The 114915-nt window shown below is 75.2% G+C and carries 101 protein-coding genes (1 of these 101 only partly in view); 28 read left to right on the top strand and 73 right to left on the bottom strand.

The window, feature by feature from the left end; all coding sequences use genetic code 11:
- Positions 1–106: 106 nt before the first annotated feature.
- From murD to dinB, 10 genes are all read right to left on the bottom strand, one after another.
- Positions 107–1594 carry a UDP-N-acetylmuramoyl-L-alanine--D-glutamate ligase gene (gene murD, locus GD880_RS00005; RefSeq protein ID WP_152229599.1) on the bottom strand — a complete coding sequence of 496 codons (1488 nt, stop codon included), beginning with the start codon at positions 1592–1594 and terminating at the stop codon, positions 107–109.
- Positions 1591–2679, bottom strand: coding sequence for a phospho-N-acetylmuramoyl-pentapeptide-transferase (gene mraY / locus GD880_RS00010; RefSeq protein ID WP_152229600.1), 1089 nt, complete (start codon positions 2677–2679; stop codon positions 1591–1593). Before mraY ends, murD begins: the two co-directional genes overlap by 4 nt.
- The gene (locus GD880_RS00015) at positions 2676–4127 is read right to left on the bottom strand and encodes a UDP-N-acetylmuramoyl-tripeptide--D-alanyl-D-alanine ligase (protein WP_152229601.1); all 1452 of its coding nucleotides are present in this window, start codon (positions 4125–4127) and stop codon (positions 2676–2678) included. Before GD880_RS00015 ends, mraY begins: the two co-directional genes overlap by 4 nt.
- Positions 4124–5701: a UDP-N-acetylmuramoyl-L-alanyl-D-glutamate--2,6-diaminopimelate ligase gene (locus tag GD880_RS00020; protein ID WP_152229602.1), complete on the bottom strand. Its 1578-nt coding sequence runs from the start codon at positions 5699–5701 to the stop codon at positions 4124–4126. Before GD880_RS00020 ends, GD880_RS00015 begins: the two co-directional genes overlap by 4 nt.
- Before the next feature lie 56 nt (positions 5702–5757).
- A complete protein-coding gene (locus GD880_RS00025; RefSeq protein ID WP_152229603.1) occupies positions 5758–7542 on the bottom strand; it encodes a peptidoglycan D,D-transpeptidase FtsI family protein in 1785 nt (594 codons plus the stop codon).
- Entirely contained in the window at positions 7539–7940 is a 402-nt protein-coding gene (locus GD880_RS00030; protein WP_152229604.1) for a hypothetical protein, read from the bottom strand. Before GD880_RS00030 ends, GD880_RS00025 begins: the two co-directional genes overlap by 4 nt.
- Entirely contained in the window at positions 7937–8962 is a 1026-nt protein-coding gene (gene rsmH, locus GD880_RS00035) for a 16S rRNA (cytosine(1402)-N(4))-methyltransferase RsmH (RefSeq protein WP_152229605.1), read from the bottom strand. Before rsmH ends, GD880_RS00030 begins: the two co-directional genes overlap by 4 nt.
- Before the next feature lie 204 nt (positions 8963–9166).
- Complete coding sequence (gene mraZ, locus GD880_RS00040) at positions 9167–9598, bottom strand: division/cell wall cluster transcriptional repressor MraZ (RefSeq protein ID WP_152229606.1); 432 nt, start codon at positions 9596–9598, stop codon at positions 9167–9169.
- 516 nt (positions 9599–10114) lie between these two features.
- Positions 10115–10498: a DUF3040 domain-containing protein gene (locus GD880_RS00045; RefSeq protein ID WP_152229607.1), complete on the bottom strand. Its 384-nt coding sequence runs from the start codon at positions 10496–10498 to the stop codon at positions 10115–10117.
- A 52-nt stretch (positions 10499–10550) separates the two neighbouring features.
- Positions 10551–11801 (bottom strand): DNA polymerase IV, encoded by a 1251-nt coding sequence (gene dinB / locus GD880_RS00050; RefSeq protein WP_152229608.1) that lies wholly within the window; start codon positions 11799–11801, stop codon positions 10551–10553.
- Between the two features lie 45 nt (positions 11802–11846).
- Between dinB and GD880_RS00055 the strand changes: the two genes are divergently transcribed.
- Positions 11847–12755 carry a spermidine synthase gene (locus GD880_RS00055; protein ID WP_193314294.1) on the top strand — a complete coding sequence of 303 codons (909 nt, stop codon included), beginning with the start codon at positions 11847–11849 and terminating at the stop codon, positions 12753–12755.
- 114 nt (positions 12756–12869) lie between these two features.
- On the opposite strand, the gene GD880_RS00060 is transcribed toward GD880_RS00055, so the two are convergent.
- From GD880_RS00060 to GD880_RS00070, 3 genes are all read right to left on the bottom strand, one after another.
- A complete protein-coding gene (locus GD880_RS00060; protein ID WP_152203804.1) occupies positions 12870–13076 on the bottom strand; it encodes a cold-shock protein in 207 nt (68 codons plus the stop codon).
- A 249-nt stretch (positions 13077–13325) separates the two neighbouring features.
- The gene (locus GD880_RS00065; RefSeq protein WP_226909257.1) at positions 13326–14702 is read right to left on the bottom strand and encodes an MFS transporter; all 1377 of its coding nucleotides are present in this window, start codon (positions 14700–14702) and stop codon (positions 13326–13328) included.
- Positions 14703–14876: 174 nt separating this feature from the next.
- Positions 14877–15884, bottom strand: coding sequence for a proteasome assembly chaperone family protein (locus GD880_RS00070; RefSeq protein WP_152229609.1), 1008 nt, complete (start codon positions 15882–15884; stop codon positions 14877–14879).
- A gap of 303 nt (positions 15885–16187) precedes the next feature.
- On the opposite strand from GD880_RS00070, the gene GD880_RS00075 reads away from it, so the two are divergent.
- Genes GD880_RS00075 through GD880_RS00090 form a run of 4 tightly spaced genes read left to right on the top strand, consistent with a single transcriptional unit; the run spans position 16188 to position 22490 of the window.
- Positions 16188–18476, top strand: coding sequence for a HelD family protein (locus tag GD880_RS00075; RefSeq protein WP_152229610.1), 2289 nt, complete (start codon positions 16188–16190; stop codon positions 18474–18476).
- A 53-nt stretch (positions 18477–18529) separates the two neighbouring features.
- On the top strand, positions 18530–19750 hold the full coding sequence (serA, locus tag GD880_RS00080; RefSeq protein ID WP_152229611.1) for a phosphoglycerate dehydrogenase: 1221 nt from the start codon (positions 18530–18532) through the stop codon (positions 19748–19750).
- Between the two features lie 20 nt (positions 19751–19770).
- Positions 19771–20805: an L-glyceraldehyde 3-phosphate reductase gene (mgrA, locus tag GD880_RS00085; RefSeq protein ID WP_152229612.1), complete on the top strand. Its 1035-nt coding sequence runs from the start codon at positions 19771–19773 to the stop codon at positions 20803–20805.
- A gap of 2 nt (positions 20806–20807) precedes the next feature.
- Entirely contained in the window at positions 20808–22490 is a 1683-nt protein-coding gene (locus tag GD880_RS00090) for an AMP-binding protein (protein ID WP_152229613.1), read from the top strand.
- A gap of 64 nt (positions 22491–22554) precedes the next feature.
- Here the strand turns inward: GD880_RS00090 and nrdR are convergent, their stop codons facing one another.
- Together nrdR and GD880_RS00100 are read right to left on the bottom strand one after the other, a co-directional pair.
- Positions 22555–23127, bottom strand: a complete 573-nt coding sequence (gene nrdR / locus GD880_RS00095; protein WP_152229614.1) for a transcriptional regulator NrdR — start codon at positions 23125–23127, stop codon at positions 22555–22557.
- 145 nt (positions 23128–23272) lie between these two features.
- A complete protein-coding gene (locus GD880_RS00100) occupies positions 23273–23734 on the bottom strand; it encodes a LysM peptidoglycan-binding domain-containing protein (RefSeq protein ID WP_193314295.1) in 462 nt (153 codons plus the stop codon).
- Positions 23735–23976: 242 nt separating this feature from the next.
- Between GD880_RS00100 and lexA the strand changes: the two genes are divergently transcribed.
- Positions 23977–24654: a transcriptional repressor LexA gene (gene lexA / locus GD880_RS00105; protein ID WP_152230107.1), complete on the top strand. Its 678-nt coding sequence runs from the start codon at positions 23977–23979 to the stop codon at positions 24652–24654.
- Between the two features lie 4 nt (positions 24655–24658).
- Here the strand turns inward: lexA and GD880_RS00110 are convergent, their stop codons facing one another.
- The 3 genes from GD880_RS00110 to hflX all read right to left on the bottom strand — a co-directional run bounded on the left by GD880_RS00110 (position 24659) and on the right by hflX (position 29329).
- The gene (locus GD880_RS00110; protein WP_152229616.1) at positions 24659–25663 is read right to left on the bottom strand and encodes an L-lactate dehydrogenase; all 1005 of its coding nucleotides are present in this window, start codon (positions 25661–25663) and stop codon (positions 24659–24661) included.
- A 73-nt stretch (positions 25664–25736) separates the two neighbouring features.
- Positions 25737–27758 (bottom strand): ATP-dependent DNA helicase, encoded by a 2022-nt coding sequence (locus tag GD880_RS00115; RefSeq protein WP_152229617.1) that lies wholly within the window; start codon positions 27756–27758, stop codon positions 25737–25739.
- Positions 27758–29329, bottom strand: a complete 1572-nt coding sequence (hflX, locus tag GD880_RS00120) for a GTPase HflX (RefSeq protein ID WP_152229618.1) — start codon at positions 29327–29329, stop codon at positions 27758–27760. The genes GD880_RS00115 and hflX overlap by 1 nt, the downstream gene beginning before the upstream one ends.
- Before the next feature lie 133 nt (positions 29330–29462).
- Between hflX and GD880_RS00125 the strand changes: the two genes are divergently transcribed.
- Positions 29463–30089: a class I SAM-dependent methyltransferase gene (locus GD880_RS00125; RefSeq protein ID WP_152229619.1), complete on the top strand. Its 627-nt coding sequence runs from the start codon at positions 29463–29465 to the stop codon at positions 30087–30089.
- A gap of 63 nt (positions 30090–30152) precedes the next feature.
- On the opposite strand, the gene GD880_RS00130 is transcribed toward GD880_RS00125, so the two are convergent.
- Genes GD880_RS00130 through miaA form a run of 3 tightly spaced genes read right to left on the bottom strand, consistent with a single transcriptional unit; the run spans position 30153 to position 33430 of the window.
- Positions 30153–31448, bottom strand: coding sequence for a hypothetical protein (locus GD880_RS00130; protein WP_152229620.1), 1296 nt, complete (start codon positions 31446–31448; stop codon positions 30153–30155).
- Between the two features lie 33 nt (positions 31449–31481).
- Complete coding sequence (gene dapF, locus GD880_RS00135; protein ID WP_152229621.1) at positions 31482–32396, bottom strand: diaminopimelate epimerase; 915 nt, start codon at positions 32394–32396, stop codon at positions 31482–31484.
- Complete coding sequence (miaA, locus tag GD880_RS00140; RefSeq protein ID WP_226909258.1) at positions 32393–33430, bottom strand: tRNA (adenosine(37)-N6)-dimethylallyltransferase MiaA; 1038 nt, start codon at positions 33428–33430, stop codon at positions 32393–32395. The genes dapF and miaA overlap by 4 nt, the downstream gene beginning before the upstream one ends.
- A gap of 56 nt (positions 33431–33486) precedes the next feature.
- Between miaA and GD880_RS00145 the strand changes: the two genes are divergently transcribed.
- Genes GD880_RS00145 through GD880_RS00155 form a run of 3 tightly spaced genes read left to right on the top strand, consistent with a single transcriptional unit; the run spans position 33487 to position 35397 of the window.
- A complete protein-coding gene (locus GD880_RS00145; protein ID WP_152229622.1) occupies positions 33487–34011 on the top strand; it encodes a type III secretion system chaperone family protein in 525 nt (174 codons plus the stop codon).
- Positions 34008–34595 carry a type III secretion system chaperone family protein gene (locus tag GD880_RS00150; RefSeq protein ID WP_193314296.1) on the top strand — a complete coding sequence of 196 codons (588 nt, stop codon included), beginning with the start codon at positions 34008–34010 and terminating at the stop codon, positions 34593–34595. Before GD880_RS00145 ends, GD880_RS00150 begins: the two co-directional genes overlap by 4 nt.
- A gap of 25 nt (positions 34596–34620) precedes the next feature.
- Positions 34621–35397, top strand: coding sequence for a GNAT family N-acetyltransferase (locus tag GD880_RS00155; protein ID WP_152229624.1), 777 nt, complete (start codon positions 34621–34623; stop codon positions 35395–35397).
- Positions 35398–35419: 22 nt separating this feature from the next.
- On the opposite strand, the gene miaB is transcribed toward GD880_RS00155, so the two are convergent.
- Positions 35420–36982: a tRNA (N6-isopentenyl adenosine(37)-C2)-methylthiotransferase MiaB gene (miaB, locus tag GD880_RS00160; protein ID WP_152229625.1), complete on the bottom strand. Its 1563-nt coding sequence runs from the start codon at positions 36980–36982 to the stop codon at positions 35420–35422.
- A 142-nt stretch (positions 36983–37124) separates the two neighbouring features.
- On the opposite strand from miaB, the gene gcvT reads away from it, so the two are divergent.
- From gcvT to GD880_RS00185, 5 genes are all read left to right on the top strand, one after another.
- Complete coding sequence (gene gcvT, locus GD880_RS00165) at positions 37125–38252, top strand: glycine cleavage system aminomethyltransferase GcvT (RefSeq protein WP_152229626.1); 1128 nt, start codon at positions 37125–37127, stop codon at positions 38250–38252.
- A gap of 259 nt (positions 38253–38511) precedes the next feature.
- Positions 38512–39324 carry an amino acid ABC transporter ATP-binding protein gene (locus GD880_RS00170; RefSeq protein ID WP_152229627.1) on the top strand — a complete coding sequence of 271 codons (813 nt, stop codon included), beginning with the start codon at positions 38512–38514 and terminating at the stop codon, positions 39322–39324.
- 86 nt (positions 39325–39410) lie between these two features.
- The gene (locus tag GD880_RS00175; RefSeq protein ID WP_152229628.1) at positions 39411–40286 is read left to right on the top strand and encodes a glutamate ABC transporter substrate-binding protein; all 876 of its coding nucleotides are present in this window, start codon (positions 39411–39413) and stop codon (positions 40284–40286) included.
- 99 nt (positions 40287–40385) lie between these two features.
- On the top strand, positions 40386–41090 hold the full coding sequence (locus tag GD880_RS00180; protein WP_405002708.1) for an amino acid ABC transporter permease: 705 nt from the start codon (positions 40386–40388) through the stop codon (positions 41088–41090).
- The gene (locus GD880_RS00185; RefSeq protein WP_152229629.1) at positions 41087–41977 is read left to right on the top strand and encodes an amino acid ABC transporter permease; all 891 of its coding nucleotides are present in this window, start codon (positions 41087–41089) and stop codon (positions 41975–41977) included. The genes GD880_RS00180 and GD880_RS00185 overlap by 4 nt, the downstream gene beginning before the upstream one ends.
- A 172-nt stretch (positions 41978–42149) precedes the next feature.
- Here GD880_RS00185 and GD880_RS00190 read toward each other — a convergent pair whose 3' ends face one another.
- From GD880_RS00190 to GD880_RS00200, 3 genes are all read right to left on the bottom strand, one after another.
- Positions 42150–42752: a regulatory protein RecX gene (locus GD880_RS00190; RefSeq protein WP_319593237.1), complete on the bottom strand. Its 603-nt coding sequence runs from the start codon at positions 42750–42752 to the stop codon at positions 42150–42152.
- 2 nt (positions 42753–42754) lie between these two features.
- The gene (recA, locus tag GD880_RS00195; protein ID WP_152229630.1) at positions 42755–43804 is read right to left on the bottom strand and encodes a recombinase RecA; all 1050 of its coding nucleotides are present in this window, start codon (positions 43802–43804) and stop codon (positions 42755–42757) included.
- A 230-nt stretch (positions 43805–44034) separates the two neighbouring features.
- Positions 44035–44271 (bottom strand): DUF3046 domain-containing protein, encoded by a 237-nt coding sequence (locus GD880_RS00200; protein WP_152229631.1) that lies wholly within the window; start codon positions 44269–44271, stop codon positions 44035–44037.
- 214 nt (positions 44272–44485) lie between these two features.
- Between GD880_RS00200 and GD880_RS00205 the strand changes: the two genes are divergently transcribed.
- Positions 44486–49405, top strand: coding sequence for an ATP-dependent helicase (locus tag GD880_RS00205; RefSeq protein WP_152229632.1), 4920 nt, complete (start codon positions 44486–44488; stop codon positions 49403–49405).
- 11 nt (positions 49406–49416) lie between these two features.
- Here GD880_RS00205 and GD880_RS00210 read toward each other — a convergent pair whose 3' ends face one another.
- Positions 49417–50073 carry a cytidylate kinase-like family protein gene (locus tag GD880_RS00210; protein WP_193314297.1) on the bottom strand — a complete coding sequence of 219 codons (657 nt, stop codon included), beginning with the start codon at positions 50071–50073 and terminating at the stop codon, positions 49417–49419.
- A gap of 281 nt (positions 50074–50354) precedes the next feature.
- Here GD880_RS00210 and GD880_RS00215 point away from each other — a divergent pair, with 281 nt between their 5' ends.
- From GD880_RS00215 to GD880_RS00225, 3 genes are read left to right on the top strand one after another with little or no spacing between them, the layout of a single operon-like run.
- Complete coding sequence (locus GD880_RS00215) at positions 50355–50936, top strand: ArsR/SmtB family transcription factor (RefSeq protein ID WP_152229634.1); 582 nt, start codon at positions 50355–50357, stop codon at positions 50934–50936.
- On the top strand, positions 50933–52294 hold the full coding sequence (locus GD880_RS00220) for an MFS transporter (protein WP_152229635.1): 1362 nt from the start codon (positions 50933–50935) through the stop codon (positions 52292–52294). Before GD880_RS00215 ends, GD880_RS00220 begins: the two co-directional genes overlap by 4 nt.
- Complete coding sequence (locus tag GD880_RS00225; protein ID WP_152229636.1) at positions 52287–53084, top strand: DNA-formamidopyrimidine glycosylase family protein; 798 nt, start codon at positions 52287–52289, stop codon at positions 53082–53084. Before GD880_RS00220 ends, GD880_RS00225 begins: the two co-directional genes overlap by 8 nt.
- A 90-nt stretch (positions 53085–53174) precedes the next feature.
- On the opposite strand, the gene GD880_RS00230 is transcribed toward GD880_RS00225, so the two are convergent.
- The 8 genes from GD880_RS00230 to GD880_RS00265 form a co-directional block, all read right to left on the bottom strand.
- A complete protein-coding gene (locus GD880_RS00230; protein ID WP_152204034.1) occupies positions 53175–53480 on the bottom strand; it encodes a helix-turn-helix domain-containing protein in 306 nt (101 codons plus the stop codon).
- 217 nt (positions 53481–53697) lie between these two features.
- Positions 53698–54165 (bottom strand): CinA family protein, encoded by a 468-nt coding sequence (locus GD880_RS00235; protein ID WP_152229637.1) that lies wholly within the window; start codon positions 54163–54165, stop codon positions 53698–53700.
- On the bottom strand, positions 54162–54806 hold the full coding sequence (gene pgsA, locus GD880_RS00240; protein ID WP_226909260.1) for a CDP-diacylglycerol--glycerol-3-phosphate 3-phosphatidyltransferase: 645 nt from the start codon (positions 54804–54806) through the stop codon (positions 54162–54164). Before pgsA ends, GD880_RS00235 begins: the two co-directional genes overlap by 4 nt.
- Positions 54807–54849: 43 nt before the next feature.
- On the bottom strand, positions 54850–57405 hold the full coding sequence (locus GD880_RS00245; RefSeq protein ID WP_226909261.1) for an FtsK/SpoIIIE family DNA translocase: 2556 nt from the start codon (positions 57403–57405) through the stop codon (positions 54850–54852).
- Positions 57406–57631: 226 nt separating this feature from the next.
- Positions 57632–58600 (bottom strand): PfkB family carbohydrate kinase, encoded by a 969-nt coding sequence (locus tag GD880_RS00250; protein WP_226909262.1) that lies wholly within the window; start codon positions 58598–58600, stop codon positions 57632–57634.
- Positions 58597–59658 (bottom strand): ADP-ribosylglycohydrolase family protein, encoded by a 1062-nt coding sequence (locus GD880_RS00255; protein ID WP_226909263.1) that lies wholly within the window; start codon positions 59656–59658, stop codon positions 58597–58599. The genes GD880_RS00250 and GD880_RS00255 overlap by 4 nt, the downstream gene beginning before the upstream one ends.
- Entirely contained in the window at positions 59655–61142 is a 1488-nt protein-coding gene (locus GD880_RS00260) for a purine-cytosine permease family protein (RefSeq protein WP_152229639.1), read from the bottom strand. The genes GD880_RS00255 and GD880_RS00260 overlap by 4 nt, the downstream gene beginning before the upstream one ends.
- Positions 61139–62017, bottom strand: a complete 879-nt coding sequence (locus GD880_RS00265) for a purine-nucleoside phosphorylase (RefSeq protein WP_152229640.1) — start codon at positions 62015–62017, stop codon at positions 61139–61141. The genes GD880_RS00260 and GD880_RS00265 overlap by 4 nt, the downstream gene beginning before the upstream one ends.
- A 256-nt stretch (positions 62018–62273) precedes the next feature.
- Between GD880_RS00265 and GD880_RS00270 the strand changes: the two genes are divergently transcribed.
- Complete coding sequence (locus GD880_RS00270) at positions 62274–63449, top strand: alcohol dehydrogenase catalytic domain-containing protein (protein WP_152230114.1); 1176 nt, start codon at positions 62274–62276, stop codon at positions 63447–63449.
- A 184-nt stretch (positions 63450–63633) separates the two neighbouring features.
- On the opposite strand, the gene GD880_RS00275 is transcribed toward GD880_RS00270, so the two are convergent.
- The 3 genes from GD880_RS00275 to dapA form a co-directional block, all read right to left on the bottom strand.
- Positions 63634–63819, bottom strand: coding sequence for a zinc transporter permease (locus tag GD880_RS00275; RefSeq protein ID WP_152229641.1), 186 nt, complete (start codon positions 63817–63819; stop codon positions 63634–63636).
- A 132-nt stretch (positions 63820–63951) separates the two neighbouring features.
- On the bottom strand, positions 63952–65640 hold the full coding sequence (locus GD880_RS00280; protein ID WP_152229642.1) for a ribonuclease J: 1689 nt from the start codon (positions 65638–65640) through the stop codon (positions 63952–63954).
- A 126-nt stretch (positions 65641–65766) separates the two neighbouring features.
- Positions 65767–66684, bottom strand: coding sequence for a 4-hydroxy-tetrahydrodipicolinate synthase (dapA, locus tag GD880_RS00285; protein WP_152229643.1), 918 nt, complete (start codon positions 66682–66684; stop codon positions 65767–65769).
- Positions 66685–66819: 135 nt separating this feature from the next.
- Between dapA and GD880_RS00290 the strand changes: the two genes are divergently transcribed.
- Together GD880_RS00290 and GD880_RS00295 are read left to right on the top strand one after the other, a co-directional pair.
- Entirely contained in the window at positions 66820–67539 is a 720-nt protein-coding gene (locus tag GD880_RS00290) for a GNAT family N-acetyltransferase (RefSeq protein WP_193314298.1), read from the top strand.
- A 171-nt stretch (positions 67540–67710) separates the two neighbouring features.
- Positions 67711–69099, top strand: a complete 1389-nt coding sequence (locus GD880_RS00295; RefSeq protein ID WP_152229645.1) for a DUF222 domain-containing protein — start codon at positions 67711–67713, stop codon at positions 69097–69099.
- Between the two features lie 97 nt (positions 69100–69196).
- On the opposite strand, the gene dapB is transcribed toward GD880_RS00295, so the two are convergent.
- Both dapB and GD880_RS00305 read right to left on the bottom strand, forming a co-directional pair.
- A complete protein-coding gene (gene dapB, locus GD880_RS00300; protein ID WP_152229646.1) occupies positions 69197–69973 on the bottom strand; it encodes a 4-hydroxy-tetrahydrodipicolinate reductase in 777 nt (258 codons plus the stop codon).
- A 194-nt stretch (positions 69974–70167) separates the two neighbouring features.
- Positions 70168–72534, bottom strand: coding sequence for a glycoside hydrolase family 3 protein (locus GD880_RS00305; RefSeq protein ID WP_152229647.1), 2367 nt, complete (start codon positions 72532–72534; stop codon positions 70168–70170).
- A 358-nt stretch (positions 72535–72892) separates the two neighbouring features.
- On the opposite strand from GD880_RS00305, the gene GD880_RS00310 reads away from it, so the two are divergent.
- Positions 72893–73564 carry an alpha/beta hydrolase family protein gene (locus GD880_RS00310; RefSeq protein ID WP_226909265.1) on the top strand — a complete coding sequence of 224 codons (672 nt, stop codon included), beginning with the start codon at positions 72893–72895 and terminating at the stop codon, positions 73562–73564.
- Between the two features lie 47 nt (positions 73565–73611).
- Here the strand turns inward: GD880_RS00310 and GD880_RS00315 are convergent, their stop codons facing one another.
- The 12 genes from GD880_RS00315 to rimP all read right to left on the bottom strand — a co-directional run bounded on the left by GD880_RS00315 (position 73612) and on the right by rimP (position 88869).
- Positions 73612–75030, bottom strand: a complete 1419-nt coding sequence (locus GD880_RS00315; RefSeq protein WP_152229648.1) for a M16 family metallopeptidase — start codon at positions 75028–75030, stop codon at positions 73612–73614.
- Between the two features lie 2 nt (positions 75031–75032).
- Positions 75033–77426: a polyribonucleotide nucleotidyltransferase gene (locus tag GD880_RS00320; RefSeq protein WP_152229649.1), complete on the bottom strand. Its 2394-nt coding sequence runs from the start codon at positions 77424–77426 to the stop codon at positions 75033–75035.
- A 236-nt stretch (positions 77427–77662) separates the two neighbouring features.
- The gene (gene rpsO / locus GD880_RS00325; protein WP_152229650.1) at positions 77663–77932 is read right to left on the bottom strand and encodes a 30S ribosomal protein S15; all 270 of its coding nucleotides are present in this window, start codon (positions 77930–77932) and stop codon (positions 77663–77665) included.
- Between the two features lie 139 nt (positions 77933–78071).
- The gene (locus GD880_RS00330; RefSeq protein ID WP_152229651.1) at positions 78072–80585 is read right to left on the bottom strand and encodes an ATP-dependent Clp protease ATP-binding subunit; all 2514 of its coding nucleotides are present in this window, start codon (positions 80583–80585) and stop codon (positions 78072–78074) included.
- Positions 80586–80779: 194 nt separating this feature from the next.
- On the bottom strand, positions 80780–81817 hold the full coding sequence (locus GD880_RS00335) for a bifunctional riboflavin kinase/FAD synthetase (protein WP_152229652.1): 1038 nt from the start codon (positions 81815–81817) through the stop codon (positions 80780–80782).
- A gap of 127 nt (positions 81818–81944) precedes the next feature.
- Entirely contained in the window at positions 81945–82181 is a 237-nt protein-coding gene (locus GD880_RS00340) for a hypothetical protein (protein ID WP_152229653.1), read from the bottom strand.
- Between the two features lie 101 nt (positions 82182–82282).
- On the bottom strand, positions 82283–83338 hold the full coding sequence (gene truB / locus GD880_RS00345) for a tRNA pseudouridine(55) synthase TruB (RefSeq protein WP_152229654.1): 1056 nt from the start codon (positions 83336–83338) through the stop codon (positions 82283–82285).
- The gene (rbfA, locus tag GD880_RS00350; protein ID WP_152229655.1) at positions 83335–83796 is read right to left on the bottom strand and encodes a 30S ribosome-binding factor RbfA; all 462 of its coding nucleotides are present in this window, start codon (positions 83794–83796) and stop codon (positions 83335–83337) included. Before rbfA ends, truB begins: the two co-directional genes overlap by 4 nt.
- 154 nt (positions 83797–83950) lie before the next feature.
- Complete coding sequence (infB, locus tag GD880_RS00355; protein WP_152229656.1) at positions 83951–86863, bottom strand: translation initiation factor IF-2; 2913 nt, start codon at positions 86861–86863, stop codon at positions 83951–83953.
- A gap of 71 nt (positions 86864–86934) precedes the next feature.
- Entirely contained in the window at positions 86935–87309 is a 375-nt protein-coding gene (locus GD880_RS00360; protein WP_152229657.1) for a YlxR family protein, read from the bottom strand.
- 14 nt (positions 87310–87323) lie between these two features.
- Positions 87324–88373, bottom strand: coding sequence for a transcription termination factor NusA (nusA, locus tag GD880_RS00365; protein WP_152229658.1), 1050 nt, complete (start codon positions 88371–88373; stop codon positions 87324–87326).
- A 10-nt stretch (positions 88374–88383) separates the two neighbouring features.
- On the bottom strand, positions 88384–88869 hold the full coding sequence (gene rimP, locus GD880_RS00370; protein ID WP_152229659.1) for a ribosome maturation factor RimP: 486 nt from the start codon (positions 88867–88869) through the stop codon (positions 88384–88386).
- Positions 88870–88964: 95 nt separating this feature from the next.
- Between rimP and GD880_RS00375 the strand changes: the two genes are divergently transcribed.
- On the top strand, positions 88965–89990 hold the full coding sequence (locus GD880_RS00375) for a DUF4439 domain-containing protein (protein ID WP_152229660.1): 1026 nt from the start codon (positions 88965–88967) through the stop codon (positions 89988–89990).
- Positions 89991–90031: 41 nt separating this feature from the next.
- Here the strand turns inward: GD880_RS00375 and GD880_RS00380 are convergent, their stop codons facing one another.
- Together GD880_RS00380 and GD880_RS00385 are read right to left on the bottom strand one after the other, a co-directional pair.
- Positions 90032–91192, bottom strand: a complete 1161-nt coding sequence (locus GD880_RS00380; protein ID WP_152229661.1) for an AI-2E family transporter — start codon at positions 91190–91192, stop codon at positions 90032–90034.
- Positions 91193–91292: 100 nt separating this feature from the next.
- Positions 91293–93095 (bottom strand): proline--tRNA ligase, encoded by a 1803-nt coding sequence (locus GD880_RS00385; RefSeq protein ID WP_152229662.1) that lies wholly within the window; start codon positions 93093–93095, stop codon positions 91293–91295.
- Positions 93096–93147: 52 nt separating this feature from the next.
- On the opposite strand from GD880_RS00385, the gene GD880_RS00390 reads away from it, so the two are divergent.
- The 3 genes from GD880_RS00390 to GD880_RS00400 all read left to right on the top strand — a co-directional run bounded on the left by GD880_RS00390 (position 93148) and on the right by GD880_RS00400 (position 95460).
- Positions 93148–94062 carry a DNA-formamidopyrimidine glycosylase family protein gene (locus GD880_RS00390; RefSeq protein WP_152229663.1) on the top strand — a complete coding sequence of 305 codons (915 nt, stop codon included), beginning with the start codon at positions 93148–93150 and terminating at the stop codon, positions 94060–94062.
- A 174-nt stretch (positions 94063–94236) separates the two neighbouring features.
- A complete protein-coding gene (locus tag GD880_RS00395; RefSeq protein ID WP_152229664.1) occupies positions 94237–94596 on the top strand; it encodes a hypothetical protein in 360 nt (119 codons plus the stop codon).
- Between the two features lie 78 nt (positions 94597–94674).
- Positions 94675–95460 (top strand): hypothetical protein, encoded by a 786-nt coding sequence (locus tag GD880_RS00400; protein WP_152229665.1) that lies wholly within the window; start codon positions 94675–94677, stop codon positions 95458–95460.
- Positions 95461–95562: 102 nt separating this feature from the next.
- Here the strand turns inward: GD880_RS00400 and GD880_RS00405 are convergent, their stop codons facing one another.
- The 14 genes from GD880_RS00405 to rpsB form a co-directional block, all read right to left on the bottom strand.
- Complete coding sequence (locus GD880_RS00405; protein WP_152229666.1) at positions 95563–95928, bottom strand: DUF4180 domain-containing protein; 366 nt, start codon at positions 95926–95928, stop codon at positions 95563–95565.
- Positions 95929–95992: 64 nt separating this feature from the next.
- Positions 95993–96271: a hypothetical protein gene (locus GD880_RS00410; RefSeq protein WP_152229667.1), complete on the bottom strand. Its 279-nt coding sequence runs from the start codon at positions 96269–96271 to the stop codon at positions 95993–95995.
- 51 nt (positions 96272–96322) lie between these two features.
- On the bottom strand, positions 96323–96898 hold the full coding sequence (locus GD880_RS00415; protein WP_152229668.1) for a GNAT family N-acetyltransferase: 576 nt from the start codon (positions 96896–96898) through the stop codon (positions 96323–96325).
- A gap of 42 nt (positions 96899–96940) precedes the next feature.
- Complete coding sequence (locus GD880_RS00420; RefSeq protein ID WP_152229669.1) at positions 96941–97813, bottom strand: GNAT family N-acetyltransferase; 873 nt, start codon at positions 97811–97813, stop codon at positions 96941–96943.
- A gap of 11 nt (positions 97814–97824) precedes the next feature.
- Positions 97825–98976 (bottom strand): flavodoxin-dependent (E)-4-hydroxy-3-methylbut-2-enyl-diphosphate synthase, encoded by a 1152-nt coding sequence (gene ispG / locus GD880_RS00425; protein WP_152230116.1) that lies wholly within the window; start codon positions 98974–98976, stop codon positions 97825–97827.
- Between the two features lie 164 nt (positions 98977–99140).
- The gene (locus GD880_RS00430) at positions 99141–100448 is read right to left on the bottom strand and encodes a M50 family metallopeptidase (RefSeq protein ID WP_152229670.1); all 1308 of its coding nucleotides are present in this window, start codon (positions 100446–100448) and stop codon (positions 99141–99143) included.
- A gap of 205 nt (positions 100449–100653) precedes the next feature.
- Positions 100654–102012 carry a 1-deoxy-D-xylulose-5-phosphate reductoisomerase gene (locus tag GD880_RS00435; RefSeq protein WP_226909267.1) on the bottom strand — a complete coding sequence of 453 codons (1359 nt, stop codon included), beginning with the start codon at positions 102010–102012 and terminating at the stop codon, positions 100654–100656.
- A gap of 8 nt (positions 102013–102020) precedes the next feature.
- Positions 102021–102602 (bottom strand): DivIVA domain-containing protein, encoded by a 582-nt coding sequence (locus GD880_RS20170; RefSeq protein WP_193314300.1) that lies wholly within the window; start codon positions 102600–102602, stop codon positions 102021–102023.
- Positions 102599–103804 carry a 23S rRNA (adenine(2503)-C(2))-methyltransferase RlmN gene (gene rlmN, locus GD880_RS00440; protein ID WP_226909268.1) on the bottom strand — a complete coding sequence of 402 codons (1206 nt, stop codon included), beginning with the start codon at positions 103802–103804 and terminating at the stop codon, positions 102599–102601. Before rlmN ends, GD880_RS20170 begins: the two co-directional genes overlap by 4 nt.
- A gap of 16 nt (positions 103805–103820) precedes the next feature.
- Positions 103821–104771, bottom strand: coding sequence for a phosphatidate cytidylyltransferase (locus tag GD880_RS00445; protein ID WP_152229673.1), 951 nt, complete (start codon positions 104769–104771; stop codon positions 103821–103823).
- A 19-nt stretch (positions 104772–104790) separates the two neighbouring features.
- Positions 104791–105348, bottom strand: a complete 558-nt coding sequence (frr, locus tag GD880_RS00450; RefSeq protein ID WP_152229674.1) for a ribosome recycling factor — start codon at positions 105346–105348, stop codon at positions 104791–104793.
- Positions 105345–106103, bottom strand: a complete 759-nt coding sequence (pyrH, locus tag GD880_RS00455; protein ID WP_152229675.1) for a UMP kinase — start codon at positions 106101–106103, stop codon at positions 105345–105347. The genes frr and pyrH overlap by 4 nt, the downstream gene beginning before the upstream one ends.
- 181 nt (positions 106104–106284) lie before the next feature.
- Entirely contained in the window at positions 106285–107130 is an 846-nt protein-coding gene (tsf, locus tag GD880_RS00460; RefSeq protein WP_152229676.1) for a translation elongation factor Ts, read from the bottom strand.
- A gap of 31 nt (positions 107131–107161) precedes the next feature.
- Positions 107162–108151 (bottom strand): 30S ribosomal protein S2, encoded by a 990-nt coding sequence (gene rpsB, locus GD880_RS00465; RefSeq protein WP_152229677.1) that lies wholly within the window; start codon positions 108149–108151, stop codon positions 107162–107164.
- Between the two features lie 391 nt (positions 108152–108542).
- On the opposite strand from rpsB, the gene GD880_RS00470 reads away from it, so the two are divergent.
- Positions 108543–109259, top strand: a complete 717-nt coding sequence (locus tag GD880_RS00470) for a M23 family metallopeptidase (protein WP_193314301.1) — start codon at positions 108543–108545, stop codon at positions 109257–109259.
- 78 nt (positions 109260–109337) lie between these two features.
- Here the strand turns inward: GD880_RS00470 and GD880_RS00475 are convergent, their stop codons facing one another.
- From GD880_RS00475 to GD880_RS00500, 6 genes are all read right to left on the bottom strand, one after another.
- The gene (locus tag GD880_RS00475) at positions 109338–110279 is read right to left on the bottom strand and encodes a tyrosine recombinase XerC (protein ID WP_152229678.1); all 942 of its coding nucleotides are present in this window, start codon (positions 110277–110279) and stop codon (positions 109338–109340) included.
- A gap of 147 nt (positions 110280–110426) precedes the next feature.
- On the bottom strand, positions 110427–111593 hold the full coding sequence (dprA, locus tag GD880_RS00480) for a DNA-processing protein DprA (protein ID WP_152229679.1): 1167 nt from the start codon (positions 111591–111593) through the stop codon (positions 110427–110429).
- The gene (locus GD880_RS00485; RefSeq protein WP_152229680.1) at positions 111586–113133 is read right to left on the bottom strand and encodes a YifB family Mg chelatase-like AAA ATPase; all 1548 of its coding nucleotides are present in this window, start codon (positions 113131–113133) and stop codon (positions 111586–111588) included. Before GD880_RS00485 ends, dprA begins: the two co-directional genes overlap by 8 nt.
- On the bottom strand, positions 113134–113493 hold the full coding sequence (locus GD880_RS00490) for a YraN family protein (RefSeq protein ID WP_152229681.1): 360 nt from the start codon (positions 113491–113493) through the stop codon (positions 113134–113136).
- A gap of 197 nt (positions 113494–113690) precedes the next feature.
- Positions 113691–113993 (bottom strand): DUF2469 domain-containing protein, encoded by a 303-nt coding sequence (locus GD880_RS00495; protein WP_152203687.1) that lies wholly within the window; start codon positions 113991–113993, stop codon positions 113691–113693.
- Positions 113994–114000: 7 nt separating this feature from the next.
- Positions 114001–114915, bottom strand: the 3' portion of a protein-coding gene (locus GD880_RS00500) for a ribonuclease HII (RefSeq protein ID WP_319593238.1). Its footprint extends 66 nt past the window's final position; only the last 915 of its 981 coding nucleotides appear in the window; its start codon lies off the right edge, out of view — the gene reads right to left on this strand; its stop codon occupies positions 114001–114003.

Genomic DNA, 114915 nt, shown 5'->3' on the forward strand with positions numbered 1-114915 from the left:
GCGCCGGCGGTGTCGCGCGCGGCGCGGGCCGCGGTCCGGGCCGCGCGGGCGGCCGGGCGGGCCAGGCCCCGGGCCGGCGCGGGGCGCCGGCTGCCCTCCAGCGTGGTCATTCCCGGCTCCTCAGCTCTCGTGCCGCGCGGGCGAACGCCTCGCCCCGCTCGGCGTAGCTGCGGAACTGGTCCATCGACGCGCACGCCGGGGCCAGCAGCACGGTGTCGCCGGGCTGGGCGAGCCGGGCCGCCTCGGCGACGGCCGTCGGCATCACCCGATCATCGTCGGCGTCTACCTCGATCACGGGGACGTCGGCCGCGTGTCGCGCCAGCGCCGAGCGCAGCGGCTCGCGGTCCGTCCCGATCAGGACGACGGCGCGCAGGTGCTCGCGCTGCTCGGCCACGAGGTCGTCGAAGCGGGCGCCCTTGGCCAGCCCGCCGGCGATCCACACGCACGTCCCCGGCGTCACCGCGCGCAGCGACGCGGCGGCAGCGTGGGCGTTGGTGGCCTTGGAGTCGTCGACGTAGGCCACGCCGTCGACGGTGGCCACGCGCTCGATGCGATGCGCCCCGGCCGGGAAGTCGCGCAGCCCCTGGCGCACGTGCGCCGGGGCCACCCCGTGCGCGCGGGCCAGCGCCGCGGCGGCCAGCGCGTTGGCGACGACGTGGCGGGGCACTCCCGCCCCGGCGGGGGCGAGGTGGGCGAGGTCGTCGAGGGTGGCCAGCTCGGCGGCGCCGCCGCGGTGGCGCTCGGGCGCGAAGGCGCGGTCGACCAGCAGGTCCTCGACCACCCCGACCTGGCCCACCGCCGGCGTGCCCAGGGTGAAGCCGACGGCGCGGGCCCCCTCGACGACGTCGGCCTCCTCGACCATGTGCCGGGTCTGCGGGTCGGCCTCGTTGTACACGCACGCCACCCGGGTGCGCTCGTACACGCGGGCCTTCGCCGCCCGGTAGGCCTCGTAGGAGCCGTGCCAGTCCAGGTGGTCGGGGGCGATGTTGAGGCAGGCGCTGGCCTCGGGCGAGACCGTGTGGGTGGAGTGCAGCTGGAAGCTCGACAGCTCCACGGCGAGCACGTCCGGGGCGTCGGCGCCGGGGCGGGTGGCCACCCGCACGATGGGCGTGCCGACGTTGCCGACCTCGGCGGCCCGCTCGCCGGCCGCGGTGAGGATCGAGGCGAGCATGCCCACCGTGGTGGTCTTGCCGTTGGTGCCGGTGAGGGTCAGCCAGGGCGCGCGGGTGCCGTCCGGGCGGGCGGCCTGCAGCCGCCACGCGAGCTCGACCTCGCTCCACGTGGGCACCCCGGCCGCCGCCGCGCGGGTGAGCAGCGGGGAGACGGCGGGGATGCCGGGCGAGACGACGACGACGTCGGGGCGGGCGGCCAGCACGGCGTCGGCGAGCTCGGCGGGGTCGGGGGCGGCGCGCAGCGCGGCACGGTCGGGCACCTCGCCGCTGTCGCGGGCGGCGTCCAGCGCCGCCGGGGCCGCGTCGTAGCCGGCCAGCCGGGCGCCGGTGGCGCCGAGGGCCTCCAGGGCCGCGCGCCCGGAGGTGCCCAGGCCGACGACGGCGACCCGGGCGCCGTCGAGATCCGTGCGGTGCTCGCTCATGCCGCCGATGCCACCCACTCCGCGTAGAACAGGCCCACGCCCGCCATGACGAACAGGGCCGCGATGATCCAGAACCGCACGACGATCGTCACCTCGCCCCAGCCCTTGAGCTCGAAGTGGTGGTGCAGGGGGGCCATGCGGAACACCCGCTTGCCGGTCGCCTTGAAGAAGCCGATCTGGATGACGTCGCTCATGACGATGATGACGAACAGCCCGCCGATGATCGCGGCGAGGACCTCGGTGCGGGTGAGGATCGACAGGCCGGCCAGCGCCCCGCCCAGGGCGAGGGAGCCGGTGTCGCCCATGAAGATCTGCGCCGGGGAGGTGTTCCACCACAGGAAGCCGAAGCACGCCCCGACGATGGCGGCGGTGACGATGGCCAGGTCGCGCGGGTCGCGCACCTCGTAGCACTCCGGCCCCGGGGCGGCGAGGAACTGGCAGGACTGGTTGGCCTGCCAGATCGTGATCGCCGTGTAGGCGCCGAAGACGAGCATCGAGGTGCCGGTGGCCAGCCCGTCCAGGCCGTCGGTGAGGTTGACGGCGTTGGACCAGGCGGTGATGAGGAAGTTGGCCCACAGCACGAACAGCACCAGGCCCAGCCCCATGCCGGCCCAGGCCAGGTCGATGCCGGTGTCGCGGATGAAGGACACGTGCGTCGAGGCCGGGGTGCGGTTGTTCTCGTTGGGGAACTGCAGGGCCAGCACCGCCCAGGAGATGCCGATGAGGGCCTGGCCGATGATCTTGCCCTTGGGGTTGAGCCCGAGGGAACGTTCCTTGGAGATCTTGATGTAGTCGTCCAGGAACCCGATGACCCCCAGCCCCACCATGAGGTAGAGCAGCAGCAGCCCGGAGGCGTTGGGCAGCCGGCCGGTGACGAGGTTGGCGATGACGTAGCCCAGCACGGTGGCGGAGATGATCACGACCCCGCCCATGGTGGGCGTGCCGCGCTTGGTGAAGTGCGCCGTCGGGCCGTCCTCGCGGATGAACTGCCCGTAGTTCTTCTTCACGAGCAGCCGGATGAACAGCGGGGTGCCCAGCAGCGAGAGCACGAGCGCGACGGCGCCCGCGATGAGGACGGTCATCATGCCGGCATCACCCCGTCGGCCGGCGCGGCCTCCGTCAGGAGGGCGTCGGCCAGGCGCCAGATGCCCGAGCCGTTGGAGCCCTTGAGCAGCACGGTGTCCCCCGGTCGCAGCACGCCCGCGAGCCGCTCGCGGGCGGCGTCGACGTCGGGGACCTCGAGGACCTCGGTCCGCGCCTCGGCGGCGCGGGCGCCGTCGGCCAGCGGGGCCGTGCCGGCGCCGACGGCGAGGAGCACGTCCACGCCCAGGCGCGCGGCGTCGGCGCCCAGGGCGGCGTGCTCGGCGGCGGCGTCCTGGCCCAGCTCGAGCATCTCGCCGAGCACGGCCACCCGGCGGGCGGCCCCGTCGGGTGGTCCGGCGAGGGCGACGAGGGCGCGCAGGCCGGCGCGCATGGAGTCGGGGTTGGCGTTGTAGGAGTCGTCGATGATGCGCACCCCGTCGGGGCGGGTGCGCACGTCCATCCGGTGCGGGCTGGCCGCGCCGGCGCCGGCCAGGGCGGCGGCGACGTCGGGCAGGGCGAGGCCGAGCTCGAGCGCGACCGCGGCGGCGGCCAGGGCGTTGGTCACGTGGTGCTCCCCGACCAGCGCCAGGCGCACCGCCGCCCGCTCGCCGCGGGCGGCGAGGGTGAAGGCGGCGCGGCCGGCGTCGTCGAGGGTGACGTCCTCGGCGCGCACGTCCCCGGCGGCGCGGCCGAAGGTGACCACGCGGCCCGGCGCGAGCGGGGCCATCGCGGCCACCCGGGGGTCGTCGGCGTTGAGCACGGCGGTGCCGGTGGGCACCAGGCCGGTGACCAGCTCGGACTTGGCGCGGGCGACGTTGTCGATGCCGCCGAACTCCCCCAGGTGCGCGCGGCCGACGACGAGGACGACGGCGACGTCGGGCGGCGCGACGGAGGTCAGGTAGGCGATGTTGCCGACGTGGTCGGCGCCCATCTCCAGGACGAGGGTGCGGGTGGTCCGCGTCGCGCGCAGGACGGTCAGCGGCAGCCCGATCTCGTTGTTGAACGACCCGGGCGGGGCGATGCGCTCGCCCAGCGGCTGCAGGAGGCGGGCGAGCAGGTCCTTGGTGGTGGTCTTGCCCACCGACCCGGTCACCGCGACCACCCGCAGCGGGTCGTCGGCGCCGCGGCCCGCGCGCAGGACCGCGAGGACGTGCCGGGCGAGGGCGCCGAGGGCGGCGGCGACGTCGTCGACGACGACGAGCCGGGCGGGGTCGACGCCGGCGAGCGCGCCGGTGTCGCACACGAGCGCCCCGGCCGCGCCCGCGGCCAGCGCCGCGGCGACGTAGTCGTGCCCGTCGACGTGCTCGCCGGCGAAGGCGGCGAAGAGCGTGCCGGGCCCGGCGGCGCGGGAGTCGGTGACGACGTCGCCGGTGATGACGACGTCGGTGGCCTCGGCAGCGAGGTGGCCGCCGGTGACGGCGGCCACCTCGGCGAGGGTCATGGTGATCATGCGGTGGGTCCTCCGGTGCGCGAGGCCAGCGCGGCGCGCACCTCGTCGCGGTCGTCCAGGTGGTGGGGGGTGCCGGCGATCTCCTGGACCGTCTCGTGGCCGCGACCGGCCACGAGGACCGTGTCGTCCTCGCCTGCCCCCAGCACTACCGTACGGATCGCCTCGGCCCGAGAGGGAATCTCGTCCACGGTGGCCCCGCTCACAGCCCGCGCGCCGACGAGCACCTCGGCGCGGATCTGGGCGGGCGGCTCGTCGTGCGGGTCGTCGTCGGTGACGACGACGACGTCCGCGGCCTCGGCGGCCACCCGACCCATGTCCGGGCGCTTGGAGCGGTCCCGCTCCCCCGCCGCGCCGAAGAGCACGACGAGGCGGCCGGCGGTGGTCGGCCGCAGCGCGGCGAGGGCCTGGGCCAGCGCGTCGGTGTTGTGCGCGAAGTCGACGATCACCCGGGGGCGCTCGCTCAGCTGCTCCATCCGGCCGGGCACCACCGGGCTGAGCCCGCCGGCGGCGTCGAGCGCGGCCTGCAGGGCGGCGACGTCCACGCCGCTCTCGAGCACCATGGCGGCGGCCAGCGCGGCGTTGGCGAGGTTGAACCCGCCGGGCAGGGCGGTGGCGGTGCGCAGGGCGCGCCCGTCGCGGTGGGTCAGGGTGAAGGCGGTGCCGGTGGCGTCGGCGCGCACGTCGCCGACGCGCCAGTCGGCCGGGACCTCCGGCGGCGCGGCGACGGCCAGCGCGACCGCGGCGGCGCCCTCGGCCCGGGCCTGCTCCACCAGCCGGCGGCCCCAGACGTCGTCGACGAGGATCACCCCGCGGCGGGAGCGCCGCGGGGTGAACAGGGAGGCCTTGGCCTGGAAGTACGCCTCCAGGGTGCCGTGGAAGTCGAGGTGGTCCTGGGTGAGGTTGGTGAAGCCGGCGACGTCGTAGACCAACGGGTCGACGCGGCCCAGGGCCAGGGCGTGGGAGGAGACCTCCATCACCAGGTCGTCGGCGCCGGCCTCGACCATCGCCGCGAGCAGGGCCTGCAGCTCGTCGGGCTGGGGCGTGGTCAGGGTCGCGGGCACCGCGCGGCCGGCCACCCGGACCTCGACGGTGCCGACGAGGCCGGTGGTGCGGCCCAGGGCGCGCAGGGCGTGGTCCACCATGAACGCCACCGTGGTCTTGCCGTTGGTGCCGGTGACGGCGAAGGTGCCCAGCGCGCGGCCGGGCTCGCCGTAGAGGGTGGCGGCGAGGCGGCCGAGGACGGCCGGGACGTCGGGGGTCACGAGCACGGGCACGCCGAGGCCCGCGGCGAGCAGGTCCGCGCCGGCGGGGTCGGTGAGGACGGCGGCGGCGCCGGCGGCGACCGCGGCGGGCGCGAAGCGGGCGCCGTGCACGTGCGCACCGCCGATCGCGGCGAACAGCTCGCCGCCGCGCACCCGGCGGTTGTCGGCCACCACGCCGCGGACCTCGGCCGCGCCCCAGCCGTCGGCGGTGGCCGGGGCGGGGGCGAGGTCGAGGGCCGCGGCGAGGTCGCCGAGGCGCTGCGGGGAGGAGGCGGCAGGGCGCAGGAGGGCGTTGTCGGGGAGTGCTGTCACCGCTCCATTGTTGCCGCCCGCGACGCCCCGGCCATCCGACGTGGCGCTGCTCACCCCTACCCGGCCTCGCGCGGGAGGTCGGGCGCGGGCGTCGTCGAGGGCGGCACGCCCATCTGGCGCAGGCCGAAGCCCATGACGTCGCGGAAGACCGGGGCGGCGGTGACGCCGCCGTAGGACATCCCCGGCGGCTTGTAGATGACGACGCCGACGGCGAGCTTGGGGTCCTCGGCCGGGGCCAGGCCGACGTAGGAGCCCAGCCGGGAGCTCAGGCCCCCCTTGCCGTCGGCGATCTGGGCCGTTCCGGTCTTGGCCGCCACGCGGTAGCCCTCGACCCGGCCCAGGACGCCGGTGCCGCCGTCGGCGGTGACGCTCTCCATCATGGCGATGACCTTGTCCGCCGTCGCCTCGCTGACCACGCGGGTGCCCTCGCCGACCTTGGTGGGGGCGAACACGCCGTCGCCGTCGGCCAGGCCATCGACGATGTGCGGGTCCATCCGCACCCCGCCGTTGCCGAGGGTGGCGACCATCGAGGTGTTCTGCAGCAGGCTCACGCTCATGCCCTGGCCGAACATCGTGGTGTAACGGGTGCGGGAGTCCCAGCTGTCCGGCGGGCGCAGCTGGCCGGGGGTCTCGCCGGGCAGCTCGATGCCGGTGCGCTGGCCGAAGCCGAACCCGCGCAGGTACCCGTAGCGCACCTCGTCGGCGATCTTGTCGCCGATCTGCACGGTGCCGGTGTTGGAGGAGGCGGCCAGGACCCCGGTGGTGGTCAGCCGCGCGGTGGCGTGGTTGTCGTTGTCGGTGAAGGTCTGCCCGTTGGGCATGGTGAGCCGGTCCGGCACCGTGAAGGGGGTGCCGGTGTCCACCACGCCCTCCTCGAGCGCGGCGGCGAAGGTGGGCAGCTTGCCGGTCGAGCCGGGCTCGTAGGGCGCCGAGACGGCGCGCGAGCCCCGGTCGGCCGCGTCCCACTTCTGGTAGTTGTTCGGGTCGACGGTGCCGGAGTCGGCGATGGCGAGCACCCGCCCGGTGCCCACCTCCTCGACGACGACGGCGCCCCACTGGGCGCCCCACTTCGCCACGGCCTCGTCGATCTTCTGCTGGGCGAGGAACTGCAGGTCCCGGTCGATGCTCGTGCGCACGGTGTGGCCGGCGACGGCGGGGACCTCCTCGCGCTGGCCGGTGGGGATGACCTGGCCGGTGGCGCCGATCTCCACCGTGAGCTTGCCGTCGGTGCCGGTCAGCGCCTCGTTGAAGCTCTGCTCGAGCCCGGCGAGGCCGTGCCCCTCGCGCCCGACGTAGCCGATGAGGTTCCCCGCCGTGGCGCCGTTGGGGTAGATGCGCGCGGTGGTCTCCTCGGGCTCGATGCCGGGCACGCGAAGGGCGTCGATGGCCCGCCACTGCTCCGGGGTCAGGCCCTTGGCGAGGTAGACGAAGGTGGAGTCGCCCACGAGCTGGGCGCCCAGCTCGGCCTTGTCCCGCCCGAGCAGCGGCGCGAGCACCTCGGCCGCCGCGGCGGCGCCGGCGCCGAGCACCTCGCCGGTGTCGGGGTCCTTGCGCTCGTAGTTGCGCACCAGACGCTGGTTGACGCCCACGTTGAAGCGCTCGACGGAGGAGGCGAGCACCTCCCCGTCGCTGTCGAGGATGTCGCCGCGGGGCGCGCGGATGAGGGAGGTGCGGGTCCGGTCGGCCTTGGCCTGCTCGGCCAGGTCCGGGCCCTGCACGGCCTGGACGTACACGAGCCGCCCGCCGAAGACCATCATGACGGTGAGCAGCAGGGTCAGGGCCGCCTGCCGGCGCATCCGGCGGTTGCCGACGGTGGCAGGCGGGGTGCTCCGCCGGCTCACCCCGCCTCCCCGCCTCCGAGCAGCGCGCCGTCGGCGAGGCGGATGAAGCGCAGGTGCTCGGCGGGCACCATCCCGAGCTCGGTGGCCCGGCGCTGCAGGGTGGCCGGGGAGCCGGTCTCCTCCACCTGAGCGCGCAGGGACGCCTCCGCCTCGTCGAGCTTCGTCAGGGCCACCTGCTGGTCGTGGATCTCGTACGCGGTGGCCGCCATGTGGGTGTTGAGCAGCAGCGCCGCGAGCAGCGACGCGGTGAGGATGGCGGTGCACAGCAGCAGGTAGGGCACGAGGGAGCGGGCCGGTCGCGGGCTGGCGACGACGGCGAGGCGGGGGCGCCACGCCGGCGCCGGGCGCGGCGCCGACGCGGTGGTGGTTCTCGGGGCGCGGGCGGGCGCGGCGCTCATGCGGTGCTCCTTCGGCGGGTGGGCCGGTCGGTCGGGCGGGTCAGCAGGTGCTCGGGGGTCGGGCGGAGGCGTTCGGCGGCGCGCAGCCGGACGGACTTGGCGCGCGGGTTGCGCGCCTGCTCCGCGGCGTCGGCCTCCTCCGCCCCGCGGGTGAGCAGGCGCAGGTAGGGCTTGTGCGTCTCGGGCTCGACCGGCAGGTCCGGCGGCGCCGACGACGTCGCCCCGCGGGCGAGCACGGCCTTGACGGCGCGGTCCTCGAGGGAGTGGTAGGACTCGACGACGATCCGCCCGCCCACCGCCAGGGCCTCGACCGCCCGGGGCATCGCCCGCTCGAGCACCTCGAGCTCGCCGTTGACGGCGATGCGCAGCGCCTGGAACGTGCGCTTGGCCGGGTTACCCCCGGTGCGGCGGGCGGCGGCGGGGATGTTCTCGCGGACGATGTCGACCAGCTCGCCGGTGCGGGTCAGCGGCGCCGTGGCCCGGCGGCGCACGATGGCGGCGGCGATCCGGCCGGCGAACTTCTCCTCGCCGTAGACCTTGAGGATCCGGCGCAGCTCGGCCTCGCTGGCCTCGGCGAGCAGCTGGGCCGCCGAGACGCCGGCGCTCTGGTCCATCCGCATGTCCAGCGGGGCGTCGTGGGCGTAGGCGAAGCCGCGCTGGGTCTCGTCGAGCTGGAGCGAGGAGACGCCGAGGTCCATGAGGACGCCCTGCACCAGGCCCGCGTCGTCGCCGTGCTCGGCGGCGACGTCGTCGATGTGGTCGTAGGTGGTGTGCACGGCGGTGAACCGGTCGGCGAAGGGCGCCAGCCGGGCGGAGGCGAGCGCGATGGCCTGGGGGTCACGGTCGATGCCGACGACGTGGAGGGCGGGGAAGCGCCGCAGCGCGGCCTCGGTGTGACCACCCATCCCGAGGGTGGCGTCCACGAGCACGGCTCCGGGCGTCTGGAGGGCGGGGGCGAGGAGCTCGAGGCAGCGCTCGGCGAGCACGGGCACGTGCAGCGAAGCCGCATCTGCCTGGCTCATGGGGTCTTCTCTCCTGGTCCGCGGGGGGCGATGGACGGGGCGGGCCGACCGCCGCCCGGCCAGGACTCCCTCCGCCTGCTCTGGCGCCGGGGAAGTGCGTCAGAGTCGCGGTGAGAGACCTCGTCGTGCGGGGGTCGGGTGGTGCTGGGGTGGTCGGTGGTAGTCCGGGGGGTGGGCGGGAGGGTGCCGGAGGACGGGAGCGGGTCAGAAGAGGCCGGGGACCACCTCCTCGGCGGTCTCGGCGAAGGCCTCCTCCTGCTCGGCCAGGTAGGTCTGCCAGGCGATCGCGTCCCAGATCTCGATGCGCGCCCCGGCGCCGATGACGGCGAGGTCGCGGTCGAGGCCGGCGTACTGGCGCAGGTTGGTGGGGATGGTGATGCGCCCCTGCTTGTCCGGCACCTCGTCGCTGGCGCCGGAGAGGAAGACGCGCAGGTAGTCCCGGGCCTGCTTGCTGGTGACGGGCGCCTGGCGCAGACGGTCGTGCATGTTCTCGAACTCGGCGACCGGGAAGGCGTACAGGCAGCGCTCCTGGCCGCGGGTGAGGACGATGCCGGGGGCGAGCTGCTCGCGGAACTTCGCGGGGAGGATGAGGCGCCCCTTGTCGTCAAGACGTGGCTCATACGTCCCCAGGAACACACTGGCACCTCCTCCCTCGGGCCAAAAACGGTTCCCCCCCCGTGCGCCCCACATTACTCCACTTCCCTCCCCCAGCAATGCGAAATGAGGCGCGCTTCTTCGCGCGAACCCGGTATATCCGCAGGTCCGCGCCGCTGGGGCGGGGTGGAGGGCGGTGGCACGGGTACGCCCGGCGGGCGCTGCCATAGGCATCGGCCACGGTCCGTCGGGGGGATCACGACGTCCTTTCCCGCGTATTTCCGCGGTTGTGGAGCGCGACGGTCCGCGAGGCGCGGGCTCGCCTGCGCGGGCGTGGAGCGAAGTGGAGGGGGGCGGGTCGCCGCGTCTTGCGGGCGGGGAGGAACGTGGAGGGGCGCGGCCGACACGCCGACACCGCGCGTGGAGCACGGTGGAGGGGCCGACCCACCGCCGCCGGCTTCGGGGCCGGCGGCGGGGGCGGGACAAGCGACAGCCCACGGCACGGGCCGTGGGCTGCGGGTGATCAGGCTGCGCGCACCGCTCGGGCGCGCGCGCAGGCTAGCGGCCGCGCTCCTCGTTGCGCCGGTCCCAGCGGTCCTCCTGGCGCTGCATGAAGCCGCCGGAGGAGGAGCTGGACGTCGCCGGCCCACCGGTGCGCTTGCCGCGGCCACGCGCCTTCGCCGTGCCGCGCGGGCCGCCGATGGCGAGCATCACGCCCGCGAGCATCGCCAGGAACCCGAGCACGCCGAGCCAGACGTAACCGGTGGCCACGCCGCCGACCAGTCCGCCGAGACCGAGCAGGAAGAGCAGCACCCCCAGGCTCAGCCGCCGGACGTCGGGCCGCGGCTTGTCGGCCAGGGTGTTGGCGAGCCGCGGGTCGTCAGAACGCAGCTGCTGCTCCATCTGCTGGAGCATGCGCTGCTCGTACTCCGAGAGAGGCATCGGACCTCCTGTCATCCCGCCAACCCGTCGCCGATGAGGTGACGCTTCGACATCAGGATAGGTCCCGGGAGGCGCCCGGGAAAGCCGAACCCCGTGTGGTGTCGATCAAGGACGCGGGTCGCAGCACCGCAGATCCGAAGCGGGCCCGGACCCCGTCCATGGCCCGCTCGGCCCGTGCCCGGTGGGGGTCCTCGTCGAGGGTCGCCTGCACCCCGGCGCCGGCGCTGAGGAGCCGCTCGGCCCGCACCCCGAGGAGGCGCACGCCGTCGGCGGCGATGGTCACGCCGGCGAGGAGCTCGCGCGCGGCCGTCACGATGTCGTGGGCCAGGTCCGTCGGCGCGGGCAGCGTCCGCGACCGCGTCAGCGTGGTGAAGTCGGCCATGCGGACCTTGATGGACACGGTGGCGGTAAGCATGCCGTCGGCCCGCAGCCGGGCGCCGCACTGGTGCGCCTGGTCGAGCAGGACCCGCTCGAGCACCGACCGGTCGGTGACGTCCTCGGCGAAGGTGGTCTCGGTGCCGACCGACTTCTCCACCCGGCCGGGGGCCACGCGCCGCGGGTCGATGCCCCAGGCCAGCTCGTGCAGCCGCTGCCCGGCGGCCACCCCCAGCATGCGGTGCAGCGCCGGCAGCGGGGTGGCCGCGACGTCGGCGACGGTGTCGAGCCCGTGGCGCTCGAGCACGGCCCGGGTCTTCTCCCCCACCCCCCACAGCGCCCCGACCGGCAGGGAGTGCAGGAACGGCACCGTCGCCTCGACCGGGACGAGCAGCAGGCCGTCCGGCTTGGCGTGCGCGGAGGCGAGCTTGGCCACGTGCTTGGTGCCGGCGACGCCCACCGACGCCGGCACCCCGGTGCGGGCGCGGACCTCGCGGCGGATCCACCGGCCGATGGTCAGCGGGGACCCCATCCGCCGCACCGCCCCGGCGACGTCGAGGAACGCCTCGTCGATGCTGACCTGCTCCATCACCGGCGTCACCTCCGCGAGCACCGCCATGACCTCGCGGGAGACCTCGGCGTACCGGCCGTGCCGGCCGGGCAGGAACACCCCCTGCGGGCACAGCAACCGGGCCCGGCTCACGGGCATCGCCGAGTGCACGCCGAAGGCGCGGGCCTCGTAGCTCGCGGCGCTGACGACGCCGCGGTGCTGCCCGCCGACGATCACCGGCCGGCCGCGCAGCTCGGGACGGTCGAGCAGCTCGACCGAGGCGAAGAAGGCGTCCATGTCGACGTGGAGGATCGTGCAGCCGGTGTCGTCCTCGCCCCAGGACCGGCGCGCAGCCGCGCTGCGCGGGGCTCGGCTCATGTCTCCCTCCCGGTCTCGGCGCCGCTCCCAGGCTAACGTGGCCGGGTGACACCCCGCCGTGGGCGCCCGCCCCGCCGCGGCGCCGCCGTGCTCCCCGCCGAGCCGGTCCCCACCTCCCTCGGCACCGCGAGCCTGCGCCGCGAGCCCGGGGCCCCGCACCAGGTGACGCTCCTGCTCGACGGCACGGAGAGCTCCTTCCTCGACCTCGACGACCCGGCGCACCTCGAGTTCGAGTACATGCAGCAGATGGTCGTCGTCCTCGACGCCGCCCGGCCGGCCGGGCCGGTGCGGGCCCTGCACCTGGGCGCGGCCGGGTGCGCGCTGCCCCGGGCGCTCGAGGCGCGCCGGCCCGGGTCGACCCAGCTCGCCGTCGAGCTCGACGAGGAGCTGGCGCGGCTGGTGCGCGAGTGGTTCGACCTGCCCCGCGCGCCGCGGCTGCGCATCCGCACCGGCGACGCCCGGGCGGTCACGGCCGGTCTGCGGGACGGCGCCTGGGAGGTCGTCGTCCGCGACGTCTTCGCGGCCGGCCTGGTCCCGGCCCACGTGCGCACTCTCGAGGCGGTCCGGCAGGTCCACCGGGTGCTCGCCCCCGGCGGGCTCTACCTCGTCAACCTCACCGACCGCCCGCCGCTGCCGCGGGCGAAGGCGGAGATCGCCGCCGTCCAGGAGGTCTTCGCCGACGTCGCGCTGGTGGCCGACCCGGCGATCCTGCGCGGGCGGCGCTACGGCAACCTCGTGCTGGCGGCCTCCGACGCCCCGCTGCCGGTGGACGCCATCGAGCGGGGGCTGCGTCGCCTGCCGCTGCCCGTGCGGCTCGTGCACGGCGAGGAGCTGACGGCGCTGCGCGGCACCGTGCAGCCAGCGCGGGACGCACCCGCGCCCGCCAGGGCGCCCGCCTCCGAGGCGTCCGCGCCGCCCGAGGCGTCGAGCGCCGACGGCCCTGCGGTGTCGTAGCCTGCGCGTCCGAACCGGCGCCCCGCTGGGGCCCGGCCGCCGCACCGTCACGGGTGTGCCGAGGGCCCGTGCCGCCATGGCACGGGCCCTCCGGCGGCCGGTGGCCGCGCGGGGTCAGATGGCGCGGACGTTCTCCGCCTGGGGGCCCTTGGGGCCCTGGGTGATCTCGAACTCCACGCGCTGGGCGTCCTCGAGGGAGCGGTAACCGTCGGCCTGGATCGCGGAGTAGTGGACGAACACGTCGGGGGCGTTGCCCCCGTCCTGCTCGATGAAGCCGTAGCCCTTCTCAGCGTTGAACCACTTCACGGTTCCCTGTGCCATCTTGCTCTGTCCTTCCGGGACGTGTTGTGGGCCGGCCCCGTGCCGGCCCCCGGTCGCCGCAATGCCGTCCCACTTCCTTGCTCGGAGCCGTCCCGCCACGCGGCGGCCACCTCTCCGGGGCCCGGCACCAGGCCGTTCCCGGGTCGCACGTCAGGGAAACGCAGATGCAACGGGCACAGCATGGCATGAGTCACATGCGCCGATCCAGCATTCGGTACGCGGGTTTGCCTGGCGGACACCGCGGCGCGCTCAGCCCTCGCGGTGGTGGTTGCGCATGCGGGCGATGACCTCACGCACCGGCGGGACGACGACGCCGCCCTCGGCCATCCGCCGCCGGGTGGCGTGCCGGGCGGTGAGGAGGCCGGTGAGCCCGACGATCCACACCACGGCCTGGACGGCGAACGCGGCACGGAAGTCGGCGAGCACGTAGTGCCCGTCGGGGCGGACCAGGTCGAGCACGAAGCCGACGAGATAGATGGAGGCGAGCGAGGCGACGAAGCCGCCGACGTTGACGACGCCGGTGGCGGTGCCCAGGCGGGCCGGCGGGACGAAGGTGCGCGCGAAGTCGAACCCGACGTTGGAGGCCGTGGCCGTGGAGGTGAGGGCGAGCACGAGCACGACGAGCTGCCAGGTCGGCCGGGGCGTCGTCGGCACGAGCACCATGGTCCAGGCGGCGATGGCGAAGGCGGTCGCGCCGAGCACCAGCCAGGAGCGGCGCAGCGGGTGGCGCGCCTGCAGCTCGCCGGCGACCGGCCCCATGACCACGCCCGCGAGCGCACTGACGGTGAGCAGGGCCGCGGCCTCCTGGGCGCTGCGGCCCTGGCCGGCGGTGAGGAACGGCACGCCCCACAGCAGCACGAAGGTGTTGGTGGGGAACAAGGAGACGAAGTGCGTGAAGAACCCCAGCCACGTGCCCGGCTCACCCATCACGGCGCGCAGCGAGGCCTTCTCCCGCCGGGCCGGCACCGCCGCGGGCGGCACCTCGGCGCCGGTCCCGACGGGCTGGACGGCCTCGGGCGCCGGCGTCGGCGCCGCCGGGGCGGGCGGCCGGTCGCGCACGACGATCGCCGCGACGATGCCCATGAAGACACCGAGCGCGGCGAGGGAGACGAAGGCCGGCGTCCAGCCGAAGCGCAGCAGCCCCGCCATGAACGGGACCGCCGAGATGATCTGGCCGGTGGAGCCGATGATGCCGGTCATCTGGGTGAGCACCGGCACGCGCCGGGACGGGAACCAGGCCGGCACGAGCCGCAGCACGGAGACGAAGGCGGTGGCGTCGCCCACGCCCACCAGGACGCGGGCGGCCAGGGCCATGGGCAGGGTGTCGACGACGGCGAGCATGAGCTGGCCGGCGGCGAGCACCATCGCGCCGGCGGCGATGAGCCGGCGGCTGCCGATCCGGTCGAGCAGGAGGCCCACCGGGATCTGCGCGGCGGCGTAGACGGCGAGCTGGACCACGGAGAACAGCGACAGGGTCGCGGCGGAGATCTCGAAGCGGTCGGCGGCCTGCAGGCCGGCCACGCCGAGGGACGTGCGTCCGGTCACGGCGACGACGTAGGCCGCCAGCCCCGCGCCCCACACGGCGAACGCGAGCCGGGGCGGGGCCGGATCGCGGAAGGGGGACACGACTGCAATTGTCGCAGGCGGCCGGGAAATGCCCAGGCGGAAGCGCCGGGGCGCCCCGGTGAGTCTGCTCACCGGGTCCGGCCGCGGCGCGCCCGGACGACGGTCCGGCGCGGCGCGCCCGGGGACGACGATGCCCCCGGGGGGGGGCCCGGGGCATCGTGGTGGATCGGTGAGTCAGGCTCGCGGGCCGGGCTCGCCCTCGCCGGGCCGCCCGTCCGCGTTCCCGCCGTCGCCGTCCGGGCGGTCCTCGCCGCCGTCGCCGTCCTGGTGGCCGGCCGCGCTGTTCTGCTCGGCGAGGAAGGCCTCGAGCTCGGCGGCGATCTGGTCGGCGGTGGGCAGCTCGCGGTCGGCGATGAGCGTCGTGGGGCTGGGCTTGGCGGCCGCCTCCATGTAGGCGTCGTACTGCTGCTCCAGGGCGTGGACGACGGCGCCGACCTCCGGGGAGGTGGACACCTGCGAGTCGATCTGCTGCAACGTCTCCGCCGCGGCCGCCTCGAGCTCGCCCACGGGGAGCGCCAGCCCGGTGTTGCCGGCGATCTGGCGCACCAGCTCGGCCGCGGCCTGCGGGTACTCGGCCTGAGCGAGGTAGTGCGGCACGTTCGCAGAGAAGCCGACCGCGTCGTGGCCGGCGCGGCCCAGGCGCAGCTCGAGCAGGCCGGCGATGTTGCCGGGCACCTGGACGGTGCCCATGATCTGGCGCGGCCGGTCCACCAGCCCGTCGCGGGTGGCGTGGGCCGTCACGGTGACGGGGCGGGTGTGCGGCACAGCCATGGGAATGCCGTGCACGCCGATGGTGCGCTGGACGCCGAGCCGGTCGACGAGGTCGAGGACCGCGTCGGTGAAGGCTTCCCACCGCAGGTCCGGCTCGGGGCCGTGCAGCAGCAGCAGCGGGGTGCCCTCGTCGTCGTGCAGCAGGTCGAGCGCGATGACCGGCTCGTCGTACTCGGTGTAGCGCCAGTCCTCGAAGACCATGGCCGGCCGCCGGGAGCGGTAGTCCACCAGCTCGTCGGGGTCGAAGGTGGCGACGCGTTCGGCGGGCAGGGCGTCGAGCAGGTGGCGGGCGACCAGGGACCCCGCGTGCCCGGCGTCGAGCGAGCCGCGCAACGCGTGCACGAGCACCGGCACCGGAGCGGCGCCGAACGCGCTCTCGCTCACGGTGTAGAGGTCCTGCGGATCGCGCATGGGTGGAACTCCTCTCACGGGACGGTCAACGTATATAGAGCCCAACACCGCCCGTCGGCGCAACATTCCGCGCCGCGGACCTCCGCCTCGGGCGCCACCGGACACGGCCTGCGGGCCCGTCCGGGGCGGGGACCACCGGCCCCGGCGGGCGGCGGCCGGGGCGGGGACCACCGGCCCCGGCGGGCGGCGGCCGGATCCCGGTGCGGAAGGTGCCTGCGCACGGCCGCCCTGTGGCGGATAATGGATGGCCGTGCCGTCGGCACGACCCCCCAGCCGGGGGCTTGAGGACGAGGAGGAGCCCGCGTGCCAGGACCGGCCACCACGCCCGAGGACGGCGCGAGCGTCGCCACCGCGACGCAGGCCGCCGTTGCCGAGGAGCAGGCCTACGTTGACAAGGTCTACGACCGGCTCGACTCACTGCGCGCCGCCTACGGCGCCCGCCTGGCCGAGGTGCGCCTGGAGGGCCCGAGCGGGTCCCCGCAGAACCGCTCCGAGCGGGACGCGTTCGCGGCCCACTACGCCGACACCGTCGCCCGGCTCGACCAGGTGGAGAACCGGCTCGTCTTCGGCCGGCTGGACAGCCGCGGCGAGGAGCCGCGCTACGTCGGCCGCATCGGGCTGTCCGACGCCGAGCACAACCAGCTCCTGGTGGACTGGCGCGCCCCCAGCGCCCAGCCGTTCTACCAGGCCACCGCCGCCCACCCGGGCGACGTCGTGCGCCGTCGCCACCTCATGACCCGGGCCCGCACGGTCGTCGGGGTCGAGGACGAGCTGCTCGACCACGAGCACCTCGACGAGGCCGTCGCCAGCGGCCTGACCGGCGAGGGCGCGCTCTTCGCGGCGATGTCGGCCGCCCGCGAGGGCCGCATGCACGACATCGTGGCCACCATCCAGGCCGAGCAGGACGCGGTCATCCGCTCCGCGCTCGACGGCGTCCTCGTGGTCCAGGGTGGGCCCGGCACCGGCAAGACCGCGGTGGCGCTGCACCGGGCGGCGTACCTGCTCTACGCCCACCGCGAGCGCCTGGAACGCTCCGGGGTGCTGCTCGTGGGCCCCTCCCGGGTGTTCCTGCGCTACATCGAGCAGGTGCTGCCCTCCCTGGGCGAGACCGACGTCGTCGCCACCACGATGGCCGACCTGCTGCCGGGCACGACCGCCACCGTGGAGGACGCCGAGGACGTCGCCGCCGTCAAGGGCCGGGCCGCCATGGCCCAGGTGCTCGCCCGGGCCGTGCGCGGCCTGCAGCGGGTGCCCGAGCGGGCCCAGGAGCTCGACGTCGAGGGCACCACGCTGCACCTGCAGCCCGAGCAGGTCCGGGCCGCGATGGCCAAGGCCCGCCGCAGCGGCCAGCCGCACAACCAGGCCCGCGACACCTTCGTCCTGGCGATGCTCGACCACCTCGTGCGCGAGTACGCCGGGGAGAGGGGCGTCGAGGACGCCGCCGAGCGCGCCTACTTCACCGAGGACGTGCGCACCGCCCGCGACGTGCGGGTGGCGCTGAACCTGTGCTGGATGCCGACGACGCCGCACGGGCTGCTCGAACGGCTCTACGCCCGGCCGGACCTGCTCGCCCGCTACGCCCCGGGCATGTCGGCCGAGGACCGGGCCCTCCTGGGCCGCGCGAAGGGCTCGCCGTGGACGGTGGCCGACATCCCCCTGCTGGACGAGCTGGCCGAGCTGCTCGGCCCGCACGAGCAGGCCCAGGCCCGGCGCGCCGAGGCCGAGGCGAAGATCCAGGCGGCCGAGGAGCTGCGGTTCGCGCAGGAGGCGATCGCCTCCCAGGGCCTGGGCATGGGCATGGTGACCGCCGAGATGCTCGCCGAGCGCTTCGCCGCCACCGGGCCGCGGCTCACCACCGCCGAGCGTGCCGCCGCCGACCGGACGTGGACCTACGGGCACATCGTCGTCGACGAGGCCCAGGAGCTCTCCCCCATGGCGTGGCGGGCGCTGCTGCGCCGCTGTCCCTCGCGGTCGATGACCGTCGTGGGCGACCTCGCCCAGCGCAGCGGGCACCGCCCCGCCGCCTCGTGGGAGCAGGTGCTCGGGCGCGCGGCCGGGGAGCACGTGCGCGAGGCCGTGCTCACCATCAGCTACCGCACCCCCGCCACCGTCATGGACACGGCGACGGCGGTGCTGGCCGCCCAGGGGGCGGCGCCGGCCTACCCGGTGCGCGCCGCCCGCGACCTGCCCGACGCGCAGGCCGTGACCCGGACGGCGGACCTGCGTGCGGCCGTGCTCGCCGTCGTCCGCGCCGAGCTCGAGCGGCTCGACGCCGCCGACGGCGTGGGCGCGGGGCGCGTCGCGGTGCTCACCGGCGCGGCGCGCCGCGGCGAGGTGCGCGCCGCCCTCGCCGGCGACGCGGAGCTGCGCCGCGACCTGGCCCCCGCGGGGGCCGACCCCCTCGACGCGCGGGTCGCCGTCCTCGACACGGTGGAGGCCAAGGGGCTGGAGTTCGACACCGTGGTCCTCGTCGAGCCGGCCGAGGTGCTCGCCGGGGGCCCCGGGGACCTGTACGTGGCGATGACCCGCCCCACCCGCCGGCTGCACGTCGTGCACCGGGACGACCTGCCCGCGGGCTTCCCGACCGCCTGACCACCTGACGGACACGCTTGCTCCGCATCGCGAGACGGGCGGACGATGGGCCGGTGGCACGCGCACTCCTCCTCGAAAATCCGCACACCAACGCCGACCCCGTCCTCGCCGCCGCGGGCGTCGAGGTCGTCCGGCACCCCGGCGCCATGGACGAGGACGAGCTCATCAGGGCCCTCGACGGCGTCGACATCCTCGGCATCCGCTCCACCACCCACGTGACCGAGCGGGTGCTGGCCGCCCACCCCCAGCTGCTCACCATCGGCGCGTTCTGCATCGGGACGAACCAGATCGACCTGCGCGCCGCCGCCCGCCGTGGCGTCGCCGTCTTCAACGCCCCCTTCTCCAACACCCGCTCGGTCGTCGAGCTCGCCCTCGCCGAGATCATCGCGCTGACCCGGCGGCTCACGGTGCGCGACAAGGCGCTCCACGACGGCGTCTGGGACAAGTCGGCCGCGGGCTCGCACGAGGTGCGCGGGCGCACCGTCGGCATCGTCGGCTACGGCAACATCGGCACCCAGCTCTCCGTGGTGGCCGAGGCCCTCGGCCTGCGCGTGGTGTTCTACGACGTCGCCGAGAAGCTCGCGCTGGGCAACGCCCGGCGGATGAGCTCGCTCACCGAGCTGCTCAACGTCGCCGACATCGTCACGCTGCACGTCGACGGCCGCGCCGGCAACGCCGGGATGTTCGGCCGCGAGCAGTTCGAGCAGATGAAGCACGGCGCGATCTTCCTCAACCTCTCCCGCGGCTTCCTCGTCGACTACGCGATGCTGCGCGAGAAGATCCTGGACGGCTCCCTCGCCGGGGCGGCCGTCGACGTCTTCCCCACCGAGCCCAAGCGCACCGGCGACCCGTTCGACTCCGAGCTGCGCGGCCTGCCCAACGTCATCCTCACCCCGCACGTCGGCGGCTCCACCCAGGAGGCGCAGGAGAACATCGGGCTGTTCGTCTCGGGCAAGCTCACCAAGTACCTCAAGTCGGGTGCCACCGACCTGTCGGTGAACCTGCCGCGGCTCTCCCTGCCGCCGTCGGACGCGGCCCGCTACCGCATCGCGTTCGTCCACCGGAACACCCCCGGCGTCCTCGCGCTCGTCAACCAGACCTTCGCCGAGTACGGGGCCAACATCGACGGCCAGATCCTCGGCACGCTGGGTGAGATCGGTTACGTGGTCACCGACATCGGCTCGGAGCTGCCGCGCGAGGCCGTCGAGGCGGTGCGCCAGATGGAGGACACCCTGCGCCTGCGGGTGATGATCCGCCCCAACCCCGAGGACTGAGCCGCAGTACGGTCGGACCCATGTTCACTCCCGCGCCAGAGCGCTACGACGCCATGACCTACCGCCGTTGCGGCCGCAGCGGCCTCGACCTGCCCGCCATCGCCCTGGGGCTGTGGCAGAACTTCGGCGAGGCCAACGCCTACGAGACCCAGCGCGACATCGTCCTGCGCGCCGTCGACCTGGGCATCACCCACATCGACCTGGCGAACAACTACGGCCCCCCGCCGGGCTCGGCGGAGAAGTCCTTCGGCCGGATGCTCGCCGAGGACCTCGCCGGGCTGCGCGACGAGCTGGTCATCTCCTCGAAGGCCGGCTACGACATGTGGCCCGGGCCCTACGGCAACGGCGGCTCGCGCAAGTACCTGCTGGCCTCGCTCGACCAGTCCCTGGCCCGGATGGGCCTGGACTACGTGGACATCTTCTACTCCCACCGCTTCGACGACACCACCCCGCTGCGCGAGACCCTCGGCGCCCTGAAGACGGCCGTGGACTCCGGGCGGGCGCTGTACGCGGGCGTCTCCTCCTACTCCGCCCAGCGCACCCTCGAGGCGTTCGAGGTGGCCGACGAGATCGGGCTCGACCTGCTCGTCCACCAGCCCTCGTACTCGATGCTCAACCGCTGGGTCGAGCACGGCGAGCCCAGCCTGCTCGACGTCCTGGGCGAGAAGGGCACCGGCGCAGTCGTCTTCTCCCCGCTGGCGCAGGGCATGCTCACCGACAAGTACCTCGGCGGCGTGCCGGAGGACTCCCGCGCCGCCCGCGGCGGCTCGCTGCGGCGGGAGTTCCTCAGCGACACCGCCCTCGACCACGTCCGCGCCCTCAACGACGTCGCCGCCGCACGTGGGCAGAGCCTGGCGCAGATGGCCATCGCGTGGGTGCTGCGCGACCCGCGCGTGACGACGGCGCTGGTGGGCGCCTCCAGCGTGGCCCAGCTCGAGGACAACGTCGCGGCGCTGGACCGCCTGGACTTCACCGAGGACGAGCTGGCCCGCATCGACCAGCACGCCGTGGACGCGGGTGTGAACATCTGGGCGGCGCGCTCCTCGGACCTCTGAGCATGACCACCGACCCAGGCTCCCCCGCCCGCGCCCACTACGCCCCGGGTGTCCCGGCCGAGATCGTCGTGCCCGACCACGGCGTCGACGGCCTCCTCACCGAGGCCGCCGGCCGCTTCGGCGACCGGGTGGCGCTGGACTTCCTCGGCGCCGTCACCACCTACGCCGCGCTCGAGGAGCAGGTCGACCGGGCCGCCGGCCTGCTCGCCGCCGCCGGGGTGCGGGCCGGGGACCGGGTCGCCCTGGTGCTGCCCAACTGCCCCCAGCACGTGGTCGCCTTCTACGCGGCGTTGCGGCTCGGCGCGGTCGTCGCCGAGCACAACCCGCTCGCCCCGCCCGCCGAGATCCAGGAGCAGCTGGACGCCCACGGCGCCACGGTGGTGGTGGCCTGGGAGAACGCGCTCGACCGGGTGGCCCCGGGCGGTGACCGCCGCGACCGCACCGTGTGGGCCGTCGACCTGACCGCGGCCCTGCCCCGCCGCTCCCGCCTGCTGCTGGGCCTGCCGCTCCCCGCGGCCCGCGCCCAGCGGGCGGCGCTGCGCGGCCCGGTCCCGCCCGGGGTGCGCAGCTGGGAGGCGGACCTGCGCCGCGCCGCCCCCCTGCCGCGCACCCACCCCCGCCCGGCCGGGGCCGACCTCGCCGTCCTGCTGCACACCGGCGGCACCACCGGCACGCCCAAGGCCGTGGCCCTCACCCACCGGAACCTGCTCGCCAACGTCGCTCAGGGCCGGGCCTGGGTGCAGGGGCTGCGCGAGGGCGCCGAGACCTTCTACGCGGTGCTGCCCTTCTTCCACGCCTTCGGCCTGACCCTGTCCCTGACGTTCGCCGTGCGGATCGGCGCCACCCAGGTGGTGCTGCCCAAGTTCGACGTCGACATGGTGCTGGCCGCCATGCGGCGCCGCCCGGCCACGTTCTTCCCCGGCGTGCCGCCGATGTTCGACCGGCTGGCCGTCGCCGCGCAGGAGCGCGGGGCGGACCTGTCGTCGGTGCGCTTCGCCATCTCCGGCGCCATGGCGCTGGACCCGCAGGTGGCGCGCCGCTGGGAGGCGCTCACCGGCGGCCTCATCATCGAGGGCTACGGCATGACCGAGTGCTCGCCGGTCGTCCTCGGCAACCCGTTCGGCCCCGGCCGGCGGCCGGGCGCGCTCGGGCTGCCGTTCCCCTCCACCGACATCCGCGTCGTCGACCCGGAGCACCCGGCCGCGGAGGTGCCGCCCGGGGCGGTCGGCGAGCTGCTGGTGCGCGGCCCGCAGGTCTTCGCCGGCTACGACGGCCGGCCGGAGGAGACCGCCGAGGTGCTGCTCGACGGCGGGTGGCTGCGCACCGGCGACCTCGTGCGGCTGGACGACGGTTTCGTCGTCCTGGCCGACCGGCGCAAGGAGCTGATCATCTCCGGCGGGTTCAACGTCTACCCCTCCCAGGTCGAGGAGGCGGTGCGCTCGATGCCCGGTGTGAGCGACGTCGCCGTCGTCGGGCTGCCCGACGGCGCGCGCGGGGAGTCGGTGGTCGCCGCCCTCGTGCTCGAGCCGGGCGCCCGGGTGGACCTCGAGGGCGTCCGCCGCTGGACCCACGAGCGCCTGTCGCACTACGCCATCCCGCGGCGCATCGCGGTCCTCGAGGAGCTCCCACGCTCCCAGCTCGGCAAGGTGCTGCGGCGGAAGGTGCGCGAGCAGCTGCTCGACTGACCGCCGGCCAGCCACCGCGGAACCGTCGGCGGTGGCGGCTTCCCCTCCGCCACCACCGACGGCGTCAGTGTGCCGGAGCCTGCTCGGGCTCCTCGGCTGCGCCCAGGCTAGCGGAGCCCGCGCCGCCGCCGGGCGCGGTTGGCGACGCCGTTCCCGCCCCCGCGGCGCCGTCGCCGGCGGCGCGCGCGGCGGCGTGCTCGGCCCGCAGCGCGGCGATCGCCTCCTCGAAGTCCTCGAGGGAGCTGAAGGAGGAGTAGACGCTGGCGAAGCGGAGGTAGGCGACCTCGTCGAGCTGGCGCAGCGGGCCGAGGATCGCCAGGCCGATCTCGTGGGCGTCGATCTGCGCGGCGCCGCTCGCGCGCACCGCCTCCTCGACCTGCTGGGCCAGCAGGGCGAGGTCGTCGTCGGAGACCGGCCGGCCCTGGCACGCCTTGCGCACGCCGGCGACCACCTTGTCCCGGCTGAACGGCTCGCTCGCGCCCGACCGCTTGACCACCGTCAGGCTGGACGTCTCCAGCGTGGTGAACCGCCGCCCACAGCTGGGGCACTGGCGCCGGCGCCGGATGGACGCGCCGTCCTCCGCCGTCCGGGAGTCGATCACGCGCGAGTCGGCGTGTCGGCAGTATGGGCAGTGCACCTCGCAGCTCCTCCCTGCACCCGCCGCCGGCGGCCGGCGGCCCGGCGCGGCCGAACCGGCCGCGCCCGCGGCGCGATCTCGCGTCGCCGGTCCCATCATCGCACCCCGCCGACAGCGGGTGCCGCGGCCGGCGGGCCGCCGGCGCTCAGCGGGCCGGGACGAGGAGCTGCTGGCCGGCACGCAGCTGGTGGTCGCCGAGGTCGTTGAGGGCCGCGATGGTGGCGACGACGTCCCGGACGTCCTCGCCCGGCCCCGCCACCTCGCTCGCCACCGCCCACAGGGTGTCCCCCGCCGCCACCGTCACGGTGGCCACGTCCTGCGCGGGCGGCCCCGCGACCGCCGCGCCGGCCACGCTGCCCAGCCCGACCGCCACCGCGGCCGCGGCCACCAGCGCGAGGGCGGCCACCACGCCGCGGCCCAGCGCGGTCAGGCGCAGCGGGGCGGGCGGCGCTGGGCGCGCCGCCACGGGCGCGGGGACGGGGACGAAACCGGGGCCGACCACCTGCAGGTGCGCGCGGGCGCCCGCGGCGCGGGGGGCGCGACGGACCGGGCGAACCGGGCGGACCGGGGCGGGCCGCCACGCGGGCTGCGCGACCAGTGCACTCATGACCACTCCTCCTCGAACGGATGTTCGTCGAACGTCTGTGCGACAGAGTAGGGCCACCCGGGTCTCTTGTCGAGACACACCTCGAACAATTGTTTGAGATCGTGCCGCCGGGCTTCTACGCTGACGTCGAGAGCCCATCACCGACCACTGACATCGGCGGATTTCCACAACCATCCGCCGCCGGCCGACACCGCCGCCGCGGTGCGGGAAGGATCGCCGTCGTGAGCACCGTCGAGGAACCGATGCAGAGGCAGCCCGCCGGCGACGGCGGACTGACCGAGCGCCAGCGGCTGATCCTGGCGACCATCCGCGCGGCCGTGGCCGAGCGCGGCTACCCGCCGAGCATGCGCGAGATCGGCGAGGCGGTCGGGCTGACCAGCCCGTCGTCGGTCAAGCACCAGCTCGGCGTCCTGGAGCGCAAGGGCTATGTGCGGCGCGACCCCAACCGCCCCCGCGCCATCGAGCTCATCGACCCGGCCGGCACCCGTGCCACGGCCGTCACCGGACCCGTGGCGGCGTTCGACGCCGAGGGGCTGCGCACGGGCGCGGCCACCCTGGTGCCGGTGGTCGGCCGCATCGCCGCCGGCGGCCCGATCCTCGCCGAGCAGGCGGTGGAGGACGTCTTCCCCCTGCCGCGCCAGCTCGTCGGCGACGGCGAGCTCTTCCTGCTCCGGGTGGTCGGCGAGTCGATGATCGACGCCGCCATCTGCGACGGGGACTGGGTGGTGGTGCGCCGGCAGCCGGTGGCCGAGAACGGCGAGATCGTCGCGGCGATGATCGACGGCGAGGCCACGGTCAAGACCTTCCAGCGCCGGGACGGCCACGTCTGGCTGCTGCCCCAGAACCCCGCCTTCTCGCCCATCCCGGGCGACGCGGCCCAGGTGCTCGGCCGCGTGGTGACCGTGCTGCGCAGCCTCTGACCGGTCAGAAGCCGAACTGGCGCGCCACGGCGCGGATCTCCTCGGCGCTCCGCCGCAGGCCGTGCCGCTCGCTCTCGGTGACCACCGGCACGAGGCGACGCCCCACGCCGTCTCGCCCGACGACGCTCGGCACCGACATGCACACGTCCGAGATCTCCAGGTAGTCCTCGAGCAGCGAGGAGACGGACAGCACCCGGTGCTCGTCGCGCAGGACGGCCTCGATGATGCGCACCACGGCGAGCCCGACGGCGTAGTTCGTCGCGCCCTTGCCGGCGATGATCTTGTAGGCCGAGCCGACCACCTCCGCGGCGATCGCGGCGCGCACCTCCTCGTCGAGCATCCGCCCGTCGCGGGTCGGGCCCCACTGCAGCAGCGGCACCGCGCCGATCATCGCCGAGCTCCACAGCGGCAGCTCGGAGTCGCCGTGCTCGCCGGCCATGTAGGCGTGCACGCTCTGCACCGCCACGCCGCAGGCGCGGGCGACGAGGTAGCGCAGCCGGGACGTGTCGAGCACGGTGCCGGAGCCGAAGAACTGGTTCTGCGGCAGGCCGGAGATCTTCAGGCCGGCGTAGGTGGCCACGTCCACCGGGTTGGCGACCATGACATACACCGCATCCGGGGCCACCGCCACGAGCCGGGGCAGGAGGTCGCGCATGATGTCGATCGTCGCCCCGGCGAGGTCGAGCCGGGACTGGCCCGGCTTCTGCTTGGCGCCGGCGGTGATGACGACGACGTCCGCGTCGGCGCAGATGGCGACGTCGTCGGAGCCGCGCACCGAGCCCATGGGGGTGAACTGGATGCCGTGGGCGATGTCCATCGCCTCGGCCTCGACCTTGTCCCGGTTGCGGTCGAAGAGGACCACCTCGCGCGCCGCCCCGCGCAGCAGGCACGCGTAGGCCAGGGTGGAGCCGACCGCACCGGCGCCGACGATCGCGACCTTGCTCGACCGGCGCTCGCCGCGGCTGTCGCCGGCCAGCTCGTCGCGCCCGACCTCGTCGGACTCGGTCATGAAACCCCCCGGGGTGGTGGTGGACGGTGCGTGCCCACCCTACGGGGACCGGCCCGGCCGGGGCCCGGCGAGGTCAGGCCTCGGCGCCGGCCCGCGCGGTCGCCAGGCGCCGCAGCGCCCCGCGGGTGACCTCCCCGTCGAAGGTGCGCCACAGCGGCGGCATCGACCGGGTGAGGAAGGTGCCGTACCGGGCGGTCGCCAGGCGCGGGTCGAGGACGGCGACGACGCCCCGGTCCCCGGTGGAGCGCACGAGGCGCCCGGCGCCCTGGGCCAGCAGCAGCGCGGCGTGGGTGGCCGCCACGGACATGAAGCCGTTGCCGCCGGCCGCGGCGACCACCTCCGAGCGGGCCGAGCGCACCGGGTCGTCCGGGCGGGGGAAGGGGATGCGGTCGATGACGACCAGCCGGCAGGTCGGGCCCGGCACGTCCACCCCCTGCCACAGCGACAAGGTGCCCATGAGCGAGGTGGCCTCGTCCTCGGCGAAGCGGCGCACCAGGGTGGGCAGCTGGTCCTCGCCCTGGCACAGCACCGGGGTGTCCAGCTCCGCGCGCAGCCGGTCGGCGGCGGCCTCGGCGGCGCGGCGGGAGGAGAACAGGCCGAGGGTGGCGCCGCCGGCGGCGCGGACCAGCTCGACCAGCTCGTCCAGCGCCTGGCCGCTGGTGCCGTCACGGCCGGGGCTGGGCAGGTGCCGGGCGATGTAGAGGATGCCCTGGCGCGGGTAGTCGAACGGGGATCCGACGTCGAGGCCCCGCCAGGCCCGCTCCTCGTCGAGGGTGAGTCCGAGGGCCCGGGCCATGGGGTCGAAGGTGCCGCCGAGAGCGAGGGTGGCCGACGTCAGGACCACGGCGCGGCCGGCCAGCAGGTGGTCCTTGACCGGGCCGGCGACGTCGAGCGGGGCGAGCCGCAGCCGGGGCTGCTCGCTGCCGATGCGCGGGCGCTCGCACCACAGCACGTCGCGGCGCTGCGCCACGCCGTCGCCGAGGAGCCGCTCGGCGACCTCGTGGAGCACCACCATGGCGGAGCGGGCCATGGCCCGACCGCCGGCGTCCTCCTGCGCGTTGGCGCCGCTCTCCGGCTTCATCGCGCTGATCGCGGCCCGCGAGCCGGCCTCGACCAGCACGACGGCGTCGCGCACGCCCGCGGGCAGGCCCTCGGGCAGCCGGCCGTCGGGGACGACCTCGAGCCGCTGGCGCAGCAGGGCGACGGCCTTCTCCAGCGTCTCGTCGTTGACGCCGGCGTGCCGGCGGGCGAGCCGCGCGGTGCGCTCGACGACCGCGGCGCTGAGCTCGAGGGTCGATTGGGCGGTGACGCGGTCGGCGAGCTCGTGCGCCTCGTCGACGACCAGGACGTCGTGCTCGGGCAGCACGTTCGGCGACCCGGCGGCGGCGATGCCGAGCATCGCGTGGTTGGTCACCACGACGTCGGCCTCGCGGGCCGCCTGCCGCGCCGCCTCGGGGAAGCACTCGGCGATCATCGGGCACCGCTGGCCCAGGCACTCCATCTTGGTCACCGACACCTGGCGCCAGGCCCGCTCGCTCACGCCCGGCACGAGGTCGTCGCGGTCGCCGGTGGTCGTCTCCTCGGCCCACTCGCGCAGCCGCAGCACCTGCTCGGCCAGCGAGGCCCGCTCCGGCCCGGCCGGCGCGGCACCCGCCGGGGCCGGGGACGCCGGGTCCACCCCGGTGGCGGCGGAGGCGGCGAACAGGCCCGGCTCGTCCTCGGCCGGGTAGCCGCCGGCGACCTTGTGCTTGCACAGGTAGTTGTGCCAGCCCTTGAGCAGGGCGACGTCGGGACGCAGGCCGGTGCGCTCGGCGACGACGGCGGCCACCCGCGGGGCGTCGTGGACGAGCACCTGGCGCTGGAGCGCGAGGGTGGCCGTGGAGACGACGGCGCGCTGGCCCGCCACGACGGCGTGGGCCAGGACCGGCACCAGATAGGCGAGGGACTTGCCGGTGCCCGTGCCGGCCTGGACGAGCAGGTGCGAGCCGTCCTGCAGGGTCTGGGCGACCTCGGCGGCCATCCGCTGCTGGCCGGGGCGCGCGGCGCCGCCCACGGCCGCGACCGCGTCGGCCAGCAGCCCGTCGACGTCGGCCATCAGGACGCGGACCGCGCGGCGGGCGCCTCGGTCCACGGGGTGCCCACGGACCGCACGTGGGCGGCCAGGTCCGGGTCGAGCCGGGCGTGCAGCCGGGTCCCGCCCTCGACGTACTCCTCGGCGAGGATCTCGCCGTCGGTGTGCGCGCGGGAGACGAGGTCGCCGCGGTCGTAGGGGACGACGACGTCGACCAGCTCCGTCGGGCGCGGCAGCAGCTCGGCGATGCGCCGGGCGAGCTCGTCGACGCCGCGGCCGGTGCGCGCGGACACCGCCACCGCGCCGGGGTAGCGGGTGCGCAGCGCGGCGATGTCCTCGGGAGCGGCCAGGTCGGCCTTGTTGAGCACGATGAGCTCGGGCACGTCCGCCGCGCCGGGGATGTCGGCGATGACGGCGCGCACGGTGCGGACCTGTCCCTCGGGGTCGGGGTGGGCGGCGTCGACGACGTGCATGATCAGGTCGGCGTCGGCGACCTCCTCGAGGGTGGAGCGGAAGGCCTCGACGAGCTCGGTGGGCAGGGAGCGGACGAAGCCGACCGTGTCGGTGAGGGTGTACTCGCGCCCGTCGGGGGTGCGCGCCCGGCGCACCGTGGGGTCCAGGGTGGCGAACAGGGCGTTCTCGACCAGGACGCCGGCGCCGGTGAGCCGGTTGAGCAGGGAGGACTTGCCCGCGTTCGTGTACCCGGCGATGGCCACCGAGGGGACCTGGTTGTGGCGCCGGGAGCCGCGCTTGGTCTCCCGCGCCGGGGCCATCTCCTTGATCTGCCGGCGCAGCCGGGCCATGCGGGTGCGGATGCGACGCCGGTCCAGCTCGATCTTCGTCTCACCGGGGCCGCGCGAGCCGATCCCCGCGCCGCCGGCCACCCGGCCACCGGCCTGCCGGGACATCGACTCGCCCCAGCCGCGCAGCCGCGGGAGCAGGTACTCGAGCTGGGCCAGCTCCACCTGCGCCTTGCCCTCCCGGGACTTCGCGTGCTGGGCGAAGATGTCGAGGATCAGCGCGGTGCGGTCGATCACCTTGACCTTGACGATGTCCTCCAGGCCGCGGCGCTGGGACGGGGTGAGCTCGCCGTCGACGATGACGGTGTCCGCGCCGGCCGCCTGGACCATCTCGGCCAGCTCGGCGGCCTTCCCCGAGCCCAGGTAGGTGCCGGGGTCGGGGGTGGTGCGCCGCTGGAGCAGCCCGTCGAGCACGAGGGAGCCGGCCGTCTCGGCGAGGGCGGCCAGCTCGCGCAGCGAGACCTCCGCCATCTCCGCGCTCCCGGCGGACCACAGGCCGACGAGCACGACGCGCTCGAGGCGCAGCTGCCGGTACTCGACCTCGGTGACGTCCTCGAGCTCGGTGGACAGCCCGCCGACCCGGCGCAGCGCCGCGCGCTCCTCGCGCTCGAGCTGGTCCCCGTCGTACTCCGCGTCCGCCGGCCCGCCGCCGTCGCCTGACTCCAGCGCCGTGCCCGCCGTCGACGTCAGGGACGCCCCCGCACGGGCCAGGATGCGGGCGACGACGTCCTCGGCCGCCCGCTGGGCGCCGGCGCCGTCCTGCTGCTCGTCCGGGGTGGGTGAGTTGGGGGTCATCTTGTCCTTCCGTGGGCTCCCCTCAGGATCCCACGCGGTGCGGGGGTGGGCCATCGTTTATCCCCAACGCCGGGCGGGCCGCTGATCATCCCACGGGGGCGGGGCGCCCGGGCCGCCCCGGTAGGTTGGCGGCGTGAGCACGCCCGACCACTACTTCTCCGCCGAGCCCGCCTCCCCCGCCGAGCTCCGCCCGCTCCGGGTGCGCCTGCGCGGCCGGGACGTCGCCGTGCAGGTGGCGCCCGGGGTGTTCTCCGGCGACCGGCTCGACCTGGGCACCCGGGTGCTGCTCGACGCCGTCGACGACCCGCCGGAGACCGGCACCCTCGTCGACGTCGGCTGCGGCTGGGGCCCGATCACGCTCGCGATGGCGCTGGCCTCGCCGGCGGCGCGGGTCTACGGGGTCGACGTCAACCACCGGGCGGTGGACCTCACGGCGCGCAACGCCGCGGCGCTGGGCCTGGGCAACGTCAGCGCGCTGGACGCCGGCGAGGCGCTGGCGACCTTCCGCGCGCAGGGCACCCGCATCGACGAGCTCTGGTCGAACCCGCCCATCCGGGTCGGCAAGGCGGCCCTGCACGAGCTGCTCACCGCCTGGCTGGGCCTGCTCGCGCCGACCGGCAGGGCGCACCTGGTGGTGCAGAAGAACCTCGGGGCGGACTCGCTGCACCGCTGGCTGGCCGAGGAGCTCGGCGCGGACGTCACCCGCACGGCGAGCTCGAAGGGCTTCCGGGTCTTGACCGTGCGGCCGCGCCGCCCCTGACCGGTCCCGTGCTGGGGCGGCGGGCGCGCACGCGGACCCGCCAGGAGGCGGCGTCGGCCCCGCTCAGCCCGCGTCCAGCATCGCCACGGCCGCCGGGACGATGGGGTGCAGCATCTCCGGCAGGCGGTAGGTGTCCCCCTCCCGCTCCACGACGCCGAGCGACGCGAGCTTCGCCAGGTCGCTCGCGATGAACCGGGTGCCGAGCTCGTCCGCTCCCCACGGCCGGGTGTCCAGCCCCGGGGAGACGGCGGTGAGCCCGGCGGGTTCCGCCGCCCGCATCAGCGCTCCGACGGCGAGGTCGGGAACGGTGGCGCGATACTCCTCGGCTCCGCGCTCCAGGAAGGCATGGAGCACGGCCGCGTGCAGGGACGCCGCCGCGGCACTGATGCCTGCGGCGTCCGGCTCGGGCAGCGCCTCCTCCCCGGGCGTCACGTGCTTGTCGCCGACCTCGAGGTATCCCAGCCGGACGAGGGCCACCCAGAGCAGGACCAGCTCGCCGACCTTCCACATCGACGTCGGGCTCGGGTTCCCCTCGATACCGAGCAGAGAGACGACCTCGGCGGTGTCCGCCCGCCGGAGGGCCCCCGTGCTCGTGAGCTGCCGGCTCTCGCCGACCCAGCCCAGCAGTGCGCGGGCCCGTCGCCAGAGCGGGGACCGGGCGAACCAGGCGGCAGCCGCGTCGGCGTCGAAGGGCCCCGTCGAGAGCGCGCAGGCGTCCGGCTCGTGTCCCAGCGTCGCCGGCCAGGCCCACACGTGCTTCCCCGGCTCGTCGAACACCGTGCCGTCGGTGATGGCGACCCGCTCCTCGTAGGGCAGGTTGTTGAAGCGCTCCAAGAAGGCGGCGAGCTGGGCGGGGTCGGCGACGTCCACGCCGAGCTCCGTGGCGTACTCGAGCACGTTGCCGCCCATCGAGCGGCGGGCGGGGTCCTGGAGCGCCCGCGGCACCTCGCCGGCCAGCTCCTCCATCAGGGCCGTCAGGCCGGCGTCGCTCAGCGCCGAGCGGAAGCGGCCGGTGGAGAGCAGGAAGCTGAAGAACAGCGTCATCGCCGGGACGAGCAGCCGGGCGTCGTCGGCGCTGGTGGCGACCCTCCGGGGGAAGGCCTCGGTCAAGACGTGGCGGATCTCCTGCTCCGTCCACGCGGTGGGGTCGGGCGAGCCGAGCTGCTCGCGCTTGAGGTCGATGGCGCGCTCGACGAGCCACGTGCTGTCCTCGATGAAGAGGTCGAGCTCGCGGGCCCACTCCTCCAGCTCGGCGAGCAGCGCGGGCACGGCCACGGGGGCGGCGTGCCGGTCCGGCGCACCCTGGTGGCGACGCCGCTGCGAGGGCGTCTTGCGGGGCTTGGGCTTCTTCTTGGGCATCGACGTTCCTCCGGGATGGGGGCCGGCGCGTGGTCAGCCGAGCAGCGTCACGTCGGCGGTGAGCACCGCTGGACCGGTCAGGGTCACGGTGTCGCCGAGCACCCGCACGGTGACCTGCCCGCCGGGCACGAGCACCTGCCAGGCGTCCGGGGCGCCGTCCCCGGCCCAGGCCCGCACCGCGAGCGCGGCGGCGCAGGTGCCGGTGCCGCAGGAGCGGGTCTCCCCCACCCCGCGCTCGAGCACGCGCATGCGGATCCGGCCCACCGCCCCGCCGTCGCCGCCGCTCTCGCCGAGCGGGACGACGAGCTCGAGGTTCGTGCCCTCGGGCGGGACCGGGTCGTAGGTGGGCCGGGCGGTGAGCACCGCGCCGGCCAGCTCGGTCTCGTCGGGCAGGGCGACGACGGTGTGCGGGTTCGGCACGGTGACCCGCAGCCCGCCGCGCGGCCCGCCGAGCCCGGGCACGCCGACGACGACGTCGTAGCCGGCGCTGACCGCCGCCTGGCCGCCCGGCATGGCCCAGCGGCCCATCTCCACGGTGTACAGCTCGCCGTCGAAGGTGACCCTTCGGGGGCCGCCGCGGGTGCCGACGACGACCGTCTCGCCGGCGGCGAGCGCGACGAGGCCGCGCTCGCGCAGGTAATGGACGAACACGCGCACGCCGTTGCCGCACATCTCGGCCAGCGAGCCGTCGGCGTTGCGGTAGTCCATGAACCACTCCGCGGCCGGGTCCTCGGCCAGCACCGTCCGCCCCTCGGGCACGGCCGCGGACCGCACGACGCGGATGAGGCCGTCCGCGCCGAGGCCGGCGTGGCGGTCGCAGACGGCGGCGACCTCGGCGGCGGTGAGGGCGAGCAGCCCGTCCGGGTCGGGCACGAGGACGAAGTCGTTCTCGGTGCCGTGGCCCGTGGTCAGGGCGCGCCCGGCCAGGGCCCCGAAGGTGGTGGTCATAGGCCCAGGGTACGCAGCGCCTGGTCACGCAGGTCGGTGGCGTCCGCCACGGGCAGCCAGGTGATGCGCGGGTCGCGGCGGAACCACTTCTCCTGCCGGCGGGCCAGCTGGCGGGTGGCCACGACGATCGCGGCGGTGGCCTCCTCCCGGCTGAGCCGCCCGGCGACGACCTCGGCGGCCTGGGCGTAGCCGACGGCGCGGCGGGCGGTGGGCCCCTCGGCCAGCCCCTGGGCGAGCAACGCCTCGGTCTCCTCGACCAGCCCCTCGCGCATCATCTGCTCGGCCCGTGCCGCGATGCGCGCGTCGAGCTCGGGCCGCGGGACGGCGATGGCGAGCTGGACCGCGGGCACGGCGTAGACGTGCTCGGGCAGGCGCGCGGAGAACTTCTCCCCGGTCAGGGCGATCACCTCGAGGGCGCGGACCACCCGGCGGGTGTTGCGCGGGTCGATGCGGGCCGCGGCCTCGGGGTCGAGCCGGGCGAGCTCGTCGTGCAGGGGGCGGGTGCCCAGCCGCTCGGCGCGGGCCTCCAGCTCGGCGCGCACGCCGGGGTCGGTGCCGGGGAAGTCCAGGTGGTCGAGCGCGGCGCGCACGTACAGGCCCGAGCCGCCCACCAGCAGCGGCACCCGCCCCCGCCGCCGGATCGCGGCGAGGTCGGCGCGCGCGGCGCCCTGGTAGGCGGCGACGGTGGCCTCCTCGCGCACGTCGAGGACGTCGAGCTGGTGGTGGGCGACGCCGCGCCGCTCGGCCACCGGCAGCTTGGCGGTGCCGACGTCCATGCCGCGGTAGAGCTGCATGGCGTCGGCGTTGACGACCTCCGCCGCCCCCGGCCCGCCGAGCGCCTCGGCGAGGTCGAGTGCGAGCGCGGACTTGCCCGTCGCGGTCATCCCCACCACGGCCACGACCGGGCCGGTCGCGGGTCCGGGCGCCGGGTCCCCGCCGGTGCCGGCCAGGGGCCCGGGCGCGGGGTTCGCGCCGGTGCCGCCCTGGGGCCCGGGCGCGGGGTCGGCCGCCGGCGCGGACGTGAAGTCGTGCACGATCGTCCAACCTACCGGCGGGGCGCGCGGGGGGCGTCGCGCGTACGCTCGTGACCATGGCCAGGCCCGGTTTCGACGATGCGGGGCGGCCCGCGGGCGGGCCCGGCGCCGCCACCGGCGCGGCCGCGGCCCGCGACGTCGTCCTCCCCCTCACGCAGGCGCGCGTGGCCGCCGTCCTCGAGGAGCTCGACTACCCGCTCTTCCAGGACCGCAACGGCGACCTCGGCGCGATGTGGGCGCAGGCCGTCTTCCACATCTACCTCCTCGGCCCGGACGAGTCGGTGCTGCAGGTGCGCGGCTCCTGGCACCGCCGCCTCGCGCTGGAACGGCTCGGCGAGGTGCTGGCGCTCGTGGACGGCTGGAACCGCGAGTACGTCGGGCCCAAGTGCTACGTGCGGGTGCTCGACGACGGCCGGCTCAGCGTCGTCGCGGAGGTCTCCACCCCGCTCGGGGCGGGGGTGAGCGACAGCCAGCTCGCCCGGCTCGTCCAGCGCGGCGTGGGGCAGGGCATGCGGATGATGCGCGACCTGGAGCTGCAGTACCCCGACCCGGCCGAGACCTCGCCGGGCGGGATGTCGTGAGCCGGTGGTCGTGGTGGCGCCGCGGCGGCGAGGGGCCCCCGGACGCCGGACGCAGCGCCACCGACAACCTCCAGCGGGCCGCCGACGGGCGGGAGGATGCCCGGCCGGCGCGCGACACCGGGCGGCGCCCGCCCGGGCCGCCACCGGTGCGCACCTCGCCGGTGACCGCGGCCCGGCTGCTCGAGATCATCACCGACCGCGGCTATCACGTGCGCACCGAGCCGGACGGCTCGCTGACCGGGGTGTGGGACGGCTACCAGTTCCACATCCGCCTGGCCGGGGAGGAGCAGGACTTCCTCAGCGTGCGCGGCCTGTGGGGCCGGCTCGTGCCGGAGGAGCTGCGCGGCGCGGTCGCGCAGGCCGCCAACGACTGGAACCGCGACAAGATCTGGCCCACCGTCTTCACCGCCCCCACCCCCGACGGGGTGGGGGTGCGCACCGAGATCATGGCCGACGTCGGCGCCGGCGCGACCGACCGTCAGCTGCTCGACATCATCGAGGGCGGGCTGTCCGCGGGCGTGCAGTTCTTCCAGGCGCTGGGTCGGTCCATGCCGCCGATCGAGGAGCCCTCGCCGGAGGTGTGAGCCGGAGGGCGGGCGGAGGACAGCGATGACGACGTGGACGCCCGAGCGGGTCGGCGCGGCTGCCGCGGAGTGGGTGCGGGTGCCGCCGGACGCGACGGACCTCTCCACGGCCGACTACCGCCTCGTCCTCTCCCCCACCGACCTGGACTGCCCCGCCCAGGTGCCGCGGACCACCTCCGCGCGCCCGGCCGCGGACCTCGTGGCGGAGGTGCTCGCCCGGGTGCGCACGCTGGGGGCGCCGGCCCTGTGCTGGTGGGTGCCCGACGACGCCGCCGACCTCGCGGCGGCGCTGCGCCAACGGGGCGGCGTCGTGACCGACGAGGTCGAGGTGCTGGCCCGCGACCTGGCCGACGGCGTGCCCGACCTCGCCGTCCCGCCGGACGTGACGGCCACGACGGTGACCGAGCCGCGCGCCCTGCTCGACTGGCACCGGGTCGCCGCGGCGCTGTGGGGCACCCCCGAACCCAAGGCCGGGCACGTCGCGGCGGCGCTGGCCGAGGTGGCCGCCGAGCGGGCCCGCGGGGAGCTGCGCGTGGTCGGCTACGTCGGGACGGAACCGACCACGGCCGCCGCGTGCACCCTGGCCGGCCCGGTCGTGCGCCTGGGGGGCGCCGGCACGCTGCCCGCCTGGCGGGGGCGGGGCGCCTACCGCGCCGTCCTGGGCGAGCGGCTGGCGCAGGCGCACTGGCGCGGGCTCACCCTGGCCCTGGTCAAGGCCCGGGTGGCCTCCGCCGGGCCGATCCTGCGGTCGGTCGGGTTCACCGCGTACGGCCGCGAGCGCCGCTACACCCTGCCGGTGTGACGTCCGGACCGGCGGCGCCGCGTCAGCGGCGAAGCGAGGGCATGCCGAGGGTCACCGGCCCGGCCGCCGGCGCGGCGTGCCCGTGCGGCTCCTCCACGAGCCCGGCGCGGCGCTCCCAGGCGTCGCCGGCGCGCGTGCGGCGCAGCCGGTAGGTCCCGCCGGTGAGCGCCGAGTCCGCCACCAGGTGGTGCGGCGCGCCGTGGGTGACCTCGACGGTGACCATGTCCCCCGGCCGGGGCCGGTCGGCCTCGGGCAGGCCCGCGGGCAGGGCCACGTGGACGAGCCGGTTGTCCGCCGCGCGGCCGGTGATGCGGTGGGTGGCGCCGTCCTTGCGGCCCTCGCCCTCGGCGACGAGGACGTCGACCGTGCGCCCGACCTGGCGCTCGTTCTCCTCCGTGGAGATGCGCTGCTGGAGGGCGAGGAGGCGCTGGTAGCGCTCGGTCACGACCTCGGCGGGCACCTGGTCCTCGCGGTCCGCGGCCGGGGTGCCGGGCCGCCGGGAGTACTGGAAGGTGAACGCGGAGGAGAACCGGCTCGCCTCGACGACGTCGAGCGTGGCCTGGAAGTCCTCCTCGGTCTCACCCGGGAAGCCGACGATGATGTCGGTGGTGATGGCGGCGTCGGGGATGGCCGCGCGCACGCGGTCGATGATGCCGAGGTACTTCGCCTGCCGGTAGGAGCGGCGCATGGCGCGCAGCACCGCGTCGGAGCCGGACTGCAGCGGCATGTGCAGGCTCGGCATGACGTTGGGCGTCTCGGCCATCGCGACGATGACGTCGTCGGTGAAGGCGGCCGGGTGCGGGGAGGTGAACCGGACCCGCTCGAGCCCCTCGATCTCCCCGCAGGCGCGCAGCAGCTTGGCGAAGGCGCCGCGGTCGCCGAAGCCCACCCCGTAGCTGTTGACGTTCTGCCCGAGCAGGGTCACCTCGATGGCGCCCTGGGCGACGACGGCCTGCACCTCGGCGAGCACGTCGCCGGGCCGCCGGTCGCGCTCCTTGCCGCGCAGGTGCGGCACGATGCAGAAGGTGCAGGTGTTGTTGCAGCCCACGGACACCGACACGAACGCCGCGTAGGCCGACTCGCGCCGGGTGGGCAGGGTGGAGGGGAAGACCTTGAGCGCCTCCTCGATCTCCACCTGCGCCTCGGCGTTGTGCCGGGCGCGCTCGAGCAGCGCGGGCAGCACGTCGAGGTTGTGCGTGCCCAGGACGACGTCGACCCACGGCGCCTTCTCGACGATGCCGGCGCGCATCTGCTGGGCCAGGCACCCGCCGACGGCGATCTGCATGCCCGGCCGCTCGCGCTTGACCGAGGCGAGCTGGCCGAGGTTGCCGAACAGGCGGGTGGCGGCGTTCTCGCGCACCGAGCAGGTGTTGAGGATCACCACGTCCGCGCCGCCGTCGCCGGCCTCGGTGGCCCGCGCGGCGGCCTCGGGGACGGACTCGACCGGCACGTACCCCCGCTCCTCGAGCAGCCCGGCGAGGCGCTCGGAGTCGTGGACGTTCATCTGGCAGCCCAGCGTGCGCACGAGGTACGTGCGTGGGGCGGTGCGGGCGGGGGCGGCGTGGGCCGGTGGAGCAGCAGTCATCGTGGCAGAAGTGTAGGTCGCCGCTGCGGGGGCGGGTCGCGCCCGGTCCGCTACGTTGGGGCCACCGCCGCACAGGGGGCCACCGCCGCACAGGGGGCCCACCGCCGCACAGGGGGCCCACCGCCGCGAACGAGGGAGTGCGATGAGCGAGGCGCCGACGATCCGGTCCACCGTGCTGGCCGAGGAGCACGCCCGCCTCGGTGCGGCCTTCACCGACTTCGGCGGCTGGCGGATGCCGGTGCGCTACTCCTCCGACCTCGCCGAGCACCGCGCGGTGCGCACCGCCGCCGGCCTGTTCGACCTCAGCCACATGGGCGAGGTCCGCGTCGAGGGGCCGCAGGCCGGCGCCGCCCTGGACCACGCCCTGGTGGGCCGCCTCTCCGGCGTCGCCGTCGGCCGGGCCCGGTACTCCCTGCTGTGCGCCGAGGACGGCGGCATCGTCGACGACCTCATCACCTACCGCCTGGCCGAGGACCGCTTCCTCGTGGTGCCCAACGCCGCGAACACGGCCGCCGCCGTCGCCGCCCTCACCGAGCGGGCGGCCGGGTTCGACGCCGCGGTCACCGACGTGTCCGCGGAGACCGCGCTGCTGGCGGTGCAGGGACCGGCCGCCGAGGCGATCGTGGCGTCGCTGGTGCCGGGCGGGCAGCGCGAGGTCGTCACCGGCCTGCGCTACTACGCCGCGGCCCGGGCGACGGTCGCCGGGGCCGACGCGCTCGTCGCGCGCACCGGCTACACCGGCGAGGACGGCTTCGAGGTCTTCGTGCCCAACGGGGCCGCCGCGGCGCTGTGGGCCGCCCTGCTGGCGGCCGGGGAGGGGCACGGGCTGGTCCCGGCCGGGCTGGCGGCCCGCGACTCGCTGCGCCTGGAGGCCGGGATGCCGCTGTACGGCCACGAGCTCACCCGCGCCACCGACCCCTACGCCGCCGGGCTCGGCGGCGTCGTCGCCCTCGACAAGGACGACTTCGTCGGCCGGCGCGCCCTCGAGGCGGCCCGGGCGGCGCGGGAGGCTGGCACGGGCCGCCGGCTCGTCGGCCTGCGCGGCGCCGGGCGGCGGGCCGCGCGGGCGCAGCAGCCGGTCCTCGTCGGCGACGACGTGGTCGGCGAGGTCACCTCCGGCGCGCCGAGCCCCACCCTGGGCCACCCGGTGGCGCTGGCCTACGTGGACGCCGCCCACGCCGGCGTGGGGAGCGCCGTCGACGTCGACGTGCGCGGCACCCGGCAGCCCTTCGACGTCGTCGAGCTGCCGTTCTACCGGCGCGCCCGGTAGCCGGCCCGGACGGCGCACCGGGCGCGCCCGACACCCCGGGCCCGGAGGCCGGCCGCGCGTCATGTCGTCCCCAGGCCTGCTCTTGGCTCCCACCGGGGTGTCGCATGGTTCGACGCGACCCATCCGCCCGAATTCATCGCGGTCCCGCCACACCGAGGCGCGCGCGTGGTCAACGGACCGTCAAGCGCCCGCTATGGTGTCCACCACGCATTACGGGTGACACAGATCACGAATTCGTTCGGCAGTGAGGTTGACGCGCATGACCGACCCTCAGCAGTCCCCCACCGCGCCCGCCGACGTCGCGGTGGCCACCGGCGCCGCCGAGCGCGACCTGGGCGCGCCGCTCGTGCGCCTCACCGGCGTCAACAAGCACTTCGGCGACCTTCACGTGCTCCGGGACATCGACCTCACCGTCCGACGCGGCGAGGTGGTCGTGGTCATCGGCCCCTCGGGGTCGGGGAAGTCGACCCTGTGCCGCACCATCAACCGGCTCGAGCCGATCGACTCCGGGACCATCACCGTCGACGGCCGCGAGCTGCCGGCCGAGGGCAAGGACCTCGCCCGCCTCCGCGCGGAGGTGGGCATGGTCTTCCAGTCCTTCAACCTCTTCGCGCACAAGACGATCCTGGAGAACGTCACGCTGGGCCCGGTCAAGGCCAAGGGCGTCAAGGCCGCCGAGGCGCGCCAGCGGGCGATGGCCCTGCTCGAGCGCGTCGGGGTGGCGAACCAGGCCGGCAAGCACCCCGCCCAGCTCTCCGGCGGGCAGCAGCAGCGCGTGGCCATCGCCCGGGCCCTGGCGATGCAGCCGAAGGTCATGCTCTTCGACGAGCCCACCTCGGCCCTCGACCCCGAGATGATCAACGAGGTCCTCGACGTCATGACCTCCCTGGCCCGCGAGGGGATGACGATGATCGTCGTCACCCACGAGATGGGCTTCGCCCGCAGGGCCGCCGACCGCGTGATCTTCATGGACGCCGGCCAGATCGTGGAGGAGGCCAGCCCGGAGGAGTTCTTCACCAACCCCCGCTCCGACCGGGCGAAGGACTTCCTCTCCAAGCTGCTCAGCCACTGACCGGCCGCACCGGCCGGTCCCCTCGACCCCTCCGTTCAGCCCGCACCACCCACTCCCCGCCCGGGGACCGACCGCAAGGAGAACACATGCGAAGCGTGCGCAGAGCCGGGCTCGCCCTGACCGCGGCCACCGCTCTCATCCTGGCCGCCTGCTCGGCCGGCGAGCCCGGACAGACCGGCGGGTCCGCCACCGCGAGCGGGTCCGAGACCGGCTCGGGCGGCACCGCCGGGGGCGACACCATCACCATCGGCATCAAGTTCGACCAGCCCGGCCTCGGCCTGAAGGAGGGGAACGACTTCACCGGCTTCGACGTCGGCGTCGCGAAGTACGTCGCCGGCAAGCTGGGCTATGCCGAGAACCAGATCAAGTTCGTCGAGTCCATCTCCTCCCAGCGCGAGACGCTGCTGGAGAACGGCTCGGTCGACATGATCTTCGCGACCTACTCCATCACCGACGCCCGCAAGGAGCGCGTCGCCTTCGCCGGGCCGTACTTCGTCGCCGGCCAGGACCTCCTCGTCGCCGCGGACAACACCGACATCACCGGCCCGGACTCCCTCAACGGCAAGGTGCTGTGCTCGGTGGAGGGCTCCACCTCGGCCGAGCGCATCCGCGACGAGCACGCCCAGCAGACCCAGCTCTACCCCGCTCCGACGTACTCCGAGTGCGTCGAGCTGCTCAGCGCCGGCAACGTCGACGCGGTCACCACCGACGACGTCATCCTCGCCGGCTATGCCGCCCAGTCCCAGTACGAGGGCAAGTTCAAGCTGGTGGGCCAGCCGTTCTCGGAGGAGAACTACGGCGTGGGCCTGCCCAAGGACAACGACAGGTGCGAGGACGTCAACGCCGCCATCACCTCGATGATCGACGACGGCACGTGGGAGGAGCTCATCAAGAAGAACGTCGGCGAGAGCTTCACCCCCAACCCCTCGCTCAACCCGCCGAAGGTCCAGGCCTGCGCCTGACCCCACCGGCGCCCGGGGCCTGAGGGCCCCGGGCGCCGCCCCGGCCTCCGGCGGCCTCCCCGGCCCCGGTCCCCTCCGCACCCGCCCGAAGGAGCCCACGTGGGTGGCTACCTCGCCGACATGGCCGAGCTGCTGCGCAGCTACGACATCCTCGGCGCCTTCCTCGTCAACGTCCGCCTGACGTTCTACTCGGCGATCCTCGCGTTCGTGATCGGCACCGTCCTGGCGGTCATGCGCGTCTCCCCCGCCCCGAGCCTGCGCTGGGCGGGCGCGACCTACGTGAACCTCGTGCGCAACACACCGCTGACGCTCATCATCCTCGCGTGCTCGCTCGGCCTGTGGGGCCAGCTCGGCGTGGTGCTGGCGAGCAAGGACGCCCCGGGCGGGTTCATCGCCGCCAACAGCTTCCGCCTCGCGGTGGTCGGCCTGTCGGTCTACACCGCGGCGTTCGTGTGCGAGGCGCTCCGCTCCGGCGTCAACACGGTGCCGGTCGGGCAGGCGGAGGCGGCGCGGGCGATCGGGCTGTCCTTCGGGCAGTCGATGCGCATGATCATCCTGCCGCAGGCGGTCCGGGGCGCGGTCGCCCCGCTGGGCAACACGCTCATCGCCCTGGCCAAGAACACCACGGTCGCCCAAGCGGCCGGCGTGGTGCAGGCGGCGTCGGTGATGTCGACCATGATCGAGTTCCGCCCCGACCTCATGGTCGCGATCTTCCTCGTCATCGCGCTCGTCTGGGTGGCCATCGTCCTGCCGATCGGCCTGCTCACCACCTACCTGTCCCGACGTCTGGGGGTCGCCCGATGAGCACCGTCCTGTTCGACGCCCCCGGCCCCCGCGGCCGACGCCGGATCGCCGTCGTCAACGTCGCCGGCGCCGTCGTCGTGCTCGGCGGGCTCGCCTGGGTGACCTGGGCCCTGGCCGCCAAGGGGCAGCTCAGCGCCGAGAAGTGGGAGCCCTTCCTCACGGCCTCGGTCTGGCAGGACTACCTGCTCATCGGGCTGTGGAACACGCTCCGCGCCGCGGCGGTCGCGATCGTGACCTCGGCCGTCTTCGGGCTGATCTTCGGGCTCGGGCGGCTCTCGCAGCTGACCGCGGTGCGGGCGGTGTGCGGCGTCGTCGTGGAGTTCTTCCGCGCGGTGCCCGTGCTGATCATGATGATCTTCTTCTACTTCCTGTTCTCGCGCTCCGGGATCGTGGCGCCGTCGCAGGCACCGTTCTACGGCGTCGTGGTGGGGCTGACGCTCTACAACGGCTCCGTGATGGCCGAGCTGGTCCGCTCAGGCGTGCACAACCTGCCCCGGGGACAGCGTGAGGCCGGCCTGGCGGTCGGGCTCACCCCGGGCCAGAGCCTGCGCCTCGTCGAGCTGCCCCAGGCGCTCATCGCCATGCTGCCGTCGATGATCAGCCAGCTCGTCGTCATCCTCAAGGACACCGCGCTCGGCTCGATCATCTCCTACAGCGAGCTGCTCCGCTCGGCGCGGCTGGTCGGCTCGACGTTCGCCAACTACGTGCCCGCGCTGATGGTCGCCGCCGTGATCTTCATCGTCGTCAACTACAGCCTCACCTGGGTGGCGGAGCGGGTGGCCCGTCGGCTGAGCGTGCGCACCACCGGCACGCCTCGCGCCGTGGCGAGCGACGGCGGGGTGGCCCTCACCGGCGTGCCCGCCGGCGCGGGCGCGGGCGCGGGGTAGCGCCCGGGCCGGGCCACGTGCTCGGCGGTGAGCGGACGAGCAGCCAGCGCTTCGCGCACCAGCAGATCGGCGCGGCGCGCCCGTGGCACGGCGCGATCCGGGGCGTCGGCGCGGAACGCCGCTGCACCGCCCACAGCCGACCATCAACAGGCTGCGAAGGGATTCCTCACAGTCAGTCCAGGCTCCAGTCGGCACGGTCGGCGCCCGGGTCCTCCCCCTCCGCCGCGAGCACCTCGTCGACCACCCGCATCGCCACGCCGGGGCCGAACCCCTTGCGCGCGAGCATGGCGGCCAGGCGGCGCCGGCGAACCTGCCGGTCCAGACCGGCGGTGCTGCGGGTCTTCTTCTCCACGAGGCGCCGGGCGGCGGCCTCCTCGTCGGCGTCGTCGACCTGGGCCAGGGCGGCACCGGCCACCTCCGGGTCGATGCCCTTCTTGTGCAGCTCGGCCGCCAGGGCACGCCGCGCCAGCCCCCGCTCGGCGTGCCGGGTGCGCACGAGCATCTCCGCGTACGCGGTGTCGTCCACGAGGCCGACCTCGGTGAACCGGTCGAGCACGCGGGCGGCGACGTCCTCGGGCACGTCGCGCTTGGCCAGCGCGGCCTCGAGCTGGGCGCGGCTGCGCGGCGCGGCGGTCAGCTGGCGCAGCGCGATGGTGCGGGCCACCTCCTCGGCGTCGGGCTCGCGGTCCATCGCCGCGGCCCCGGCCGACGGCGGCTCGAGCTCGTCGCGTCGACGTCCCGGCCGCCGTCGGCCCGAGGCCTCGGGCTGTCCCACGGTCAGAACTCGACCGGGACCTCACCGGCGGGGGCGCCGTCGGCCGGGGCCTCCACGCCGATGCCGAGCTTGGTGAGGATCTTCTTCTCGATCTCGTCGGCGAGCTCGGGGTTGTCCTTGAGGAACTGGCGGGCCTTCTCCTTGCCCTGGCCGAGCTGGTCGCCCTCGTAGGTGTACCAGGCGCCGGACTTGCGCACGATGCCGTTCTCCACCCCGAGGTCGATGAGGCCACCCTCGCGGGAGATGCCCTCGCCGTAGAGGATGTCGAACTCGGCCTGCTTGAAGGGCGGGGCCATCTTGTTCTTGACGACCTTGACCCGGGTGCGGTTACCCACCGCGTCGCCACCCTCCTTGAGGGTCTCGATGCGACGGATGTCCAGGCGGACCGAGGCGTAGAACTTCAGCGCCTTGCCGCCGGTGGTCGTCTCCGGCGAGCCGAAGAAGACGCCGATCTTCTCGCGCAGCTGGTTGATGAAGATGGCGGTGGTGCCGGAGGCCGAGAGGGCGCCGGTGACCTTGCGCAGCGCCTGGGACATCAGCCGGGCCTGCAGGCCGACGTGGGAGTCACCCATCTCGCCCTCGATCTCCGCCTTGGGCACCAGGGCCGCGACGGAGTCGATGACGACGATGTCCAGCGCCCCGGACCGGATGAGCATGTCCATGATCTCCAGGGCCTGCTCGCCGGTGTCCGGCTGGGAGACGAGGAGCGCGTCGGTGTCCACGCCCAGCTTCCGGGCGTACTCGGGGTCCAGGGCGTGCTCGGCGTCGATGAAGGCCGCGATGCCGCCCTTCTTCTGGGCGTTGGCCACCGCGTGCAGGGCGACGGTCGTCTTGCCGGAGGACTCCGGGCCGTAGATCTCGATGATGCGGCCGCGCGGGAGGCCGCCGACGCCGAGGGCGACGTCCAGGGCGACGGAGCCGGTGGGGATGATCTCCACCTTGGGGCGGGTGTCGTCCCCCAGGCGCATGATCGACCCCTTGCCGAACTGGCGGTCGATCTGGCTGAGCGCGGCCTCCAGGGCCTTGCTGCGGTCTGCGACGGGAGCGGGCATGTCGGTTCACCTCTCGGCGGGGGCCGCTCGGGCGGCCCAGGGGCGGTCAGGGCTGGTCTGTGGCAGGGCCCGCCCTCTCCGGACGGCTACCTGCTGGCGACGCTATGCCCGACCACTGACATCCGGCCGGAGGCCCCCACGGGACTGTGGAGATCACCGGTCGTCGTCGCCTGGGCACGAGCGTACGCCGAACGAGTGTTCGAAACCATGCTGCGACACGCGGGAGTTTCTCAGCGGCCCCCGCGCCGCTCCTTCGGGTCGCGGCGGTATCGCCAGCGCACGGCGTCGTCGAGCTCCATCTCGTCGCACATCGCGTCCCACACGTCCTTGGGGGCGACGCCGGCCGCCAGCGCGGCCGCGGCGGTGCGTCCCCCGACGCCGGGCAGGACGAGGTCCTCGGCGAGGGAGCGGCCGTAGCCCGCGCCGAAGGTCTCCTCGACCACCTGCCAGAACTCGGAGTGCCTCACCCCACCAGCCTGCCACGCCTCAGGGCCGCGCCCCGCACACGGGGCCGAGGCTGGGGGCGAGGCGGGCCGCCGCCCGGGCCCGGGCAGGGCGCGCCGTCACCGCCGCGCCCGGGCCCGGGCAGGGCGCGCCGTCACCGCCGCGCCCGGGCCCGGGCAGGGCGCGCCGTCACCGCCGCGGCCGGGCGCGGGCGCGGTGTCACCCCCGGGCGGCACAATGACGTGCGTGCCGTTCTCCGAGCCCACCCGCGCGTGGTTCGACGGCGCCTTCGCGGCCCCGACGCCGGCGCAGGAGGGCGCCTGGGACTCCATCGCGTCCGGGCAGCACGCGCTCGTCGTCGCGCCCACCGGGTCGGGCAAGACCCTCGCGGCGTTCCTGTGGGCGATCGACCAGATGCTCACCGGCGAGGTGCCCGAGGACGCGGAGCGCTGCCGGGTGCTGTACGTCTCCCCGCTCAAGGCCCTGGCCGCCGACGTCGAGCGCAACCTGCGCTCCCCGCTGGTCGGCATCTCGGCCGCCGCGGCCCGGCTGGGCCGTGCGGTCAACGACGTCCGGGTGGGCATGCGCACCGGGGACACCCCCGCCGGCGAGCGCCGGCGGATGGCCACCCACCCGCCCGACATCCTCATCACCACCCCGGAGTCCCTCTATCTCGTGCTCACCTCCGCGGCGCGCGAGGGGCTGCGCGGCGTGCGCACGGTGATCGTCGACGAGATCCACGCCCTGGCCGGCACCAAACGCGGCGCCCACCTGGCCCTGTCCCTCGAGCGCCTCGACGACCTGCTCCCGGCGCCCGCCCAGCGCGTCGGGCTCTCGGCGACCGTGCGCCCGGTGCCCACCGTGGCCACCTTCCTCGCCGGGCACCGGCCGCTGCCCGAGGGCGGCCGGACGGTGCGGGTGGTCGAGCCGGGCAGCAGCAAGGAGCTGCGCATCGACGTCGTCGTGCCGGTCGAGGACCTCGCCGACCCCTCCGCCACGCCGCTGCGCGCCGCCGCCCGCGGCGGCCTCCACGACGAGGGCCCGGACCTCTCCGGCGCCGCCGCCGGCGCCCCGCCCGAGCAGCGCCACCCCTCGGTGTGGCCGCACCTGACCGAGCGGGTGGTGGACCTGGTCGCGGCCCACCGCTCGACGATCATCTTCACGAACTCGCGCCGCTCGGCCGAGCGGCTCACCGCCCGCCTCAACGAGGAGTGGCAGGCGCGCGCCGACAACGTGGGGGCGGGCGACGCCGCCCGGGCCGCCGGGGCGGCGTGGGCCGCCGCCACGCCCGGGCAGTCGGGCACCGCGCTCGCCACCGCCCAGGTGGTCGCCCGCGCCCATCACGGCTCGATGAGCCGGGAGGAGCGGGTGCGCACCGAGACCGAGCTGAAGTCGGGGCGGCTGCGGGCCGTGGTGTCGACCTCGAGCCTCGAGCTCGGCATCGACATGGGCGCGGTGGACCTCGTGGTCCAGGTGGGCGCCCCGCCGTCGGTGGCCTCGGCGCTGCAGCGCATCGGCCGGGCCGGGCACCAGGTCGGCGCCCTCTCGCACGGCGTGGTGCTGCCCACCCACCGCGGGGAGCTGCTGCCCGCCGCGGTCGCCGCCGCCCGCGCCCAGGCCGGGCTGATCGAGGAGATCCACGTCCCGGCCAACCCCCTGGACGTCCTCGCCCAGCAGATCGTGGCGATGCTCGCCCTCGACGAGCTCACCGTCGAGGAGGTGGCCGCGCTCGCGCGCCGCGCCGCCCCCTTCGCCACCCTCGGCGACCGCTCCCTGACCGCCGTGCTCGACATGCTGGCCGGCCGCTACCCCAGCGAGGACTTCGCCGAGCTGCGCCCCCGCATCGTGTGGGACCGCACCGCCGGGGTGCTGCGCGGGCGCCCGGGCGCGCTGCGCCTGGCGGTCACCTCCGGCGGCACCATCCCCGACCGCGGCCTGTACGGGGTGTACCTGGCCACCGGGCCCGTCGCCGACGGCGGCCGGACGGCGGCGGACGTGACCTCCGGCGCCCGGGGCACCGGGCGCCGGGTGGGCGAGCTCGACGAGGAGATGGTCTACGAGTCCCGCGTGGGCGACGTGTTCACCCTCGGCACCAGCACGTGGCGCATCGAGGCCATCACCCCCGACCGGGTGCTCGTCTCCCCCGCCCCCGGGCAGGCCGGCCGCCTGCCTTTCTGGAAGGGCGACACCCCCGGCCGGCCGGCCGAGCTCGGCCGGGCGCTGGGGGCCACCACCCGCGAGCTCGCCGGCCACCTCGGCGACGGCACCGCGGCCGAGCGGCTCGGCCGCGCGGGCCTGGACGCCTGGGCCACCGACAACGTCGTCGCCTACCTCGACGCCCAGCGGGAGGCCACCGGCCGGCTGCCGGACGACCGCACCATCCTCGTCGAGCGCTTCCGCGACGAGCTCGGGGACTGGCGGGTGGTCATCCACTCCCCCTACGGCGCCCGGGTGCACGCCCCCTGGGCGATGGTGCTCGCCGGGCGGCTGCACGAGGCCACCGGCATGGACGTCAATGCCGCGCCGAGCGACGACGGCATCGTCCTGCGCCTGCCCGACGTCGACACCACCGCCTCCGGCCCCCTCGACCTCGCCCAGCTGCTGCTCGACCCCGAGGAGGTCTCCGGCCTCGTCGTCGGGGCGCTGACCGGCTCGGCCCACTTCGCCGCCCGCTTCCGGGAGGCGGCCGCGCGCTCCCTGCTGCTCCCGCGCCGCCGGCCGGACCGGCGCCAGCCCCTGTGGCAGCAGCGCCAGCGCAGCGCCCAGCTGCTCGCCGTCGCCGCCCGCTACCCCGACTTCCCGGTCGTGCTCGAAGCGGTCCGCGAGTGCCTCCAGGACGACTTCGACGTCCCCGCGCTCACCGAGCTCATGCGCCGCGTCGCCGCCCGGGACGTGCGCGTGGTGGAGGTCACCACCCAGCTGCCCTCGCCCTTCGCCCGGTCGCTGCTCATGGGCTACATGGCGCAGTTCCTCTACGGCGACGACGCCCCCCTGGCCGAGCGGCGGGCCGCGGCGCTCACGCTGGACCCCACGCTGCTGGCCGAGCTCGTCGGCTCCGACCTCGGGGACCTGGCGGACCTGCTCGACCCCGAGGCGGTCGCGCAGGTGGCCGCCGAGGTGGGGCTGCGCACCGCGGCCGCGCGCGCCAAGGACGCCGAGGGCTTGGTCGACCTCGTGCGCCGGCTGGGCCCGCTGACGACGGCGGACCTCGCCGCCCGCGCCGTCGCCCCCGACCAGGTGCCCGCCTGGCTCGCCGATCTGCAGGGACAACGGCGGGTCATGGCGGTGCGGGTGGCCGGCGTGGAGCAGTGGGCGGTGGTCGAGGACGCCGGCCGGCTCCGCGACGCCCTCGGCGTCGCGCTCCCGCTCGGGCTCCCCGCCTCGGTGCTCGAGCCGGTGCCGGACCCGCTCGGGGACCTCGTGCGCCGCCACGCGCGCACGCACGGACCGTTCACCGCCCGCGCCGTCGCGGGCCGCCTCGGCCTCGCGCCCGGCGCGGTGCAGCCTGTGCTCGCCGACCTGGTGCGCACCGGTGCCCTGATCGAGGGCCGGCTCAGCCCGGCCCCGGGGGCCGACGGCGTCCCGCGGGGCGACGGGGCGCCCGACGCCGCCGGTCCCGGCGACGGCGTGCTCACCCTCGTCGCGTCCGACGGCATGGGGGTGCTCACCGCCCCGCCGGTGGAGTACTGCGACGCCGAGGTGATGCGCCGCATCCGGCGGCGATCGCTGGCCCGGCTGCGCAGCGAGGTCGAGCCCGTCACGCCGCAGACGCTCGGGGTGTTCACCCCCCGCTGGCAGCACGTGGCCCCGGTCGGCGCCCGGCCGGACCTGCGCGGCGCCGACGGCGTCCTCACGGTGGTCGACCAGCTCGCCGGCGCCCTCGTGCCCGCCTCCGCGCTGGAGTCGCTCGTGCTGCCCGCCCGGGTGCGCGACTACTCCCCCACCCTGCTCGACGAGCTGACGAGCTCAGGCGAGGTGGTCTGGGTGGGCGGCGGCGCGCTGCCCGGCGTCGACGGCCTGCTCACCCTCCTCCCGGCCGACGCCGTCGCCGAGCTCGCGCCCGTGCCTGCCCCACCCACGCTCACCGAGCTGCACCACCACCTGCTCGACGCCCTGGCCGGGGGCGGGGGCCGCTTCTTCCGCGACCTGCTGCCCCCGGACGAGCTCGGCCCGGACGGGCGCGCCGCCAGCGCGCGCCCGGCGGAGGTGCTCGAGGCCCTGTGGGACCTGGTGTGGGCCGGCCGGGTCACCAACGACACCCTCGCCCCGGTCCGCGCCAGGCTCGGCGGCGGGCGGCCCACCCACGCCGCCCCGCGCACTCCCGCGCGCGCCCGGTCACTGCGCCCCGGTGCGGGGCTGCGCCGCGCGGCCCTCTCGCGCGCCGCCCTCGCCGGGGCACGACCGGCGTCGGCCGTGAACCTCCCGTCCGCCGCGGGGCGCTGGTCGCTGGTGCGCCCGGAGCCCGCGCCGGCCGAGGAGGACGTCGAGGCGCGCACCGCCCGGGTGACTGCCCTGACCGTCGCGCTGCTCGAGCGGCACGGCGTGCTCGTGCGCGGCGCGGCCGGTCTGGAAGACCTGCCCGGGGGCTTCGGCGCGGCCTACCAGGTGCTGCGCCGGCTCGAGGAGGCCGGGCAGGTGCGCCGCGGCTACCTCGTCGAGGGGCTGGGGGCCGCGCAGTTCGCCCTGCCCGAGGTCGTCGACCGGCTGCGCGGGGACGCGGCCGAGCTGACCGTCCGCCGCGAGCGCGCCGCCGCCGGCGACGCCGCCCCGCGGGTGGCGCTGTTGGCCGCGACGGACCCGGCCAACCCCTACGGCGCCACGCTCGGCTGGCCGCCGACCACCGCCGGCGAGGGCCACCGCCCCGGGCGCAAGGCGGGGGCCGCCGTCGTCGTCGTCGACGGCGCCCTCGTGCTCTACGTGGAGAAGGGCGGCCGGACGCTGCTGTCCTTCACCGACGACACCGTGGCCCTCGACGCCGCGGCGGCGGCGCTGGGCCAGGTGGCCGGCTCGGGGGCGCTCGGACCGCTCACCCTGCAGCGCGTCGACGGGGTCGCCGCCCTCGAGGCGGCCGGCCCGCTGCGCCGGGCGCTGGACGCCGCCGGGTTCGGCCCCATCCCGCGCGGCCTGCGCCTGCGCCATGGCGTCGGACACCGCTGAGCGGGCGGCGCTCACGCGCCCGCGGCGCCGGGACCGGCGGCCTTGAGGCGCGCGGCGGCGACGACGATCGCCACGCAGGTGTCGAGGTCGAGCAGCCCGGTGTTGAGCACCATGTCGTAGTGGTCGACCTCGCGCGGGTCCCAGCCGTAGAGGTCGAGGGACATGTCGGCGCGGACCTGGTCCTCGCGCTTCTGCCGCTTGCGGGCCCGCTCGACGTCGATGCCGGCGTCGCGGGCGGCCCGGGCCACCCGCTGCTCGAGGGGCCCGTCGAGCCGGACGTGCAGCGTGGCGGGGCGGTCGCGCAGGATGAAGGCGCCGTTGCGGCCCATGACGACCCCGCCCTGGTCGGCCTCGTCGAGCACCACCCGGGTGTTCTCCATGGTCAGCTCGTACTTGTCGCGCTGGCCCGCGGTGACGTCGCCGACGTCGAGCCCGCCGTAGGAGGTCCCCAGGGCGCCGAAGACACGGGCGAGGAGCCCCTCGTGCTCGCGGCGGCTCTCGGCCGCCTCGATCTCCTCGGAGCTGAACGCCTGCCGGTGGAAGGGCAGGCCCAGCGCCCGCGCCACGCGGGGGCCGACGTAGCCGGCGCCGGACCCGTAGGACTCGAAGAGGGTCACCACGGGCAGCGCCGCCCGGCCCGCACCCTCCGGTGGACCAGCGTGGGACATGCGCCCTCCCGGTGCCTGAGGCCGATGCTCCATCGTAGGGACCGGCCGCGGCGCGCGCCCCGGTGCGGTGGTCCCCGGGTCGGCGCGGCGACCCCACCCCCTGCCGGTCGTTGGCAGGTTGATGACGTGACCTGTTCTCCCCCTTGACCCAGATGTGACGGACCCGAGAACGTCTGAGATCGGTGGCCCGCGAAACCCGGGGGCCGTGGGCGCGTTGCAGGGGGGCGCGCCCGCGGCCCACCCCTTTACACAGAAAGTGTGCACACGTACCGTGCACTCCCATGGACAGCCTCCCGGGCGGCGTCCGCCTCGACGCGCGGGCCGTGAGGGTCCTCGCCCACCCCCTGCGCACCCGGCTCCTCAGCGCGCTGCGCCTCGACGGGCCCGCCACCGCCACGTCCCTCGCGCGCACGCTGGGCACCAACAGCGGCGCGACCAGCTACCACCTGCGCCGGCTGGCGGAGGTCGGCCTGGTCACCGACGCCGACGGCGGCACCGGCCGGGAGCGCCGGTGGCGCGCCGCGCACGAGAGCCACGGCTTCACCGCCGGCGACGTCGAGGACTCCCCCGACGCCCGCGCCGCCCAGGCCTGGCTGCGCGCGGAGTACCAGCGCCAGTACCAGGCCTGGGCGCAGGCCTGGCTCGCCCACGAGGACGACTACCCCCTGGCCTGGCGCGACGCCGCCGGCAGCTCCGACTTCGCCCTCGACCTCACGGCCGAGCAGCTCGCGGCCCTGCTGGCCGACCTCACCGCCGTCGTCGCGCGCTACCGCACCGCTCCGCCGCCCGCGGGCCACAACGAGACCCGCCCCGTGCTCGTCGTCCTCCACGCCTTCCCCCGCGTGCCCGGCGGCGAACCGTGAGCGCCGCCGGCGCGGCCCTCACGGCACCGTCGGCCCGGCGCCGATTCCTGATCCTCACCGCCCTGCGGTGGCTGCCGGTGGGGCTGGTCATCCCGGTGGCGGTCCTCCTGCCCCTGGACCGCGGCCTCAGCCTCGCCCAGGTCGGCCTCGCCGCGGCCCTGCAGGGGCTGGTGGTCCTGGCCCTGGAGCTGCCCACCGGCGGCCTGGCCGACACGCTCGGGCGCCGGACGGTGCTGCTCCTCGCCTCCGCCGTGGGCGTCGGCGCCATGGCCCTGTACCTCGCGGCGGACAGCCTCGCGATGTTCGCCGCGGTCTTCGCGCTCCAGGGCGTCTTCCGCGCCCTCGACAGCGGGCCGCTGGAGGCGTGGTACGTCGACGCCGCCCTCGGCGCCGACCCGCGCGCCGCCATCGACCGCGGGCTGAGCGCCCACTCCGCCGTCCTCGGGGTGGCCATCGCCGCCGGGGCGCTGGCGGGGGGCGGCCTCGTGGCCTGGGCGCCGCTCGCCGGCCTGGAGGCGCTGGCCACCCCGGTGGCCGCGGCCCTCGTGCTCCAGGTGGCCGGCCTCGGCGCCATCGCCGCGCTCATGGTCGAGCCGCGGCGCGCCAGCGGCCCGCGGGCGGCGTGGCGCGCGGCCGTCGGGACGCCCCGGGCCATCGCCGACGGCATCGGGCTCCTGCGCCGCAACCGGGTCCTGCTCGCCCTGGTCGCCGTGGAGCTGTCCTGGGGATTCGGGATGGTCGCGTTCGAGCAGCTCACCCCGGTCCGGCTCCTGGAGATCCTCGGCGACCCGGACGCCGCCGCGGCCGTCGTCGGCCCCGCCAGCTCGGCCGCCTGGCTCGCCTCCGCCGCCGGGGCGACGCTGGTGCCGCTGCTGGCCGGCCGGCTCGGGTTCGCGCGGTTCGCCGCCCTCACGCGCCTGCTCCAGGCCGTGACCGTCGTCGGCATCGGCCTGTTCGGCGGCGTCGTCGGCGTCGTCACGGCCTACCTCGCCTGCTACGTGGTCCACGGCGCGGCCAACCCCGCGCACATGACGCTGCTGCACCGGCAGGTGGACGGCGCCCGCCGGGCCACCGTCGTGTCTCTGAACTCCATGGCGGCCCAGCCCGCCGGCGCCCTCGGCGCCGTCGCGCTCACCGCGCTGGCCGACGCGGCCTCCGTGGGCGTCGCGGTGTGCCTGGGCGCCGTCGTGCTCGTGCTGGCGGCCCCGCTGTACCTGCCGGCCTGGCGCCAGGAGCGGGCGGAACGGCGGGCACGGGTCGCATCCCCTGGGCGCGACGGGGGGCAGGCGGACACGGCCGCGCGGCCGGTGGGGCGCCCGGGGCCCGGCACCGCCGGGAGCGAGGTGCAAGGTGCCTGAGGGCGACATCGTGGTGCGGGTGGCGCGCCGCCTCGACGCCGCGCTCGCCGGCCAGGTGCTCACCCGCGGGGAGCTGCGGTGGGCCGACCTCGGCGCGGTGGACCTGGCGGGCGTCGGCGTCGTCGGGAACGCCACCCGCGGCAAGCACCTGCTGACGCGCCTGGACGACGGCCGCACGCTGCACACCCACCTGCGCATGGAGGGCGTCTGGCGCCTCGTGCGCACCGGCGACCTCGCCAGCGGGGCCAGCCGGGCGGACCGCAACCCCTCCGTGCGCGCCGTGCTGGGCACCGCACGGTGGACCTGCCTGGGCATCAACCTCGGGATGGTCGACCTGGTGCCGACGGCGGAGGAGGGCCGGCTGGTCGGCCACCTCGGCCCGGACCTGCTCGCCCCGGACCTCGACGCCGACGCCGCCGCGGCGCGGATCCTCGCCCAGGGCGGGCGGGGCATCGCCGAGGTGCTGCTCGACCAGACCGTCGTCGCCGGCCTGGGCACGATCTACATGGCGGAGACGCTGTGGACCCACCGGGTGTGGCCGTGGGCCCCGGCGGGCTCCCTCGGCGCCGTCGCCCGGGACCTCGTGACCACGGGGCGCCGGCTCATGCGCCGCTCCGCCGACGCCCGGCTGCCCACGGCGACCGGCGACACCCGCCGGACCACCAACGTGCACGGCCGGGAGCGGCGCCCGTGCCCGCGGTGCGGCACGCCGGTCGCCCGGGGCGAGGCCGGCACTCCGCCGCAATTGCGGTCGGTGTACTACTGCCCGTCGTGCCAGCGGCCGGCGTGACGGGCCCGGCCGTGACGCCCCAGGAATCGGCGCGAGGCCCGGACCATGCGGTCCGGGCCTCGCGGGGTCGTGGCGGCTGGGGCGCCGGTCTCAGCCGACCGGGGTGAGCAGGCTCTCGCGGCGCACCAGCTCGTCGGGAACGGTGTCGGGGACATGGACGCCCTCTTCGACGGCGACGCGGTCGGAGACGGCGCGCAGCACGAAGCTCATGGGCACGTTGAGCGCCTCGCAGATGGAGGCGAGCAGCTCGGACGAGGCCTCCTTCTGCCCGCGTTCGACCTCGCTGAGGTAGCCGAGGGACACACGCGCGGCCGAGGAGACTTCACGCAGGGTCCGGCCCTGACGCTGACGGGCGTCACGGAGCACGTCCCCGATCTCGCGGCGAAGCAAGATCATGGTGCGGCCCTCCTCCCCTGCCCTGCTGGGCGATGTGGTCCTACCGTACCCCGCCGGAGTGGCGGGGCGCTTGCCCGGTCGTGCGTCCCGGCGACCCTGGGGTCGCGTCGGCGCTGTCGTGCCATGCGTGGTGGTGGCACGGTACACGTACTTGCTGGTTGTCATCACCTGTACCAACGGCGCGGCGGCCGGTCTTGTTCCCCGCCGACGGCGCCCGCTACCCGTCGTCGACGACGGAGCCGAGGAGCGCCAGCGCGGCGCCGGTCGCGGCGGCCCGGACCGCCGCGCGCGGGCCGGCCAGCGCCAGCCCGCGCACCCGGGCCGTGCCCGGGCCGCAGGCGGCGACGTAGACGGTGCCGGCGGGGCGCCCGTCCGCCGGGCCGGGGCCGGCCACGCCCGTCGTGCCCACCCCGTGCGTCGCGCCGAGTCGGCGGGCCGCGCCGCGGGCCATCTGCAGCGCGACCTCCGGGTGCACCGGGCCGTACGCGGCCAGGAGGTCGCCGTCCACGCCGAGCAGCCCTGCCTTGAGGTCGGTGGCGTAGGCGACGACGGCGCCGCGCAGCACCGCCGAGACCCCGGGGACGGCGACCAGGGTCGCACTGACCTGCCCGCCGGTGAGCGACTCGGCGACGGCGAGCGTGGCGCCCCTGCCCAGCAGGCCGGCGACGACGCGCTCGACCGTCACCGCCCGGCGCCCGTACCGGTACCGGCGGCGTCCGCGGTGCGGGCGATGCGGACGGCCTGCGCGACGTAGTCGAGGCCGGTGAGGACGGTGACCGCGACGGTGAGGTAGACGAGCACCTCGGTGACGACGTTGATGACGTCGGCGACGCCGGTGGGCACGAGCGCCGCCCACGGCAGGAGCAGCAGCAGGATGAAGGCCACCTGGAGCGTGGTCTTGAGCTTGCCGCCCTTGGACGCGGCCATGACGGCGCGCCGCTTCATGAAGAACCGCAGCACGGTGATGCCGAGCTCGCGCACGATGATGACGATGGTGACCCACCAGGGCAGCGACCCGTCGAGGGAGAGCAGCACCAGGGCGGTGAGGACGAGGGCCTTGTCCGCGATGGGGTCGGCGAGCTTGCCGAAGTTCGTCACCAGGCCGCGGCTGCGGGCGAGGTGCCCGTCGAGCTTGTCGGTCAACGCGGCGAGGGCGAAGACGACGGCCGCCCACAGCCGGGTGGCGGTGGTGCCCTGCAGCAGCAGGACCGCGAACAGCGGCACCATGACGATGCGCACCATCGTCAGCACGTTGGCGATGTTCCACAGCGGCACGTCGGCGGGTTCACCGGCGCCGGTGGGCACCGTCTGGGGGTTCGTCGTCACCCGCCCAGCGTAGGGCCCGCACCACCGCCCCGCCGCCAGTGCGTCAGCGGCCGGTGAGCTGCCAGGCGTCCTCGCCGCCGCCGTCGTCCTCGTCGTCCCAGCTCTGCGCGACCGGCGGGGCGTGCCCCTCGATGCCGTCCGCGTAGCGGTCCGCCGCCGGCTCGTCGGCCTCGACGTCGTAGGGCCCGGCGCCGTCGTCCTCCGCCGGCGCCGGGTCCTCCCCGCGCAGCAGCGCCAGGGTGGCGGGCAGGTCGTCGGGCTGGACGAGCACCTCGCGGGCCTTCGACCCCTCCGAGGGGCCAACGATCTCGCGGGACTCGAGCAGGTCCATGAGCCGCCCGGCCTTGGCGAAGCCGACACGCAGCTTGCGCTGGAGCATCGAGGTCGAGCCGAACTGCGTGGTGACGACGAGCTCGGCGGCCTGCAGGAGCAGGTCGAGGTCGTCGCCGATGTCCTCGTCGACCTGCTTCTTGACCACCGGGGCGATGACGTCCTCGCGGTAGGTCGGCTGCAGCTGGGCCTTGACGTGGTCGACGACGGCGTGGATCTCGGACTCGGTGACCCAGGCGCCCTGCACACGCATCGGCTTGGCGGTGCCCATCGGCAGGAACAGCGCGTCGCCCTGGCCGATGAGCTTCTCGGCGCCGGGCTGGTCGAGGACCACCCGGGAGTCGGCCAGCGACGAGGTCGCGAACGCCAGCCGGGAGGGGATGTTGGCCTTGATGAGGCCGGTGACGACGTCGACCGAGGGGCGCTGGGTGGCGAGCACCAGGTGGATGCCGGCGGCGCGCGCGAGCTGGGTGATGCGCTGGATGGAGGCCTCGACGTCGCGCGGGGCGACCATCATGAGGTCGGCCAGCTCGTCCACGATGACCAGGAGGTACGGGTAGGGGGCGATCGTCCGCTCGCTGCCCGGCAGCGGCTGGACCTTGCCGGCGCGCACGGCGGCGTTGAAGTCGTCGATGTGCTTGAACCCGTAGTTGGAGAGGTCGTCGTAGCGGGCGTCCATCTCCCGGACCACCCACTCCAGGGCCTCCGCGGCCTTCTTGGGGCTGGTGATGATCGGGGTGATGAGGTGCGGGATGCCCTCGTAGATCGTCAGCTCCACCCGCTTGGGGTCGACCAGCACCATGCGCACCTCCTCGGGGGTGGCGCGCATCATGATCGAGGTGATCATCGAGTTCACGAAGCTCGACTTACCGGCGCCCGTGGCGCCGGCGACCAGCAGGTGCGGCATCTTGGCGAGGTTGGCGACGACGTAGCCGCCCTCGACGTCCTTGCCGACGCCGACGATGAGCGGGTGCTCGCTGCGCCGGGCCACCGACGAGCGCAGCACGTCGCCCAGGGCGACGGTCTCGCGGTCGGTGTTGGGGATCTCCACGCCGATCGCGGACTTGCCCGGGATCGGCGAGAGGATGCGCACGTCGGCGCTGGCGACGGCGTAGGCGATGTTCTTGCTCAGCGCGGTGATGCGCTCGACCTTGACGCCGGGGCCGAGCTCGAGCTCGTACCGGGTGACCGTCGGGCCGCGGGAGAACCCGGTGACCTTGGCGTCGACGTTGAACTCGGTGAGCACCTGGGTCAGCGCCTCGACGACGCGGTCGTTGGCCGCCGAGCGGGTCTTGTGCGGGGCGCCCTTGATGAGCGTGTCGTCGCTGGGCAGCGTGTAGATGACGTCCGGGGCGAGCTGGAGCTGCTCGGCCCGGGCGGGCAGCGCCTGGGTGGGCGGCGCCTGCAGCTCGCGCTCGTGGGCCTCGTGCTGGTCCTCGGCGGCGGTGTCGGCGGTGGGCGCCGTCTCCGCGGACTTCTTCCGGCCCCGGCCCTTGCGGGCGGCGGTGAGCGCCGCCGTCGCCGCCTCGTCGGCGGGGGCGAGGTCGTGGGGCTGGGCGAAGGCCTCGTCACCGGTGTAGTCCCCGGGCGCCACCTCGGGGGCCTCGGCCGCCTTCTTCCGGCGGCGGCGCGGTGCGGGTGGCCGGTGCGTCCCGTCGGCGGCGACGACCTCCGTCGTCGCGTCGTCGGGGACGGGCTCGGGCCCGCGGCCGAGGAGCCAGGCCCCCGCGGCGGAGAGCTTCGCCGGCACCGCGGCGACCGGGGTGGCGGTCACCACGAGCAGCCCGAACACCGCCAGCAGCACGAGGATCGGCACGGCACCCCAGGCGGAGAGCAGCACCGTCAGCGGCGTGCCGACCGCCCAGCCCAGCAGCCCGCCGGCGGACTCGACCGCGGCGAAGGAGTCGGTGGGGCGCGGCAGGTCCGAACCGATGTGGACCAGGCCGCAGACCGCGGCGGTGAGGGCGACGATCCCGATGGTGACCCGGACGTTGGCCTGGGTGCGCTCGGGGTGGCGCATGAGGCGCACGGCCATGGCCACGAGCACGAGCGGCAGCAGGATGCCGAGCACGCCGACCACCCCGGCGGCCACGTGGTGGATGAGGTCGCCGGCGATGCCGGACAGGCCGAACCACTCGCGCAGCGCGATGACGATGGCCAGCGCGAGGAGCAGGAACGCCAGCCCGTCCCGGCGCAGCGCGGGGTCGAGGTCCTTCGTGCCGGAGCCGACCTTGCGGGCGGTGCCTGCCACCACGTGTGCTCCTCCCATCCAGATGAAGCGGAAGGGCCGGAGCAGCAGCGGGGTCTGCTGGGGGCGCGACGAAGCCGTCGAGCGCCCGCGGCCGCGGGCCTTGCTTCCGCGAGTACTGCGCGCGGATGACCCACGTGCCGTCGAGGCCGACCGTCCGGGGGAAGGCGTGCGGGTAGCCATGACCTCCCCAACGTAGCGTCCGGGAGGCCTCGCGCCACCCGCGCCGCGCCGCGGGTGCCCCGCATCACGTGCCCCCGAGCACCGCCTCGAGCTCGGCGCGGGTGGGTGCCGCGCCGCCCCCGACCCGGGTGACCGCGATCGCGGCGGCGGCGTTGGCGCGGCGCACCGCCTCGAGCAGCGGCGCCCCGGCGAGCAGGCCGGCGGCGAGCACCCCGGTGTGCACGTCGCCGGCGCCGGTGGTGTCCACCGGGCGTACGGGACGGGACGGGACGAGGGCGCTCCCGCCGCCGGGCTCCCGCACCCAGCACCCGGCCACGCCCAGCCGCACGAGCACCGCGCACCTGGCCGGCACCCGCGAGCACAGGCCGGCCATGCCGGCCTCCTGCCCCGGGTCGGTGCCGGCCAGGTGGGCCGCCTCCTGGGCGTTGACGGTGAGCACGTCGCAGCGCGCCAGCACGGGGCCGAGCACGGCGTCCGGGATCTGGCCCGCCAGCGGGCTGGGGTCGAGCAGGAGCCGGACGCCGGCGGGCAGCGCGGCCGCCCAGGGGCCGACGACGGGTGCGGCGTCGGGGTAGGCCAGGTCGTAGCCGGAGACGTAGACGACGTCGCCGGGCCGCAGCGCCACGGCGGCGAGCTCCGTGGCCCGGGGCCGCCCCTCGGCGCCGATCGTCGTGACGAAGGTGCGCTCGCCGTCGGGCTCGACGAGGGCGACGACGACGCCGGTGTCCCCCGGCGCCGGAGCGGTGAGCAGGTCCACCCGCTCCGCCCGCAGCGCGGCGCGCACGAGGTCGCCGTGCGGGCCGGTGCCCACCGGGCTGGCCACGGCCACCCGGACGCCCTGCCGGGCCGCGGCGACGACGACGTTGAACCCGCCGCCCGGGGTGAGGCCGGCCGTCGTGGCCAGGACGTCCCCGCCGCGGGACGGCAGGCCGGGCAGCAGCAGCGGCAGGTCGACGACGACCGACCCGGCGGAGACCAGCCGCGGCGCGGCCGGGGCGACCGCCGCTTCCACCGCCTCCCCCGTCCGGCTCACCCCCGCAGCTCCAGCAGGTCGTCGGCGAGGGCGTCGAGGTCGAGGGCCGGGTTGGCCCGCGCCACGGCACCCACCGCCTCGGCGGGCAGGCCCTCGCGCCCGCCCATGGCGCCGGCCACCGCCCCGGCCATGGCCGCGATGGTGTCGCAGTCCCCGCCCAGGCTCGCGGCGATGCGGCACACCCACCACGGGTCGGCGGCCCCGCCCGGGCGCACGGCGTCGGCCAGCACCAGCACGGCGAACGCCGCGGGCACGGACTCCTGGGTGGCCAGCGAGGTCCCGACGACCTCGTCGATGACCCGCGAGCCCGCCTCCACCTGGTGCGCCTCGCCGTCCTCGGACACCGCCGCGACGGCCTCGAGGGTCAGCCGCACGGCGCACTTCAGCCGTCCGGCGAGCGAGGGGGCCGCGGTGTAGAAGCCGCGGGTGGCGGCCGAGCGTGCCGCGGCGGTGGCGGCGTCGAGCACCTCGGGCAGGCCCGCGCCATCCACCGCCACGGCGACGGCGGCGGCCACGGCCGCGGCCCCGGCCAGGGCCACCTGGGTGTTGTGCGTCGGCTCGCTCACGGCGACGACGCGGTCGACGAGGACCTGCAGCGGGCGGGCCGCGGTGGCGACGCCGACGGGGGCGATGCGCATGGCGGCGCCGTTGGTGTCGCCCCAGCGCCCCGAGGTCGGCGAGGGCCCGTGGGTGCGGATGTGCTGCAGCGCCCGCAGCGTGGACGGGCCGAGCAGGCTGGCCGCGCCCGCCTCGCGCATGCGTTCCTGCCAGGCGAGCAGCCGCGCCGCCAGCTCGGTGGCGTCCACCCGCCCGGCGCCGTCGACCAGGAGACGCCCGATGATCACGGCCTGGTCGGTGTCGTCGGTGACGTGCCCGGCCGGCAGGTCGCCGGCGAACTCGTTGTCCTCGGCGTGGCCGGGGTGGAACCGGTCGATGAGCCCGTACCGCTGGGTCACGAGGGCGCGCGGCAGGCCCTCGGCGGGCATGCCGAGCGCGTCGCCGACGGCCAGCCCCCACAGGGCGCCGCGGGCGCGGTCGCGCAGGGTCGCGGCGGTCACTCGCCCGTCACGGCCGCCGGCTCGCGGGCCGCCGTCGTGGCCGCCTCCTGCCGGCGGATGCGCCCGGCGTTCGCCAGCCCGACCAGCAGCCCGCCGAAAAGCGCGACGGCCACGCCCACCCCGGAGAAGCCCCAGGTGTCGACGTCGAGGCCGAGCGGGCCGAAGAGGTAGCCCTGCCAGGTCAGGCCCTGGACGCCGTTGGTCACCAGCCCCCAGCCGATCGCGGTGAGCGCGAGCATGCCGAGGACGTTGAGCCAGTTCACCGACCCGTAGAGGCCGCGGGCGTCGAACAGGGAGAAGGTGTCGTAGTCGCGGCGGCGCAGCACCAGGTCGCCGATGAAGATGCCGGCCCACGCGGCGATCGGGACGCCGAGGGTGATGAGGAAGCCCTGGAACGGGCCGAAGAAGTCCGCGGCGAACCACACGATGACGATCGTGCCGACCACCATGAGCAGCCCGTCGATGGCGGCGGCGGCCCACCGCGGCACGCGCAGGCCGACGGCGAGGAGCGTCAGGCCCGAGGAGTAGATGTCCAGCACGGCGCCGGACACCAGCCCGCCGACGGCGACCAGGACGAACGGGACGAGGTACCAGGTGGGCAGGAGCGTGGCGAGCGTGCCGATCGGGTCGCTGGAGATGCCGGCCGAGAGGTCCGGGTTGGAACCGACGAGCAGGACGCCGTAGACGATGAGGATGACGGGCGCGAGGGAGGCGCCGAACGTCGTCCAGAAGACCACGCCGCGGGAGGAGGCCGCGCGCGGCAGGTAGCGGGAGTAGTCGGCCGCCGCGTTGACCCAGCCCAGGCCCAGCGCCGTCATGACGAGCATGAGCGCGCCGAGCACCGCCTCCCACGACCCCGCGGGGAGCTGGCCCAGGGCGGCGAGGTCGATCCGGTCGACGGTCAGGGCGATGTAGCCGAGGGTGACCACGCCCAGGACGATCGTCAGGACGGTCTGGACCCGCATGATCATGTCGAAGCCGAGGATCCCCGCGCCGACGACGATGGCGATGACCACGAGGAAGGCCACGACCCGCGCGGTGTTGCCGCCGGACCACCCCAGCTGCTGGATGACCGTGTCGGTGGCCAGCGTGGCGAGGGCGACGAGGACGATCTCCCAGCCCACGAGCAGCAGGTAGGACACCACCCCGGGCAGGAGGTTGCCGCGCACGCCGAACGCCGCCCGGGACAGGGTGAGGGTCGGGGCCGACCCGCGCTTGCCGGCCAGCGCGATGATGCCGACGAGCAGGAAGGAGAGCACCGTCCCGACGACGGCGACCAGGGTCGCCTGGGCGAAGGAGATCCCGAAGTCGAGGATCCACGAGCCGTAGCTGATGCCGAACACCGAGATGTTCGCGGCGAACCAGGGCCAGAAGAGGGAGGCGGGGCGGCCCTTACGGTCCGCGTCGGCGATCACCTCGATGCCCGTCGCCTCGATGATGAAGGCCGAGCTGGGGCCCTCCTGGCTGAGCGTCCGGTCGGTCACGACGTCGTCTCCTTGCTCCCGGCGGCGGAGGAGGCCGGGACGTGGGGGTGGGAGGGGGTGAGGCCGGCGAGGAGACGGCGCACCATCGGCGAGAGGCGCGCGGCGGCGGCCTCCGCGACGGCGACGACCTCGTCGGGGTCGATCTGCTCGCCGGAGGCCTCGTGCGCCGTCACCGTGGACAGCGCGAGGACCCGCAGGCCCGCCTCGCGGGCGGCGATGGTCTCGAGGACGGTGGACATGCCGAGGACGTCCGCGCCCAGCGCCCGCACCATGCCGGCCTCGGCGGCGGTCTCGTAGTACGGACCGGCGAGCATGGCGTAGACGCCGGTGGCCAGCTCGACGCCGTCGTCGGCGGCGGCCGTCAGCAGCGCCGCGCGCAGCGCCGGGTCGTAGGCGGCGGTGAGGTCGACGAAGCTCGCGCCCTCGAGCGGCGAGACGCCAGTGAGGTTGAGGTGGTCGGTCAGCGCGACGACGCGGCCCAGCGGCCACTGCGGGCGCAGCGAGCCGTTGGCGTTGGTCAGCACCACCGTCCCGGCGCCGAGCGCGGCCAGGGTGCGCACGCCGTGGGCGACGGCGCCCGGGCCGTGCCCCTCGTACAGGTGGGTCCGGCCGGCCAGCACGACCACCGGGCGCGCCTCGCCGTCCGGGCCGGGCAGGTCGAAGCGCAGGATGCGGCCGGCGTGGCCCGGGGCGACGGGGGCGTGGAAGTGCGCCACCTCCGCCGTCGGCACCGCGGCCACGGGTTCGCCCCACCGCTCGGTGAGGGGGTCCCAGCCGGAGCCGAGGACCACCCCGGCGGCGACGCCGTCGAGCCCGAGCCGGTCGCGCAGCTGCGCGGCGGCCGCCTCCGCCGCGGCCCGCCAGTCGTTCGTCACACGCGCATGCTAGAGCGAAAGCGCTGGTGGCGAGGTCAAGCGGGCCCGGGCTGGGCGCCCGACGTCGAGCCGAGCGGCGGCTACCGGACCTGGCGCCGGGCGAGGTCGGCGCGCTCGATCGCGACGTGGGGCCGCGGGACGGCGTTCCCAGGGGTCACTGCGGAGCTCTGCCCGGTCGGGGCTTGTTCGCAAGATGCCACTGCGGGCAGTCTGGTGGTGGCGTCGTGACGAGTACGCCGACCCGTGGGGGCGCGCAGTGAAGGCGATCGTGTTCGAGGACACGCGCCGTGTCGGGGTGCACGAGGTGCCGGACGCGACGATCGTCGATGCGACCGACGTGGTCATCCGGGTCACCGCGAGCGCGATCTGCGGCACGGACCTGCACATGTATGACGGACGGACCGGTGCTGAACCGGGTCTCGTGCTCGGTCACGAACCGCTGGGCGTCGTCGAGCAGGTCGGGTCGGCGGTACAGATGGTGTCGCCGGGTGATCGCGTCGTGATCCCCACCCACATGTACTGCGGGGTCTGCTACAACTGCGCGCGCGGCTACACAGCGGCCTGCCTGCGGGTGCGGCCCGGCGGGTTCGGCGCGGCCTACGGCTACGCGGGGATGGGCGACTACCGCGGCGCCCAGGCAGAGCTGCTCCGGGTGCCGTTCGCCGACGCCAACTGCATCCCGCTGCCCGGGGAACCGTACGACGAGCACGAGGACGACTTCGTCCTTCTTGCCGACGCGTTCGTGACCGGCTGGCACGCCACGGAGCTGGCACGCGTGGGGGCCGGGCCGGCGCCGGTGGCCGTGTTCGGCGCCGGCGCGGTGGGGCTGCTGGCCGCGTACTCCGCGCTGCTCAAGGGCGCCGGAGAGGTGTACGTCGTCGACGGCGTCACCGCCCGGCTGGAGAAGGCCGGTGAGCTCGGCGCCGTCCCGGTGGATTTTCGGGCCGGTGACCCGGTCGAGCAGATCCGCGAGCGGCGCCGCCAGCGCGGCCTGCCCCCCGGCGAGAGCGTCCTGGACGGCGTGCAGCACGGGATCGATGCGGTGGGTTTCCAGGCCCGCGACCGTGCCCAGCCCGACGCCGAGCTGCCCTTCCAGGTCATTGACGACCTTGCCCGGCTGGTCAACCCCACAGGACATCTGGGCATCGCCGGTGTCTATGCCGACCGTGACATGCACCCGGCACCCGATGGCAGTACGAGCGGTGCGCTCACCGTGCCCTGGGCGACGCTGTTCGCGAAGGGCGTGTCCGTCGGGTTCGGCCGCACCCACGACCGGCGTTACACCACGCGGTTGCGCGACCTCGTCCTGACCGGGCGCGCGCATCCCGGCCGCATCGTCACCCACCACGGCCCGCTCAGCGAGGCACCCGAACTGTTCGCCGCCTTCGACCGCCGCGAGCATGGCGTGGTCAAAGCCATCCTGCGGCCCTGACTCGAGCCATGTCCGGGTGCCGCACGATCGCGGTCACCTGGGTACCTCCTGCCACGGCTTGTGCGTGGAGGTCTCGTCCCGCCTTGCTCGTGGTCCGATGTCCATGCCTTGCTCCTCGGCACAGCGGCAGGGAGCACGGCATCACTCACGTCGGCCTCGAGGTGCCGGAGGTCGGCCGCGGCCCTCAGCCCGACGTCGGCGACTCGCTCTCCTCGCCGTGCTCGTCGTAATGACCGGCGTGCTCGGCGTGCCGGTGCCCGTCATGCACGTAGTCCACGTGGTCGCCATGCTGCACCGTCTCGTGGCCGCACCCGGGACCGTGCACGTGCGCGTGGTCGCCGTCGTGTTGCCGGTGCGTCTCAGCCGTCATGACCAGGCTCCCTCGATCGATCCCTCACCGAGGATACGACCGGACACGGCGCCGAGGCTCGACGAGCGACACCCCGGAGTCGTCCTGCGCGCCGTCACCATCTGGCCCGACGCACCAAGGGCCACGCCCCAGCTAGGCCTCGACGACCGTGGGGATGATCATCGGGCTGCGCCGCAGCCGCTTCGCGGCCCACCGGCCCACGACCCGCCGCATGGCCTGCTGCATCTGGTGGGTGTCGGCGTTGCCGCGGCCCACGACCTCGTTGAGCGCGTTGGTGACGTCCGGCAGGATCGCGTCGAAGACGGAGTCGTCCTCGGCCATGCCGCGGGCCTGGATGTGCGGGCCGGTGAGCACCTGGCCGGTGGAGGTGTCCACCACGGCGAAGATGGAGATGAACCCCTCCTCGCCGAGGATCCGGCGGTCCTTGAGCTCGGCGTCGGTGATCTCGCCGACCGAGGAGCCGTCGACGTAGACGTAGCCGCACGGCACGGCGCCGGCGATGCGGGCCTTGCCGTCGACGAGGTCGACGACGACGCCGTCCTCCGCCAGCACCACCCGCTCGGCCGGCACCCCGGTGGAGACGGCGAGGGCGCCGTTGGCCACGAGGTGGCGGATCTCGCCGTGCACCGGCATGACGTTCTTCGGGCGGACGATGTTGTAGCAGTAGAGCAGCTCGCCGGCGCTGGCGTGGCCGGAGACGTGGACCTTGGCGTTGCCCTGGTGCACCACCTTGGCGCCCAGCCGCATGAGGCCGTTGATGACCCGGAAGACGGAGTTCTCGTTGCCCGGGATGAGGGAGCTGGCGAAGACGACCGTGTCGCCGGGGCCCACGGAGATGCGCGGGTGGTCGCGGTTCGCGATCCGGCTCAGCACCGCCATCGGCTCGCCCTGGGAGCCGGTGCACATGAGCACGACCTCGTCGGCCGGGTAGTCGTCGACCTTCTTGACGTCGATGAGGGTGCCCGGCGGCACCTTGAGGTAGCCGAGGTCGGCGGCGATGGTCATGTTGCGGACCATGGACCGGCCCACCAGGGCAACCTTGCGGTCGTGCAGGGCGGCGGCGTCGAGCACCTGCTGGACGCGGTGGACGTGGGAGGCGAAGCTCGCGACGACGATCTGCCCCTCGGCCTGCCCGAAGACGCTGTCGAGCACCGGGCCGATGTTGCGCTCGTGGGCGGTGAAGCCGGGGACCTCGGCGTTGGTCGAGTCGGTCATGAACAGGTCCACGCCCTCCTCGCCCAGGCGGGCGAAGGCGCGCAGGTCGGTGATCCGGCCGTCCAGGGGCAGCTGGTCCATCTTGAAGTCGCCGGTGTGGAGCACGTTGCCCGCCGAGGTGCGGATCATCACCGCGAGCGCGTCGGGGATGGAGTGGTTGACGGCGACGAACTCGAGGCCGAACGGGCCGAGCTGCTCGCGCTGGCCCTCCTGCACGGCGAGCGTGATCGGGGAGATGCGGTGCTCCTTGAGCTTGGCCTCGACGAACGCGAGGGTGAGCTGGGAGCCGATGAGCGGGATGTCGTGGCGCAGCCGCAGCAGGTAGGGCACGCCGCCGATGTGGTCCTCGTGGCCGTGGGTCAGGACGATCGCCTCGATGTCGTCCAGCCGGTCCGCGATGTACTCGAAGTCGGGGAGGATGAGGTCGACGCCGGGCTGGTTGTCCTCGGGGAAGAGCACGCCGCAGTCGACGACGAGCAGCTTGCCGTTCACCTCGAAGACCGTCATGTTGCGCCCGACCTCGCCGAGGCCGCCGAGCGGGACGATGCGCAGGCCGCGCTGCGGGATGGGACCGGGGGCTGACAGCTCAGGATGCGGGTGACTCACGAGCCCATCCTGCCAGGCCGGGCCGCCGATGGGCCCGGCAGGCCCGCTCCCCGGCGCCGGGGTGACCAGCGTCACCCGCCGGCCGGGGCCGCCTGCGCGGTGCGGGTGAGCGCGCCCGGGAGCCGGTCAGGCCGGGATGAGGGCGTGCTCGCGCAGGGTCTGTGCGAGGACGGCCACCTCGGCCGGGGAGGCCTCGACCAGCGGCAGGCGCACGGCGGGGCTCTCGATGAGGCCCTGGAGGTACACGGCGGCCTTGGCCATGACGGCGCCCTGGCCACCGCCCATGATCGCCGCGACGAGCGGGCGCATGCGCGCGGCGACCTCGCGGGCGCCGGGCAGGTCCCCGGCGTCGACCTCGCGGACCATCTCCGCGTAGGCCCCGGCCGCCACGTGGCCCACGACGGACACGACGCCGGAGGCGCCGTGCGCCAGCCAGTCGAAGTTCAGCCCGTCGTCGCCGGAGTAGTACTCGAGCCCGGTGCGCGCCATCCGCTCGAAGCCGGCGGGCACGTTGCCGGTGGCGTCCTTCACGCCGAGGATGCGCGGGTGCTCGGCGAGCCGGTCGAGGGTGTCGTCGCCGATGGCGACGCCGGTGCGGCCGGGGATGTCGTAGAGCAGCACCGGCACGTCGACCGCGTCGGCGACCGCCTTGATGTGCCGGTACACGCCCTCCTGGGAGGGCCGGTTGTAGTACGGGGACACGACGAGCACGCCGCGCGCCCCGGAGCGCTCGGCGCCCTGGGCGATGCGGACCGCGTGCGCGGTGTCGTTGGACCCGGCGCCGCCGATGACCATGGCCCGGTCCCCCACCGCGTCGACGACGGCGCGCACGAGGTCGTCCTTCTCCGGTTGGTGGGTGGTGGGCGACTCGCCGGTGGTGCCGTTGAGCACGAGGGCGTCGCACCCGTCGTCGACGAGGCGGACCGCCACCCTGATGGCCGAGTCGATGTCGATCGAGCCGTCGGCGTGGAAGGGCGTGACCATCGCCGTCGAGACGGACCCGAAGGTGCGCGACGGGAGGTGGGTGGCGATCTGCTCGGTCATGCACGAACCGTAACGCCCGCGCGGGGCGCCAGGAGACCGCCATCCCACATCGTGGTGGCGGTCACCACCGTGGCTGCCCGGCACGGCGACGCTCGCCGGCTCCCCGCCACCCGGCCGGCCGCTAGCCTGGGGGGCGTGACCTCCGCCGACGACGCCCACGACGACCTGCTCGGCCGCCTCCTGGCGGAGTCCGGCGGCGCCGGCGGGCCGGGGAACGATCCCGCGCACGCCGGTCACGCCCACAGCGACCCGCTCCGGCCCACCGCCGACCACTCCGTCCGCCCGGCACTGCCCGAGGACGCCGAGGCGCTCGGCGACATCCACGCCCGCACCCTGCGGGCGACGCTGACGGCGGCCGTGGGCGAGCTGGACCCGGCGGTCGGTGCCTCGATCGACGCGGCCGCGCTCGGTGCCGCCTGGCGCGGGGCCATCACCACGCCGCCGTCGCCCCGGCACCGGGTCCTCACGGCGTGCGCCGGCGCCCAGGTGGTGGGCTTCGCGGCGTTCGCGCCGGCGGAGACCGCGGTGGAGGTCGAGGCCGGCCCCGGCGACGACGACGAGGGACACCCGGCCGGGGCGCCCTCCCCCGGCCCCGCCCGGGCCGTCGCGGAGATCCTCGCCCTGGAGGTGCCCGCCGCCCACGCCCGCCGGGGGCACGGCTCCCGGCTGCTCGCGGCGTGCGTCGACCTCCTGCGCGAGCAGGGCGCGACGCGGGTGCAGGCGTGGGCCGTGCAGGACGACGAGTCGCGCACCCGGTTCCTCAGCCAGGCCGGCTTCGCCCCCGCCGGCGTGCGGCGCACCCTCGACGTGGCGGGCACACCGGTGACCGAGATCTGCTGGTACGCCGAGCTCTGAGTCCAGGGCGGGTTCTCCCCGGCCGCTGTGTCCCGTCCTCATGCCATCCGGCTCGGCCGTCCCACCCGTCCGACTCGCCCACCAATGCCCCTCGGCTGGTCCGTCCACACCCCCTCCGGCTCGGTTCACCCGGCCCGATGGAATGTCGGTGGTCGGTCATAGCGTGTGGGCATGGTCAACGACGACCCTGCGGACAGACGGCCCGACCCCGACGACGGCGACAGCGGCGGCGGGCAGAGCCGGTTCGGGCTCGGCCCGGGGCCGGCCGCCGACCTCGAGCTCACCGCTCCCGGGCCGGTCCTGGCCCGCCGCCTAGCCGCGCTGTCCCCCGCCGACCTCGATGACGCCACCGTGGTCGAGGCGATCGCCGGCTACGAGCGCATGGTCGGCTGGGCCACCGCCGCCCAGGCGCGCCTGATCACCGAGCTCCTCGCCCGCCGCACCCCGGCCCCCAAGCCCGGCCCGCACCCCGAGGTCCTCGCCGCCTTCGAGATCCAGGCCCGCCTGGGCATCACCCGCTACGGCGCCGAGGCCAAGGTCGGCTACGCCACCCAGCTCGACGACTACCCCGAGGTCGCCGACGCCCTCGCCCGCGGGGAGATCGACACCGCCAAGTCCAAGATCCTCCTCGATCCCATCTACGGCCTGCCCGGCAAGAAGCTCCGCGCCCTCCACGCCCGCCTGCTGCCCACCGCGGCCAACCTCACCGGGCCCCAGCTGCGCGACCGGATGCGCCGGGCGGCCCTGGCCCACGACCCCGACCACGCCGCCAAGCGCCACGCCACGGCCTACGCCGAGCGCGCGGTGACCGTCGAGCCGGCCCACGACGGGATGTCCTGGGTGTCGGCACTGCTGCGCTGCGACGACGCCGAGGCCACCCGCACCTACCTCGACAGCCTCGCCGCCGCCGCCAAGACCCCAGGCGACACCCGCAGCGCAGACCAGCGCCGTGCCGACGCCTTTCGGGACCTGTTCCGCACCCTGCTCGACCGCGGCCTCGACCTCGACGGCGCCGAGCTGCCCACGCCCGCACGTCGCCGACCGCACCTGCAGGTCACCATCGGAGCGGGCACCCTCCTGGGCCTCGACGACGCCCCGGGCCTCCTCGCCGGCTACGGGCCCATTCCCGCCGACCTCGCCCGCGAGATCGCCCTGGACGCGACCTGGCAGGCGCTGATCACCGACGCCACCACCGGCGAGGTGGTCGCCCTGGGCACCAAGGCGTACCGCCCCGGGGCGGTCCTGGCCCGCACCGTCGTCGCCCGGGACGTCACCTGCACCTACATCGGCTGCCGCGTCCCGGCCTGGCGTTGCGACCTCGACCACACCCCGGAGTACGACCCCAGCCGGGCCGCCTCCGAGGTCCAGACCCGGCTGGACACCCTGTACTCCCGCTGCCGCTCCCACCACGGCGCCAAGACCACCAAGGCCTGGCGGACCCACCGCGATCCCGCGACCGGGGACAGCGTCTGGATCGCCCCGACCGGCCATACCTATCGCCGCGAGGTCAACAAGCCGCCAGGCGCCGCGCCGCCGGCCGAGGACCCGCCGCCGTTCTGACGCGGCTCATCGTCTGCCCCACCGTGCTGACCGCCTTCCCAGCGCCTGGCCCAGGCGCGTGCCAGCGGCGCGCCTGTCGTCGGCCCGACGCCGAACCTCAGCTGAGGTCGAGCACCTGGTCGAGCCCGAAGGTCACACCGGGCCGGCCGACGACCTCGCGCACGGCGAGGAGGACGCCGGGCATGAAGCTGGACCGGTCGAAGGAGTCCGTGCGGATGGTCAGCTGCTCGCCGGGGTTGCCCAGCAGGATCTCCTCGTGCGCCACGAGGCCGCGCAGCCGGACCGCGTGGACGTGCACGCCGTCGACCACCGCGCCGCGAGCGCCGTCGACCTGTGTCTGCGTGGCGTCCGGCATGGCGCCCAGCCCGGCCGCGGCCCGGGCCTCGGCGATGTGGCGCGCGGTGGTGAGCGCCGTGCCCGACGGGGCGTCGACCTTGTTCGGGTGGTGGAGCTCGACCACCTCGGCCGACTCGAAGAAGCGGGCCGCCTGCTTCGCGAACGTCATCGCGAGCACCGCGGAGAGGGCGAAGTTCGGGGCGATGAGGACCCCGAGAGCGTCATCGCCGTCGCGCCCGGCGTTGCGCTCCTCGAGGTGTCGGCGCACCCGGTCGAGCGACTCGTCGGTCCACCCGGTTGTGCCGACGACGACGCTCAGCCCCGCGTCGATGAGGGCGTGCACGTTGGCCTCGGTCGCCCCCGGGACCGTGAACTCGACCGCCACCGTCGCGCCGCTGCCCGCGAGCGCGTCGATGCTGTCGGCGGAGCCCAGCTTGGCGACGAGCTCAAGGTCGTCCGCGCTCTCAACGGCGTCGCACGCCGCCTGGCCCATCCGTCCATGGGCGCCGATCACTGCGACTGCGAGGGGGGAAGTCACGCAGGCAGCCTAGGCGATCGGCACACAGGTGAGCCGCGGTGGACCACCGGCCGACCGACGGCGGAGGGCGCAGCACACGGGCGAGTCCCCACCCGCAGGTGGGGGCTCGCCGAGGCGGCGTCAGTGCCGCCTGTGCGGAGCCGGTTCCGTCCTCCTAGGTGAGGCCGGGGTCAGTTCTCGTAGGTAACGCCGGGTCAGTTCTCGTAGGTGAGGCCGAACCCGAAGGGGAACAGCTCGCCGTCGTCGGTCTCCTTGTAGCCGGGCAGGTCGCTGTACTGCTGCTCGATGGCCGCGCGCGTGCCCGCGAGGGCGAACGGCATCTTGCCCTGTGGCTTGAAGTCGCCCGAGAGGACGTCCATGAGCGCGGTGTCGCTGATGCCGAAGCCGGCCACGATGGCACCGGCGTCGCGCAGGTGGCTCGCCTCGTCGAGGACGAAGGGCTGACGGAAGTAGACGTGCAGGACGGTGTTCTCCGCGCCGACCTCGTTCATGACCTGCTGGATGTCGCTCAGCGCCGGCACGACCTGCCACGACTGAGCCTGCGCCATGCCGGAGAAGTCCAAGATGCCGGACTCCCACGGCAGGGAACCGCCGAAGCGCAAGCCGTTGTCCGTGCACGGCGCCGTGGTGTCGTAGGAGACGCAGACGTCCTCGGCGCCGAACGGGTGCTGCCCGTCGAGGGCGGCGGTGCCCGGCATGACGATCGGGTTGACCGGTGTGCTCGGGTCGGCGGCGGCGGCGCGGCTGTCGAACGTGGCAGTGTTCTTGTTCTTCGCCGTGACGTTGATGATCGCGTAGTCGGCGTCGGCGGCGCTGGGCCGCTTGCCGTCGACGAGCGTGTTGCCGTTGATGACGGTGAAGCCCTCGGCGGCGACGGCGGCCTCGTTGAAGTCCCCGAGGATGTAGACCGTGGAGCCCTTCTTCAGCGGCAGGGCCTTGTCGCCGTCCTCGGTGGTGTTGTTCTGCAGCAGCACGGCGGACTTGCGCTGGACGTCGAGGCCGACCGCGCGGTTCTGCGCGCTGCCCACCGTCTCGTCGGCCGCCGCCGGGTCGACGTAGGGGTCCTCGAACAGGCCCATCTGGAACATCGGGGTGAGCAGCCGCGTGGCGGCGAGCGTCACGCGCTCCTCGGTCACCTGGCCGGACTCGACGAGGTCGATGATCGTCTGGACGTCGTGGAAGCCCGAGAGGGTGTCCGTGCCGCCGTTGATGGCGGCCGCGACGCGCTCGGGCACGGTGTTGCGCTCCAGGCCCCAGGCGCGGTCGGTGATGATCCCGGTGTCGGAGTTGACGTACCCCTGGAAGCCGAGCTTGCCGCGCAGCAGGTCGTTGACGATCTGGTTGGAGAACGCCATGCCGGTGTTGTCGTAGGTGACGCCGTCGTAGGTCAGGTCGATCGGGGCGCCGTAGTACGGCATGATCGCCGACACGCCGGCGTCGATGGCGGCCTCGAACGGCTTGAGGTGCTCGCCGAAGGCGCCGCCCGGGTACACCTGGGTCTTGCCGAAGGAGTAGTGCGGGTCGAGGCCAAGCTCCTGAGGGCCGCCGCCCGGGAAGTGCTTCATCGTCAGGGCGACGTCGCTGTCGGGGCTGAGGGAGACGCCGTTCTTGTCGACGGGGCCCTGCAGGGTGCCGACCAGAGTCTTCATGATGTTGGCGTTGAGGTCGGCGTCCTCGGTGAACGTCTCGTGCGTGCGGTACCACCGCGGCTCGGTGGACAGGTCCGCCATGTAGCCGTACATGCCGCGCAGGCCGATGGAGGACCACTCGTCGCCCATGACCTCGGCGAAGTCCTCGACGACGGACATGTCGCCCGTGGTGGGGGCCTTGCCGGTCTTGCGGGTCTGCTCGCCGAGCGCGGCGGCGGCGATGCCGGCCTCCTTCGGGAAGGCGCTCATGGCGCCGGCGGACTCGTTGATGCCGGCCCGCGCGTCCGGGTCGATGTGGTTGCGGGCGTTGGACTTGTACAGCACCGGGATGCCGAGCCGCGTGGCCTCGCTCAGCTCCTGGATGGTGTTCATGTAGGTGGCGGCCTCGGACGGAGTCACCGAGGTCGTGGCGCCGAAGCCGCTGCCCGGCTGCCCGCACACCGCCTTGTCCGCGCCGGTGACGGTGTTGCGGAAGATGAAACGGTGCATGTACTGGTTGTCGAGATAGTCCGCCGTGCTCGCGCCGGGCACGCCCCGGGTCTGCGTCGCCTGGTCGCACTCGGCGTTGAGCGTGTCGATGAGCATGAGGCCGGCCTTCTCCTCCAGCGTCATGCGCGCGACGAGATCGGCGACCCGCTTGTCGGTCGACTTGGTCCAGTCCTCGTAGGGGTCGATCTTGCCGTTGGCGTTGAGGTCGCGGAAGGACCGCTGCCCCTGCTTGATGATCGGCTTGACGCGCGACTCCACCTGCTGCGCGTTCTTGCCGCCGGCGTTCGAGTGCGCCGGCGGGTTGCCGCCGGCGCTGGAGTGGTCCGGCGGCGCCGCGAACGCTCCGCCCGCCAGCGCGAGGGACAACGGGATGGCGACAGCCACCGCCGCGAGCCCCCGTCGTCGCGATCTGCGTGTGCTCATGTGCTGGTCTCCCTCGACCTCGACGGGTGGTCGGGCGACTCCTCGCGGTGCCCCCGTACCACGAAACTGACGCCGTCCGTCCGACGGAGGCGCCGACGCCCCCGACCATCCGGTCGGCTCCCAGGTGAATCCCAGTGGGGGACACTCTGAGACGTCGGTCACGTCGCGGCAACGAGTTGCCAGATCTTGCCACCGGGCCAGGGGGCGCCCGCGGACGTCGGACCCGGTGCAGCGCCCGGCAGATGGGAGGATCAGGGTGACCTGGCGGGCGCGAGGCGCGGTCGCGAGAGCGCGCGGTCGCGAGGCGCGGTCGGAAGGCGCGGTCGCGAGAGCGCGCGGGACTGACGGGAGCGGGACGATGACCCAGGAGGCACCCCAGGCCGGGGCCGGCCAGCAGGGGCCGGACGGCGACGGCGCGGCACCCCCGGCCGACGTCGTCGAGGTGGCGACCCCGCACGGCCCGGCGCGGGTGCACCTGCGCCGAGCGGCCACACCGCGGGCGGCGCTGATGCTCGGCCACGGCGCCGGGGGCGGGGTCTCCGCCAAGGACCTGGTGCTCGCCGCGGACGTGGCCGTGGCCGCGGACCTGAGCGTCGCCCTCGTCGAGCAGCCATACCGGGTGGCGGGGCGCCGGGCGCCGGCCCCGGCCCGCCAGCTCGACGCCGCGTGGACCGCGGTGGCGGCGCACCTGCGTGAGGCCGACCTCGCCGGGCTGCCGCTCGTGGTCGGCGGGCGCTCCTCCGGCGCGCGGGTGGCGTGCCGGACGGCCGGTGCGGTCGGCGCCGTAGCGGTGCTGTGCCTGGCCTTCCCGCTGCGCCCGCCGGGCAAGGCCGACCGGCCCAGCCGGCTGCCCGAGCTCGACGGCGCGGGCGTGCCCACGCTGGTCGTCCAGGGCGCCCGCGACCCGTTCGGCGTCCCACCTCGCGGCCCGGGCCGGGAGGTGGTCGTCGTCGAGGGCGACCACAGCCTGGCCAAGGACCACGCGGCGATCCGGGCGGCGCTGGTGCGCTGGCTGACCGAGGTGGTCTGAGCTGAGCGGCGCGGCTGCCGTCGTGACCGGCCGCGCCGCCAGCCGCGTCAGGCGGAGGCGCGCGTCCCGAGGATCCGCGCGGCGACGTCGTCGTCGAACGGGCCGACCACCACGAGCGAACGCGGCCGGGCGGCGAGGTCGGCGGCGAGATCGCGCACCTGCTCGGCGGTGACCTGGGAGATCTGCTCGATCATCTCGTCCAGGCTGGTCAGCTCGCCGTGGACGATCTCGGCCCGGCCCAGCCGGGACATGCGTGAGCCGTTGTCCTCCAGGCCGAGCACGAGGTTGCCGCGCAGCTGGCCGACGCCGCGGCGCAGCTCGTCCTCGTCGACGCCGTCGCGCACCAGGCGGTCCCACTCGGCGCCGAGCAGCTCGACCACCTGGGTGACGTTGCCCGGCGCACAGCCGGCGTACAGGCCGAAGGTGCCGGCCTCGGCGTAGGAGGAGGCGAAGGCGTAGGTGGAGTAGGCCAGGCCCCGCTTCTCGCGGATCTCCTGGAACAACCGCGAGCTCATGCCGCCGCCGAGGACGGTGGTGAGCACGGACAGGACGTAGCGGCGCTCGTCGCCGGCGGCGATGCCTGGCCCACCGAGCAGCACGTTGGCCTGCTCGGTGGGGCGGCGCACGGTCACCCCGCTGCCCTCCCCGGGCAGCGGCACGGACTGCGGGCCGGGCAGCACGACGGCGCCCGAGCCGGGCACCACGCCGCGCAGCTCGGCCGCGCCGGTGCGCCGGGCGGCCGGGACGGCCACCGGGTCGAGGGTCCACCCGCCGGCCCGCACGGCGTCGAGCACCTGCGCGCACAGCGCGTCGTGGTCGACGCTGCCCGCCGCGGTGACGACGAGCTCGTGCGGGACGTAGGTGCGCCGGTAGTGCTCGACGACGGCGTCGCGCGGCACGGCCCGGATGGTCTCCGGGGTGCCGCCGATGGGCCGCCCGAGCGGGTGGTCGCCGAGCACGCCGGACGTGAAGCGCTCGTGGGCGACGTCGACCGGGTCGTCGTCGTTCATCGCGAGCTCTTCGAGGATGACCCCGCGCTCGGTCTCGAGCTCGCCGGCGTCGATGACCGAGGAGGTGACCATGTCGGCGATGACGTCCACCGCCATGGGCAGGTCGGCGTCGAGCACCCGCGCGTAGTAGCAGGTGTGCTCCTTGCCGGTGGCGGCGTTGGCCTCCCCGCCGACGGCGTCGAACGCCTCGGCGATGTCCAGGGCGGACCGGTTCGAGGTGCCCTTGAACAGCAGGTGCTCGAGGAAGTGGGTGGAGCCGAAGTGCCCGTCGGTCTCGTCACGCGAGCCGACGGCCACCCAGGCGCCCACCGCCGTCGAGCGCTGGCCCGGCATGGCCTCGGTGAGGACCCGGATCCCGCCGGGCAGGACGGAGCGCCTGATGACGCTGCCGTCCTGCTCGGCGTGGATCTCGGTGCCCGGCGCTCCCGCCGGGCCCAGGTGAAGCGGCTGGGGCATCCTCAGGCGTCGGCACCCTGGGGCGCGGCCGCCTCGCCGGCGTCCTCCCCCTCGTGCTTGCGGGTGCGGGTGCGCTCGCGACGGCGGCCGCCCTCGCGGCGACCCCCCTCGCGGCGCCCGCCCTCGCGGTGCTGACCGTCGCGGCCGGCGTCCTGCTCCTCGCCGTCGCCGGACTCGGGCGCCTCGGCGCCCTCCTCCTCGCCCTCGACCACGGCGTGCAGCGAGAGCTTGCCGCGCGGGTCGATCTCGGCGAGCTCGACCTGGACCTTGTCGCCGACGTTGAGGACGTCCTCGACGTTCTCCACGCGCTTGCCGCCCACGAGGCGACGGATCTGCGAGATGTGCAGCAGGCCGTCCTTGCCCGGGGTGAGGGAGACGAAGGCGCCGAAGGACGTGGTCTTGACGACCGTGCCCACGAACCGCTCGCCGACCTCGGGCATCTGCGGGTTGGCGATGGCGTTGACGGCCTGGCGGGCCGCCTCGGCGGAGGGGCCGTCGGTGGCGCCGATGTAGACGGTGCCGTCGTCCTCGATGGAGATGTCCGCGCCGGTGTCCTCCTGGATCTGGTTGATCATCTTGCCCTTGGGGCCGATGACCTCGCCGATCTTGTCCACCGGGACCTTGACGGTGATGACGCGCGGGGCGGTCGGGGCCATCTCGTCCGGGGAGTCGATGGCCTCGTGCATGACGTCGAGGATGTACAGGCGGGCGTCGCGGGCCTGGGTCAGCGCGCCGGCCAGCACCGAGGCGGGGATGCCGTCGAGCTTGGTGTCGAGCTGGATGGCGGTGACGAACTCGCGGGTGCCGGCGACCTTGAAGTCCATGTCGCCGAAGGCGTCCTCGGCACCGAGGATGTCGGTGAGGGCCGCGTAACGCGTCTCACCGTCCACCGAGTCGGACATCAGGCCCATGGCGATGCCCGCGACGGGCGCGCGCAGCGGCACGCCGGCGTTGAGCAGGGACAGGGTGGAGGCGCACACCGAGCCCATCGACGTCGAGCCGTTGGAGCCCAGCGCCTCGGAGACCTGCCGGATCGCGTAGGGGAACTCCTCGCGGGTGGGCAGGACGGGCACGAGCGCCCGCTCGGCGAGCGCGCCGTGGCCGATCTCGCGGCGCTTGGGCGAGCCCACGCGGCCGGTCTCACCGGTCGAGTAGGGCGGGAAGTTGTAGTTGTGCATGTACCGCTTGCGGGTCACCGGGGAGAGGGTGTCCAGCTGCTGCTCCATGCGCAGCATGTTCAGCGTGGTGACGCCGAGGATCTGGGTCTCGCCGCGCTCGAACAGCGCCGAGCCGTGGACCCGGGGCAGCACCTCGACCTCGGCGGAGAGGGTGCGGATGTCCTTGAGGCCGCGCCCGTCCATTCGCACGCCGTCCTTGAGGACGCGGTGGCGCACGGCCTTCTTCGTCACGGCGCGGAAGGCGGCGGTGAGCTCCTTCTCGCGGCCCTCGAACCGCTCGCCCAGCGCCTCGAGCATCGCGGCGCGGATCTCGTCCTGGCGGACCTCGCGCTCCTGCTTGCCGGGGATGGTGATGGCCTGCTCGAGGTCGGCGGAGACCTGCTCCTCGACGGCGGCGTAGGCGTCGTCCTCGTAGTCGAGGAAGCGCGGGAACTCCGCGGTCGGCTTCGCGGACTCGGCGGCGAGCTGCTGCTGGGCCTCGACGAGGGCCTGGATGAACGGCTTGGCGGCCTCGAGGCCCTCGGCCACGACCTCCTCGGTCGGGGCCTGGGCGCCGTGCTCCTTGATGAGGGTCCAGGCGTTGTCGGTGGCCTCGGCCTCGACCATCATCACGGCGACGTCGGTGGTGCCGTCGCTCTTGGTGACGACGCGGCCGGCGACGACCATCGAGAAGACGGCCTTCTCGACCTCGCTGTAGCGCGGGAAGGCGACCCACTGGCCGTCGATCAGCGCGATGCGCACGCCGCCGATGGGGCCGGAGAACGGCAGGCCGGAGATCTGGGTGGACATCGAGGCGGCGTTGATGGCCAGGACGTCGTAGGCGTCGTCGGGGTGGATCGCCAGGACCGTCTCGACGACCTGGACCTCGTTGCGCAGGCCCTTGACGAAGGACGGGCGCAGCGGGCGGTCGATGAGGCGGCAGGCGAGGATGGCCTCGGTCGAGGGGCGGCCCTCGCGGCGGAAGAACGAGCCGGGGATCTTGCCCGCGGCGTACTGGCGCTCCTCGACGTCGACGGTGAGCGGGAAGAAGTCGAACTGGTCCTTGGGGTGCTTGCCGACCGTGGTGGCCGACAGCACCATCGTCTCCTCGTCCAGGTAGGCGACGGCGGAGCCGGCGGCCTGGCGGGCGAGGCGCCCGGTCTCGAACCGGACGGTACGGGTGCCGAACTTGCCGTTGTCGATGGTGGCTTCGGCGAACTTGATCTCGGGACCCTCCATGGGTGCCCTCCTTCGGGTTCGTCCGCCCCGGCGGCCCGGCGGTCATCGATCGAGGCCCACGGACGGGTGCGGGTCGTCCCGCGTTCCGGAGGCCACTACCGAGGACCGGTCGCGCGCGGCCGGTGCGGAGGTGGTGTGCGTGTGCAGTTGTGGGCCCGCTCGGGCCCCGCGCGCCTGCCGCGTCGGACAGGCATGCAGGACCGGCCCGGACCCGAGGGTCCGAGCCGGTCGGTCGGTCAGCGGCGCAGGCCGAGCCGCGCGATGAGGCTGCGGTAGCGCTCGATGTCCTCCTGCGCGAGGTAGTTCAGCAGGCGCTTGCGCTGGCCGATGAGGAGCATGAGACCGCGGCGCGAGTGGTGGTCGTGCTTGTGGGTCTTGAAGTGCTCGGTGAGGTCCTTGATGCGCTGGCTCAGCATCGCGATCTGGACCTCCGGCGAACCGGTGTCACCCTCGTGGGTGGCGTACTCAGCGATGATGGACTGCTTCACGTCAGCAGCGAGGGCCATGTGGTTCTCCTGTAGGTCGTTGCACGGAGCTCCGGGGCATGTTCTCCCGGGCATGACGCATCCGTGGCCGGCTTGACGGCAGGGGCCAGCGTATCAGGCGCGCCGGAACGCCTGCGACCTGCCCTTCGTCACAGGTCCCTCAGGCGCCGCCGGACGGGTCGACCGGCACCTCCTCGGCCGTCTCGACGGGCATGGCGCCCTCCTCCCCCCGGGCGCTGGCGCGCTCGACGACCAGTCCGTTGGCGTCGGCGTCGACCCGCACGGTGTCCCCCGGCGCCAGGGCGCCGGAGAGCAGCAGGCCGGCGAGGCGGTTGTCCAGCTCGCGCTGGACGGTGCGGCGCAGCGGGCGCGCGCCGAACTCGGGCTGGAACCCCTCCTCGGCCAGGTGGTCGACGGCGGCGTCCGTGATGTCCAGCTCGACGTCCTGGGCCCGCAGCTGGCGCCGGGTGCCCTCGAGGATGAGCCCGACGATCTGGTGCAGCTGCGCCTGGTCGAGGCGGTGGAACACCACGGTCTCGTCGATGCGGTTGAGGAACTCGGGCCGGAAGTGTGAGCGCAGCCGCTCCATCAGCCGTGGGATCAGCGCCTCGAGGTCGGTGTCGGCGGCGCCGAGGATGAGGTCCGAGCCGATGTTGGACGTGAGGATGACGATGGTGTTCTTGAAGTCCACCGTGCGGCCCTGGGCGTCGGTGACCCGTCCGTCGTCGAGCAGCTGCAGCAGCACGTTGAAGACGTCCGGGTGGGCCTTCTCCACCTCGTCGAACAGGATCACCGAGTACGGCTGGCGCCGGACCCGGTCGGTCAGCTGCCCGGCCTCCTCGTAGCCGACGTAACCCGGTGGCGCGCCGACGAGCCGGGAGACGGTGTGCTTCTCCTGGAACTCGCTCATGTCGAACCGGATCATGCGGTCCTCGTCGCCGAAGACCGCGTCGGCCAGGGCCTTGGCGAGCTCGGTCTTGCCCACGCCGGTCGGCCCGAGGAAGAGGAACGAGCCGATCGGGCGGTTCGGGTCCGACAGCCCGGCGCGGGCGCGGCGCACGGCCTCGGCGACGGCGGTGACGGCCTCGTCCTGGCCGATCACCCGGGCGTGCAGGGCGTCCTCGAGACCCATGAGCCGCTGCCGCTCCTCGGTGGTCAGCTCCGTGACCGGGATGCCCGTCTTGCGGGAGACGACCTCGGCGACGTCGTCCACGGTCACCTCGGGGGTGGCGGCGGTGGCGACGTCGCCGAGCCGCTCCTCGAGGCGGTCGATCTGCTCCTTGAGCTCGTTGGCCCGCTCGTAGTCCTCGGCGGAGACGGCGGAGTCCTTCTCCCGGCGCAGCCGGGCCAGCTCCTCCTCGGTGGAGCGGGTGTCGGGGTCGGGGGTCTTGGCGCGCAGCCGCACCCGCGCGCCGGCCTGGTCGACGAGGTCGATGGCCTTGTCGGGCATGAACCGGTCGGTGATGTACCGGTCGGACAGCTCGGCCGCAGCGACGAGGGCCTCGTCGGAGTAGTGGACCTGGTGGTGGGCCTCGTAGGCGTCGACCAGGCCGCGGAGGATCTCGATGGTGTCCCCCACGGTCGGCTCGGAGACCATCACCGGCTGGAACCGGCGCTCGAGGGCGGCGTCCTTCTCGATGTAGCGGCGGTACTCGTCCACGGTGGTGGCGCCGACGCAGTGGAGGTCCCCGCGCGCCAGCGCGGGCTTGAGCAGGTTGCCAGCGTCCATGGAGCCCTCCGCCGCGCCGGCGCCGACGATGGTGTGCAGCTCGTCGATGAAGAGGATCAGCTCGTTGGGGTGGGCGCGGACCTCGTCGAGGACCTTCGTCAGGCGCTCCTCGAACTCGCCGCGGTACTTGCTGCCGGCGACGAGCGAGCCGACGTCGAGCGCGATCACACGGCGGTCGGCGAGGGTCGAGGGCACGTCCCCGTTGACGATCCGCTGGGCCAGGCCCTCGACGATGGCCGTCTTGCCCACGCCCGGGTCGCCGATGAGGACCGGGTTGTTCTTGCGGCGCCGGGAGAGGATCTCGATGGTCTGCTCGATCTCGTCGGCGCGGCCGACCACCGGGTCGACGTTGCCCGCCCGGGCCTCGGCGGTGAGGTCGCGCCCGTACTGGTCGAGGGTGGGGGTGGCGCTGGGCTGCTGCCCGGCGGGCCCGCGCTGGGGGCCGGCGTGCGCGGCGTCACCGACGTGGACGCCCGAGAGCGCCTGCGCGGCGGGCGTCTCGGGGTTGGAGGCGATGCCCAGCAGGAGATGCTCGGGCCCGACGTAGCTGGCGCCGGACTCGTGGGCCTGCTGCTGCGCCGCGCGCAGCGCGAGCTTGGCGGCGGGGCTCAAGGTCAAGGGGCCGGTGGCGGCCCCGGCGTTCGTGGTGGCCACCTGTCGCATCTGGGCGGCCACCTCCTCGGGGTCGAGCTTGAGCTCGCTGATGATCCCGCGGGTGGGGTCGTTGAGCGTGGCCGCGTAGAGCAGGTGCTCGGGGGTGACCTGCGCGTTGCCCCACTCGCGCGCGGCGTCGTGCGCGGCACCGACCAGCGCCTTGGCGTCGTCGGTGAGCAGCCGCCCCAGGTCGACCCGTTGGACCGGCGGCCGGGCCAGCGTGCCGGGCCCGAAGAAGCGGTTGAAGATCTCGTCGAACGGGTCGCGCGAATGCAGCCAGCCCTCGGTCATGATCGCCTCGCATCGATCAGGGCACCGGGGCACCCCTGCCGGGCGTCTCGGCGTCGGGTGGGATCGGTGATTCGACCCTGGCACCGGGCGGTGAGGCCCGCAAGGGGGTGGGCGTGCGGGTTGCGCGTGCTGGCCCGAGGCTGCGCGTGGCGGGCCGAGCGCGTGGCGGCCCGATGTTGCGCGCCGGCCTGCGGCTACGCGCCCTCCGCGCCGGCGGGCGCGCCGGCGCCTGGCGACGTGGCCGCGCGGGCGGCGTCGGACCGCTGCGGGGCAGGCACGCCGAGCAGTTCGGCGGTGCGGGCGACGTCGTCGGCCATCTGGTCGAGCAGGGCGGGGATCCCGTCGAAGGCGACCATGGGCCGCAGCCGCGCGACGAGCTCCACGACGACCTCCTCCCCGTACAGGTCCAGGTCGGTGCGGCCCAGCGCGTAGGCCTCCACGGTGCGCTCGACCCCGTGGAACGTCGGGTTGGTGCCCACCGAGATCGCGGCGGGCAGGCGCTTGGAGGTGCCGTCGTCGGGCGCGTGGGCGGGGCGGATGAGCCAGCCGGCGTAGACGCCGTCGGCGGGGACCACGCCCAGGTCGTCGGCGAGGAGGTTGGCGGTGGGGTAGCCCAGCTGGCGGCCGCGCTGGGCGCCGTGGACGACGACGCCGCGCACGCGGTGGGTGCGCCCGAGGACGTTGGCCGCGCCGGCGACGTCGCCGGCGGCGAGGAGCTCGCGCACCCACGTGGAGGACCAACGCCGGCCGGTGTCCGGGCACTCGATGTCCTTGACGATCCGGACGCCGAACCCCAGCTCGTGGCCGAGGCGCACCATGGTGTGCTGGTCGCCGGCGTTCTGCCAGCCGAAGCGCACGTCCTCGCCCACCACGACCAGACCGGCCCGAAGCGCGTCGACGAGGTAGCGCCGGGCGAACTGCTCGGGGGTGTGACGCGCCAGGTCGAGGGTGTACTCGAGCACCAGCACCGCGTCCAGCCCGGTCGCGGCGAGCCGCTCGAGCCGGTCGGTCAGGGACGCGATGAGCTCGAAGTGCTCGTCAGGGCGGTGGACCGTGGCGGGGTGCGGGTCGAAGGTGATGGCGACAGAGGTCCAGCCGGCGTCCTCGGCCTCCCCCACGGTCGCGCCGAGCACCACCTGGTGCCCGCGGTGCACGCCGTCGAAGATTCCGAGCGTGGCCACGGTCGGGCCGAGGTCCGCAGGAACCTCCTCGGTTCCCCTCCACACCTGCACGCGTTGTCCTCCTGGCTGTCCGGGGCCGGCCGGCCCGCCGGTGGACGGTGTCGTCCCCGGGGCCGTTGGCCGGGACGACACTACCTCCCCCGGCGCCCGGGCCGGACCACCGGTTCGACGCCCGGGCTCAGTGGCGGCCGCAGGCGCAGCCGCCGCCGGGCCGCGGGCCCTGCTGCGCCAGGGCGGCGGGGTCGGTGCCCTCGCCGGGGCGGGCGGAGGTGAGACCGAGGCTGCGGCGTCCGGCGATGTCCGGCAGGGCGCCGTGGCCGCGGCCGCCGTGCTCGTGGCCGCCGTGCTCGTGGCCCGCGCCGCATCCGCACGCGCAGCCGCCGGCGCGCTCCGCCGGCGTGGTCGTCTCGCTCATGACAGCTCCTTCGTCCTCGGGCGTGGCCTGGCCCCACTCTAATCGGGCCGTCTCGGGTCCGGCCGGGACCTGGCGCGGTCCGGCCGGGACGGGCGAGATCGCTAGGCGGGGTCGAGGACCAGGACGGGCCGGGCCGCTCCGTCCCGGTCGGCCAGCAGCGCCACGACGTGCCCGTCGGGGGCCAGCGCGGCCGTGACCGGGGGGTGCCCCGCACGGTTGGACGTGGGTCCCTCCGGGTCCGGCGCCTGGCCGGCCGCCGCCACGCCCGCCGTCCCGGTCGCCGGCAGGAACTTGCCCACCCGCACCGCGCGAGTCTGGGCCTCGTCCAGACGGCGCACCGGGAACGCCGCCGTGGCGGCCTCGGTCAGCGTGACGGTTCGCAGGCCTACAGGCCCGGCGACGTCGCCCTGGGCAGCGACCTCGGCGGCCAGGTCGGCGACCGGACGCGCCTGGGCGAGCGTGAAGGGCCCCACGCGGGTGCGGCGCAGCGCGGTCAGGTGCCCGCCGGTGCCCAGGGCCGTCCCCAGGTCGCGGGCCAGGGCGCGCACGTACGTGCCCGAGGAGCAGACGACGTCGACGTCGACGTCGACGACCACCGCGCCGGACACCTCCACGGCCCGCGGCGGTGCCGTTACCTCGAGGCTGTGGATCGTCACCGCCCGCGCCGCGAGAGCCACCTCCTCGCCCTGCCGCACGCGCGCGTAGGCGCGGCGGCCGTCCACCTTGATGGCCGAGACGGCGCTGGGCACCTGGGAGATGGGCCCGCGCAGGGCGGCCAGGGCCCGTTCGAGGGCGGCACAGTCCACGGCGCCCGCCCACAGCAGCGGACCCGCGCCGGGGGTCGCGGTGACCTCGCCCTCGGCGTCGTCCGTGAGCGTGGTCTGGCCCAGCCGCACGGTTGCGGTGTACTCCTTGTCCGCGCCCACGAGGTAGGTGAGCAGCCGGGTGGCGCGGCCCACGCCGAGCACGAGCACGCCTGTGGCCATGGGGTCGAGCGTGCCGGCGTGGCCGACCTTCTTGGTGGCGGCGAGACGGCGGGTGCGCGCGACGACGTCGTGGCTGGTCCAGCCCTGCGGCTTGTCCACCACCAGCAGGCCGTCGGGGGCGGTCGCCCGCCCCCGCGGGATGTCCAGGCCGGTGGTGCCGGGCGCCGTCACGGGCGGGCGTCGTCGTCGGCGGGGTCCTGGTCGTCCTCCTCCGCCGGGCGGCGGTAGGGGTCGGCGTCCCCGGCGTAGGTGGCCCGGGCGGCAAGCTGGGCGACCTCGGCGTCCCGCTCGGCGGCGGCGCGCAGCGCCTCCTCGAGGTTCGCGGCCGTCTCGGGCACGGCGTCGAGCACGAACTCGATGGTCGGGGTCAGCCGCACGCCGGTCTGCTTGCCCACCTCCGAGCGGATGATCCCCTTGGCGGAGGCGAGCGCGGCGGCGGAGGAGGACCGGGCCTCCTCGTCGCCGAGGACCGTGTAGAAGATGGTGGCGTTCTGCAGGTCACCGGTCACGCGTACGTCGGTGACGGTGACGAAGCCCAGGCGCGGGTCCTTGATCCGGGTGTCGAGCATGCGCGCGACGATCTGCTGGATGCGCTCGGCGAGCTTGCGGGCGCGGGGCGCGTCGGCCATGGGTGTCTCCTTGGGACGAGGACGGCCGCCGGCGGGCGGGGCCGGGGCGGGAACGGGGCGCGCCGGCCGGCGCGGGACGCACGGCGGCGCAGGGCCGGGAGCCGGGCCCCGCGCCGCGTCGGCGGCACGGGACCCGGCTCGGCCGGTGGGGCGATCAGGCGCGCGGCTTCTCGCGCATCTCGAAGGTCTCGATGACGTCGCCTTCCTTGATGTCCTTGTAGCCGAGGCCGATACCGCACTCGAAGCCCTCGCGGACCTCGGTGACGTCGTCCTTCTCCCGGCGCAGGGACTCGATGGTGAGCTTGTCGGCCACCACGACGCCGTCGCGCGTGAGGCGCGCGCTGGCGTTGCGGCGCATGAGACCGGACCGCACGATCGACCCGGCGATGTTGCCGAACTTGGAGGACCGGAACACCTGGCGGATCTCCGCGGTGCCCAGCTGGACCTCCTCGAACTCCGGCTTGAGCATGCCCTTGAGGGCGTTCTCCACCTCGTCGATCGCGTCGTAGATGACCGAGTAGAACTTCAGGTCGACGCCCTCGCGGTCGGCCAGCTCGGCGACCCGCTCGGCGGGGCGCACGTTGAAGCCGATGATGACGGCGTTGTCGACCGTCGCCAGGTTGACGTCGTTCTGCGTGATGGCACCCACCCCGCGGTGGATGATCCGCAGCGCGACCTCGTCGCCCACATCGATCTTGAGCAGGGCGTCCTCGAGCGCCTCGACGGCACCGGACACGTCGCCCTTGATGATGAGGTTGAGGTTCTCGACCTTGCCCTCCTCGAGCGCCTTGGTGAAGTCCTCGAGGCTGACGCGCTTGCGGCGCTTGGCCAGCGTCGCGGCGCGTTCGGCGGCGGCCCGCTTGTCGGCGATCTGCCGGGCGGTGCGGTCGTCGGGGCCGACGAGGAAGTTGTCACCGGCCCGGGGCACCGACTGCAGCCCGAGCACCTGGACCGGGAACGACGGTCCCGCGGAGGTGACGTTCTCGCCGTGGTCGTCGAACATGGCGCGCACGCGCCCGTGAGCCGTGCCAGCCACGATCGCGTCGCCGACGTGCAGCGTGCCGGACTGGACCAGGACGGTCGCCACGGCGCCGCGGCCCTTGTCGAGGTTGGCCTCGATGGCCACGCCGCGCGCGTCCTTGTCGGGGTTCGCCCGCAGGTCGAGCGCCGCGTCCGCGGTGAGCAGGACGGCCTCGAGGAGGTCGTCGATGCCGGTGCGGTTCCTGGCGGAGACGTCGACGAACATGGTGTCGCCGCCGTACTCCTCGGCCACCAGGTTGTACTCGGTCAGCTGCTGGCGGATCTTCGCCGGGTTGGCCTCCGGCTTGTCCACCTTGTTCACGGCCACGACGATCGGCACCCCGGCCGCCTGGGCGTGGTTGAGCGCCTCCACGGTCTGGGGCATCACGCCGTCGTCCGCGGCGACCACCAGGATCGCGATGTCGGTCACCTGCGCACCACGGGCACGCATGGCGGTGAACGCCTCGTGACCGGGGGTGTCGATGAAGGTGATCGGGCGGTCGTCACCCTCGTGCTCGGTCGTGACCTGGTAGGCGCCGATGTGCTGGGTGATGCCGCCGGCCTCGCCCGCGACGACGTCCGTGGAGCGGATGGCGTCGAGGAGCTTGGTCTTGCCGTGGTCGACGTGACCCATGACGGTGACCACCGGCGGACGCGCCTGAAGGACCTCGTCGGTCTCCCCGGCCTCCTCCGCCTGCAGGTCGATGTCGAAGCTCTCGAGGAGCTCGCGCTCCTCCTCCTCCGGGGAGACGACCTCGACGACGTAGCCGAGCTCGGCGCCCAGGGTCTTGAAGGTGTCCTCGTCCAGGGACTGGGTGGCCGTGGCCATCTCGCCCAGGTGGAAGAGCACCGTCACCAGGCTCGCGGGGTTCGCGTCGATGCGGTCGGCGAAGTCCGCCAGCGAGGCGCCGGCGCGGATGCGCACGACCGTGGTGCCGTCACCGCGCGGGACCTGCACACCGCCGAGCGAGGGCGCGGACTGCTGCTCGAACTCCTGGCGCTTCGCCCGCTTCGACTTCCGCCCGCGGACGGGACGGCCACCGGCGCGCCCGAAGGCGCCCTGCGTGCCGCCGCGGCCACCACGGCCGCCGCCACCGCCGGGACGACCACCGAAGCCGCCGCCACCGCCGGGACGACCGGCGAAGCCGCCGCCGGCGCCGGGCCGACCCGTACCGGCGCCGGCACCGGGACGGCCGCGGCCGCCGGTGCGGGCCGGGGCGCCGGGACGGCCCACGGAGCTGTGGTTCGGCATCATGCCCGGGTTCGGGCGCGCGCCGCCGGGACGCGGGGCCGCGGGGCGCGGACCGCCGGTGCCCCCGGGACGCGGGCCGGCCGCGCCGGCGCCGCCGGGACGCGGACCGCCGGAGCCGCCGGGACGCGGACCGCCGGAGCCGCCCGGACGGGGCATGCCCTGAGAGGTCGCGAACGGGTTGTTGCCCGGGCGGGGGCCGCCGGGGCGCCCGCCGCCGGAGCCGCCCGGACGGGGCATGCCCTGGGACGTCGCGAACGGGTTGTTGCCCGGGCGCGGGGCGCCGGGACGGGGAGCACGCTCGCCGGGACGAGGCGCGCCGCCCGGCCGTGCCTGCGGGTGGGACTCCGCCGCGGGCTTGGCCTCGGGACGGGAGCCGCCGGGCTTGGGCGCGTCGGGGCGAGCCGCGCGCGCAGGAGCGGCGGGAGCGCTCGCCGCCGGGGTCGGGGCCGCCTTGGCGGCAGGCGCGGGGGCCGGAGCCGGAGCCGACGCCGGGGCGGCGGGAGCCTCCGGCTCGGCGGGCCGGGCCTGCGCGGCGGGGACCTGGGGGGTCTCCGGCTTGGCGGGCCCCGGGGTGGGGGCGGCCTTGCCGGCGGGCTTGGCGGTGGGTGCACCGCTCTTGGAGGCACCGTCACCCTGCTGGGCGGGGAATGCCTCGCGCAGCCGACGGATGACCGGGGCCTCGATCGTCGACGACGCCGACTTCACGAACTCCCCTTGCTCGCGCAGCTTCGCGAGCACCGTCTTGCTGTCGACGCCGAGCTCCTTCGCGAGCTCGTGGACGCGGACCTTTGCCACAACTCTCCTGTCTCGGCCCATCCCGGGACAGGGAGGACCGCTCTTAGTGCTGGCAGCTCATCGCTGGGTACTCATCGGGTGCCCATCGGCTTCCAACCCGCTTTCTTCGTCGATGACTCGTTCTCCTCGGGCGCATCGGGCGCCGCGGGAGCGTTCCGGTCGAACCACTCCCCCACCGCGTCGGTGTCCACCGGCCCCGCTACGCGCAGGGCCCGGGGGAACGCCCGGCGCCGGAGGGCGAGGTTCAGGCACTCCCGGCTCGGGTGGAGCCAGGCGCCCCGCCCCGGAGCGCTGCGGCCCGGATCGACCACCACGCGTGCGGCGGCGTCCAGGACGAGGCGGACCAGGACAGACCTCGGGGCCCGCCCCCGGCATCCCACGCAGGTGCGCACCGGCCCGGCGGGCGTGGGTGTCTCGCTGCGTGTGTTCATGGATTCCGGGCACATGCCCACCGAACAGTCTACCCCTGCGCGCCCGACCGTTGCTCATCCTGTGTCGAACGCGACTCGTGCGGCGCCGCGGCGGCGGGCGCCGCGGGCGCCGTCTCCTCGGTGTCGGGGTGGATGTCGATCCGCCACCCGGTGAGCCGGGCGGCCAGGCGGGCGTTCTGCCCCTCCTTGCCGATGGCGAGGGAGAGCTGGTAGTCGGGGACGACGACGCGGGCGGCCTTGGCGTCCACGTCGACGACCTCCACGCTGCTGACCCGGGACGGCGACAGGGCGCTGGCGACGAACCGAGCGGGGTCGTCGGAGTAGTCGACGATGTCGATCTTCTCCCCGTTCAGCTCGGTCATCACCGCCCGCACCCGCTGGCCCATGGGACCGATGCACGCGCCCTTGGCGTTGAGTCCGGGCACGTTGGCGCGCACCGCGATCTTGGTGCGGTGGCCGGCCTCGCGGGCCAGCGCGACGATCTCGACGCTGCCGTCGGCCACCTCAGGCACCTCCAGCGCGAACAGCTTGCGCACGAGGTTGGGGTGGGTGCGCGAGAGGGTCACCGACGGGCCCTTGGGGCCGCGGGTGACGTCGAGGACGTAGGCGCGCAGCCGGTCGCCGTGGGAGTAGTGCTCGGTGGGCACCTGCTCGTGGGCCGGCAGCACGGCCTCGAGGTCGCCGATGTCGACGAGCACCACCCGCGGGTCGCGGCCCTGCTGGACGATGCCGCTGATGAGCTCGCCCGCCTTGTCGCGCAGGTTCCCCATCACCTGCTCGTCCTCGGCGTCGCGCAGCCGCTGGACGATCACCGAGCGGGCCGTCGCCGTCGCGATCCGGCCGAAGCCGGAGGGGGTGTCGTCGAACTCGCCGGCCTCGTTGTCGTCCTCGTCGAGCTCGGTGGCCCACACGGTGACGCGGCCGGTGCGCCGGTCCAGCTCCACGCGCGCCTTGTCCATCGCCCCGGGGGTGCGGTGGTAGGCCAGCAGGAGGGCGTCCTCGATCGCGCGGACGAGCACGTCGAAGTTGATCCCGCGCTCGCTCTCGATCAGGCGCAGAGCGGTCATGTCGATGTCCATACGTCCCTCCTCAGGCCGTCTCGGGCCGGTTGAGCTCGATCTCGACCGTCGCCCGGGCGATCTCGCCGTAGCCGAGCCCCTCACGCCGGCCGTCCAGGTCGAGGACGATGCTGGCGTCGTCCGCCTCCTGCAACCGGCCGGTGATCTCGCGGCCGTCGCCGGTGCGCACGCGCACCAGCCGGCCGACGGCGCGGCGGAAGTGCCGCGGCTGGGTCAGCGGCCGGTCGGTGCCCGGCGTGGAGACCTCGAGCGTGTACGCCCCCTCCAGGAGATCGACGTCGTCGAGGACGCGGGAGATCTCCCGGGAGACGTCCGAGAGTCGGTCGGAGTCGACGCCGCCGGGCCCGTCGGGCAGGTCGACGACGACGCGCACCACCTTGCGCCGTCCGGCCGCGGCGACCACGGCGTCCTCGAGGAAGAGCCCGGCGGCCGCCACGACCGGCTCGAGCGCGGCCCGGAGGCGGTCGAGGAGGTCGGTGGCACGAGCGGGGCTCATCGGGTCTCTCTCCAGCTGTGGGGTGGGGATGGTCAACCCCACACACTACCCACCCGCGCCTGGGGGTCGCGCCCGGCGTGGGAGGATCGAGGGCGATGCACGCCTTCCCCGCCGCCCCGGCGACCACCCCCTCCGCCCCCCGCCGCGGGACCGCGCGCCGTGCCCGGCGCGGCCGCTCCGTCCGCGCCGCCGCCGTCGCGCTGGCTGCCGCGGCGGCGCTGGCGGGCTGCGGCCTGGTGCGGTTCGACACCCCGCCGGCCGAGCCGGCCAGCCCCTCCGCCGCCGAGGTGCTGCGGCAGGACGAGGCGGTGCGGGCCGACCGGCTGGCCGCCACCGTGGCGGAGATCACCGCGGCCCCGGGCGTGGCGCCGGTGCTGGAGCGGGTGGGGGCGCACGCCCGCGCGCACGTCGACGCCCTGGGCGGGGTGTGGGTGGCCTGGCCCGAGGGCGCCCCGGAGGGGGTGGCGACGCAGGCGCCCCCCACCGCTCCCCCGACCGGCGCGACCGGGCGCGACGTGCTCTCCGAGCTGACCGCGGGGGCCGCCGGCGCCCGCGCCGGCGCGCTGTCCACGTCGGACGGCCACCTGGCCGCGGCGCTGCTCGCCGTCGCCGTCTCCCGCGCCGCGGACGCCGCCGACCTCGCCGCGGCGCTGGGCACGCAGGCCCCGGCGAGCACGGCGGCCCCCATGACGCCGGAGGCGCTGGGCACGCTGAAGGTCGACGGCGCGGACGTGCAGGTCCTCGACGCCGCCCGGTTCGCGCTCGAGACCGTCGCCGCCCGCACCTCCGGCGAGACGCGCGCCCGCGCGGTCAGGCAGGTGGGCGAGCTGCAGGGGCTCGTCGACGCCGCGCTGGCCGCCGGCGCGCCCGACGAGCGGCGCGGCGCCTACGACCTGGGGATGGGTGAGCCCGCTGCGGGCGGCTCGGCCGCGTCCGACACGCTGGGTCCCGAGCAGGCCGTCGCCGTCGCCGCCGAGCAGCGCCTCCTGGCGCACTGGACGAGCGTCGCCGCGGCCGCCCCGCCGGGGCAGCGCGAGGCGCCGGTCGCCGCCGCCGAGGACGCGGCCGCGCAGCTGCGCGCCTGGGGCGGGCAGCTGCCCGCCCTGCCCGGGCTGGGCTGAGCCTCCCGCGCGTCCGGCGGACCACCCGGCTCCGGTCGCCCTCAGCCCTGGTTGCGCCCGTCGCCCGGCACGGTGGCCTCGGTGTCGGGGTCGGCGGCCGGTCCGGGGTCGAGCGGGGGCGCCGGTCCCGCTCGGCGCCGCAGCCCCGCCGGGCCGGCCGCCGGTTCCCGGCCCTGGAGGTGATCCACGATCCGGGCGATGACGGCGGCCACGGGCACGCCGAGGAAGGCGCCCAGGATGCCCATGATCGCGCCGCCGGTGGTCACCGCGAGGATGATGACCAGCGGGTGCAGCGCGATGTTGCGCGCCTGGATGATGGGCGAGAGCACGTGACCCTCGAGCTGCTGGACGAGCAGCACCACGCCCAGCGTGAGCAGCGCCGTGCCCAGGCCCCTGCTCGCCAGCGCCACCACCACGGCGACGGTGCCCGAGAGGAACGCGCCGACGATGGGGAACAGCCCGCCGAAGAAGACGAGCACGGCCAGCGGGAGGACCAGCGGGACGCCGAGGATCCACAGGCCCAGCCCGATGAAGACGGCGTCGACGAGGGCGACGAGGAGCTGGCCGCGCAGGAACGCCCCGATGGTCCAGAACGACTCCTGGGCCAGCAGGTCCGTCTCGGGCTGCAACCGCGCGGGCAGGAGGCCGAGCACGCCCGCCCACATGCGCCGTCCGTCCTTGAAGTAGAAGAACAGGATGACGAGCAGCAGGACCGCGCCGGTGCCGACGTCGCCGACGCGTCGGACCAGACCCAGCCCGCCGGTCAGCGCGCCGCCTCCGCCGCCCCCGCCCAGGGCGCCGATGGCCTGCCGGGCGAGGTCGCTGGCGCCCTTGATGTTGCCGGGCAGGCGCGACCAGTCCACCGCCCGGTCCAGCTGGGCCAGGCCGTCGACGACCGAGGAGGCCAGCTGCGGCGCCTGCGCGGCGAGCGCCGGGACGATGAAGTAGACCGGGATGACGAAGACGAGCACCAGGAGCAGGAGCAGGAGCAGCGCCCCGAGGGCGTTGGGCAGACGCGAGCGGCGCAGCCGCGCCGCCAGCGGGTTGGCCAGCGCGGCCGGGAACAGCGCCAGGACCACGGGGGTGAGGATCAGGCTCACCTGGCTGGCGAGGAAGACGATGCCGACGACCACGCCGGCGACGCCGAGCGTGGCCCAGGCCCGCCGGCCCCACCGGACGGCCACGGAGGGCTGGTGCTCCATGGCCGCCAGTGTTCTCCTGGGCGCGGCGCCCCGCCCCTCGAGGGGCAGGGCCACGTCCCGCGCCCGCCCCGACGCCCTCCTGGGGGCGCGGGGCGACGCCTCAGCCCGCCAGCGCCTGGTCGACCAGGTCGCGCACGCGCGCCACGACGGCGTCCGGGGCGATCTCCTCGCGCTCCCCGCTGGCGCGGCGGCGGACCTCGACGACGCCGTCGGCCAGGCCGCGGCCGACGACCACGCTCAGCGGGACCCCGAGCAGCTCGGCGTCGGCGAACTTCACGCCGGCGGAGACCTTCGGGCGGTCGTCGTACAGGACCTCCAGCCCGGCGGCCTCGAGCTCGCCGGCCAGGCGCGCGGCGGTGTCGAAGACCGCCTGGTCCTTGCCGGTCGCGAGGACGTGCACGTGGGCGGGGGCGACCCGCATGGGCCACACCAGGCCCTTGTCGTCGGCGTTGGCCTCGGCCAGCGCGGCCAGCGCGCGGGTGATGCCGATGCCGTAGGAGCCCATGGTGACGGTGACCGCCTTGCCGTTGGCGTCGAGGACCTTAAGGTCCAGGGCGGCGGCGTACTTGCGGCCCAGCGCGAAGATGTGGCCGATCTCGATGCCGCGCGCCAGCTCGAGCGGCCCGGAGCCGTCCGGCGCGGGGTCGCCCTCGCGGACCTCGGCGGCCTCGATGGTGCCATCGGCGGTGAAGTCGCGGCCGGCCACGAGCCCGAAGACGTGCTTGCCGTCGAGGTCGGCGCCGGTGATCCAGGCCGTGCCGGGCGAGACGCGCGGGTCGAGCAGGTACCGCATGGCGCCGTCCGGGCTGTCGCCGTCGTCGCCGCGGGGGGCGCCGTTGGGGCCGAGCACGCCGGGGCCGATGTAGCCCTTGACGAGCTCGGGCCGGCCCTTGAGGTCGTCGTCCGTGGCCGGCTCGACCTCGGCCGGCTCGAGGGCGGCCTGCAGCCGCTTGAGGTCGACCTCGCGGTCGCCGGGCAGGCCGACGGCGACGACCTCGCGGCGCCCGTCGGGGTGGGTCAGCGCCAGCACCACGTTCTTCAGGGTGTCCGCGGCGGTCCAGGGCCGGCCCGGGCGCGGGTGGAGCCGGTTCGCGGCGTCGACCAGGGTGTCGATCGTGGGCGAGTCCGGGGTGTCGAGGACCTCGGCCGGGGGCAGCCCGTCGACGGCGAGCGGCTCGGGGGTGGGGGTGGTGACCGCCTCGACGTTGGCGGCGTACCCGCCGGGCGAACGGACGAAGGTGTCCTCCCCGATCGGCGTCGGGTGGAGGAACTCCTCGCTGCGCGAGCCACCCATCGCCCCGCTCATCGCCTTGACGATGACGTACTCGAGCCCGAGGCGGTCGAAGATGCGCTGGTAGGCCTGGCGCTGGAGCTCGTAGGAGCGCTCGAGCCCCTCGTCGTCGACGTCGAAGGAGTAGGCGTCCTTCATGATGAACTCGCGCCCGCGGATGAGCCCGGCGCGGGGGCGGGCCTCGTCGCGGTACTTGGTCTGGATCTGGTACAGCGCGAGCGGGAGGTCCTTGTAGGAGGAGTACAGGTCCTTCACCAGGAGGGTGAACAGCTCCTCGTGGGTGGGGGCGAGGAGGTAGTCGGCGCCCTTGCGGTCCTGCAGCCGGAAGATGTTCGGGCCGTACTCGACCCAGCGGCCGGTCGCCTCGTAGGGCTCCTTGGGCAGCAGCGCCGGGAAGTGGACCTCCTGGGCGCCGATGGCGTCCATCTCCTCGCGCACGATCTGCTCGACCTTGGCCAGGACCTTCAGCCCCAGCGGCAGCCAGGTGTAGATGCCGGGCGCCGCGCGGCGGATGTAGCCGGCGCGCACCAGCAGCTTGTGGCTTGCGACCTCGGCGTCGGCCGGGTCCTCTCGCAGGGTCCGCACGAAAAGGGACGACATCTTCATCAGCACGCCGGCAAGCCTAATGGGCGCGCGGGGCCGGCCCCTGCGCCAGGATGGTCCCGTGCCGGAGATGCCCGAGGTCGAGGGACTCGCCCAGTTCCTGCGCGAGCACGCGGTCGGGCGCGCGATCAGCGCCGTGGAGGTCGGCGCCATCAGCGCGCTGAAGACGTTCGCCCCCGCGCCGGCGGCGCTGGTGGGGCGAAAGGTGAGCGACGTCGCACGGCACGGCAAGTGGCTCGACCTGGTCACGGTGCCGGCGGGCGACGGCGCGGCAGGCGACCGGACGGAGGGCGGCGGCGCACCGGGCGCCGGCGAGCTGCACCTTGTGTTCCACCTGGCCAAGGCCGGATGGCTGCGCTGGTACGACGAGGTCCCGCGCACCGCCGTGCGCCCGGGCCGCTCCCCCATCGCCCTGCGGCTGCGCCTGGACGACGGCGCGGGCTTCGACCTCACCGAGGCCGGCACCCGCAAGCGGCTGGCGGTGCACGTGGTGGCCCGGCCCGCGGACGTCCCGCAGGTCGCGACGCTCGGCGTGGAGCCGGCCGACCTCACCGTCGAACGGCTGCGCGAGCTGCTCGCCGCGCGCAACCAGCAGGTCAAGGGCCTGCTCCGGGACCAGGGCGTCATCGCCGGCATCGGCAACGCCTACTCCGACGAGATCCTCCACGCCGCCCGGATCAGCCCCTTCGCGCTGACCCGGTCCTTCGACGACGACGACGTCGTCCGGCTGCACGCCGCCATCGGCGAGGTGCTCGCCGCGGCCGTGGCCGAGGCGTCCGGCCGGCCGGCGGCCGAGCTCAAGGACGCCAAACGCCGCAGCATGCGGGTGCACGGCCGTGCCGGGCTGCCGTGCCCGGTGTGCGGGGACACCGTGCGCGAGGTCTCCTTCGCGGACTCCTCGCTGCAGTACTGCCCTACCTGTCAGACGGGCGGGAAGATCCTCGCCGACCGGCGGATGTCGAAGCTGCTGCGATAGAGGGCCGCGGGGCGGGGGCGGGGCGGGTCGGTGTGACCTGACGGATTGGCCGACCATGTGCCACGTTCGACGACCAATCGCGCGCGAACCCCGCCTCTGCCACCGCGAGCGGCGGCCGGTAGGCGGCGGTGAACCCGCCGGCGCTCGAGTTGCCGGGACGGCACACTGTGCTCCGTGTACCCCCTCGATGACCTGTACCCGGTCGTGGTGTCCGGCGCCGAGTCGGCCGCGGCCGTGGCGTTGGTCGCGACCCTCGTGCTCCGGCGCCGCACGAGCCAGGCCGTCCAACGCTCACGGCTGCGTTCAGCCAGCCGGTGCTTCGGGTGGTCCGCCATCCTGCTCGCGCCGCTGGTGTTGGCGCTCCTCGGCTTCCCCGGCGCCCGGGCCGTCACCGGCGCGGTACCGGAGCTCGCGTGGTTCGCCGTGCCCATGTACACCCTCGTGACGGCTCTCCTCTTCGCCGCCGGCCTCGGCTGGTGCGCCGCCGCGGCACAGGCAGACAGCGGGAGCCACGAAGGCGCCGTCTGGAGATAGCGCAGACCTCACTGCGCTCGCCGGCCCGACCCTGCACGAGGCGGCGTGCCTGGCGCGCCGGCCTGCCAGGATGGACGCATGTGGACCGAGCGGGTGCGCGTCGCCGAGGACGTCGCGCCGTCTGACTGGCTCGCGGGCCGGCTGACCGGGCGGGTGGGCACCGTGGTGGGCACGGTGCCTGACGCGTACCCGGCGTACGCGCGCATCCTGCACCCCGTCGATTCCCGCGACGGTAGGCCACCCCAGACGTGGGCGCGGGTGGCCGAGGTCACTGGCCGCCGGCCGCACCCGACGGTGCAGTGGCACTCGCTGATCGGCACCACCGACCCGTGGACCCGCGAGACCGACGACTGGCCGGACGGCGATCCCCAGCAGGGCAACCTGGCGCTGCCACCGCTCCTGGCGCTCTGCGACGTGCTCGCCGCGCGCACCACGACGCCCGAGGACTGCTACTTCGCGCTCTGGGAGGGGTGGGGACAGCTCTCCGGCGGCCGTGCGTGGCTCCGGCTCACCTCGGACGGCAGCCGCGGCGTCGAGCCGCCGCCGCTCCTGACCCCCCGGGAGAAGGCGGCTCCCCGGCTGCACCTGCCTGGCCGGGACTACTACCTCCTCCGCGGTCCACTCTCGGCGATGGCCGACCTCGCGCAGTACGACGGGCCCGAGATGTGTTGGACCCAGTCCCCGAACCTGTTCTGGCCCGCGGACCGGGCCTGGTGCGTGGCGACGGAGATCGACTTCGACTCCACCCTCGTCGGGGGCACGCCCGAGGCGATCGCGGCGGTGCTTGCCGCGCCCGCGCTCGAGGCGTGGCGCGTCGAGCCGGGCGACTCCCTCCAGTCCGACGCCGACGTCATCAACGGGTAGGTCCGCCTCCCTGCCCCCGGCACCTTGGCCAGCGTGCCGACGAGAGCCCAAGACGGCCGGCAGGTCGCACACGCTCGCAGGTGCACCGGTAGCGGCTCGGTCCTAGACGACCATCGCCAGCCGCCCCGCCAGGTCCTCGGGACCGTCGAGGAACCAGACGTGCGCCCCTCGATTGGATTCGGCCACGAAGGCGCCCAGCGCCTCGCTGGCGGCGACGTACGCGGAGATGTCGCCGAGGACCGCCAGGCGCATGCGGTAGTTGACGAGCTTCTGGACGAACTCGCCGGCGTGGCCCGACCGCAGGTCGAAGAACGCCGGGGTCAGGCGGCTGGCGGGCACCGCGACCAGCTCGGCGCCGCTCGCCCACGCCTCGCCCACCAGGTCGAGCGCGTCCTGGCCGCTGCCGATCGGTGCCCCGTCCGCGGGCAGGTGGAGAACGACGGTCTCGTTGACGGTCTGCACGGTCATGCGGCGGAGCCTAGGGACGCGTCCGATGCGCGGCCAGGGATTATCGAGCGGCGTGGCCGGCCCCTCATTCGTCGCCGTCCGCAGCCCCACTGGGTGGTCCCGAGTCCTGCCTGCGGCCCAGCGCGTAGCCCACCACGCCGGCGACGACGGCGACGCCCAGGCCGGCGATCCCCAGCGCGGCGATGCCGACGCGGTCCAGCACGATGGCTCCGGGGGACAGGACCTCCCGCGACAGCGGGGTGTACGCGACCCAGCCGAACGCACGGGGCTGCCGGGCGACCATGACGCCGCCGACGAGGAGCACGAGCCCGAGCACCACCAGCGCCAGCGTCCTTCGCGTCATGCCGGCACAGTAGCCCGGGGCCCCGAGGCCGGTGGATGCACGTCTCGCGCCTCAGCGCAGGTCGAGTCGCATGAGCACCCGCGGGAAGCCGTTGAGCACCGACTGGGTGTCCGCCGCCTTCGTGAAGCCCGCCCGCTCGAAGAGCCCCCGGGTCCCCACGTACGCCATGGTCGGGTCGACCTTCTGGCCGTGGTTGTCGACCGGGTAGCCCTCGATGGCGAGGGCGCCGTGGCCGCGGGCGAACTGCACCGCGCCGGCGAGCAGGTGGTGGGAGATACCCCTGCCGCGGTGTCCGGGCCGCACCCGCAGGCACCACACCGACCACGGGTCGACGCCATCGCCGAGGTGCGGGATCTTTCGGTTCGTGGCGAAGCTCGTGTCGGCGCGGGGGTGGACGGCGGCCCAGCCGACCACCTCGTCGCCGTCGTAGGCGAGGACCCCCGGCGGCGGGTCCTGCCGGACGAGCTGCCGCACGCGTTCGCCGCGCTCGGGACCGCGCAGGGCGCGGCTCTCCGTCGAACCCAGCCGGTAGCTCAGGCACCAGCACACGGTCGCGTCGGGGCGCTTGGGCCCGACCATCGTCGCCACGTCGGCGAACGCCGTCGCGGGGCGCACCTCGATCGTCATGGCTCCACCCTGCCACGCGGCACCCACACCGGCAGCGCCGCCTCAGAAAAGCACGGTGGCGTACATGCCGATCTCGCGGAAGCCCACCCGGCGGTAGGTGGCCAGGGCCGGAGCGTTGAACGAGTTGACGTACAGCGAGACCGTCGGCGCCAGGCGGGCGCGCACGGCCTCCACCACGGCGGCCATGCCCGCCGACGCCAGGCCGCGCCCGCGCAGGGCGGGGTGCACCCACACGCCCTGGATCTGGGCGACGCCGACGGCGAGCGCGCCGACGTCGGCCTTGAACACCACGCGCGGGCCGCCGTCGCCGTCGTCGATGCGCACGTAGGTCTTCTGGGTGGCGATGAGCTCGGCCACCCGGGCGGCGTAGGACGCGCCGACGACGGTGGGGTCGTAGCCGACCTCCTCGGTGAACATCGCCACCGAGGCGGGCAGCACGAGGCCCACCTCGTCGGGGCGGGCGAGCCGGACGCCCGGGTCGGGCACCACGGCAGGAGCGTGGTCGATGACCATGGAGGGCTGGTCGGGGCGGATCTCCCGCGGGCGTGACCACATCGGCGCGAGGCGGTCCCACAGCGGCAGCACCTGGTCGGCCGGACCCACGATGGAGGAGCAGCGCCGGCCGCGCCGCCGCACGTACTCGACGAGCTCGTCGAGGGCCGCGCCGAAGACCTGGACCGGCACCAGGTTGGCGCCCGCCCAGCACAGGGCCGCCGGGCCGGCGTCGTGCCCTCCGTCGTCGGCGAAGACTCCCAGCAGTTCGGTGCCGGGCAGCCCGACGCCGCCCAGGCGCTCGACCTGCACGGCGGCGAGGACCGAGCCCACGGGGTCGCGCCGGCACACCGCGAGGGCGGCCTCGCGGTCCTCCGCGGTCAGCGGCCGGACCGCCGGGGAGCCCCGGCGCCACAGCGGCACGGCGGGCGCGCTCAGCTGACGGTGACCACGGGCGAGCCGGCCGGGGTCGCGCCGTCGGCGCTCACCCCCATCTCGCCGGCGATGCGCTGGGCCTCGGCGATGAGGGTCTCGACGATCTGGTCCTCCGGCACGGTCTTGATGACCTCGCCCTTGACGAAGATCTGCCCCTTGCCGTTGCCGGAGGCGACGCCCAGGTCCGCCTCGCGCGCCTCGCCGGGGCCGTTGACGACGCAGCCCATGACGGCCACGCGCAGCGGCACGGTGAGCTCGGCCAGGCCGGCGGTGACGGAGTCGGCGAGCTCGTAGACGTCCACCTGGGCCCGGCCGCAGGACGGGCAGGACACGATCTCGAGCTTGCGCGGGCGCAGGTTGAGGGACTCGAGGATCTGGCTGCCGACCTTGACCTCCTCCACCGGCGGGGCGGAGAGGGAGACCCGGATCGTGTCCCCGATGCCCTTGCTGAGCAGCGCCCCGAAGGCGGTGGCGGACTTGATCGTGCCCTGGAACGCCGGGCCGGCCTCGGTCACGCCGAGGTGCAGGGGCCAGTCGCCGCGCTCGGCCAGCAGCTCGTAGGCGCGGACCATGACCACCGGGTCGTTGTGCTTGACGGAGATCTTGAAGTCGTGGAAGTCGTGCTCCTCGAACAGCGAGGCCTCCCACACCGCGGACTCCACGAGCGCCTCGGGGGTGGCCTTGCCGTACTTGGCGAGCAGGCGCTTGTCGAGCGAGCCGGCGTTGACGCCGATGCGCAGGGAGACCCCGGCGTCCTTCGCCGCCTGGGCGATCTCCTTGACCTGGTCGTCGAACTTGCGGATGTTGCCGGGGTTGACGCGCACGGCGCCGCAGCCGGCCTCGATCGCCTGGAAGACGTACTTCGGCTGGAAGTGGATGTCGGCGATGACGGGGATCTTCGACTTCTTGGCGATGATCGGCAGCGCCTCGGCGTCCTTGTCCGTCGGGCAGGCGACGCGGACGATGTCGCACCCGGCGGCCGTCAGCTCGGCGATCTGCTGGAGCGTGGCGTTGATGTCGTGGGTCTTCGTCGTCGTCATCGACTGGACGGAGACCGGGGCGTCCCCGCCGACCTCCACCGAGCCCACCCGGATCTTCCGCGTCTTCCGGCGCGGCGCGAGCACGGGCGGAGCTTCCTTGACGGTCGGCATTCCCAGGGAGATCGGTACACTCACGGGCCCAGTATCGCACCCGCCCTCGTCCGTACCCAGCCCTGGGCGGCACGTGTGACCGGGTCCATCGCGGTGGTCCCCCGTCCGCGGTCCTCCGCCGGCGCGGACCCCCTCGCCGGCGGCGGGTGGGCCCGCCGTCGTCGTCAGCCGGTGAGGGTGATGGGGTTGACGATGTCCGCGTAGGCCAGCAGCACGCTCATGCCCACCATGGCGGCGACGACGACGTAGGTCAGCGGCAGCAGCCGCGCGGTGTCCACCGGCCCGGGGTCGGGCCGGCGGGCCAGCAGGGCGACGCGCCGCCGCGCGCCCTCCCACAACGCGCCGGCGATGTGCCCGCCGTCGAGCGGCAGCAGCGGGATGAGGTTGAAGACGAACAGCGCCATGTTGAGCGAGACGAGCAGGGAGAGCATGTCGGCGCTGCGCTCGGTGAGGCCGTAGCCCTGGCCGTCGACGGAGGCGATCTCGCCGGCGACGCGGCCCACCCCCACCAGCCCCATGACGCCGGGGTCGCGCTGCCCGCCGCCGAACGCGGCGTGGCCGACCTCGACGAGGCGCTGGGGCAGCGTCAGGACGATGTGCACCGTGCCCGTGAAGGTCTGCCAGACCATCCCGGGCACCTCGCCCAGCGGCTGGCGCACGAGCTCGAAGGTCGGGCCGATGCCGACGAAGGGCTTGGGCTGGGTGACCGGCTTGCCCGCGTCGTCGACCACCGGCGCGCCCGAGGCGTTCACCACCGGCCGCTCGGCCACGCGCGGGGTGACCTCGACGGTCACCTGCTGGCCGGCGCGGTCGACGACGACCGGGGTGGGCGTGGTGCCGCCGGCGGCGATGGCGGTGGCGACGTCGGTCCAGTCCCGAGCCTCGGTGCCGCCCCAGCGGACGATCCGGTCGCCGGCCTGCAGGCCGGCGGCGGCGCCGGGCGAGGCGGGGTCGGCGGGGCCGCACTCGTGGGCCTGGGCCGCCGGGACGCACGCCTGCACGCTGCCCAACGTGGTGGTGTACTGCGCGACGCCGAGCCCCACCGCCGTGACGGCCAGGAGGACGGCCGCGATGAGCAGGTTCATCACCGGCCCGCCGAGCATGACCACGAGCTTGCGCGGCACGGTGAGGTGGTAGAACGCCCGGTGCTCCTCCCCCGGCCCGAGCTCCTCGAGCGCGGCCTGCCGCGCCTCCTCGACCATGGAGGGCCGACCGTTGCGGCGGACGGCGGCGGCGCGCCGGGCCGGCGGGTACATCCCCACCAGCCGCACGTACCCACCCAGCGGCAGCGCCTTGAAGCCGTACTCGGTGCCGCGCACCGTCTTCGACCACAGCGTCCTGCCGAAGCCGACCATGTACTGCGGCACCTTGACGCCGAACTTCTTCGCCGGCACCAGGTGTCCCAGCTCGTGCAGCGCGATGGACAGGATGAGGCCGACGGCGAGGATGAGCACACCGATGGCGAAGTCCACTGGCGGGGCTCCTTCCGGTCGGACGGGGGGCGGTCCCCATCATCCCTCCCGAACCTGGGAGCAGTCACCGTGCCGACGCTCACGTCGTGGCGTGGCGTGAGGTGGCGCAGGCGCCGACGGCGTGGCGCAGGCGTCGACGGCGTGGCGCGCCGACGGCGTGGCGGGCCGACGGCGTCGCGGGCCGGAGCGGACGCCCCGCGGGCCCCTACCGGCGGCCGGTGCGGGCGCCGCGGGCGGCGATGAGCCCGTCGGCGCGCCGGCGGGCCCACTGCTCCACCGCGAGGACGTCCTCGAGGGTGGGGGCGGCCAGGCCGTCGTGGGCGGCGAGGACCTCCTCGACCACCGCGACGATGCCGAGGTAGGGCAGCCGGCCGTCGAGGAAGGCGGCCACGCACTGCTCGTTGGCGGCGTTGAGCACGGCCGGGTGGGTGGCCGACGCCGCGGCGGCGTGGCGGGCCAGGCGGACGGCGGGGAAGACCTCCTCGTCGAGCGGCTCGAAGGTCCACGCGGTCGCCTCGTCCCACCGGCACGGCGCGGCCACGCCCGCGGCGCGGGCGGGCCAGGTCAGGCCGAGCGCGATGGGCAGGCGCATGTCCGGCGGGGAGGCCTGGGCGATGGTGGCGCCGTCGTGGAACTCCACCATCGAGTGGACCACCGACTGCGGGTGCACGACGACGACGATATCCTCGGCCGGCACGTCGAAGAGCAGGTGCGCCTCGATGAGCTCCAGGCCCTTGTTGACCAGGGTCGAGGAGTTGACGGTCACCACCGGGCCCATCGCCCAGGTCGGGTGGGCCAGCGCCTGCCCGGGCGTGACCTCCGCCAGCCGGTCGCGACCCCAGCCGCGGAACGGCCCGCCCGAGGCGGTGAGGATGATCCGGCGCACCTCGCTGCGCCCCGTGACCACCGGGCTGGTCATGCCCTTCTCGTGGCGGCCGGAACACAGCGCCTGCGCGATCGCGGAGTGCTCGGAGTCGACCGGGACCACCTGGCCGGGGCGGCGCTGGGCCTGCCGCACGAGCGCCCCGCCGACGACGAGGGACTCCTTGTTGGCCAGCGCCAAGGTCGCGCCCGAACGCAGCGCGGCCAGGGTGGGCTCCAGGCCCACCGAGCCGGTGATGCCGTTGAGGACGACGGCGCGTCGCGCCTGCCCGTCGCCGTCGCCCGCCCACGTCAGGGAGCCGTCGCCGTGGCCCGCCGATGTCAGGGAGCCGTCGCCGTGGCCCGCCGACGTCAGGGAGCCGGCGACCTCGGTGGCGGCGGCCGGGCCGGCGACGATCTCCGGTGTGCCGTCGCGGCGCCCGGCCCGGGCGAGCTCGTCGGCGATCAGGTCCCGCAGCCGGGTCAGGGTGGCGGGGGCGTCGTCGGCCACGGCGACGACCTCGACGTCGTGGGTGACGGCCTGCTCGGCGAGCAGCTCGAGGTGCCCTCCACCGGCGGACAGGGCGCGCACCCGGTAGGTGCCGGCGGGGGCGGCGTCGATGACGTCGAGGGCCTGGGTGCCGATCGAGCCGGTCGAGCCGAGGAGGACGACGTCGGTCGGAGCCGCGGGTTCAGGAGGCACGGCCGGGCTCACTCGACGGCCACGAGGACCTCGACCGCGCGGTCGAGGAAGGCGTCGACGGTGCCCTCGTGGTAGGCGCGGGAGGCGCGGGCGGAGGGGAAGGTGGTGGCGCGCACCTCGGCGGCGGTGAGCTCGCCGCCGTCGTCGAAGTAGGCGACGAGCCGCTCGAGCAGGGTGTCGACGGCCTCGCGGTCGTAGCCGCGGCCGCGGTCGGGGGCGCGGAAACGCTGCCCGGCGGGGCGCAGCAGCCGGGGGTACAGGCTGGTGGCCAGCTCGGCGATGTGGTCCATCCAGGCCGACTCCCCCTGCGCGGCGACGAACGTCGAGCGGCGCCGCTGCACGAACGCGGCCTCGAGCCGGTCCAGGGCGGCGTCGACGGCGGCGGTGACGTACCCGTCGCGCACCAGGTCGAACGCGGCCGCGCGCACGTCCTTCTCGTCGAAGGTGCCCTGGCCCCCGGCGGTGCCGGGGGCGCCGGTGGGCGCCGGGCCGTTCTCGTAGGCGGCGCGCGCCCGGGCGAAGAACTCCTCGACCTGCTGGCGGTCGTACCCCGTGCGGGTGCGTCCCGCCGTCGGGAACATCGTGCTCATCCCTGCGTCTGCTCCTTCGCCGGAACCTTCTTCTCGACCAGGACCTCGGCGGCAAGCTGCCCGCAGGCGCCGTCGATGTCGCTGCCCCGAGTGTCGCGCACCGTCGTCGGGATCCCGGCATTGCGCAGCGTGTCGACGAAGGTCTGCTCGACGTCCCGGTCGCTGCAGGTCCAGATCGAGCCCGGGGTGGGGTTGAGCGGGATGGGGTTGACGTGCACCCAGCCGCGACCGCGCCGGTTGAGCTCGTCGGCGAGCAGCTGGGCGCGCCAGGCGTGGTCGTTCATGTCCTTGATGAGCGCGTACTCGATGCTCACCCGCCGGCCGGTGGTCTCGAAGTACCGGCGGGCGGCGTCGAGCAGCTCCCCGACCTTCCACCGCGAGTTGATGGGGATGAGCTCGTCGCGCAGCTCGTCGTCGGGGGCGTGCAGGGACACCGCGAGGGTGACGGGCAGGCCCTCCTTCGCGAGCTTGTCGATGGCGGGCACGAGACCGACGGTGGAGACGGTGACGTTGCGGGTGGACAGGCCCAGGCCGGCGGGGGCCGGGTCGGTCATCCGGCGCACGGCGTCGACCACGGCGCGGTAGTTGGCCAGCGGCTCCCCCATGCCCATGAACACGACGTTGCGCAGGTGGGTGGGCCCGCCGGCGAGGTCGCCGTCGCGCGAGGCGCGGGCGGCCAGGCGCACCTGCTCGACGATCTCGGCGGTGGACAGGTTGCGGGTCAGGCCCTGCTGGCCGGTGGCGCAGAACGGGCAGGCCATGCCGCACCCGGCCTGGGAGGACACGCACAGGGTGGTGCGGTGCTCGTAGCGCATGAGCACCGACTCGACCATGGCGCCGTCGTAGAGCCGCCACAGCGACTTCACCGTGGCGCCCCGGTCGGCGACCATGTCGCGGACCTTGGTGACCAGCTCGGGCACCAGCGTGGTGGTCAGCTCCTCCCGCGCGCCGGCGGGCAGGTCGGTCATGTCCGCGGGGTCGCGGGTGAGGTGGCCGAAGTAGTGCCGGGAGAGCTGGTCGGCGCGGAAGCCCGGCAGCCCCAGCTCCTTCGCGGCCGCGGCGCGCTCGGCGGTGGTGAGGTCGGCGAGGTGGCGCGGCGGCTTGCCGCGGCGCCGGGCCGTGAAGCTCAGCGTCGGCCGGCCGCCCGGCTCGACCTGGTGGGAGGGCTTGACCTGGACGGGGGCGGGGGTCTGCTGCGTCATGACGCAGGCCATCCTCTCAGAACGTGAGCTGCCCGGTCGCGGCGCTGAGGATGAGATAGGACACCGGCGCCGAGACGAGCAGCGAGTCCAGGCGGTCCATGATGCCGCCGTGACCGGGCAGCAGCGAGCCCATGTCCTTCAGCCCCAGGTCGCGCTTGAGCAGGGACTCGGCGAGGTCGCCGGTGGTGGCGGCGCCCACCACCGCGACGCCGAGCAGCGTCCCGTGCCACCACACGCCCTCGGGGAAGAGCGCCACGAGCAGCGTGCCGAGGGCCGCGGAGAGCAGCACGGAGCCGGCCAGGCCCTCCCACGACTTCTTGGGGCTGATGCTCGGGGCCATGGGGTGCTTGCCGAACAGGACGCCGGCGAAGTACCCGCCGATGTCGTTGCCGATGGTGACGAGGATGAAGACGATGACCAGGTACGGCCCGTACTCCTCGCGCAGGAGCAGGACGGCGAACCCGGCGAGGTAGGGCACGTAGGCCGCGGCGAAGACCCCGGCGGCGGCGTCGCGCACCGCCGCCCGGCCCCCGCCGTCGAGCACCCGCCACAAGAACACCCCGCCGCCGGTGAGGACGAACGCGACGAGCATCGCCTCGGCGCCGGCGGTCCAGGCGGAGACGAGGATGCCCACCGCCCCCACCCACAGCGGCAGCAGCGGGATCCGGATGCCGCCCTGGTCGACGGCGCGGGCCAGCTCCCACAGGGCACCGCAGCAGGCGACGACCACCAGGACGACGAAGATCTGCGGCAGGACCAGGCTGAGGCCGACGACGACCAGCAGCCCGACCCCGACCCCGATCGCCGCGGGCAGGTTGCGGCCCGCCCGCCCGGTGGGCTTGAGGGGCTTCTCCGGCCGCGGCGGGGGCGGGGAGACCAGCGCGGAGCGGGCGCGCCGGCGCGCCTCGCTCAGCCGCCGCAGGGCGGCGGCGAGGGGGTCGGGGGCGGCGTCGTGCTCGTGGGTCATCGGACGTGCTCGCGGGTCATCAGACCTCGAGGAGCTCCTTCTCCTTGCCCTCGAGCACCTTGTCGATGATCTCGACGTGCTTCTTGGTCAGGGACTCCAGCTCCTTCTCGGCGCGGTCGACCTCGTCCTCCCCGGCCTCGCCGTCCTTCTTGATGCGGTCCAGCTCCTCCTTGGCCTTGCGGCGGATGGAGCGGACGGCGATGCGGGCGTCCTCGCCCTTGGTGCGGGCGAGCTTGACGTACTCCTTGCGCCGCTCCTGGGTCAGGGCGGGCAGCACCACGCGGATGACGTTGCCGTCGTCGGTCGGGTTGACCCCCAGGTCGGACTCGCGCAGCGCCTTGACGATCGCGGCGGTGGCCGAGCGGTCGTAGGGGCTGATGAGCACGGTGCGCGCCTCGGGGATCGTCAGCGACCCCAGCTGCTGCAGCGGGGTGGGCGCGCCGTAGTAGTCGACGGCGATGGGGTTGAACATGCCGGCGTTGGCCCGGCCGGTGCGGATGTGGCTGAGGTCCTCGCGGGCCCGCTCCACCGCCTTCTCCATCTTCTCCTCGGCCTCGAGCAAGGCGTCGTCGATCACGGCGTCACTCCTTCAACAGTCACGGGGCTCGCGGTCACGAGCGTTCCGATCTTCTCACCCCGCAGGGCGCGGGTGACGTTGCCGGGCTCGCTCATGCCGAACACGCGCATCGTCAGCCCGTTGTCCATGCAGAGGCTGAAGGCGGCGGCGTCGACCACCCGCAGGCCCTGCTGGATGGCCTCGGCGTAGGTGAGGTGGTCGAGGCGGATGGCCGTGGGGTCGGTCTTGGGGTCGGCGGTGTAGACGCCGTCGACGCCGTTCTTGCCCACGAGCACCTCGTCGCAGTGGGTCTCCAGGGCCCGCTGGGCCGAGACGGTGTCGGTGGAGAAGAACGGCATGCCGGCGCCGGCGCCGAAGATGACCACGCGGCCCTTCTCCATGTGGCGGATGGCGCGCAGCGGGATGTAGGGCTCGGCGACCTGGCCCATCGCGATGGCGGTCTGGACGCGGGTGCGCACGCCGGCCTGCTCGAGGAAGTCCTGCAGGGCCAGGGCGTTCATGACGGTCCCGAGCATGCCCATGTAGTCGGCGCGGGAGCGGTCGATGCCGCGCTGGGACAGCTCGGCGCCGCGGAAGAAGTTGCCGCCGCCGACGACGATGGCGACCTGGACGCCGTCGGCCACGGCTGTGGCGATCTGCCGGGCGACGCCGGCGACGACGTCGGGGTCGAGGCCCACGCTGCCGCCGCCGAAAACCTCCCCGGAGAGCTTGAGGAGGACGCGACGTGGCTTGACGGGGACGGGCTGGTCGGACATGCGGGGACCTCCTGCGGGGCGACGGGTGGGCGGAGGGAAGGGGCGCGGGGCCGGGTCGGGCGCCGCGCGGGGCGGGCTGGCGCCTGCGTGGCCGTGGGGCTGGTGGTGCGCGGCTCGGGCGGCGGTCCCGGTGCGCCGGTGGCCCCGGCCCTCGCGGGCCGGGGCCACCGGTAGTGCTGCGTCAGGCGCCGACGCGGAAGCGGGCGAAGCCCGTCACGGTGCCGCCGGCCTCGGTGACGACCTGGCCGACCGACTTCTTGTTGTCCTTGGCGAACGCCTGGTCGAGGAGGCAGTTCTCCTTGTAGAAGCCGTTCATGCGGCCCTCGACGATCTTGGGCAGGGCCGCCTCCGGCTTGCCCTCGTTGCGGGAGGTCTCCTCGGCGATGCGCCGCTCGTTCTCGACGACGTCCGCGGGGACCTCGTCGCGGCTGAGGTAGCGCGGGGAGAACGCCGCGACGTGCATGGCGATGTCGTGCGCCACGTCGGCGCCGGCGGCGTCGGTGGCCACGAGCACGCCGACCTGCGGGGGCAGGTCCTTGGCGGTGCGGTGCAGGTAGCTCGTGACCTTCTCGCCGGCGATGCGGGCGACGCGGCGCACGGCGATCTTCTCGCCGAGGGTCGCGGCGACGTCGTCGACCACGTTCTGCACGCTGACGCCGTCGGTCTCGGCGGCGAGCAGCGCGTCGGCGTCGGACGCGCCGGAGGACACCGCCGCGGCGAGGACGCGGTCCGCGAAGGAGACGAAGGTCTGGTTCTTCGCGACGAAGTCCGTCTCGGAGTTCACCTCGACCATCACGCCGACCTCGCCGACGCCGTCGGCGGTCGGGGCGACCTCGACGGCTACGAGGCCCTCGGCCACGGCCCGGCCCTCACGCTTCGCGACGCCCTTGAGGCCCTTGACGCGGATGATCTCGAGCGCCTTGTCCTGGTCGCCCGCGGCCTCGTCGAGGGCCTTCTTGACGTCGAGCATGCCCGCGCCGGTCTTCTCGCGCAGGGCCTTGATGTCAGCGGCGGTGTAGTTCGCCATGAATGATCCTCTCCAGATCAGCGGGTGGTGGTCAGGCCTGCTCTGCGGACTCGGCGTCCTGCGCGGCGGCGGAGTTGTCGGCCACCTGGGTGGTGTCCGGGCCGGCGACGTCGATCCCGGGGGTGGCGTCGGCGGCCTCGGCGGCCTCCACCACCTGCTCGACGTCGTGCGTCGCGCCGGCGGTCTGCTGCGCGGCGGCCACCTCGGCGTCGGGCTGCTCGGCGGCAGCCACCGAGGCCTGGGTGGAGGTCTCGGCCTCGTGGGTGGCGAGCAGCTCGCGCTCCCACTCCGCCAGGGGCTCCTCGGCCGGCGTGGCGCCCTGGCCGCCGCCGTGACGGGCGACGAGGCCCTCGGCCGCGGCGTCGGCGATCACGCGGGTGAGCAGCGAGACGGCGCGGATGGCGTCGTCGTTGCCCGGGATCGGGTAGTCGACCTCGTCGGGGTCGCAGTTGGTGTCGAGGATGGCGACGACGGGGATGTTGAGCTTGCGCGCCTCGGCGACGGCGAGGTGCTCCTTCTTGGTGTCGACGATCCACACCGCCGACGGCACCTTGGCCATGTCGCGGATGCCGCCCAGGGTGCGCTCGAGCTTGTCCCGCTCGCGGCGCTGCATGAGCAGCTCCTTCTTGGTGAAGGCGCTGCCGGCCACGTCGTCGAAGTCGACCTGCTCGAGCTCCTTGAGGCGCTGCAGGCGCTTGTGCACGGTGCCGAAGTTGGTGAGCATGCCGCCGAGCCAGCGCTCGTTGACGTAGGGCATGCCGACGCGCTGGGCCTGCTCGGCGATGGACTCCTGAGCCTGCTTCTTGGTGCCGACGAAGAGGATGTTGCCGCCGTGGGCGACGGTCTCCTTGACGAACTCGTAGGCCCGGTCGATGTCCTTGAGGGACTTCTGCAGGTCGATGATGTAGATGCCGTTGCGCTCGGTGAAGATGAAGCGCTTCATCTTGGGGTTCCACCGGCGGGTCTGGTGCCCGAAGTGCACGCCGCTCTCGAGGAGCTGGCGCATGGTGACGACGGCCATGGCACGTCCTTTCCTGGTGCGGTCGCCCGCACGCTGAGGGGCCGCGCGCGGCCTGTCGGCGCGCCACGTGGCCCTGCTTTCCGGTTGTCCGTCCCACGGCCGGGTGGCCGGGGACCCTGGTGCCCGCGACGCGACGCACCCGTGGCGAGCCACGGGACCGCTGCTGTCGGGCGTCCCGCCGACCGGGCGCCGGAGGACCGGCGCGGTGCGGCAGTACGCGGGCACGCGATGTCAGCCGGCCGAGGCCGGTTGCGACAGCCATGCTAGCGGATGCGCAGGTCGAGGCACGTCGGCGGGGTGTGGGACGCACGTCACGTGGCCTGGTGCCACGCCGTCCACAGCCGAGAGGGCCGGCGCCGCGGCGCCGGGGGCGGGCGGGCACCGTGGGGCCATGGCCGTCCTCACGCTCCCCCGCCTGGCCCTGCTCGCCGGGGGCGCGCTCGCGTTGGCCGGGCTTGCCGCTGTGCCCCCGCCCGGTCCGCCGACGGGCGCGGTCGGCCCCGCACCGGCGGTGGCGCCGGGCGCCCCCGGGGCGCCGGTGGCTCTCCCCGGGGTGCCGGTGGCTCGTCCCGGGGGGCCGGTGGCTCGTCCCGGGCTGCCGGTGGCTCGCCCCGGGGTGCCCACCGCCGGGTCGCCGGGGGCGGGCGGGACGGTCGGCGCCATCACGCCGGCCGCCACGGTCCGCTACCAGTGGCCCACCGGGGCGCCGGCAGCGGTGGTCCGCGCCTTCGACAATCCCGAGCAACCCTGGGACGCCGGCCACCGCGGGGCGGACCTGGCCCACGAGGTCGGGCAGCCGGTGGTCGCGGCGGGCGACGGCGTCGTGGCGTTCGCCGGCACGGTGGTGGACCGCCCCGTGGTGTCGGTGCAGCACGCGGACGGGGTGCGCACCACCTACGAGCCCGTGGTGCCCGTCGTACGAGCCGGGCAGCGGGTGCGCGCCGGTGAGCTGCTGGGGCACCTCGCCGCTGGCCACTGCCCGCCGCACCGGCCCAGCTGCCTGCACTGGGGCGCGCGGCGCGGCCCGTCGACCTACCTCGACCCGCTCTCCCTCGTGGGCGCCCGGGCGGTGGTCCGGCTGTTGCCCGACGACGTGGGGCCGCCGTGAGCGGGGCGACCGGCGCCGGGCGTGCTCCCCCGCCGGCGGCGCCCCCGGGCGGGCACGGGCCACGGCGGCGCGGTGCGGTCAGGCGCGCGGGTGGGCCTGGGTGTAGGCGGCCAGCAGGCGCTCGGGGGTCACGTGGGTGTAGCGCTGGGTGGTGGCCAGCGAGGAGTGGCCGAGCACCTCCTGGACGGTGCGCAGGTCGGACCCGCCCGCCAGCAGGTGGGTCGCGGCGGAGTGCCGCAGCCCGTGCGGGGCCAGGTCGGGCACCCCGGCGACGGCGGTGAGCCGGTGCACCACCCCCCGGATGGTGCGCGGGTCGACGCGCCCGCCGCGGGCGCCGAGGAACAGGGCCCGGGCCGACGCCGGTCCGGCGAGGGCGGGTCGGCCCCGCTCGAGCCAGGCCTCGAGCGCCCGCCGGGCGGGGACGCCGAACGGCACCACCCGGTCCTTGTCGCCCTTGCCCGTCACCCGCACGGTGCGCTCTCCGGCGTCGAGGTCGGGCACGTCCACGCCCACCAGCTCGCTGATCCGCACCCCGGTGGCGTAGAGCAGCTCGAGCGCGGCCCAGTCGCGCAGGTGCACCGGGTCGTCGTCGCCGGCGCGGTCCTGGGCGACGGCGAGCAGCTGGGCGGCGTCGTCGACGGCGAGCACCGTGGGCAGGTGCCGGTTGGGCCGGGGGCTGCGCAGCCGTGCCCCGACGTCCTGGGCCAGGTGGCCGCTGCGATGGGCCCACGTGCAGAAGGTGCGCACCGCCGCGGTGCGGCGGGCGAGGGTGGCGCGGGACATGCCGCGCCGGCGCTGGTCCGCCAGCCAGGCGCGCAGCGTGGTCAGGTCGAGCCGGGCGAGCGGGTCGGCGTCCTCGTCGCCGCCGAGGTGCTCGAGGAGCTGGCCGACGTCGGTGACGTAGGCGCGCACCGTGTGCGGGCTCAGGCCGCGCTGCAGGCCGAGGAACCGGGTGAACGCCTCCAGCACCGGCACCTCGTCGTGCCGCTCCCTGTCAGTCTCCCGCGCCGTCGTCCCCACGGTGCCACCGTACGACCGGCGCGACGGGGCGCCCGGGCCGACCCGCCGCCCGGCGTCGGCGCGGCCCGGGGGTCGCGCCCGTCCGGCGTCGGCGCGGCCCGGGGGGCGCGCCCGTCCGGGAGGGTGTTTGCGCGGCGTGCCCGGGCATCATCGTGGCCCGCCGGCCGGGCGACGGCCGCGCCGCCAGGCGCTGCCGTCGCGCTCGACGCGGCCCTCGAGCTCGAGGTGCCCGAGCGCGGCCCGCACGTCCGCGACGGGCAGCCCGGCGGCGCGGGCCACGTTGGCCACCGGCGCCGACGCGCGGGCGGGCAGGGCGTCGAGGACCCGAGCGGCCCGCGGGTCGAGGCCGTCGAGGAGGCCGGGCTGGACCGCCGGTGCCTCGGGCAGGTGGGCACCGGCGGGCCCGACCAGCTCGAGGACCTCCGCGGCGTCGGTGACGCACACCGCGGCCTGCTCGCGCAGGAGCCGGTGGCACCCCGCGGAGGCCATCGAGGTCACCGGCCCCGGGACGGCACCGACCGGCCGGGCGAGGCTCGCGGCGTGGGCGGCGGTGCTCAGCGCGCCCGAGCGCCAGGCGGCCTCCACCACCACCGTCGCCGCGCCGAGGGCGGCGATGAGACGGTTGCGGGCGAGGAAGCGCGAGCGGCTGGGCGCGCAGCCGGGCGGCACCTCGGCGACCACGCCCCCGGTCGCGGCGATGCTCTCCAGCAGCGCGCTGTTGCCGGCCGGGTAGAGCCGGTCGACCCCGCCGGCGAGCACGGCCACGGTGTGCCCGTCGGCGCCGAGGGCGCCCCGGTGGGCCGCGGCGTCGATGCCGTATGCGCCGCCGGAGACCACCGCGACGCCGGCCGCGACCAGCCCGGTGGCCAGCTCGGCGGCCACCTGCTGACCGTAGGTGGTGGCGGCGCGGGCGCCGACGACGGCGACCTGCCGGCCGGCGTCGTCGTCCCGAGCGGCGAGGCGCCCGCGCACCCACAGCGCGAACGGGCGGGCCTCGCCGAGGTCGTCGAGCGGGACGGGCCAGCGCGGGTCGCCGGGCACGAGGAGGTGCCCGCCGAGCCGGGTCAGCACGTCCAGCTCACGGCGGACGTCCAGGTGCTCCAGGCGCGGGGCCCAGCGCGCCACCGCCTGTTCCCACGGCCGTGCGCCGGCGGCCTCGCCGCGCCGCACCACCCCGACCACCCAGTCCAGGGCCTCCACCGGTCCGAGGTGGGCCACCAGCGTCCCGGCCGCGGGGTCGCCCGGCTCGACCAGCCGGCTCCAGGCCGCCGCCGCCAGCCGGGGATCGGCGGCGTCGAAGGGCAGCTCACGCATCGGGGCTCCCCCGGGTGCGCAGGCCGAGCGCGACGCCGACGTCGGCGGTGCTGGGCCCGACCCGCCCGGCCAGGTCCGCCAGCGTCCAGGCCAGACGCAGCACCCGGTCCACGCCGCGCATGCTCAGCGCGCCGCGGTCGAGCGCCCGGTCGAGGGAGCGGCGCACGTCGCCGGGCAGGCCGGCCTCGGGCCCGCGCAGCCACGACCCGGGCACCTCGGCGTTGAGCCGCCACGGCGTGCCGGCCAGCCGGTGCGCCTGGCGGGCGCGGGCGGCGCCCACCCGGGCGGCGACGGCCGCCGACGTCTCCGGCGCGCCGGCCAGGGCGAGCATCGCCCGGGTGACGGGGGCGACGTCGACCTGGATGTCGATGCGGTCGAGCAGCGGGCCGCTGAGCCGGGCGAGGTAGCGGCGCCGCTCGGCGGGCCGGCAGGTGCAGCGCAGGCCCTTGCCGACCGCCTTGCCGCACGGGCACGGGTTGGCGGCGAGGACCAGCTGGAACCGGGCCGGGTAGCGGGCCGCCCCGGCGGCGCGGTGCAGCACGAGCTCGCCGTGCTCGAGCGGCTGGCGCAGCGTCTCGAGCACGCGCGGGGAGAACTCCGGGGCCTCGTCGAGGAAGAGCACGCCGCGGTGGGCGCGGCTGGCGGCGCCGGGACGCGGCAGGCCCGACCCGCCACCGATCACCGCGGCCGGGGTGGCGGTGTGGTGGGGGTCCTCGAACGGCGGCCGGCGCAGCAGCCCGCCCTCGGGGTCGAACGTGCCGGCCACGGAGTGGACGGCGGTGACCTCGACCGCCTCGGCGTCGGACAGGTCCGGCAGCAGCCCGGGCAGCCGGGCGGCGAGCATCGTCTTGCCCGCGCCGGGTGCGCCGACGAGGAGGAGATGGTGCCCGCCGGCGGCGGCGACCTCCAGGGCGAAGCGGGCCTCGTCCTGGCCGAGGACGTCGGCCAGGTCCTGCTCCCCGGCGTCCGGGCGCGCCGGCACCGGCGGCGGCTCGGTCGCGGCGGGGGCGGACGCCGGGGCCCGGGCGGCGCCGCCGTAGGCCCGCACCACCTCGGCGAGGTGGTGCACGGCCCGCACCCGGGCGCCGGGCACGAGCGCGGCCTCGGCGGCGTTGCCCGCCGGGACGACGACGTCGGGGCTGCCGGCGGCCACGGCGGCGGCGACGGCGGGCAGCACCCCGCGCACCGGCCGCACCCGGCCGTCGAGGGCGAGCTCGCCCAGGTGGACCGTGCGGGCCGCCTCCTCCGCGGCAGGGAGGTCCTCGGCGGCGAGCACGGCGACCGCCAGGGCGAGGTCGAGGCTGGTGCCCCGCTTGGGCAGCGAGGCCGGCGAGAGGTTGACCGTCCGGCGGGCCGGCTGCCAGGCCAGCCCGCAGGAGGTCACCGCCGAGCGCACCCGCTCGCGCGCCTCGTTGACCGAGGCGTCCGGCAGGCCGACGAGGGTGAACGCGGGCAGCCCCTGGCTGCGGTGCGCCTCCACCTCGACGAGGTGGCCCTGCAGCCCGACGAGCGCCACCGTCCAGGTGCGCCCCAGCCGCACTCAGCCCACCCCCTGGAGGTACTCGACCTGGGCGGGGCCGGCGGGCTGGGGACGGACGGCCACGACGTCGATGCGCACCCCGCCGCCGACGTCGTGCTCGCTCAGCCACCGCCCGGCCAGGCGGCGCAGGCGGGCCAGCTTGACCCGGTCCACCGCCTCGGCGGGGTGGCCGTACGCGCCGGAGCGGCGGGTCTTGACCTCGACGATGACGACCTCCCGGGCCGCCCGGTCCAGGGCGACGAGGTCGATCTCGCCGAGCTCGCACCGCCAGTTGCGGTCCAGCAGCTCCATCCCGCGCTCGACGACGGCGCGCGCGGCCACCCGCTCGCCGTAGGCGCCGACGGCGTCCTTGGCCCTCATGTGCCCCACCTCCGCCGCCAGCGTGGCGCGGCGGAGGGTGCGGGCGCGGCGCGGCGCCCGGCGCCTGTGGACGAGGTGGCCTCAGAAGCGCCGCGCGGGCGCCGGTAGGGGGCGTCGCACGGGCGTGGTCAGAGGGTGTCGCACGGGCGCCGTCAGAGGGTCCCGGCGGGCGCCGTCAGGGGGCCCGCCGGGGCTCGCTACGGCAGCTCCAGCTCGCGCTTGGCGAGCTCTTCGATGTTGACGTCCTTGAACGTCACCACGCGGACCGACTTGACGAACCGCGCGGAGCGGTAGACGTCCCACACCCACGCGTCGGTGAGGGTGAGCTCGAAGAACACCTCGCCGCCGGTGGAGCGCACCTGCACGTCGACGTTGTTGGCGAGGTAGAACCGCCGCTCGGTCTCGACGACGTAGGAGAAGAGCCCCACGACGTCGCGGTACTCGCGGTAGAGATCCAGCTCGAGCTCGGTCTCGTAGTTCTCCAGGTCCTCAGCACTCACGGCACCATCATGCCCTTCCCGCGAGCACGCCCGGCTCGGCGGCGGCGTCGTCCGCCGGCGCGGCGACCGTGCCGTCCACCGCCGCGGCGAGACCTCCCGAGGGCTCGGCCGCTGGCGCGGCGTCCCACAGCGGCTCGTCGGCGACGCCGTCGTCGCTCGCGCTCTCGTAGCCGTCCCGCGCGTAGGCCTCGGCCTCGGCGTCCTCCTCGCAGGCCTCCGGGGGCGGCGTGATGGCGCCGGCCGCCTCGCCCAGCCCGGGCAGGTGCCAGGAGCGCCGGTGCAGCTCGCAGGCGCCGTGCTTGTGGAGGGCGGCGACGTGCTCGGGGGCGCTGTAGCCCTTGTTGCTGGCCCACCGGTAGGCGGGGAAGTCGCCGTCGAGGCCGACCATGATGCGGTCGCGCTCGACCTTGGCCAGCACGCTGGCCGCCGCGACGACGGCGCAGGTCATGTCGGCCTTGACCTGGGTGCGCACCGGCGGCGTGGCCACCGGCAGGCCGACCCCCGGCACGAGGACCTCCGGCGGCTCGGGGGCGAAGAGGTCGCCCTGCTCCGGCGCGGAGAGCCAGTTGTGCACGCCGTCGAGGACGACCACCGCCGGCGCGAGCCCGGCGCCGGCGAGCTCGGCCAGCGCCCGGCGCCCGGCCAGGCGCAGGGCGGCGATGATCCCGAGCTCGTCGATCTCGGCGGCGCTGGCATGCCCCACGGCGGAGCCGGCGCACCAGCGGCGGATCGGCTCGACGAGGTCCTCGCGGGCGTGGGCGGTGAGCAGCTTGGAGTCCGCGAGCCCGTGGGGCAGGCGCCGCGAGGTCGCGGCGCCGACGACGGCGACGCCGACGGTCACCGGCCCGGCGAGCGCCCCGCGGCCCACCTCGTCCATGCCGGCGACGAGCGCGCCGTCGCTCAGCTCGGTCAGGAGCGTGGT

Origin of the sequence: Georgenia ruanii (genome assembly GCF_009193175.1) — a bacterium.
In the GTDB taxonomy this organism is placed as follows: Bacteria; Actinomycetota; Actinomycetes; order Actinomycetales; family Actinomycetaceae; genus Georgenia; species Georgenia ruanii.

Bases quoted from the DNA above. Each gene is read 5' to 3' on its own strand.
- murD (WP_152229599.1), bottom strand. From the start codon at position 1,594: ATGAGCGAGCACCGCACGGATCTCGACGGCGCCCGGGTCGCCGTCGTC.
- mraY (WP_152229600.1), bottom strand. From the start codon at position 2,679: ATGATGACCGTCCTCATCGCGGGCGCCGTCGCGCTCGTGCTCTCGCTG.
- GD880_RS00015 (WP_152229601.1), bottom strand. From the start codon at position 4,127: ATGATCACCATGACCCTCGCCGAGGTGGCCGCCGTCACCGGCGGCCAC.
- GD880_RS00030 (WP_152229604.1), bottom strand. From the start codon at position 7,940: ATGAGCGCCGCGCCCGCCCGCGCCCCGAGAACCACCACCGCGTCGGCG.
- rsmH (WP_152229605.1), bottom strand. From the start codon at position 8,962: ATGAGCCAGGCAGATGCGGCTTCGCTGCACGTGCCCGTGCTCGCCGAG.
- GD880_RS00045 (WP_152229607.1), bottom strand. From the start codon at position 10,498: ATGCCTCTCTCGGAGTACGAGCAGCGCATGCTCCAGCAGATGGAGCAG.
- dinB (WP_152229608.1), bottom strand. From the start codon at position 11,801: ATGAGCCGAGCCCCGCGCAGCGCGGCTGCGCGCCGGTCCTGGGGCGAG.
- GD880_RS00060 (WP_152203804.1), bottom strand. From the start codon at position 13,076: ATGGCACAGGGAACCGTGAAGTGGTTCAACGCTGAGAAGGGCTACGGC.
- GD880_RS00070 (WP_152229609.1), bottom strand. From the start codon at position 15,884: ATGCGCGATCCGCAGGACCTCTACACCGTGAGCGAGAGCGCGTTCGGC.
- mgrA (WP_152229612.1), top strand. From the start codon at position 19,771: ATGTTCACTCCCGCGCCAGAGCGCTACGACGCCATGACCTACCGCCGT.
- GD880_RS00090 (WP_152229613.1), top strand. From the start codon at position 20,808: ATGACCACCGACCCAGGCTCCCCCGCCCGCGCCCACTACGCCCCGGGT.
- GD880_RS00100 (WP_193314295.1), bottom strand. From the start codon at position 23,734: ATGAGTGCACTGGTCGCGCAGCCCGCGTGGCGGCCCGCCCCGGTCCGC.
- lexA (WP_152230107.1), top strand. From the start codon at position 23,977: ATGCAGAGGCAGCCCGCCGGCGACGGCGGACTGACCGAGCGCCAGCGG.
- GD880_RS00110 (WP_152229616.1), bottom strand. From the start codon at position 25,663: ATGACCGAGTCCGACGAGGTCGGGCGCGACGAGCTGGCCGGCGACAGC.
- GD880_RS00115 (WP_152229617.1), bottom strand. From the start codon at position 27,758: ATGGCCGACGTCGACGGGCTGCTGGCCGACGCGGTCGCGGCCGTGGGC.
- hflX (WP_152229618.1), bottom strand. From the start codon at position 29,329: ATGACCCCCAACTCACCCACCCCGGACGAGCAGCAGGACGGCGCCGGC.
- GD880_RS00130 (WP_152229620.1), bottom strand. From the start codon at position 31,448: ATGCCCAAGAAGAAGCCCAAGCCCCGCAAGACGCCCTCGCAGCGGCGT.
- dapF (WP_152229621.1), bottom strand. From the start codon at position 32,396: ATGACCACCACCTTCGGGGCCCTGGCCGGGCGCGCCCTGACCACGGGC.
- GD880_RS00145 (WP_152229622.1), top strand. From the start codon at position 33,487: ATGGCCAGGCCCGGTTTCGACGATGCGGGGCGGCCCGCGGGCGGGCCC.
- GD880_RS00155 (WP_152229624.1), top strand. From the start codon at position 34,621: ATGACGACGTGGACGCCCGAGCGGGTCGGCGCGGCTGCCGCGGAGTGG.
- miaB (WP_152229625.1), bottom strand. From the start codon at position 36,982: ATGACTGCTGCTCCACCGGCCCACGCCGCCCCCGCCCGCACCGCCCCA.
- gcvT (WP_152229626.1), top strand. From the start codon at position 37,125: ATGAGCGAGGCGCCGACGATCCGGTCCACCGTGCTGGCCGAGGAGCAC.
- GD880_RS00170 (WP_152229627.1), top strand. From the start codon at position 38,512: ATGACCGACCCTCAGCAGTCCCCCACCGCGCCCGCCGACGTCGCGGTG.
- GD880_RS00175 (WP_152229628.1), top strand. From the start codon at position 39,411: ATGCGAAGCGTGCGCAGAGCCGGGCTCGCCCTGACCGCGGCCACCGCT.
- GD880_RS00185 (WP_152229629.1), top strand. From the start codon at position 41,087: ATGAGCACCGTCCTGTTCGACGCCCCCGGCCCCCGCGGCCGACGCCGG.
- recA (WP_152229630.1), bottom strand. From the start codon at position 43,804: ATGCCCGCTCCCGTCGCAGACCGCAGCAAGGCCCTGGAGGCCGCGCTC.
- GD880_RS00205 (WP_152229632.1), top strand. From the start codon at position 44,486: ATGACGTGCGTGCCGTTCTCCGAGCCCACCCGCGCGTGGTTCGACGGC.
- GD880_RS00210 (WP_193314297.1), bottom strand. From the start codon at position 50,073: ATGTCCCACGCTGGTCCACCGGAGGGTGCGGGCCGGGCGGCGCTGCCC.
- GD880_RS00215 (WP_152229634.1), top strand. From the start codon at position 50,355: ATGGACAGCCTCCCGGGCGGCGTCCGCCTCGACGCGCGGGCCGTGAGG.
- GD880_RS00230 (WP_152204034.1), bottom strand. From the start codon at position 53,480: ATGATCTTGCTTCGCCGCGAGATCGGGGACGTGCTCCGTGACGCCCGT.
- GD880_RS00245 (WP_226909261.1), bottom strand. From the start codon at position 57,405: ATGGGAGGAGCACACGTGGTGGCAGGCACCGCCCGCAAGGTCGGCTCC.
- GD880_RS00275 (WP_152229641.1), bottom strand. From the start codon at position 63,819: ATGACGGCTGAGACGCACCGGCAACACGACGGCGACCACGCGCACGTG.
- dapA (WP_152229643.1), bottom strand. From the start codon at position 66,684: ATGACCGAGCAGATCGCCACCCACCTCCCGTCGCGCACCTTCGGGTCC.
- GD880_RS00295 (WP_152229645.1), top strand. From the start codon at position 67,711: ATGGTCAACGACGACCCTGCGGACAGACGGCCCGACCCCGACGACGGC.
- GD880_RS00305 (WP_152229647.1), bottom strand. From the start codon at position 72,534: ATGAGCACACGCAGATCGCGACGACGGGGGCTCGCGGCGGTGGCTGTC.
- GD880_RS00310 (WP_226909265.1), top strand. From the start codon at position 72,893: ATGACCCAGGAGGCACCCCAGGCCGGGGCCGGCCAGCAGGGGCCGGAC.
- GD880_RS00315 (WP_152229648.1), bottom strand. From the start codon at position 75,030: ATGCCCCAGCCGCTTCACCTGGGCCCGGCGGGAGCGCCGGGCACCGAG.
- GD880_RS00320 (WP_152229649.1), bottom strand. From the start codon at position 77,426: ATGGAGGGTCCCGAGATCAAGTTCGCCGAAGCCACCATCGACAACGGC.
- rpsO (WP_152229650.1), bottom strand. From the start codon at position 77,932: ATGGCCCTCGCTGCTGACGTGAAGCAGTCCATCATCGCTGAGTACGCC.
- GD880_RS00330 (WP_152229651.1), bottom strand. From the start codon at position 80,585: ATGACCGAGGGCTGGCTGCATTCGCGCGACCCGTTCGACGAGATCTTC.
- GD880_RS00340 (WP_152229653.1), bottom strand. From the start codon at position 82,181: ATGAGCGAGACGACCACGCCGGCGGAGCGCGCCGGCGGCTGCGCGTGC.
- rbfA (WP_152229655.1), bottom strand. From the start codon at position 83,796: ATGGCCGACGCGCCCCGCGCCCGCAAGCTCGCCGAGCGCATCCAGCAG.
- GD880_RS00360 (WP_152229657.1), bottom strand. From the start codon at position 87,309: ATGTGCCCGGAATCCATGAACACACGCAGCGAGACACCCACGCCCGCC.
- nusA (WP_152229658.1), bottom strand. From the start codon at position 88,373: ATGGACATCGACATGACCGCTCTGCGCCTGATCGAGAGCGAGCGCGGG.
- rimP (WP_152229659.1), bottom strand. From the start codon at position 88,869: ATGAGCCCCGCTCGTGCCACCGACCTCCTCGACCGCCTCCGGGCCGCG.
- GD880_RS00375 (WP_152229660.1), top strand. From the start codon at position 88,965: ATGCACGCCTTCCCCGCCGCCCCGGCGACCACCCCCTCCGCCCCCCGC.
- GD880_RS00380 (WP_152229661.1), bottom strand. From the start codon at position 91,192: ATGGAGCACCAGCCCTCCGTGGCCGTCCGGTGGGGCCGGCGGGCCTGG.
- GD880_RS00400 (WP_152229665.1), top strand. From the start codon at position 94,675: ATGTGGACCGAGCGGGTGCGCGTCGCCGAGGACGTCGCGCCGTCTGAC.
- GD880_RS00405 (WP_152229666.1), bottom strand. From the start codon at position 95,928: ATGACCGTGCAGACCGTCAACGAGACCGTCGTTCTCCACCTGCCCGCG.
- GD880_RS00410 (WP_152229667.1), bottom strand. From the start codon at position 96,271: ATGACGCGAAGGACGCTGGCGCTGGTGGTGCTCGGGCTCGTGCTCCTC.
- GD880_RS00415 (WP_152229668.1), bottom strand. From the start codon at position 96,898: ATGACGATCGAGGTGCGCCCCGCGACGGCGTTCGCCGACGTGGCGACG.
- ispG (WP_152230116.1), bottom strand. From the start codon at position 98,976: ATGCCGACCGTCAAGGAAGCTCCGCCCGTGCTCGCGCCGCGCCGGAAG.
- GD880_RS20170 (WP_193314300.1), bottom strand. From the start codon at position 102,602: ATGAGCACGATGTTCCCGACGGCGGGACGCACCCGCACGGGGTACGAC.
- rlmN (WP_226909268.1), bottom strand. From the start codon at position 103,804: ATGACGCAGCAGACCCCCGCCCCCGTCCAGGTCAAGCCCTCCCACCAG.
- GD880_RS00445 (WP_152229673.1), bottom strand. From the start codon at position 104,771: ATGACCCACGAGCACGACGCCGCCCCCGACCCCCTCGCCGCCGCCCTG.
- pyrH (WP_152229675.1), bottom strand. From the start codon at position 106,103: ATGTCCGACCAGCCCGTCCCCGTCAAGCCACGTCGCGTCCTCCTCAAG.
- tsf (WP_152229676.1), bottom strand. From the start codon at position 107,130: ATGGCGAACTACACCGCCGCTGACATCAAGGCCCTGCGCGAGAAGACC.
- rpsB (WP_152229677.1), bottom strand. From the start codon at position 108,151: ATGGCCGTCGTCACCATGCGCCAGCTCCTCGAGAGCGGCGTGCACTTC.
- GD880_RS00470 (WP_193314301.1), top strand. From the start codon at position 108,543: ATGGCCGTCCTCACGCTCCCCCGCCTGGCCCTGCTCGCCGGGGGCGCG.
- dprA (WP_152229679.1), bottom strand. From the start codon at position 111,593: ATGCGTGAGCTGCCCTTCGACGCCGCCGATCCCCGGCTGGCGGCGGCG.
- GD880_RS00490 (WP_152229681.1), bottom strand. From the start codon at position 113,493: ATGAGGGCCAAGGACGCCGTCGGCGCCTACGGCGAGCGGGTGGCCGCG.